The organism is Pseudomonas sp. FG1 (assembly GCF_034313875.1).
Taxonomy (GTDB): Bacteria; Pseudomonadota; Gammaproteobacteria; order Pseudomonadales; family Pseudomonadaceae; genus Aquipseudomonas; species Aquipseudomonas veronii.
In genome coordinates, this window is the sequence record NZ_JAVIWP010000001.1 from 169,799 (window position 1) to 285,141 (window position 115,343).

The following is a 115,343-nucleotide window of genomic DNA, read 5'->3' on the forward strand; positions in this document are numbered from 1 at the left end:
CCTCGGCGATACCCAGGATGTTCTCCCGGACGTCGCTGCCAAGCATGCCGGTGAGGGCTTTCTTGACGTCTTCGATGATGTCGTAGATGACGTTGTAGTAACGCATGTCCAGGCCTTCCTGCTCGACGATCTTGCGAGCGCCAGCATCGGCACGCACGTTGAAGCCGAACAGTACAGCGTTGGAAGCCAGTGCCAGGTTGGCGTCGGACTCGGTGATACCACCGACACCGCCACCGACGACACGCACTTGCACTTCGTCGTTACCCAGGCCATTCAAGGCGCCGTTCAACGCTTCGAGGGAACCACGGACGTCAGATTTGAGGACGATGTTAAGCGTCTTCTTCTCTTCCTGGCCCATGTTCTCGAAGATGTTTTCCAGCTTGCCGGCGTGAGCACGGGCCAACTTGACTTCGCGGAACTTGCCTTGACGGAACAGAGCCACTTCACGGGCTTTCTTCTCGTCGGCAACCACGCTCATCTCGTCGCCAGCGTCCGGGGTACCGTCCAGGCCGAGAATCTCGACAGGGATGGACGGACCGGCTTCCTTGATGGACTTGCCGTTCTCGTCGAGCATGGCACGTACACGGCCATAGTTCGAACCGACCAGCACCATGTCGCCTTGGCGCAGGGTACCGTCTTGAACGAGAACGGTCGCCACCGGGCCACGGCCCTTGTCGAGGCGGGACTCAACCACAACACCACGGCCAGGAGCCGATGGCGTAGCGGTCAGTTCCAGGACTTCGGCTTGCAACAGAACAGCTTCGAGCAGTTCGTCAACGCCAGTACCGACTTTCGCCGAGACCGGTACGAATGGAGTGTCGCCACCCCATTCTTCGGAAGTCACGCCGTGAACCGACAGTTCGCTACGGATGCGATCGAGATCGGCGCCCGGCTTGTCGATTTTGTTCACCGCAACCACCAACGGTACGCCAGCTGCCTTGGCATGCTGAACGGCTTCGATGGTTTGAGGCATCACGCCGTCGTCTGCTGCAACGACCAGGATCACGATGTCGGTCGCCTTGGCACCACGGGCACGCATCGCGGTAAACGCGGCGTGACCAGGGGTGTCGAGGAACGTCACCATGCCGCGATCGGTTTCAACGTGGTAGGCGCCGATGTGCTGGGTAATACCGCCAGCCTCGCCTGCCGCAACCTTGGCACGACGGATGTAGTCGAGCAGGGAAGTCTTACCGTGGTCAACGTGGCCCATTACGGTCACGACCGGCGCACGGGAAACGGCTTCACCTTCGAACTTCAGGGACTCGGCCAGGGAATCTTCCAGGGCGGTGTCGCTGACCAGGGTCACTTTGTGGCCCAGCTCTTCAGCAACCAGTTGGGCAGTTTCCTGATCCAGTACCTGGTTGATGGTGGCCGGAGTGCCCAGCTTGAACATGAACTTGATGATTTCAGCTGCCTTGACCGACATCTGCTGGGCGAGATCGCCCACAGTGATGGTCTCGCCGATCTTCACTTCACGCACGACAGGGCCGGTTGGGCTCTGGAAACCGTGGGCGTTGCGTTTTTTCAGCTTGGCCTTGCCGCGACCACCACGACGGAAGCTGTCGCTTTCTTCGTCGGTGGTACGTGGGGCAACGCGTGGCGCAGGCGCTTTCTCTTTGACCGAAGCACGATGCGGAGCGTTTTTGCGCTCACCATCACCGCCGCCACCGCGACGACTGTTATCGTCGGCACGTGGTTTGTCCGGACGACGAGGTTCGTCGCGTTTACGCGCATCAGCAGCAGGTGCTGGTGCAGCGGCCACCGGAGCGGCCTCACGCGCAGCTTCTACAGGCGCGGCAGCAGGAGCAGCGACCGCATCAGTGGCAGCAGGTTGCGCAGCAGCAGGCTGGCGACGCGCTTCTTCTTCGGCGCGACGCTTGGCTTCTTCTTCAGCCTTCTGACGAGCAGCATTTTCTACTGCGCGACGTTCTTCCAGTTCGCGTTTGCGCTCGGCTTCGATTTCTTCCGGGCTGCGCTGTACGAAGACTTTCTTCTTGCGTACTTCAACGCTGATGCTCTTGCTACCAGCAACACGCAGGGTGCTGGTGGTTTTGCGCTGCAATGTAATCTTGCGCGGTTCTTCCACTTTCGCCTTGTGGCTGCTCTTCAAGTGAGTCAGCAAAGACTGCTTCTCACTATCGCTCACACCTTCATCGGCGGCGGTGTGCGGCAGACCTGCCTCACGCATCTGCTGCAACAGGCGCTCTACCGGTGTTTTGACCTCATCGGCCAGTTGTTTCACCGTGACTTGCGTCATGCACTTCTCTCCTCAGGCCGCGCCTAATTACTCGAACCAATGGGCTCGGGCGGCCATGATCAACTTGCCGGCACGATCATCGTCAATGCCGTCGATGTCGAGCAGATCGTCAATAGACTGCTCGGCCAGGTCTTCGCGGGTAATTACGCCGCGCACCGCCAGTTCCATCGCCAAATCCTTGTCCATACCCTCAAGCGAGAGCAGGTCTTCGGCCGGATGGGCGTCTGCCAGCTTTTCCTCAGTAGCGATGGCTTTAGTCAACAAACGATCCTTGGCCCGAGCGCGAAGCTCGTTGACGGTGTCTTCGTCAAAGCCATCGATGTTGAGCATTTCTTCCAACGGTACGTAGGCAATCTCTTCCAGGCTGGTGAAGCCTTCATCTACCAGCACCTGCGCCAGGTCTTCGTCGACTTCCAGCTCGTCGATGAAGTTGCGCAGGATGTCACCGGTTTCAGCTTGCTGCTTAGCCTGGATGTCCGATTCGGTCATCACGTTCAGGGTCCAGCCGGTCAGTTGGCTGGCCAGACGCACGTTCTGACCACCACGACCAATGGCCTGAGCCAGATTGTCTGCGCCAACGGCGATGTCCATGGCATGGGCATCTTCGTCAACGATAATTGCCGCCACTTCAGCCGGCGACATGGCGTTGATCACGAACTGCGCCGGGTTATCGTCCCACAGGACGATATCCACACGCTCACCGCCCAACTCGCCCGACACTGCCTGGACGCGCGAACCGCGCATACCAATGCAAGCGCCCTGCGGGTCGATGCGTTTGTCCTTGGAACGGACCGCGATCTTGGCGCGCGAACCCGGGTCGCGGGACGCAGCCATGACTTCGATCAGGCCTTCGGCGATTTCCGGCACTTCGATGCGGAACAGTTCGATCAGCATTTCCGGCGCGGTACGCGACAGGATCAGCTGAGGACCGCGGTTCTCGGTGCGGATTTCCTTGAGCAGCGCACGCAGACGCACGCCGACACGGAAGGTTTCGCGAGAAATGATGTCTTCGCGGGCCAGCAACGCTTCGGCGTTGTTGCCCAGGTCGACGATCACGTTGTCGCGGGTAACTTTTTTCACGGTGCCGGAGATGATTTCACCCAGGCGCTCGCGATAGGCGTCAACGACTTGAGCGCGCTCGGCCTCGCGAACCTTCTGCACAATGACCTGCTTGGCAGTTTGTGCAGCAATACGGCCGAACTCGATCGATTCGATCTTTTCTTCGACAACATCACCGACCTTGGCGCCAGGGTGCGTTTCAGCGACCTTGCTCGGCCAGGTTTCGATGGCCGGATCATCAAGATCGGCTTCTTCAACGACCGTCCAGCGACGGAAAGTTTCATAGGCACCGGTGTGGCGGTTGATTTCCACACGCAGATCAACTTCGTCTTCAAAACGCTTTTTGGTCGCAGTGGCCAGGGCCAGCTCCAGCGCTTCAAAAATCACGTTTGCCGGTACGCCCTTTTCATTGGATACCGACTCAACAACCAGCAGTACTTCTTTGCTCATCGTACGCCTCGCCTTTCGCAAGCCATTGGATCCGCGGGATCCGCGTCTCAGTCAAAACTGGGAATAATGTTGGCCTTGTCGATCATATCGATCGGCAACAGGAACTCATGGTCTTCTACTTGCACCACGACATCCTGCTCTTCTACACCGCGCAGAAGGCCCTGAAAATTGCGTCGCCCTTCAAAGGGAGATCGCAGCTTGATTTTCACTTGTCCACCGGCAAATTTTGCAAACTGCTCGAGAGTGAACAGTGGGCGTTCCATGCCAGGCGAGGAAACTTCGAGGGTGTACTCAACGGCGATTGGATCTTCAACATCCAGGACACCACTGATCTGACGGCTGACAATGGCACAATCGTCCACCAGCACGCCGCCCTCTTTATCAATATAAACGCGCAACATTGAGTGGCGACCTTGAGCCGAAAACTCAATACCCCAGCATTCATAGCCCAGGGCCACGACCACCGGGGCCAGCAAGGCCTGCAACTCTTCTAGCTTGCTCGACACCTGAACCCCCTCGTGCATGTATGTGCATGCTGTGCAAAATAAAAAAATGGGCGAAACGCCCATCCTTGAAACGCCGTCGAATAGCGGCGTTGAAAGTGTCCAGCTAACAAAAAGCCCCTTAATAAGGGGCTCCGCTAAAACTGGTTGCGGGGGCCGGATTTGAACCGACGACCTTCGGGTTATGAGCCCGACGAGCTACCAGACTGCTCCACCCCGCGACAAAGCTGGGGCGGAAGTATACGACCGATCCCTTACAGGGTCAATGTAACCTTCCACCTACAAGAAAGCCCGCAACAGCGGGCTCTCCTGATAATTGGTACCGAGAAGGGGACTCGAACCCCTACACCCTATGGGCACAACCACCTCAAGGTTGCGTGTCTACCAATTCCACCACCTCGGCAATACAGCGTTTACAACCCTTCTTACTTCTGCTCTTGAGCTGGAGGCACGTCAGTCGCTGGAGTAGCCGACTTTTGCTCTTGAAGCACCGGGACATCATCAGAAGCCGGTTTTGCTTTTGGTACTTCCAATACTGCTGGGTTTGGCAAACCTACTTGAGTCAGCACATGAGCTTTCTCTTTAGCAAAGTAACCTAACCCTAAGCTGGTTATGAAGAAACCTGCGGCAAGTATAGCAGTAAACTTACTAAGAAAGGTAGAGGAACCTTGGCTTCCGAACACAGTATTTGAAGCACCTGCACCGAAAGACGCACCAGCATCCGCACCTTTACCCTGTTGCAACAAAACCAGGGCAACTACGCCCAGGGCAGCCAACAGATGAAAAACGACTACGACTGTTTCCAGCATTTTTTCAGTTTCCCGCGGCGCGACAAATCGCACCGAACTCATCTGCATTCAGGGAAGCTCCACCAATGAGCCCCCCATCGATATCCGGCATGCCGAACAGTTCGACCGCATTGGCCGCCTTCACGCTGCCGCCGTATAGAAGCCGCACACCTTGTGCGACCTCAGAATTCTCTGCCGCCAACTGCGCGCGGATAGCTGCATGCACATCCTGCGCCTGTTGCGGTGTTGCAGTCAGCCCGGTGCCAATGGCCCAGACCGGCTCGTAAGCGATGACTGCCTTCGCAAACGCACCAACACCCAGCTCCTCGATGATGCTGCCCAGCTGACGCGAGACAACTTCAAGAGTCTTGCCCGATTCGCGCTGTTCAAGGGTCTCCCCTATGCACAACACCGGAATCAAGCCACAAGCCTGTGCCGCTGCGAACTTGCGATTGAGCGTCCCATCCCGTTCGCCCATCAACTGACGGCGCTCGGAGTGCCCGACAAGCACGTAGGAACAACCCGCATCAACCAACTGACTTGGCGAAATCTCACCTGTCAGCGCACCTTGCATGGGTTCCATTGCGCAGTTCTGCGCGCCGACCTGAATCGACTTACCTTTCAAGCCATCAACCACTTGGTTGATATGCAAGCAAGATGGAAAAACCGCGATATCAACACCGCTCGGCAAGGCCAAGTGACGAAGGCCATTGATCAGCTCAGCGACACTGGCGCGGGTACCGTGCATCTTCCAGTTACCAGCTACCATAGTGCGACGCATGCTGTACCTCGTCGGTCAAAGTGGGCGCAGATGTTACCCAACCACACCATCACTGGCAAGCCGAATTCAGGAGCAAACTTCAGTTACTAGTTTTGCCAGGTCTTCGGCATGCCCGCGAACCAGGGTTTCGTCCTCACCTTCGACCATGACGCGCACCAGCGGCTCTGTGCCGGACTTGCGCAGCAACACGCGCCCACGCCCCGCCATTGCCAGGGTCACGCGCTCGCAGGCCGCTTTGACAGCCGGGTGTTCGATCGGGTTGTCGCCACCGGCAAAGCGCACATTGAGCAGCACTTGCGGGCACTTGCGCAGGGCTTGCCGCGCCTGGGCCAGGCTTTCCTGGCGACGGCGCAACGCCAACAGCACCTGCAGCGCGGCGATGATCGCGTCGCCCGTGGTGGTGTGCTGGAAGCACACGACATGCCCGGAGTTCTCGCCACCGATCTGCCAATTGCGCTCCAGCAGTTCGGCAATCACATAACGATCCCCGACATTGGCACGCACAAAAGGAATGCCCAGCTCGCCCAGTGCCAACTCCAGCCCGAGATTGCTCATCAGCGTACCGACGACACCACCCTGCAAGCGGTTACGCTCATGCAGGTCGCGGGCAATGATGAACATCAAGTCATCGCCATCAACCACGGCGCCGGTGTGATCCACCATCAGCACGCGGTCGCCGTCGCCATCAAAGGCAATACCCAGGTCGGCATGCTCGGCCAGGACGGCAGCCTGCAATTGCTCCATATGCGTGGAGCCGCAGTTTTCGTTGATGTTCAACCCGTTAGGCTGGGCCGACAGCACCGTCACTTCCGCACCCAGCTCCTTGAATACGCTCGGCGCCACTTTATAGGTCGCACCATGGGCACAGTCGACGACGATCTTCAGCCCGGCGAAATTGGTGCTGCTTGGCACACTGCTCTTACAGAATTCGATATAACGGCCAGAGGCGTCGTTGATCCGCGACACCTTGCCCAGCTTGCTGGACTCGACCACCGTCATCGGCGCATCCAGCAGCTCTTCGATCATCAGCTCGATCTCATCCGGCAGCTTGGTGCCCTGCCCCGAGAAGAACTTGATGCCGTTGTCATCATGAGGATTGTGCGAAGCACTGATCACAATGCCGGCTTCGGCATGGAAGGTACGCGTCAGGTAAGCGATCGCCGGGGTCGGCATCGGGCCCAGCAGCATTACATCGGCACCGGCGGCGGACAAACCGGCCTCCAGCGCAGACTCAAACATATAGCCTGAGATACGCGTGTCCTTGCCCACCAGGATGCGGCACGCGCCCATGCTGCGGAACGCCATGCCTGCCGCCCAACCCAGCTTGAGCATGAAATCGGGGGTAATCGGAAACTCGCCGACCCGACCACGGATACCGTCGGTGCCAAAGTATTTCTTTGTCATAAGTGCTCCATCATTCTTATTCGGCCGATTCTACTGCGGCAATCATGCGGACAACATCCACGGTCTCAGCGACATCATGCACACGCAAGATACGCGCACCCTTGGTCACAGCAAGTGCCGCCAGCGCCAACCCACCATAAAGCCGCTCGCCCACCGGGCGATTCAGCGCCAGACCTATCATGCTCTTGCGCGAAACGCCGACCAACAAAGGTCGACCCAGGGCATGCAAGGCTTCCATATGCTTGAACAGACTTAGATTGTGCTGCAGGGTCTTGGCGAAACCAAACCCCGGATCGAGGATGATCTTGTCGGCAGCAATCCCTACGGCGGCGCATTGAGCAATGCGATCAGCCAGGAACCCGCTCACTTCGCCAACCAGATCATCGTAGTGCGGATTGTCCTGCATGGTGCCGGGCTCGCCCAGCATATGCATCAGGCACACCGGCAGGCCGGTCGCTGCGGCGGCGTCCAGCGCGCCATCACGCTGCAACGAACGCACATCGTTGATCAGCCCCGCACCCAGGCGCGCCGTTTCGCGCATCACCGCCGGGGTCGACGTATCCACGGAAATGATCACATCCAGCTCGCGAGCGATGCGCTCGACGATCGGCGCCACCCGCTCCAGCTCCTCCACGGGAGAAACCACGCGAGCACCGGGCCGGGTCGACTCGCCGCCGACATCGATCAAGGTCGCACCCGCCGCCACCATCGCCTCGGCGTGACGCAACGCAGCATCGAGCTGATTGAAGCGACCACCATCGGAAAAGGAATCGGGGGTTACATTAAGAATGCCCATGACATGCGTATGGGCCAAATCAAGAACCCGGCTGCCGCAAGGCAACCGGGTGGAGGACGACGCAAAAGTCATTTCAAACCTTAGTGGTCAGCTGCAGGACCGCCGATCGGGTTTTCGGGGCGTTCGTTCTGAACCACTGGCGGCGTGCCAGAGGTGCCCGAACCACCTTCCCAATCGCGAGGTTCACGCGGTGTACGGCCCGCCATGATGTCGTCGATCTGATCGGCATCAATGGTTTCGTACTTCATCAGCGCATCCGCCATGGCATCCAGCTTGTCGCGGTTGTCGGTGAGGATCTGCTTGGCCGTGCCGTAGCACTGGTCAATGATGCTGCGCACTTCGGAGTCGATCAGCTTGGCTGTCTCACCGGAGAAGCTGGCACTTTGACCGCCACCGCCACGCCCCAGGAACACTTCACCTTCTTCCTCGGCGTACATCAAAGGACCGAGTTTTTCCGACAGGCCCCATTTGGTCACCATGTTCCGCGCAATCTGGCTGGCACGCATGATGTCGTTGGAAGCACCGGTGGTGACACCGTCAAAGCCCAGGGTCATCTCTTCAGCAATCCGGCCGCCGTACAGCGAGCAGATCTGACTGATCAACGCACGCTTGGAGAGGCTGTAGCGATCCTCTTCCGGCAGGAACATGGTCACACCCAGCGCCCGACCACGAGGAATGATCGACACTTTGTAGACCGGGTCATGCTCAGGCACGACGCGCCCCACGATAGCGTGACCGGCTTCGTGATAAGCGGTGTTCTGCTTCTCTTTCTCGGACATGACCATGGATTTGCGCTCGGCGCCCATCATGATCTTGTCTTTGGCCAGTTCGAACTCTTTCATTTCCACGATGCGCTTGCCGGTGCGGGCCGCAAACAGCGAAGCCTCGTTCACCAGGTTGGCCAGGTCGGCACCGGAGAAGCCAGGCGTACCGCGGGCAATCACGGCCGGAGCGACGTCGTCGCCCATGGGCACTTTACGCATGTGGACTTTCAGGATCTGTTCACGACCACGGATATCCGGCAAGCCCACCACAACCTGACGGTCGAAACGGCCTGGACGCAGCAATGCAGGGTCCAACACATCCGGACGGTTGGTTGCGGCAATGACGATGATGCCGTCATTCATTTCAAACCCGTCCATCTCCACCAGCAACTGGTTGAGGGTCTGCTCACGTTCATCGTGACCACCGCCCATGCCAGCACCACGATGGCGACCAACGGCGTCGATTTCATCGATGAAGATGATGCATGGCGCGTGTTTCTTGGCCTGCTCGAACATGTCGCGAACACGGCTGGCACCGACGCCGACGAACATTTCGACGAAGTCCGAACCGGAAATGGTGAAGAACGGCACCTTGGCTTCACCGGCAATCGCCTTGGCCAGCAAGGTTTTACCGGTACCCGGCGGGCCGACCATCAGCACACCGCGTGGAATGCGGCCACCCAGGCGCTGGAACTTGCCCGGATCACGCAGGAACTCGACCAGCTCACCCACTTCTTCCTTGGCTTCGTCGCAACCAGCGACGTCAGCCAGGGTGGTCTTCACCTGGTCTTCGGAGAGCAGGCGCGCCTTGCTCTTGCCGAAACTCATCGGCCCGCCCTTGCCTCCTGCACCACCTTGCATCTGGCGCATGAAGAACATGAACACGGCGATGATCACCAGGATCGGGAAGCTTGCCACCAGGAGTTGAGTCCAGATGCTCTGCTGCTCAGGCAGCTTGCCTTCGACGATCACGTGGTTATCCACCAGGTCGCCGATCAGACCGTTGTCCTGGATTGCCGGACGAATGGTCTTGAAGCCGTCGCCATCGTTGCGCTTGCCGGTAATCACGTAGCCATCAACCGCTACGCGCTCGACCTTGCCATCCTTAACTTGCTGGATGAAGTCGGAATAGTTGAGGGTCTGCGGCTCGTTAGGGCTGGAGAAGTTGTTCATCACCGTCACCAGGACAGCCGCGATGATCAACCACAGGATCAGATTCTTTGCCATATCGTTCAATTAACTACCCTCTGAAGCAAGCTCCGCTACTGGCGCGCGCTTCGCATGATATTCACCGGCCTAACTTACTACATTACCTACAACTCTGGCAGGCGCCGTCTGTAACCCTTTGTGAAACTTTGACTACACAATATTCGTAAAGCTTCGTGACGAAAGCGATATAAAAAAACCTATCGACTCCCCTCAAACCTTCAAAGGCGCTCATCACTCGCTGCACCTTCGATACCGCGGAACCCCCGCGCCAGCAGATATTGCTCGCGAGACCGATCCCGTGAGGAGTCCGGTTTGCGCATCTGCACCTTATCGAACAGCTTGCGGATGTTCTTGTGGTACTCGTCGAAACCCTCGCCCTGGAAGACCTTGACCAGGAAATCACCACCCGGACGCAATACCCGCCCCGCCAGATCCAGCGCCAACTCGCACAGGAACATGGCTCGCGGCATATCAACAGCCGGTAATCCACTCATATTGGGGGCCATGTCGGAAATCACAAGGTCCACCTGCGAATTTCCCACAGCCTGCAGGATCTCAGCTAACACCGCGTCCTGGGTAAAGTCACCATGGACGAAGGTCACATCCGGGATGCTGTCCATCTCCAGGATGTCGGAAGCGATCAACCGGCCTTGCCCGCCAATCAGACGACTGGCCACCTGGGACCAGCCACCCGGGGCGGCGCCCAGGTCGATCACGCTCATGCCGGGACGGAACAGTTTGTCCTTGTCCTGAAGCTCCAGCAGCTTGTAGCTGGCCCGGGAACGGTAGCCGTCCTTTTGCGCCTTTTTGACGTAAGGGTCGTTGAAATGCTCTTGCAGCCACTTAAGGCTAGTTTTGGAACGGGCCACGGGCCACCTCGAAAATAAAACGGGTCGTGATTAACTGGGCGGTCCCGGACTCGCTCGGGTAAACTGGCCGCCGCTTTTTACAAGATCAGACGCAGGGGTCAGATTATGCCGCTCACTCAAGAGCAGAAGAAACAGTACAAATCCATTGGCCACCATCTGAAACCAGTTTTGATCGTGGCCGACAACGGTTTGACTGAAGGTGTGTTAGCCGAACTTGAACGCGCATTGGGCGATCACGAACTGATCAAGATCAAGGTCAACATCCTTGACCGCGAAGCGCGCCTGGCCGCCATTGCAGAACTGTGCAAGGTTGGCAAGGCGGACCTGGTTCAGGTCATCGGCAAGATGGCACTGCTGTATCGCAAGAACTTCAGCGTCAACAAGCAACTGTCGAACGTTCATCGCTTCAAATGACAACAAGGGTCACGGGCGTGCTTCGCGCGCCCCGCCACTCCACCCAGGCGCCGGCTGCATCACCAGCACCAGGCCGGAAAACCCTAGCACAAGATAGCTGAATAGCTGCCAGCGCAACGCTTCCGGCAGCCACACATGCACGATGCAATACATTGCACATGCATACAGCGCCATCAACAGCAGTTGGCCGCGAATATCCCGCCACAAACTCCCCAAGCCTTCGGCCTTGATCAGCACCAGCGCCTGAAGCGTCACGCACGCCGCCGCAAAACCCACCAGCAGCGCACTCAGTAATCCATCGATCTCATCGATCAACAACGGCGCCAGGCCAATCAGCCCCAACGCCGGTAACACGCCAATATGCAACAACCACAGGCCGCCCACCCACAGCATCTGGGCAAACTGCCAAAGCATGGCGCCCGCACGAAGCGGGCGCCGCCTTTCAGACATGGCGAACTTCAACAATCTCGTACTCGATCACGCCACCGGGCGTTTTCACAACCACCACATCACCCTCTTCCTTGGCAATCAAGGCACGGGCCAGTGGCGAACCGACGGAGATCTTGCCGAGTTTGAAGTCAGCTTCGTCTTCACCGACGATGTGGTACACCACGCTTTCGTCGGTTTCGACATTGGCGATTTCCACCGTGGTGCCGAAAATCACTTTGCCGGTGTGCGGGATGGTCGTGACGTCGATGATGACCGCATTCTGCATACGGCCTTCGATGTCACGGATCCGCGCCTCGACCATACCCTGCTGCTCGCGGGCAGCGTGGTATTCGGCGTTTTCCTTCAAGTCACCCAGCTCGCGGGCCGTACCGATGTCCTGGCTCAGCTTTGGACGTACGACCTTGGTCAGATGGGCGTGCTCCTCTTCCAGGGCCTTGGCGCCCCGAACGGTCATTGGGTATTTGATCATGCCTTCAATCCTGCGTGTAGATCCTGCAAGCGACGCACGGTCTTTTCCGGACCGAACTTGAGCGCTTCGCAGATAGCTTCGCCAGCAGCAATGGTCGTGGTGCAGTAGATCTTGTGCTGCAAGGCATTACGACGAATGGAGTAAGAATCCGCAATCGACTGACGACCCTCAGTGGTGTTGATGATCAGAGTGACTTCGTCATTCTTGATCATATCGACCACATGCGGACGGCCTTCCGTCACCTTGTTCACGCGACGCACTTTCAGACCCGCCGCTTCAATCAGCCTGGCGGTCCCGGCGGTGGCCACGATCTCGAAGCCCAAGTTGATCAGATCACGGGCCACGCCTGCAACCAGTGGCTTGTCATCGTCGCGCACGCTGATGAACGCAGTACCGCCGGTCGGCAGCACTTCGCTGGCGCCCATCTGGGCCTTGGCGAACGCTTCACCGAAGGTATCGCCCACGCCCATCACTTCACCGGTGGACTTCATCTCTGGGCCCAGGATCGGGTCCACGCCAGGGAATTTGGCGAATGGGAACACCGCCTCTTTCACGCTGTAGAAGTTCGGAATGATTTCCTTGGTGAAGCCGATTTCCTTCAGGGTCTTACCGGCCATCACGCGGGCAGCGATCATGGCCAGGGACACACCGATGCACTTGGACACGAACGGCACGGTACGCGAGGCGCGCGGGTTGACTTCGATGACGTAGATGTCTTCGCCTTGCAGCGCCAACTGTACGTTCATCAGGCCGACCACACCCAGTTCCAGGGCCATTTTCTTGACCTGTTCGCGCATCTCGTCCTGGATGTGCAGCGGCAGCGAGTAAGGCGGCAGCGAGCACGCGGAGTCACCGGAGTGAACGCCCGCCTGTTCGATGTGCTGCATGATTGCGCCGATGACCACGTCAGTACCGTCGCAAACCGCATCCACGTCCATCTCGATGGCGCAGTTGAGGAAGTGGTCCAGCAGCACCGGGCTGTCGTTGGACACTTTCACCGCATCACGCAGGTAACGCTTGAGTTCTTCTTCTTCGTAGACGATTTCCATCGCCCGGCCGCCCAGTACGTAGGACGGACGCACCACCAGCGGGTAGCCGATCTTGCTGGCCGCACGCAGGGCTTCGTCTTCGCTGCGCACGGTAGCGTTTGGCGGCTGACGCAGGTTCAGGCGCTCGACCATTTGCTGGAAGCGCTCACGGTCTTCGGCACGGTCGATGGCGTCTGGGCTGGTGCCGATGATCGGCACGCCAGCGGCTTCGAGGGCGCGAGCCAGTTTCAGCGGGGTTTGGCCGCCGTACTGGACGATCACGCCTTTAGGCTTCTCGACGCGCACGATTTCCAGCACGTCTTCCAGGGTGACCGGCTCGAAGTACAGGCGGTCGGAAGTGTCGTAGTCGGTGGAAACGGTTTCCGGGTTGCAGTTGACCATGATGGTCTCGTACCCGTCTTCGCGCAGGGCGAGGGCGGCGTGTACGCAGCAGTAGTCGAACTCGATGCCCTGGCCGATACGGTTCGGACCGCCACCCAGGATCATGATCTTGTCGCGACCCGACGGCGCAGCTTCGCACTCTTCCTCGTAGGTGGAGTACAGGTAGGCGGTGTCGGTGGAAAACTCGGCGGCGCAGGTGTCAACGCGCTTATAGACCGGGAAGATGTCCAGCTTGTGGCGATGAGTGCGCAGGTTTTTCTCAGTCACACCCAGCAACTTGGCCAGGCGCTGGTCGGAGAAACCTTTGCGCTTGAGGCGGAACATGGTGTCGCGGTCGATGCTGGCCAGACCCAGGGTCTTGACCTTCTCTTCTTCCTTGATCAGATCTTCGATCTGCACCAGGAACCACGGATCGATCATGTTCATGCCGAAGATGTCTTCGACGGTCATGCCGGCGCGGAACGCGTCAGCGACGTACCAGATACGCTCGGCACCCGGCACGGTCAGCTCGCGCTTGAGCACGCTCATGCTTTCCGGATTGCTCAGGTCGAGCTTCTCGTCCAGGCCGCAAACACCGACTTCGAGGCCGCGCAGGGCTTTCTGCAGGGATTCCTGGAAGGTCCGGCCAATGGCCATGACTTCGCCGACCGACTTCATCTGGGTGGTCAGGCGCGCGTCAGCCTTGGGGAACTTCTCGAAGGCGAAACGTGGCAGCTTGGTCACGACGTAGTCGATGGACGGCTCGAAGGACGCCGGGGTCTTGCCGCCGGTGATGTCGTTCGACAGTTCGTCCAGGGTGTAACCCACAGCCAGCTTGGCCGCGACCTTGGCGATCGGGAAACCGGTGGCTTTCGAGGCCAGGGCCGACGAACGGGACACACGCGGGTTCATCTCGATCACGACCATGCGGCCGGTGTTCGGGCAGATACCGAACTGCACGTTGGAACCGCCAGTCTCCACGCCGATCTCGCGCAGTACCGCCAGGGAGGCGTCACGCAGGATCTGGTATTCCTTGTCGGTCAGGGTCTGTGCCGGAGCAACAGTGATCGAGTCACCGGTGTGCACGCCCATCGGGTCGAAGTTCTCGATGGAGCAGACGATGATGCAGTTGTCCTTCTTATCGCGGACAACCTCCATCTCATATTCTTTCCAGCCGATCAGGGATTCGTCGATCAGCAGCTCTTTGGTCGGCGACAGGTCCAGGCCGCGGGCGCAGATTTCTTCGAACTCTTCACGGTTGTACGCAATACCGCCACCAGTGCCGCCCATGGTGAAGGACGGACGGATGATGCACGGGAAGCCCAGGGTCTCGAGGACCGCATTGGCTTCTTCCATGCTGTGGGCGATACCGGAACGCGGGCACGCCAGGCCGATGGATTTCATCGCCTTGTCGAAGCGCGAACGGTCTTCGGCCTTGTCGATGGTGTCAGCGTTGGCACCGATCATCTCAACGCCGAATTTTTCCAGAATGCCTTCGCGTTCCAGGTCGAGGGCGCAGTTCAGGGCGGTCTGGCCGCCCATGGTCGGCAGCAGTGCGTCCGGACGCTCTTTCTCGATGATCTTGGCAACGGTCTGCCACTTGATCGGCTCGATGTAGGTGGCGTCGGCCATGGCCGGGTCGGTCATGATGGTGGCCGGGTTGGAGTTCACCAGGATGACGCGGTAACCCTCCTCGCGCAGGGCTTTACAGGCCTGCGCGCCGGAGTAGTCGAATTCGCAGGCCTGGCCGATCACGATCGGGCCAGCGCCGAGAATCAGGATGCTTTTTATGTCTGTACGTTTTGGCATGGGTTTGTCACTCAAATCCGCAGGTCAGTCGGCAAGCCGTCTTGAACAATCTTTGAAGAGCCTGCGGGGGCCACCGACAGTCGGGGCCGCCCGCAGGCCGCTCAGTCAGCGTCGCTTGGCCATCTCATTGATGAAACGGTCGAACAGCGGCGCTACGTCGTTCGGGCCCGGGCTGGCTTCAGGGTGGCCCTGGAAGCTGAACGCGCTCTTGTCGGTGCGCTCGATGCCTTGCAGGGAACCGTCGAACAGCGACTTGTGGGTCGCACGGACGTTGGCCGGCAAGGTCGTTTCATCCACCGCAAAACCGTGGTTCTGGCTGGTGATCATCACTACGCCAGTGTCCAGGTCCTGTACAGGGTGGTTCGCGCCGTGGTGGCCGTGCCCCATTTTCAGGGTCTTGGCGCCGGAGGCCAGAGCGAGCAGTTGGTGGCCCAGGCAGATACCGAACACCGGGATCTCGGTCTCCAGCACGTCCTTGATCGCCTTGATGGCGTAGTCGCATGGCTCAGGGTCACCCGGGCCGTTGGACAGGAACACGCCGTCCGGCTGCAACGCCAGGACGTCGCTGGCCGGGGTTTGCGCCGGCACCACGGTCACGCGGCAACCGCGCTCGACCAGCATGCGCAGGATGTTGTACTTGATGCCGTAGTCGTAGGCCACTACGTGGTAGGGCAGATCAGCAGCGTCGATGGTCGCGTGGCTGTCGGTCTTCAAGTCCCAGACAGTGGAGCGCCAATCGTACTGTTCCTGGGTGCTGACGACTTTCGCCAGGTCCATGCCCTTCAGGCCAGGGAAGCCTTGCGCCGCAGCAATTGCCGCAGCCTCGGAGATATTCTCACCGACCATGATGCAGCCGTTCTGCGAGCCTTTTTCACGCAGGATGCGTGTCAGGCGGCGCGTATCGATACCGGCGATCGCCACAACGTTGTTGGCTTTCAGGTAATCGGACAGCGACATCGTGCTACGCCAGTTGCTCGCAACCAGTGGCAGGTCACGAATCACCAGGCCCGCGGACCAGACACGATTGGACTCGACGTCTTGCGGTGTAGTACCGGTGTTGCCAATGTGCGGATAAGTCAGGGTAACGATCTGTTGGGCGTAGGAAGGATCGGTAAGGATTTCCTGATAGCCGGTCATGGCAGTGTTAAACACCACCTCTCCAACGGTTTGACCGTCGGCTCCAATGGCTTCGCCGCGAAAAATGCTGCCATCAGCAAGGGCGAGTATGGCTGGCTTAGTCAAGAAGACCTCCCGTAAATAAAGCCTGAAAGGGCGATCGCAGGTTGTAAAAAAGCGGAGTGACGTATGGACACGTCACCCCGCTTCTTCACTGAATTATTCTGCGCGCTTTTAGTGGACACACTAAAGCTGTAGCTTACAGAAAAAGGCTGTTTTGGTCCACCGCTAATGAGCCTTAAAGGCAGGAGAATGCGACAGGACGTCGCTTAGCGGGTAAAAACGGGGCCTTAGGATAATCCCGAGGCCCCATTTTAGCTACTGATTAGTGCAGATCCAGCACATCGCGCATGTCATACAGACCCGGCGCACGCCCATCCAGCCACAGCGCGGCACGCACCGCACCCTTGGCGAATGTCATGCGGCTGGAGGCTTTGTGCGTGATTTCCAGGCGCTCGCCTTCAGTGGCGAACAGCACGGTGTGATCACCGACGACATCGCCACCACGAACGGTGGCAAAACCAATGGTGTCACGCGCACGCGCGCCGGTATGACCTTCACGCCCGTACACCGCCACCTTCGACAAGTCGCGACCCAGGGCATCGGCGATAGCCTCACCCATGCGCAACGCGGTTCCCGACGGCGCATCGATCTTGTGGCGATGATGGGTCTCGATGATTTCGATATCCGCCTCATCGCCCAGCACGCGCGCCGCCAGATCCAGCAGCTTGAGCGACAGGTTCACGCCCACGCTGAAGTTGGCGGCAAACACGATGGGAATATCCTTGCCCGCCTCGACCAGCAACTGCTTCTGCTCAGCGCTCAAGCCGGTGGTGCCGATCACCATGGCCTTGCCCGCCTTGCGGCAGAACGCCAGGTTTTTCAGCATCACGTCCGGCAGCGTAAAGTCGATCAGCACGTCGAATTCGTCCGCCACCTGCTCCAGGTTGCCGGACAACGACACCCCGATACGCCCCAGCGAAGCCAGCTCACCGGCATCGGCGCCGATCAGCGTACTGCCTGGGCGAACGATCGCCGCGGTCAGGCCGGAGGCCGGCGAGCGCTGCTGTACCGCTTCGATCAGGGTTTTACCCATGCGCCCGGCAGCGCCCATTACGGCTATACGTCGCATACTCAATTCCTTACAAGTCGCCGAAGAAGCGCTTCACGCCATCGAAGAAACCCGTGGTTTTCGGCGAGTGGGAGTCGTCGCCTTCCAGCGAACTGCGGAACTCTTCGAGCAACTCGCGTTGGCGACGGCCCAGGTTGACCGGCGTTTCCACCGTGACACGGCACATCAGGTCGCCCGCACCGCCACCACGCACCGGCGCCACGCCTTTGCCACGGATACGGAACTGCTTGCCGGTCTGCGTCCCCTCAGGGATCTTGAGCTTGACCCGACCATCCAGAGTCGGAATCTCCAGCTCGCCGCCCAGGGCCGCATCGACGAAGCTGATCGGCACTTCGCAGAACAGGTGCTTGCCGTCGCGCTGGAAGATCGAGTGCTCGCGCACATTGATCACCACATACAGGTCACCCGTCGGGCCACCCTGGGTCCCCGCCTCGCCTTCGCCCGACAGGCGAATGCGGTCACCGGTATCCACGCCCGCAGGCACTTTGACCGACAGGGTTTTGTACTCTTCGACACGCCCTTCGCCGTGGCAGGAATCGCACGGGTCAGAAATGATCTTGCCTTGGCCTTGGCACCGCGGGCAGGTTTGCTGCACCGAGAAGAAGCCCTGCTGCATGCGGACCTGACCGATACCACCGCAGGTCGGGCAGGTGATCGGCGAGGAGCCTTTCTTGGCCCCCGAACCATCGCACGGCTTGCAGTTGACCAGCGTCGGCACGCGGATATTGACGCTGGTGCCGCGCACGGCTTCTTCCAGGTTCAGTTCCAGGGTGTAGCGCAGGTCGCTGCCGCGCTGGGCACCGCCACGCTGACCACCGCGGCCACCGCCGAAGAAGTCGCTGAACACATCGCCGAAAATATCGGAGAAGTTCTGGCCGCCGAAGCCAGCACCGCCGCCACCCATGCTCGGGTCGACGCCGGCGTGACCGTACTGGTCGTAGGCCGCACGCTTGTTGGGATCACACAGGCATTCGTAGGCCTCGTTGGCCTCCTTGAACATTTCTTCGGATTCTTTGTTATCCGGATTACGGTCCGGGTGGTGCTTCATCGCCAGGCGACGGTAAGCCTTCTTCAGGTCCGCCTCGCTGGAACCGCGCTCCACACCCAATACTTCGTAATAGTCACGCTTTGCCATAAGTCTTTGCACTCTTAAGGACGTTCAGCCAGACCCTCCTGAGCCTTGCCGAACTCGTTGAGCCCCAATACAGGCCCGGACCCAACTCACGTCAATTCAACGATCCTGGTCATAACAGCTTTCAGCCAGGGACCCGGCCAAAAACGCGGTGACTGTCGCCGGAAAGCAGGAGCATTCCCGATCACACCGCCAGCATCCGAGCCTTGTCGCATGCTGTAAAAATTCGCATACCCCAGACACGCCAACGCGGGAGCAAGCTCCCGCGCGGCGACATCCTACCAGTCACCGCTTGATAGCGGTCAACCGGCCAAGCAGATTACTTCTGCTCTTTGACTTCTTCGAACTCGGCATCGACAACGTCATCGTGCTTGGCTTCAGGCTCTGCCTGATGCGCGGCACCGTCAGCTGGCTGACCTTGCTCGGCGTACATTTTCTGAGCAACCGGCGCGGAGACCTTCGACAGTTCCTCAACCTTGGCTTCGATGGCAGCCTTGTCGTCGCCTTTAACTGCGGCTTCCAGGGCAACCAAGGCCGCTTCGATTGCGGTCTTCTCTTCGGCAGTCACTTTGTCGCCAGCTTCAGCGATCATTTTGCGCGTCGAGTGTACCAGTGCGTCGCCCTGGTTACGGGCAGCCGCCAACTCTTCGAACTTCTTGTCAGCCTCGGCATTGGTTTCCGCATCACGAATCATCTGCTGAATTTCTTCATCAGACAGACCAGAGTTGGCCTTGATGGTGATCTTCTGCTCTTTGCCAGTAGCCTTGTCTTTGGCGCCTACGTGCAAGATGCCGTTGGCGTCGATGTCGAAGGTCACTTCGATTTGTGGCACGCCACGTGGTGCTGGTGGAATCTCGGCCAGGTCGAACTTGCCCAGGGACTTGTTCTGCGCCGCTTGCTTACGCTCACCTTGCAGCACGTGAATGGTCACGGCGCCCTGGTTGTCATCGGCCGTCGAGAACACTTGCGATTTCTTGGTAGGAATCGTGGTGTTTTTCTCGATCAGCGCAGTCATCACGCCACCCATGGTTTCGATACCCAGGGTCAGCGGGCTGACGTCCAGCAGCAATACGTCTTTCACGTCGCCGGCCAGTACCGCACCCTGGATGGCAGCACCCATGGCAACAGCTTCGTCCGGGTTCACGTCTTTACGTGCTTCTTTGCCGAAGAACTCGGTCACCAACTTCTGAACCAGTGGCATACGGGTCTGACCGCCGACCAGGATCACGTCGTTGATCGCACTCACTTCGATGCCGGAGTCTTTCAGCGCGATGCGGCAAGGTTCGATGGTGCGCTGAACCAGGTCTTCAACCAGCGCTTCCAGCTTGGCGCGCGAGATCTTCACGTTCAAGTGCTTAGGACCGGTAGCGTCTGCAGTGATGTACGGCAGGTTAACGTCGGTCGACTGAGCCGAAGACAGCTCGATCTTGGCTTTCTCGGCAGCTTCTTTCAGACGCTGCATGGCCAGAGGGTCACCCTTGAGGTTCATGCCGCTTTCTTTCTTGAACTCGTCAACGAGGTAGTCGATCAGACGGATGTCGAAGTCTTCACCACCCAGGAAGGTGTCGCCGTTGGTGGCCAACACTTCGAACTGGTGCTCGCCGTCAACTTCCGCGATTTCGATCACGGACACGTCGAAGGTACCGCCACCCAGGTCATAAACGATGACAGTGTGGTCGCCCTTGGCTTTGTCCATGCCGTAGGCCAGAGCGGCTGCGGTTGGTTCGTTGATGATACGTTTTACGTCCAGGCCCGCGATGCGGCCGGCGTCTTTGGTCGCCTGGCGCTGGCTGTCGTTGAAGTAGGCCGGAACGGTGATCACCGCTTCAGTCACCGCTTCACCGAGGTAGTCTTCGGCGGTTTTCTTCATCTTTTTCAAGATTTCAGCCGAGATCTGTGGCGGCGACATTTTCTGGCCGTTCACTTCAACCCAGGCGTCACCGTTGTCAGCCTTGGCGATTTTGTAAGGGACCATCTTGATGTCTTTCTGTACGACTTCTTCCTCGAACTTACGCCCGATCAAACGCTTCACCGCGTACAGGGTGTTGTGCGGGTTGGTCACCGCCTGACGCTTGGCCGACTGACCGACGAGGATTTCGCCGTCGTTGGCGTAAGCAATGATCGACGGCGTAGTACGCGCGCCTTCGGCGTTTTCGATGACTTTTGCAACGCCGTTTTCCAGCACGGAGACGCAGGAGTTGGTGGTCCCCAGGTCGATACCGATAATTTTGCCCATGATTTACTCTCCCGAAACTTGAATTTGGATGCCGCAGCAGTGGTGGCTAACTGCGGTAGCACTTAAACGCTTGACTTATAAATGGGGGCCTTGCGGCGTATTTCAAGCCTGCTCATCAATCGAAGGTGAAACCGGTGCAGGCGCCTTGCTGACCACGACCATTGCTGGACGCAGCAGGCGACCGTTGAGCTGGTATCCCTTCTGGAATACTTTCAACACGCTGTTTGGCTCAAGGTCATGACTTTCCTGCATCGCCATGGCCTGGTGATGCTCGGCGTTGAACGGCTCGCCGCCTTGCGGATCGACAGCCTCCAACTGATAACGCTTCAGGGTGTCCTGGAACATTTTCAGGGTCAGCTCGATACCTTCACGCATCGGGCGGATGTTTTCGTCATCCGGGTTGGACAACTCAAGGCCGCGCTCCAGGCTGTCGATGATCGGCAACAGATCACCGGCGAATTTTTCCAGCGCGAACTTGTGGGCCTTTTCTACATCCTGCTCGGCACGGCGGCGGACGTTCTGCAGATCGGCGGCAACACGCAAAGATTGATCCTGCGCAGCGGCCAATTGCTCTTCGAGCACTTGCACACGAGTCGCCAGCTCATCACCGGCAGCCGAATTGGCGTCTGGAGTTTGCGTATCCTGCGTCTGTTCGTCAGCCATAGATTTCTCCTTTCAAAATCATGCGCGAACTCAACTCGCGCTTCTGTTCCGGTATATGGGGCCACAATTTCCAGGTTCAAGGGTGCGGGCGTCACCAAAAGTCTTTCATCTGATCCAGATCAATTCCGACCCATTCATTCCTCTTCGCACTAAAAAAAACATCGAAGCAAGCAAATCGAGCTAAGCGCCAGGATTGTCAGCCCGGAACAAAACACTGTATAAATAACCAGACCTAAAGCCTGGGAGCGGCCGTCATGCTCGTGCACCTGTCCGTACATAACTACGCCATCGTTGAACATCTGGATCTCGAACTGGATCGCGGGATGAGCGTAATCACAGGCGAAACCGGCGCCGGCAAGTCGATCATGCTCGACGCCCTCGGCCTGACCCTGGGCGACCGCGCCGACAGTGGCGTGGTACGCCCCGGCGCAGACAAGGCCGACATCCTGGCGACCTTCGACCTGGCGGACATCCCCGAAGCCGAAGCCTGGCTTGCCGAGCGCGACCTTAATAATGAAGGGCCGTGCATCCTGCGCCGGGTCATCACCGCCGAAGGCCGCTCCCGTGGCTACATCAACGGCACGCCCTGCCCGCTGGGTGACTTGAAGGCCCTGGGCGAGCTGCTGATCGATATCCACAGCCAGCACGAACACCAATCCCTGCTCAAAACCGACACCCATCGCCGCCTGCTCGATGAATACGCCGGCGCCACCGACCTCGCCCGCCAGGTCCAGCTCGCCGCCCAACGTTGGCGCCAGACCCGCCTGGAACTGGAGCGCCTCTCCAATTCCGGCGACGAGCAACGCGCACGCCACCAATTGCTCAGCTATCAACTCGAAGAGCTCGAAAGCCTTGGCCTCGGCGAAAGCGAGCTGGAACAGCTTGAGCAGGAACACAAGAACCTCACCAACGCCGAAACCCTGCTGGGTATTTGTCGCCAGGTGGTGGAGCAATGCAGCGAGAGCGACTCGGGCAATGTGCTCAATGCACTGACCGTCAGCCTCAATCGGCTGTCCAGCGTGAACAATGCGTCCGGCTCGCTGAATGAAGCCACGACCTTGCTGACCAGTGCGCAAATCCAGGTAGAAGAAGCCGTAGGCGAACTGAACCGCTTCCTCGATCACTTCGACGCCGACCCGGCACGCCTGCAGGAAATAGAAGAACGCCTGGACACCATCTACACCCTGGCGCGCAAACATCGGATCCAGCCGACTGAAGTGGCAACGATGCAGCAGAAGCTGCTGGATGAAATCGAAACCCTGAACGCGAATGACGAGTCCATTGAGCGCCTGGGCGACGAACTGGCTTCTTTCGCCCGCCATTACCAAGAGAAGGCCCGCGAACTGAGCGATCTGCGCCATCAAGCCGCCACGAGCCTGGCCAGCGCGGTCGAGCAGGAAATCCAGCGCCTCGGCATGCCCGGCGGCCGCTTCACCATCGAACTGCACAGCAATACCAGCGCCGAACTGCAGCCCCACGGCCTGGAACAGGTAGAACTGCTGGTCAGCGCCAACCCAGGGCAGCCGCTCAAAGCACTGGCAAAAGTCGCCTCCGGGGGCGAACTATCGCGGATCAGCCTGGCGATTCAAGTGATCACCGCCCAAACCTCACGGGTTCCGACGCTGGTCTTTGACGAGGTAGACGTTGGCATTGGTGGCCCGACCGCAGAAATTGTCGGCCAACTGCTGCGTCGCCTGGGGGATCGCGGCCAGGTGCTGACGGTTACCCACTTACCGCAAGTAGCCGCCCAAGGGCATCAGCATTTGTTTGTACACAAAGTACGCGGCAGCGATGCGACGCATACGGCGGTGTCCAAGCTGAACAAGTCGGAACGCGTGGAGGAAGTCGCGCGCATGCTCGGCGGTATCGACCTGACCAAGGAGTCCCTGGCCCACGCGAAGAAAATGGTGGTGGCAGCGAAGGCCTGACCGAACCGGCAATTTTCTCTCTGTAGAAAGCACGAAGGCGACCCGGGGGTCGCCTTCAATCGTTCCGCAGAGCGAATCTGCGTCGATTTTTACTTTTTCTTACGTACGTAAAGAACCAAATTGTGGTCCGACAACTCGTAGCCATGCTCCTCGGCAATTGCCTTCTGCAACCGCTCGATTTCCGGGTTGGTGAATTCGATAACCTCACCAGTGTCCACGTCGACCATGTGGTCGTGATGACCACCATCAGCCAATTCGAACACTGCGTGACCGCCATCGAAATTATGACGAACCACCAGCCCCGCGGCTTCAAACTGGGTCAGCACGCGGTAAACCGTGGCCAGGCCAACGTCCTCATTGGACTCCATCAGCGCCTTGTAAACATCCTCGGCACTCATGTGGCGCTGCTCAGCAGAATCGAGCATTTGTAGAATCTTGACGCGTGGCAGAGTCACTTTAAGACCGGCTTTGCGTAGTTCGCTATTTTCAACCATGGTTAGCTTTCTCGCGGATGCTGCTTCGCAGCTTCTCTTAATACGGGTATGATCGGCGTTTACGTTGTCCCAGCCAAGATAGTGGAAGTCGCCCACCGATGCAAAACACCAAGCTCTTGCTAACCAGTTTCACCTTTGTGGGACTGCTCGCACTCGCCGGTTGTTCATTCCCCGGGGTTTACAAAATCGACATCCAGCAGGGCAATGTCGTCACGCAGGACATGATAGACCAGTTACGCCCGGGAATGACCCGACGGCAAGTACGGTTTATTATGGGCAACCCCCTGCTGACTGACACTTTCCACGCCGATCGCTGGGATTATCTCTACAGCATCCAGCCTGGGGGCGGTGAACGCCAACAGGAGCGCGTCAGCGTCATCTTCAATGGCAATGATCAACTGGTCAGTCTGTCCGGCGATTTCATGCCCGGCGTAAGCCGCGATGAAGCCTTGCTGGGCAAGGATAACGGCACCAACGTGACTGCGCCTGCGCAGGAAGCCGAGAAGCCGAAATCCGAAGTACCGGCCAAGCCTGGCTCATTGCTCGACAAGATCCAGAAAGACGTCGACCGCGTACAAACAGTTCCAGTCCCGACGCCACAGCCTCTGGACACCAGCCCGCAGTAAGTTTGCGGCGCTCGATAAAAAGCCCGGCATGCCGGGCTTTTTGTTGCCTGCAGATTCGCCGGCCTATGAACGCTGTTGCTTGGCCAACGCCGCCTTGGCCGCACGCAGCCGCCGCACTTCTTTGGGGTCGGCCAGCAGCGGGCGGTAGATCTCGATACGATCACCTGACTGCACGGTGCAGGTATCGGGGTCGACCACTGCCTTACCGAATACCCCCAACGGGCAATCAGCAAGGTTCACCTCAGGAAAGTGCGTAGCAATCCCCGACGCCTGCACCGCAGCCCGCAGGCTCGTCCCCGCTGGCACCGCGACCGCCACCAACACCTGGCGATCCACGCCGGCATACACCACTTCAATCTCAACCATGCAGTTGCTTGGCTCGCTGACAGAATGCGTCGACCAGGGTATTGGCCGCCTGATTGAACAAAGGCCCCAACGTCGCCCGCACAATGGGCCCCGCATAATCGAAGGACAGATCCAGGCTGATCTTGCAGGCTTTCTCGGTCAACGCCTTGAACACCCAGACACCATGCAATTGGGTAAACGGCCCTTCCTGCAGATTCATTTCAATGGACTTGCCCGGCACCAGGACATTGCGTGTCACAAAGTGCTGGCTGAGCCCCCCTTGGCCACCCCGACACTGGCAACCATGTGCTCATCACTGCCTTCCAGCACCTCGGCGGTCGAGCACCAAGGCAGGAATTCCGGGTAACGCGCCACGTCGTTGACCAGGTCATAAAGCACCTGGGCCGGATAGGGCAGCAGGGCCGAACGTTGAATATGCGTCGTCATGTGAGCGTTATTTCCACAGCTGAGCGGCAAACATCGCGAAAGAACAACCCGATCCGCGAGAGAAAAAAACCAAAGAACTGCCGGTATTGTCCGGGATTCGTCCAACACGCTCAAGCACGCAGGTTGACCGTAGCCGACACGCTCGCAACGCCCTATAATGCCGCCCCTATGGCTAAACAAAAGAAACACCCCACAGGGACCATCGCGCAGAATAAAAAAGCGCGACACGATTACTTCATCGAACATCGGTTCGAGGCTGGTCTGGTCCTGGCCGGCTGGGAAGTAAAAAGTCTGCGTGCCAGCAAGCTGCAACTGGTCGACAGCTATGTGCTGCTCAAGGATGGCGAGGCATGGCTGCTCGGCAGTCATATCACCCCGCTGACCACCGCGAGCACGCACGTGATTGCCGACCCGGTACGCACACGCAAGCTGCTGCTCAATGCCCGCGAACTGGACAAGCTCGCCGCCGCCGTACAGCAGAAAGGCTATGCCTGCGTCTGCCTGTCCTGGTATTGGAGCAAGCATCTGGTCAAGTGCGAGATCGCACTGGGCAAAGGCAAGAAGGAATACGACAAGCGTGACACCGAGCGCGAGCGCGATTCCGACCGTGAACTGCATCGCGCCGTGCGCAACAAGGGCAAGGAAGAATAATCCTTGCGCCGCTGTAGCCTAGGGCGCTTCGCCCCTGGCTACATGCCCTTGCGCCGCGCCGCCCGGGCCACGCGCTGAACTTCCTGACGTACCTCCTCCAACACCTCCTGCACATACAACAGGTGACGTGTTGAGACTTCCCGCGCTTGCTCGGCCCGCCCCTCGATGATCGCCAGGTACAAGTCCCGGTGCTGACTGATCAGCATATCGCGGGTTTCCGTGCGCTGCTGGTACATGCCGCCAATGTTGGTCACCACGTTCCGCTTGAGCAGGTCGAACAACCCGCGGATGGTGTGCAACAGCACAGCATTGTGGCTGGCCTCGGCAATGGCCAAGTGAAACCGCGCATCCGCGGCCCCCTCCTCTGCGCGGCTGACCTTATCGTCGCGCGCGTAACAATCCTGTAGCGCTTCAAAGGCCGCCGTCAGCCGCTCACGGTCGACTTCGGTAGCGCGCAATGCCGCGTAATAGGCACAGGACGCTTCGAGGGTTTGGCGAAACTCCAGCAAATCACGCTGCGCCTCGGGATTGTTTTCCAGCAGGTGCAACAACGGATCGCTGAACGTCGAGCCCAACGAATCAGACACATAATTGCCACCGCCCTGGCGACTGACCAGCAACCCCTTGGCCGCCAGTTTCTGGATCGCCTCACGCAGCGAGGGGCGCGAAACGCCGAACTTTTCAGCCAACGCGCGCTCGGCCGGCAAGCGCTCGCCCGATTTCAGCGTGCCCTCAAGGATCATGCCCTCAAGCTGCTCGACAATATCGTCAGACAAACGGCGCTGACGCACCTGATCAAACCCCATAACTCTCTCTCCACGATCCCGACCACTCGCCGGGGCCTCTATTCTGGCCTATCGCAACGCTTGCAGCACCCATCAGAACATCTTCGATTGATGCGATCAGAGCGCCCGCCCTCCCGCTTAAGACCAAAGTTTCGCAGGCGGCAAATTGACACATCCCTGCCTAGGCTTTTACTCTAGCCAACAGCGGCTGTAAATTGGTATTACCAATTATCCAAGCCGACTAAAATGTGCCTGACCAACAACAATTAGGGGCCACCCCATATGCAAACCTGGCAACAGCTCTACAGCCCGCTCGGCAGCCTCGGCCTGTCCGCACTGGCCGCCGTTATTCCAATCGTATTTTTCTTCCTGGCTCTGGCCGTGTTTCGCCTTAAAGGCCACGTCGCCGGCAGCATCACGCTGGCGCTGTCGATCCTGGTGGCGATCTTTGCCTTCCAGATGCCGGTAGACATGGCACTGGCCGCTGCCGGCTATGGCTTTGCCTACGGCCTGTGGCCCATCGCCTGGATCATCGTCGCTGCGGTATTCCTCTACAAACTGACAGTCAAGAGCGGCCAGTTCGAGATCATCCGCAGCTCGGTACTGTCGATCACCGACGACCAACGCCTGCAGGTCCTGCTGATCGGCTTCTGCTTCGGCGCCTTCCTGGAAGGTGCCGCCGGCTTCGGTGCTCCTGTGGCGATTACCGCCGCGCTGCTGGTCGGCCTGGGCTTCAACCCGCTGTACGCCGCCGGCCTGTGCCTGATCGCCAACACCGCGCCCGTCGCCTTCGGTGCCCTCGGGATTCCGATCATCGTCGCCGGGCAAGTGACCGGCATCGACGCATTCAAGATCGGCGCCATGACTGGTCGCCAATTGCCACTGCTGTCGCTGTTCGTTCCGTTCTGGCTGGTGTTCATGATGGACGGCCTGCGCGGCGTGCGCGAAACCTGGCCGGCCGCCTTGGTGGCAGGCTTGAGCTTTGCCATCACCCAATACTTCACCTCCAACTTCATCGGCCCGGAACTGCCGGACATCACCTCGGCCCTGGCCAGCCTGGTTTCCTTGACTCTATTCCTGAAAATCTGGCAACCCAAGCGCACCGCCGGCGCGCAGATTGCCGGTGCGACCTCCAGCGCAACGATCACCGCCAGCGCCGGCGGCTTCGGCCTGCCACGCAGCACTGTCGCTTCGCCCTACAGCCTGGGGCGAATCTTCAAAGCCTGGTCGCCGTTCCTGATCCTGACCGTGCTGGTGACCATCTGGACCCTCAAGCCCTTCAAGGCGATGTTCGCCGCAGGCGGCTCGATGTACAGCTGGGTGTTCAACTTTGCGATCCCGCACCTGGACCAACTGGTGGTCAAGGTTGCGCCTATCGTGACCAACCCGACGGCCATCCCCGCGGTATTCAAACTGGACCCGATTTCAGCGACCGGCACTGCGATTTTCTTTTCCGCGCTGATCTCGATGCTGGTATTGAAAATCGACATCAAAACTGGTCTTACCACTTTAAAAGAGACCTTCTACGAACTGCGCTGGCCGATCCTGTCCATCGGCATGGTGCTGGCGTTCGCGTTCGTCACCAACTACTCGGGCATGTCCTCGACCATGGCATTGGTCCTGGCCGGCACTGGCGCAGCCTTCCCGTTCTTCTCGCCGTTCCTCGGCTGGCTGGGGGTTTTCCTGACAGGCTCCGACACCTCGTCCAACGCCCTGTTCAGCTCGTTGCAAGCCACCACCGCCCACCAGATCGGTGTCAACGACGTCCTGCTGGTCGCGGCAAACACCAGCGGCGGCGTGACCGGCAAGATGATTTCGCCGCAATCGATCGCTGTGGCCTGCGCCGCTACCGGGCTAGTCGGCAAGGAATCCGACCTGTTCCGCTTCACCCTCAAGCACAGCCTGTTTTTCGCCACCATCGTCGGCCTGATCACACTGGCCCAGGCCTACTGGTTCACCGGCATGCTGGTGCATTGAGACCACAGGTAATCACGCAATAACCGACGCCGAACCGCGATTTCGGCGTCAGCTCTCCACAACCCTTCTGCCGGGCCGCTGAACACGCTGCGGCCCTGATGGACGGACAACCGGGACCACCCGGAGAACGCGCCTGATGAGCGAGCTTTTTTACAACGCCGTGCCGAATGCCACCCGTGTCGCGCCGCCTCTGGCCGAGCCACGCGAATACCCCCACGAAAAACCGCAGAAGGTCTACCTGTTCGGCACCTGCGTGGTCGATCTGTTTTATCCCGAAGCCGGCATGGACGCGATCCACCTGCTGGAACGCGAAGGGATCTGCGTGGATTATCCCCAAGGGCAAAGCTGCTGCGGGCAACCGGCCTACACCTCGGGCTATACCGACCAGGCCCGGCAAGTGGCACGCGCGCAACTGGCGCTGTTCGCCGGTGACTACCCGGTGGTGGTGCCATCCGGCTCCTGTGCCGGCATGTTACGTGAGCACTACGCCGACCTCTTCAAGGACGAACCCGACACCCTCAAACAAGTACAGGCCCTCGCGGCCCGGACTTATGAGTTGGCGGAGTTCCTGTTGTTCGTGTGCAAGGTGCAACTCAACGACAGCGGGGCGCCGGTCAAGGTCGCCCTGCACACGTCGTGCTCCGCGCGTCGGGAAATGAACACCCACCTTCACGGCCGCGAACTGCTGGCCCAATTGCGCAATGTCGAACGCGTCGACCACAGCCACGAAAGCGAATGCTGTGGCTTTGGTGGGACGTTCAGCGTGCGTATGCCAGACATTTCCGGCGCAATGGTGGCCGACAAGACCCGAGCCTTGCAGGACTCCGGCGCCCATCAAGTACTGAGTGCTGATTGCGGTTGCCTGATGAACATCAATGGCGCTCTGGAGAAACAACAGGCGGCCTTACGCGGGCAACACCTGGCCAGCTTTCTCTGGCAACGCACCGGGGGTGAACGATGAACGCCGCGCTGATTCCCACCGTCGAGGTGTCGGAAGACTTCCGCACCCGCGCCCACCAGGCACTGGGCGACGCGCAACTGCGAAACAACTTTCGCAATGCCATGGATTCCCTGATGAGCAAACGGGCGGCGTCTTTCAGCGACGCCCACGAACGCGAACACCTGCGCGCCCTCGGTAACGCGGTGCGCGCCCGCGCCCTGTCGAAGCTGCCCGACCTGCTCGAACAACTGGAAGCCAACCTGACCCGAAACGGCGTGACCGTGCATTGGGCAGAAACGGTTGAAGAGGCCAATGCGATCGTGCTGTCGATCATCCGCCGGCGCGAAGCCACGCAGGTGATCAAAGGCAAATCCATGGTCAGCGAAGAGATGGAGATGAACCACGTACTCGCCGCCCAAGGCATCGAATGCCTTGAGTCGGATATGGGTGAGTTTATTGTTCAACTCGACCATGAGAAGCCGTCCCACATCATCATGCCGGCGATCCACAAGAACGCCAGCCAGGTCGCGTCGCTGTTCCACGAAAAACTCGGCGTGGAGTACACCAAGGATGTCGACCAGTTGATTCAGATTGGTCGCCGCGTGCTGCGGGAAAAGTTCTTCGAAGCGGATATCGGCGTCTCCGGCGTCAACTTCGCCGTGGCCGAAACCGGCACGCTGCTGCTGGTGGAAAACGAAGGCAACGGGCGTATGTCGACCACAGTGCCACCCGTGCATATCGCCGTGACCGGCATCGAGAAGGTCGTGGAAAACCTGCGCGACGTGGTGCCGTTACTGTCGCTGCTGACCCGCTCCGCGCTCGGCCAGCCAATCACCACCTACGTCAATATGATCTCCGGCCCGCGCAAGGCCGATGAGCTCGACGGCCCCGAAGAAGTCCACCTGGTGCTGCTGGACAATGGACGCAGCCAGGCGTTTGCCGACAGCGAATTGCGTCAGACACTCAACTGCATTCGCTGCGGCGCCTGTATGAATCATTGCCCGGTGTATACCCGAATCGGTGGCCATACCTACGGCGAGGTCTACCCCGGCCCAATCGGAAAAATCATCACACCGCATATGGTCGGCCTGGCAAAAGTACCGGACCATCCCAGTGCGTCTTCGTTGTGCGGTGCTTGTGGAGAAGTGTGTCCGGTAAAAATTCCGATCCCGGCCTTGCTGCGCCGTCTGCGGGAAGAGAACGTAAAAGCGCCGGATAGCCCACACCCCGTGATGCGCGGCCAAGGCAGCAAGTATTCGCGCCAGGAGCGGTTCATCTGGAACGCCTGGGCCAAGCTCCACAGCTCACCGACGCTGTACCGCCTGTTCACATTCGCCGCCACGCGCCTGCGCGCCCTCGTACCGAACAACGTCGGGCCATGGACGCAAAACCATAGCGCGCCTAAACCCGCCGCCCGTTCGCTGCATGACCTGGCACGCGAGCATTTGGCCAAACAGGGAGCGCGTTGATGAGCGCCAAGCAAAATATCCTCGGCAAATTGCGCCACAGCCTGACGGGCACAACACCAGTGCCCGACAACTTCGATGAGACCCTGGTCACACAGATCTACACCTACCCGCCAGAGCAGCGCATCGCACAATTGCGCAAGCTGATGGAGGCGGTGCATACCGAGATCCACCTGACCCGCGGCGCCGAATGGCCAGCTTTACTCGCGCAGCTGCTGCAAAAACGCGAGCTGCCCAGCCTGCTCATCGCGCCGACAACCGAGCATGGGCGGCGCATCACCGAGCACTGGTCGAACCATCCACAATTGCCGCAGCTCAAAGCCTACGACCGCCCTGTGGAAGAATGGAAAGCCGAGCTGTTTAATGACACACCGGCCAGCCTGACCACGACCCTCGGCGCCATCGCCGCCACCGGTAGCCTGATTCTGTGGCCCACGCGGGAAGAACCGCGACTGATGAGCCTGGTGCCGCCGGTACACTTTGCACTGCTCAAGGCCAGCGAGATTTACGACAACTTTTATCAGGTCCAGCAGCAATTCGCCTGGGCCCAAGGCATGCCCACCAATGCCCTGCTGGTGTCCGGCCCGTCGAAGACCGCTGACATCGAACAAGTTCTGGCTTATGGCGCCCACGGTCCGAAGGACCTGGTGGTGCTGATCCTGGAGGACCAATGAGTCTGCCTGCCGCTTTCCTTGCTGACGTCGCACAGCTGATCCCGAAAATTCGTCGCTTCGACGACCCACTTTCCACCTTGGCATTTGGCACAGACGCCAGCTTTTACCGACTGATCCCACAGCTGGTGATTCGCGTCGAGTCGGAAGACGAAGTCGTGGCGCTGCTGAAACTGGCCCAGCGCGATCATGTTCCGGTGACCTTCCGCGCAGCGGGCACCAGCTTGTCCGGGCAGGCCATCAGCGATTCGGTGCTGATCGTACTGGGGGACAACTGGAACGGCCGCGAAATTCGTGGGCAAGGCACGCAGATCCGCCTGCAACCCGGCGTGATCGGCGCCCAGGCCAACGCCTGGCTGGCGCCATTCGGGCGCAAGATCGGGCCGGATCCGGCGTCGATCAACGCCTGCAAAATCGGTGGCATCGTCGCCAACAATGCCAGCGGCATGTGCTGCGGCACGGCGCAAAACACCTACCACACCCTGGCCGGGATTCGCCTGGTGCTGGCCGACGGCAGCCGCCTGGACACCGAAGATGCCGCCAGCGTCGCGGCATTTCGTCAGCAGCACGGCGCGCTGCTTGAACGCCTGGCCACACTCGGGCGGGAGACGCGGGCAAACGCTGAACTGGCCGCCAAAATCCGCCACAAATACCGTCTGAAAAATACCACCGGCCTGTCACTCAACGCCCTGGTGGATTTCGATGAGCCGCTGGATATCCTCAGCCACCTGCTGGTGGGCTCCGAAGGCACCCTGGGCTTTATCAGCGCAGTGACTTACGACACCGTCATCGACCACCCGAACAAAGCCTCGGCGCTGATCGTATTCCCCGATGTCGAGACCTGCTGCAATGCGGTGACCGTCCTGAAAACCCAACCGGTCTCAGCGGTTGAGCTGCTCGACCGACGCAGCATGCGTTCGGTGCAGGACAAACCCGGCATGCCCGCCTTCGTACAACATCTATCGGAAAATGCCTGCGCACTGTTGATCGAATCCCGTGCGGCATCGCCCTCTTTGCTCCAGGAGCAACTGGCGCTGATCATGGCGTCCCTGGCGGCGTTCCCGGTGGAAAAACAGGTCGACTTCACCGAAGACCCGGTGGAAAACGCCCGCCTGTGGGCGATCCGCAAAGACACCTTCCCCGCCGTCGGCGCCGTGCGCAAAACCGGCACCACGGTGATCATCGAAGACGTGACGTTCCCGGTTGAGCAGTTGGCCATCGGCGTTAACCGTTTGATCGAGCTGTTCGACAAACACCACTACGACGAAGCCATCCTTTTCGGACACGCTCTGGAAGGCAATCTGCACTTTGTGTTCACCCAAGGCTTCAACAGCAGCGAAGAAGTCGCACGCTACCAAGCGTTCATGGACGACGTCGCCCAACTGGTGGCCGTAGAATTTGGCGGCTCACTGAAAGCCGAGCATGGCACCGGCCGCAACATGGCGCCGTTCGTCGAGCTGGAATGGGGCAGCGACGCCTATCAACTGATGTGGCAACTCAAACGCCTGCTCGACCCCAACGGTATTCTCAACCCGGACGTGGTGCTCAGCGAAGATCCGCAGATCCACCTTAAACACCTCAAGCCGCTGCCTGCCGCCGACGAGCTTGTGGATAAGTGTATCGAGTGCGGTTTCTGCGAGCCGGTATGCCCGTCGAAAGGCCTGACCTTGAGCCCGCGCCAGCGCATCGTGATCTGGCGCGATATCCAGGCGAAGAAACGCGCCGGCATCGACACCACTGAACTGGAAACGGCCTACCACTACCAGGGCATCGACACCTGCGCCGCCACCGGGTTATGCGCCCAGCGCTGCCCTGTGGGAATCAACACCGGCGACTTGGTGAAAAAACTCCGGGCCCGCGACGCCGACCATACGAAAACCGCCGAATGGTTGGCCACCCACTTCGCCACTGCGCTACAAGGCGCGCGCTTTACCCTGCACGTCGCCAACGGCGCACGCATGCTGTTGGGCGCGCCGCGCCTGGCCAAGTTGTCGGCCACAGTGAGCAAGTTGTCCAAAGGACAAATCCCACAATGGACCAACGCCATGCCGCAACCGGAAAAAGCCATTCGCTTCAGCCCGGCAGTGACCGATGAGCGGCCACGCGTGGTCTACCTCGCGGCATGCGTCTCACGCGCCATGGGCCCGGCGGCTGGCGATAAAGAGCAAACGTCGCTGTACGACAAAACCCGCGGCCTGCTGGAAAAAGCCGGCTACCAAGTCGTCTTCCCCGACAACCAGGACAACCTGTGCTGCGGCCAGCCTTTCGCCTCCAAGGGCTATGCCGAACAGGCCGAACACAAGCGCCAGGAACTGATCGGCGCGTTGCTCCACGCCAGCCGCGGCGGCCTCGACCCGATCTACTGCGACACCAGCCCCTGCACCCTGCGCCTGGTGCAAGACCTGGGCGAAACACGCCTGGACCTGTACGACCCGGTACGATTTATCCGCACGCACCTGATGGACCGCCTCGACTTCATACCGCAGGAAGCACCGATCGCCGTACACGTCACTTGCAGCACCCAGCACCTCGGGGAAAGCCAGACCCTGATCGACCTGGCCCGCCGCTGCGCGAAAACCGTGGTGATCCCGGAAGGCATCCACTGCTGTGGTTTTGCCGGCGACAAAGGCTTCACCACCCCGGAACTCAACGCCCACTCCCTGCGCTCGCTGAAAGACGCCGTGCAATATTGCAGCGAAGGCATCTCCACCAGCCGCACCTGCGAGATCGGCCTGAGCCAGCATGGCGGCATCGACTACCACGGGCTGGTCTACCTCGTGGACCGCGTAACCCGACCGAGGGCGCACTAATCCTGCACAAAAACAGAACCCCAACGCAGCGGCGTAGTCATCTGCATAGGCCTCGGCGATCGAGGCTCATCAGTGATGTCGCTGGCAGCCCTTGAACGCCAGCAGCGTCGAGCCCTTTTTCGCAAGGAGATACCCTTATGAAGCATTCCGCTCTTGCTGGCGTGTTCATTACCGCTGCGATGCTGGCCTCACCGGCGTTTGCCGCCGGAAAAACCGACCAGCTTTGTCAGATTAATCTCGACAAAATCAACAACGGCAAAGCCCTGCTCGCCACCGACACCACTGGCAAAAGCGGCGAAATCGACACCGCCGTGTCTCAAGCCAAAGCCGCCCAAGCAGCAGGTGATGACAAGAGGTGCATAGAGATCACGTCCAAAGCCCTGCAAGACCTACAGAACAGCGACAAAGGCGCCAATCAGTAACACCCCGACGCTCATGGCCAACCTTCGGGTTGGCCTTCTGTGACCGTTTGGCGTACACTGCACAGGCTTGTCACTCACTAAGAAACAACGAGTTACAAGCACGGGGCCGTTTAGGATTCGACGCCGGTCGCGAAACTTTAGGTGCATGCCGAGTTGGTAACAGAACTCGTAAATCCACTGTTGCAACTTTCTATAGTTGCCAATGACGAAACCTACGGGGAATACGCTCTCGCTGCGTAAGCAGCCTTAGCCCTTCCCTCCTGGTACCTTCGGGTCCAGCAATCATCAGGGGATGTCTGTAAACCCAAAATGATTGTCATATAGAACAGAATCGCCGTGCAGTACGTTGTGGACGAAGCGGCTAAAACTTACACAACTCGCCCAAAGCACCCTGCCCGTCGGGTCGCTGAGGGTTAACTTAATAGACACGGCTACGCATGTAGTACCGACAGCGGAGTACTGGCGGACGGGGGTTCAAATCCCCCCGGCTCCACCACCTCATCATCTAAAGACGTCCACGGACGTCTTTTTTTGTGCCTGAAACCCGCTAAATACGGGAGCTTCAGGACTATTGGGGGTTTTCCAGGTCTTTTGAGTTCCAGGCGATTTGGTATTCCCAATGGTATTCCCGGCTACTCGACGGTAATCTTGGGAATACCAAAAGGTGTCATGGAGTACTTCTCATGTGCGCTCAAACCACCCGCCTCTCCGACCGCCAGCTCAAGGCGGTCAAACCGAAAGACAAGGATTACGTCCTCACCGATGGCGACGGGCTCCAGCTGCGAGTCAGGGTCAATCGATCGATGCAGTGGAATTTCAACTACCGGCATCCCGTCACCAAGAATCGAATCAACATGGCACTGGGCTCTTATCCCGAGGTTTCTCTTGCGCAAGCAAGGAAGAAAACCGTTGAGGCCAGAGAGCTGCTTGCACAGGGCATCGACCCAAAAGCTCAGCGCAATGAGCTGCAGGAAGCCAAACGAGCGGAAACGGAACATACGTTCGAGAACGTAGCCACCGCATGGTTCGAATTGAAGAAGGACTCCGTCACCCCGGCGTATGCCGAAGACATCTGGCGCTCGCTCACACTGCATGTTTTTCCAAGCATGAAATCAACGCCGTTATCGGAAGTGAACGCGCCGATGGTCATCAAGCTGCTTCGTCCGATTGAAGCTAAAGGTAGCCTCGAGACAGTTAAGCGAGTGAGCCAGCGCCTTAACGAGATCATGACTTACGGGGTCAACTCCGGAATGATCTTTGCCAACCCTCTCAGCGGCATTCGAGCGGTGTTCAAGAAACCGCAAAAAGAAAACATGCCAGCACTTCCCCCCGAAGAACTGCCCGATCTCATGGTGGCGATTGCCAACGCCAGCATCAAACGCATCACCCGCTGCCTGATCGAATGGCAACTGCACACCATGACCCGTCCTGCAGAGGCTGCCGGAACGACCTGGGCAGAAATAGATTTCGAGAAGCGTATCTGGACTATTCCAAAGGAGCGCATGAAAAAACGCCGTGCGCACCCCATCCCCCTGAGCGATCCGGCGCTCGCGCTACTAGAGACACTCCAGCCCTACAGCGGCCACCGAGAACATGTGTTTCCGGCAGACAGAAATCCTCGTACCCACGCCAATAGCCAAACCGCGAACATGGCGTTAAAGCGTATGGGTTTCCAAGACCGGTTGGTCAGCCACGGTATGCGATCAATGGCCAGCACCATCCTCAACGAACATGGATGGGACCCTGAGTTGATCGAGGTCGCCCTCGCCCACGTCGACAAAGACGAAGTCCGAAGTGCCTACAACAGAGCGAACTACATCGAGCGTAGGCGTCCGATGATGGTTTGGTGGAGCGAGTACATTCAAAAGGCCGCAACCGGTAATTTGTCGGTGACGGCAATTCATGAAAACAAAAACGGCAAAATCATTCCGTTTCGTTAATCACCTCCTGCTGGCGACAGCGGCGACAACCTATGTATTTAGCGGTGCGGCGTATGGCGACAACGTGGCGACAGTCGCCACCAGCCGCATCGCCCATAACCTTTTCAGGCCCAGCCCCTGAGGGCGGGAAGGCTTGCCGTCCTGCCCTCAGGGGCTCACTTTAAAAACCGACGAACGACCTATCATCCATCTGATGGCCACCTTCTTCCATACACGTCCACTGCCTATAAACGCCATCCCACCCGCCGAGCACGCGCTACACCTGAGCCGAAAAGCGCTGTCATCGACAGCATTGCCAAAGTAGCAAGGGGTCTTTAAGCCCAGCCCACGCGCGCTCGCTTCCGATAAGGCACAGGCACGCTCAACGTAGCGAAGCCCACTTACCCACAGTGCAGTAGCGTCAGCCGGCCCTCCCGTCTCTTTTAGACGGGAGGGCCGGCTGACGCTACTGCAGTCCGACTCGTACATGGACTTTGGGTTACTTCAGCCCTGGCCTTCTAGAGTCAGATAAATAGTTCCTGTACATTTTTCATCGCACTATCGGCAAAGCTTTGCAGGAAAGCCTCGAACGCTGGCACGTCTTCCTTGCCGCCGGTGTAGGGCTGGCCAATGATAGTCCAGGTCGCCAGGCTCTGGCGCTCGCCTTGAGGAGCAACCTGCATTACTGCCCATAGGTTGCCGATATTCAACGACGTGTAGATCAGTGACCAGGTCATGGCCATCGCTTGGTCGTCATGCGTATTGAGTTGCTCAATCACCACATTACCGTCCTTGAACAGCTTCTTGCGTACCGAACGCACGCCCTCGCCGGTCATTTCAATATGGGAAAGCGCAGGGATAAACTTGGCGAAACCGGAGAAATCTCCGACGACTTTCCACACGCTGCGAGCATCGCCGTTCACGATCACGCTGGCGACGACGGGGTGGCCCACTGGGTTGCGGACCAGGGTATCGGGTTCAAAATGTTGCATGAGAAAGCTCCTTTTTTGTTTAGATGAAATCGATTTGCTTGAGGTAGTCACAGCCTTTTTGCAGCAGCGCACTGCTCTTGGCCGGGTAGTCTTCCCCCATGCTCTGGATGCCTGAGAGCGCATTGCGGTACTCGATCATCGAGATATCACCAATGTCTTCTTCAAACCCATTAAGGTAAAAGCCGACCACGCCGAACAGTGCGTTATTACTGTCGATGGCCGACAGGCGCTGTTGCCATTGCGTCACCGGGACCATCTGGAAGTCGTGACCGGCAGCGCGAAACGCCTCCACATAGTGAGTCCATGATAGGGGCTGCGGGTTGTGCAGGTTGAACACCGCTTTGGAACGGTTATGGCGGCTGGCATGAAAGGCAATGAACCGGGCGAGGAAATCCACCGGCATCAGGTCGAAATTAAGCGCCAGTTCGGGCACTTCCTTAAGCTGCAAGGAGCCTTTGAGCATCAACATCAAGCGGTTCTGGTGCGGCTGACACACCCCGGTTCGCGTATTGAATGCAATGTTTCCCGGCCGGTAGAGGTTGACCCAGACGCCCGACTCGCTGGCATTCCACAAAATGCGCTCAGCCACCCACTTGGAAAGGTTGTAACCATTGCGAATGTAGATCGGCGGCGTGAACGCCGGTGGCTCTTCCAACACCCGCCCCTGTTCATCCACTGTGCTTGAAGCTGACAGGGTGGAGATGAAGTTGAAAATCTTCTTGCTGCGCCCTTCACACAGTTGCAGGCATTCGAGCACAGGCGTGACGTTGTCCTTGACCAGCGACTCGTAGTCGAGCACGTGGTTGACGTTGGCCGCGTTATAGATCAACACGCCATATTCACGGTCCAGCCATTCATAGTCCTGCTCGGATAACCCCAGGCGTGGCTTGCTGATATCCGCCGCCAATACCTTTACGCGGCTCAGGTCCAGATGCTCGAGACGGTTCTGGATCAGCGCCTGCTCGAAGCGCTGCTGGGCGCTCATCCCCGCCGACTCGCGAACCAGGCAAGCCACTTCGGTACTGCCCAGTTCCAGCAGTGCCTCGACAATATGCACGCCGAGAAAACCATTGGAGCCGGTCACGATGACCTTGTGTATGTTGCCCAGCCGACTGATCGGCAACACGTCCAGTTCAGGCCGAATCATCGCGTCCTGCAGCGCTTGAGGGCTGACCGTAGCGGTGGCATCGACGTGCTGGTCGATCAGGTTGGCAAGGTTGATCAGGGTGGGCTGTTCGATAAAACGGTTGATCGAGACCCCCTTGCTAAACGTTTCGCGAATGCCCATGAGCATCTGCGACAAAAGGATCGAATGCCCCCCCAGATTAAAGAAACTGTCATCCACGGAGATGTCCTCCGCGGGTAGGTCCAACAGCCTGGACCACAGCTCCAGCAACTGCTGCTGGGTGATGTTCTGGGGTGCCAGGTGCGGCCCTTGGGTCTTGTAGTTGACTGGTAAGTCTCTCAAGGCTTTGCGGTCGATCTTGCCATTGGCCGTGGCCGGCAAACGCTCCAGCAGGCAGTAGGCGCTGGGGCGCATGTAGTCGGGTAAATGCTTGAGCGCATAAGCCTGCAACTTTTCGCTGGCCACTTGGCCTTCGGCATTTTGGGGCTGAGAGAAAAAGGCCAGGATGCGCCGCTGGTTATCGATGACCACCGCCAGTTGACGGAACAGTTGGCTCGATTGCAGCAGGTGCTCGATTTCTTCCGGCTCGACCCGGAACCCGCGAATCTTCACCTGGTTATCCAGGCGCCCGATGATCTGGATGCCTTCGCGGGTCCAACGCGCCAGATCGCCGGTACGGTACAGGCGCACCCGTTGACCGTCGGGCAACTCATGCAGGCGGTAACGTTCGGCAGTCATTTCCAACGCACCGAGGTAGCCAGCACCTACGCCGGGCCCGGCGATGTGAATCTCACCGCTGTCCGCTTCGCCTACCGGTTGACCGTGTTCATCCAGCAGGTAAACCGAGGTATTGGCAATCGGCACGCCCAGGTTGCGATTGTTGTCTGCGGGCTGGAAGGTGCGGCAGGTGGCGAGCACCGTGGTCTCGGTGGGACCGTAAATATTGTGCAGCGCACAATGGCCCACCAGTTGCTCGATCACCTGGGGCTCGCACACATCACCGCCCGTCACCAGGTGCTGGATGCCGTACAGCGATTCGAGCTGAATAATGCTGAGCAAGGCCGGCGGCAAGAACGCATGGGTAACCTGTTCTTGCTGGATCAACTCGGCAAGCGCCACCGGGTCGCGGCGCTGGTCTTCGGTGGGCACGATCAACTCGCCGCCCTGGATAAGCGTGGGGAAGATATCCAGCAACGACGCATCGAAGTTGATGGTGGAAAACTGTAAGGCTCGACTGTGATGGCTCAGTTCCACATAGAGGGCATACCACGCACAGAAGTGGCTCAGGTTATCGACCGTCAGCAACACGCCCTTGGGTTGCCCGGTGGTACCCGAGGTGTAAATCGCCACGCAAGGCGCCGAGCCGCTAAGCGCTACTCGCAGCAGGCGCTGATCCGGGGCCAGGGCGACCCGGCTGTAACCCTGGGCGCCGTGGTGGAAGAAATCCAGGTGGCTGATGTCCAGGGTGGCCAGGCCCGGCAGTGGGTCGTCTGCCTGGGTGTCCTGAATCAGCAAGCAGGCGCCGGAATGCTTGAGGATCGCCGTGCGGCGCTCGACAGGATGGTTCGGGTCCAGGGGCAAGTACACCGCGCCACATCCGAGCACCGCCAGGATCGCCGCGTAGAGCGCCGTGCCTTTAGGCAACGAGATAGCGACCACCGTCACCCCGCCGGTGGAGATTTCAAGCAAAGGCTGCAAGCGCTCTTGAATCGCCACGCTATAGGCATGCAATTGCGCGTAGGACATGCCACGCCCCTGCACTTTCAGGGCGTTGCGCTCGGCATTGATCAGCAGGCTATCGGCCAGGCGTTGTATAAAGGGGCGCTTGGCGTCCTCCAGGATCCCGGTGTTGACAGTTGCATTGTGGTGATGGCACCACACCAGGCTGTCGATCAGCGTCAGGCTCGACAACCGGTCGAGCGCCCGTACCGGCTCACGGGGCACCTCAAGATAGTCGGCGCTACGTGAGAAACGCCCAATGTGCATACTGGCCATCTCCACCACCTGCGCAACCGCTTCGTGCGCCAGGTCGGCGCCGTTGCCAGCGGCATCGGCGCACACCTCGAGGCGCCCCAGCAACATCCAGTCGCCGTCACCAGGACGCCATAGGCAGTCCACCCGCACGGGCGCAAAGACATCGCTGGCATTATCGGAGTGCGCCCGCAAAGACAGGCGCTGACACGACGGATAATGGGGCAGTTGCGCCATGCTGGCGTCATCTATCAGCAAGTCCGGCACCGGTAACCGGCAAAGATCAATGGCGTTATCACTGGTCAACAAGTGGGCGGTGTGGCCCATCTGCTCCAGCTCTTGCGTAAGGCAGGCAAGCGCATGGCTGCGCCCGCACAGAACGATATCAAGATGTCTCACTGAAGTTGTCCTCTAGCGCAGATAATCGGCGAGCGCTTCCTGCATGCAAGGAGCGTCGAGCAGGGCGCTGTGTTTGAAGAATCGGACGATGTTGCCTACCAGCGGGTGAGACGGCGTGATCGGAAAACTCATGCCTTCGACCTCCTGACGCAAGGCTGCCTTGACCCCGGGGCTTACCTGGAGTTGCTCGATCAGCGCGAAATCAAAGCCCTGCTGGATCTCGTTGGTCAGGTATTCACCCAGGAACACCGGCATGATCGAGGCCAGCACACGTTTGTCCTCCTCGCTCGCAGTGCTCCAGTAGATACGTGTCAACTTGGCCCAGAAGCCCGAATGTCGCCCCTCATCAGCCAGGTGGTCTGCCATCAGCCCCTTGACTGACGTCTTGACCGAGTCGTCGCGGGCAAAGGCCGCGACATCGTTGGTCAGGGTGTTTTCCGCGATGGCGACACAGATCAACTCGACAGCCGCCTTGAGGTGCTCGGGCGCCATGGCCAATGCCTTGGGAATCGAACGGCTGAGTTCGATTTCCGTTGGCAAGGCAATCGGTTCGATGCCGGTCAGCTCGATGGTCTGTTGCATGTAGTCCATCGCCACGAGCGCGTGATAGTCCTCATCGACCACCACGGTCATCGCGTCATATCGACAGGCGAATGGAAAACGTATAGCGAAGTTATCTTTCGCAATGCTCCTGGCAGTCTTGTCGACAATTTCGGTTTCAAAAATCACTACATCATTAATGAACTTGTACAAACTTTGAGCAAGCACAAAGTGCTGCAAGTGAGCGCATTCCCGTATAAATGTCGCGCCCATGACCAAGGGTTGGCGGCTGATCGGAAATATCAACTTTCCATCATCTTCCAGGCGCCGTCTCGGCCGCGTACGAATGGTCGCCCGCTCCTCCCACGACTCGGAAAATGACTGGTATTCTTCAGCTCTCATGAATCGTTCCCTTTGTTCATGACGATCAGTAGTAATGCACTTCAAACAACAGGCATCCGTCCTTTGAATTAAACGGTCCGTGCTCGGTGTGCGCCGCCCTGAAAAAGTAACTACCGTCGCGATAGGTCTTCTCGGGACGATCCTTACTTGCCAACTCGGTCTGGTCGCCCTCAATCAAATACACTTCTTCGTGATAATCATGGGTGTAGATTTCACGCGTGCCGCCCCCAGGATGGAAACGTACCAACCGCGTACGAACACCGGTTTTCGTCACAGGGTCCAGTGTGTCCTTGAATACCGTCAGGGTAATGTCACGCTCCGACGTCACCTCAAACCACTGGGCCTGTTCAGCCTCGATGACTTCGAAGCTCATGCTACGCACTCACTGACAGTTTCGCGCATGGACAAACGCAAGTTGTCCCACAAGGCCAAACGGCTTCGCACTGCAGCAATCGCGGACACGTAGACTTCGTCCTGACGCTGGGCATCGCCATTGACCAGTCGCGCCAACAGGCTTTCCGCCGCTGGGCCGTGGTCTTCCGAGTCGACTTCGATGTGACGTTGCAGGTAGTAGCGAAAGGTGGGGGCGTCGTCGGCGGTGATGTCCCAATCATCAAGGATTCGCTGGAACATCTCGGGGATGACGCTTTCACGGCCATGCAGGAAGGCGGCGGCAACACTGTGGGTGGAGGCGTTGATAGCGGTTTCGATGGTGTCGGTGACGAAGGCAGAGGCTGCCAGGCCAGCGCCGCAACGCGTGAGAGCCGTTTGCAGGTCGACGCCGTCGCGCATCAGTTTGACAAAATGTTCGATCTTGTCAGTGCTGGCGCCCACTTCCCGCATAGCGTGCAGGTAAAGTTCGAAGTGGCTGTAATGCCCGCCTTGCAGATTCTGGTCAGACTCCTCGCCTAGGATGATCTCATTGATAAGGTGCGCTGCCGCCGGGTCCAACGGCGGCAGCCAAGGCAGGCGAGTACAGGTCAGGTCCTGTTGCAGGCGCTTGGCCAGAGACATGAAATCCCACACCGCGAATACATGGGTTTCCATAAAGGCACGCAGCACCGGCAAGGAATTGATTTCAGCAAAGATCTGATGGTTGCCCAGTTCTAATTTCTTTGCGCTCAATAGCGACTTTTTATCTTCCATGTTGCGCTCCTTATCAGGCGTTAGTCAGGTCTGGCCACGCGAGACTTACCTGGCTATCTTTTTCCAGGCATAAGCAGGCCTATCTCGCCATTGCCGGCCAGCACTTAAGCCTTATTCAAGTTAGTTATAGTCTCATGCTTCGTTAGCGCGAACTCTAAACCGCCAAAGCAAGACAAAACTTAGAGGAAGTTCATGACTCTCGGCAAGTGTTTTTTTGAAAATTAATACAATTTATTTCGGAGCTATAAATACGCAAACAACAGAAGCCCGACCGAAGTTAATAACATCAACTTCGTCAGGCAATAGTTGGCCGACACCCCTTTTCCGGAGTGCAAACCACCTATATGTCATTGCTAAGTTAGCAATCAATCAATCTATGAAGAGGCCATGCGCCTTTTTACCATTCAAGTTCCCTCTTGCTCATTGACAAAGACCCGCTCATTGCTGGCGGACAGAATTTGGTCAACTCTTTACGTGTTGCCGTAATGCGAGCGCCGCCACACCGCACAAGATCAAGGCAATACAGGACACATAGAACGCATCGCTGTAGGCCATCAGATACGCCTCGCGACGCACGGTGTGGATCAGACCCTCGATGAGCTGCTGCTGGGCAGGCAGCAATTGGTTGAATATGAAATCTTCGCTGTCTGCCATGCTGTCGCGCAGCCGCTCCTGCAGCGACGGGGAAAACAGCGTGATCGACTCTCCCACCCGCTCTGAGTGAAAGCGCTCGCGCATCGCGACGATTTGCGTCAGCCCTGCGGTACCCACGGCCCCGCCAAGGTTGCGCAGCATGGAAAACAAAGCGGATGCGGAACCGGCTTCATCTTTGGCCAGCCCGGAAACCGCCAGAACAGAAAGCGCCACCATGATCAACGGCTGTCCGATCCCCCGTACCACGGTGGAAGGAATGATTACGTTGGCGGCGCTATCGACGTCCAGGTGCGCGCCGAGGTAGCAACCCAGGGCCATGATGAAAAAGCCGCTGGCGACCATCAGTTTCGGGTTGAGCCACTTCATTAGGCGCGGCATGAACGGTGCCAGTACCAATTGCACCATACCGTAGGCAATCAGACTGATGCCGATTTCCCGGGCGTTGTACCCCTGCAGTTGGGAAAGGTAATTGGGCACCAGGAACACCAGGCCGAAGGTAGCCCCGCCGAAAATGAACATCGCCGCACTGGCCACTCCGAAGTTGTAGCTCTTGAGCAGGCGCAGGTTGATGAAGGAGCGGCTGCCGTACAACTGCGACAGCACGAAGTACACCAGAGCGAGCCCGGCGATCAGCGACATCCACACAATGAAATCGGAGCCGAACCAGTCCTTGCGCCCACCTTCCTCCAGCACGATCTGCAAGCCTCCCAGGCCGACGATCATGGCGAGGATGCCGCCCCAGTCACCGCGTTTGAGCAGGCTCAACTGCATGGGCTTGGCATCGATGGACCATGCCACCGCCAGCAACAAGAGAATGCCCGGCGCCAGTTGCAGGTAAAAAATCCAGCGCCACGAATAAGCATCGGTCAACCAGCCACCAATGGATGGCCCGGCGGCCTGGGCAACGCTGTTGGACAAGGCGAACAAGGCCATGCCCATCGCGATCTTGCTGGGCGGGAGCTCGGTGATGATCAACTGGAATGACAAGGGGATCAGCACCGCGCCGGCGGCCCCCTGGATCACTCGAATGATGATCATCACTTCCAGGTTGGGCGCCCAGGAGCAGGCAATGGACGCCACCAGGAATACAAACGATCCCACCAGCATCACTCGCCGCAGCGAGAACACCTGGACCAACCAGGCCGTCAGCGGAATCATCACGATTTCCGCAACCAGATAAGCCGTGGAAATCCACGAGCCCTCCTCGAAGGTCGCACCCAGGGAACCCTCGATTTCAGGCAGCGCGGCGCTGGTCACATGCACGTTCATACCGGCCATGAAACAACCGAACAGCCCGCCGATCACCGCCACCCAGGCGCGAAAGGAGACGGTTTTTTCAACGGTCTCAGTCATGCGTCATGCCCTGGGTGCCGGACCGGGTGTCAACGGTGGTGACCACCGACATGCCAGGCAAAATAGGCCCGCCCTCGTCATGCTCATCGATGACGATCTTCACTGGGAAGCGCTGCACGATCTTGGTGAAGTTGCCGGTGGCGTTATCCGACGGCAACAGCGCGAACACGGCCCCGGAACCTGGCGAAAAGCTCACCACATGCCCCTTGAGCTTGCGTCCCGAATAGCTGTCCACGCTGATATCCACCGGTTGACCGGCGCGCATGTCGCGCAACTGGGTTTCCTTGTAGTTGGCCACCACATAGGCCTGCTGCAGGGGCACCACCGCCAGCAACGGCAAGCCCGGCGCGACGTATTGGCGAGTACGCACTTTGCGCTGCCCCACGACCCCGTCGATGGGCGAGCGGATCAAGGTGTCTTCCAGCGCATGAGACGCAAGGCTCAACTGCGCCTCGGCCTGGCTGCGCCGGGCAATCTGTTGTTGGAGCGAGGCTTCGGCCAGCTGGCGCCGGGTAATGGCGACGGTCAACCTGGTTTCCTGTTGACGCTGCATGGCCTTGGCGATTTCCACTGCGGCGTTGGCCTGGGTATAGCTGGCAGCCGCCGTTTCCAGACGCTGGGCACTGGCGGCGTGTTCGCGCACCAGGCCCTGGTAGCGGCGCTGGTCAAGGCTCGCGCGGCGCAACTCGGCCGCCACGCTGCGGGTGTGGGCCTCAGCCTGGTTTACCCCGGCCTTTTGCTGAGCGATCAGGCTGTCGGTCACTTGCAGGTTGGCCTGTTGGGCCGCGACCGAGGCCTGGGTTTCCGCCAATTGCGCACGCGCCTGCGCCAGCCGCGCCTGGTAATCGCGGTCCTCGATGCGCACCAGCACATCCCCGGCCTTGACGGGCTGGTCATCCTCCACCAGCACCTGGGCCACATACCCGGAGACTTTTGGGCTGATGGGAATCCAGTCGGCACGCACATAGGCATCATCGGTCTGTTCCAGGTAACGTCCAACCGTCATCCAATACACCCCGAACGCCACCGCCGCGATCGACAGCACAACGCCTCCCAGCAGGATAAGGTTGCGTTTGCGGCGTTGCTTGCGCGCATGCATGAGCTGCTCGACCACCTTCTCCTGCTCGTCCTGGACAGCGATTTTTTCATCGACAGCGATATTCATGGCTGGGTACCGGAAAAATTGACGGAAGTGCGGCTGAGGGCAGCGGTTGCGGGGGCAGAAGACTGCCAACCGCCGCCAAGCGCGCGAAACAGGCTGATCTGGCGCTGCAATAGCTGGCCATCGGCATCGGCGAGCGTGGCCTGCAGGCGGATGAGCTCACGCTCGCTGTCCAGCACGTCGAGAAAGTCGATAGACCCGGCGTCGTAATTGAACTGGGCCAACTTGTAGGCTTGACGACTGCTGTCCAGGGCCTGGCTCAACGCGGCGTGGCGCCGGCGTTCGCCGTCGTATAGCGCGAGAGCCTGGCGTACCTCCTTGAGGGCCTTGAGTACACTGGCCTCGAATTGCGCCACTTCCACCCGCTCCAACGCCCTGGCCTGGTTGACCCGCGCGCGATTGGCACGCCAGTTGGGGAATTGCCAGGTAATCAGCGGGCCGACGCCAAACATCACCGCGCTACTGTCTCCCAGCTCATGGGGTTTGTTGGCGGATGAGGACACTGAAGCGCCAAAGGTCACCTTCGGATACAGGTCGGCCTGGACGATATCCACTTGCAGCGTGGCCGCTTGTAGCGCTCGCTCGGCCTGACGGATATCGGGGCGGCGCGCCAGTAATTGCCAGCCATCGCCCACCGGCAGCTCGGCATTAAGTTGCGGCACGACCTCACAGGTCGCCGCGCTAGTGCCTTGTTCCAGGTCGGCCACGCCGGTCAGCATCGCCAGCTCGTACAGGGCAGCTTGCCGGCGTGCTTCCAACATCGGCAGCAGTGCCAGGGTTTCACCCTGCAACGCCTGCATACGGGTGTATTCGAGATCCGTCACCACGCCGGCCTGGCGCTGCCGATCGGTCAATGCCAGGCTGTGCCCGACCACTTCCAGCGAATGGCGCTGCACCTTGGCGCGTGCCCCCAGGGCGCAGGCATTGACATAGGCGCGGGTGGTTTGCGCCACCACCGTGATGCGCAATAAGTCTTCGGCGTCCTGCGCCGCGGCCGCCTGGACCTGAGCTCGCTCGATACTGCGCTGGACCTGGCCCCAGACATCCACTTGATAAGCCAGCTCGAAGCCTGGGTTGAACGCCCACTGGGACGGCGCATGGCTATCGGTGGCTTTGGCCAGGGTCTGATCATCGGCTGTCTTGCCGTACTCGGCGCCCAGTGACGCCTGGGTCGACGGCCAGCGCTCGGCATCGGCCTGCATGATCCCGGCCAACATCGCCTGCACATGGGACTGGGCTGCGGCCAAGTCGCGGTTATGCATCAATGCCTGCTGCACCAGCGCGTCAAGTTTCGGATCGTTATACAACTGCCACCAATGGTCGGGTAACGCTTGGGCCGAAACCCCCTGCGGCAGGTGACTTAGGGCATTAATGCGTTCCGGGTGTGGCTGCGCGGGTGTGCGGGCAACCCAGGAGGAACAACCCGCCAGCAAGACGACCGCCACAGTCAGGAGCGAAAGACGACCATGCCGTGCATATAAAAAAGGCGAACCCATCGAAAAAACCCAGAATGCCAAGTAGAAGCGCAGGTTAAGAGAGCACCGGGCCGCACATCTCCCGAGTTCCAGACAACCATCGTTTCGATTTGGACAATGTGCCTGTAGACCGCCTTATCGCAGGCGTCCACGGGTCGGGCACGCGCAAAGACATGGCCCTGCCTGGAGGCGGGGCCATGTACGCTTGGGGGTCGCGCGCTCGCCGGGGCGTATCAGACCAGGCGGCAGTTGCTCGGGGTGTAGCCCATTGTGCGCTTGAACATTGCAGTAAACGCACTTGGGCTCTGGTAGCCGTGCTCCAATGCCACTTCCAGGATCGATACGCCGCAGGCCAGCCGTTGCATGCTGAGTAGCAGCCGAGTGCGCTTGCGCCACTCCCCGTAACTCATGCCCAACTCTTTCTGGAACAGCCGCGCCAGGGTGCGCGAACTCATATTGAGTTGCACCGCCCAACTCTCCAGTTTCGACTCCTGTGACGGGTTGTCGATAAAGTCGGCACACAGCGACTTAAGCCTTGGCTCATCAGGGATCGGCACATGCGCCGGCACCCTCTGCGCAATGTCGAGTTCAGAGAAAATCAGATCGACAATCTGCACATGGCGCAACAGGGCGGGTTCAGTGTCATGTTCATCGGCCGCGGCGATGATCAACTCCCGCAGCAACGGCGAAACCTTGAGAACGTGGCACTCCTCCGTCAACGCCCGGTGTGCGCCCGGCGAGATCAACAGGGTGCGCATGCGCACCTCGCCGGTCATGCGGATTTGGTGCTCCGCCCCCGAAGGGACCCAGAGCGCATGCCCGGAAGGCACCACCCAAGTGGTCCCAACGACCGATACCAGCATCACACCGTTAATGGCATAAACCAGTTGACCTTCTTCATGCCGATGCGAAGCCACTATGTCGCCATGGCCATAGTTACCGGCGAGCGCCGCCAATGCGGTGTGCGCCATCATATCAGGAAGGCACCGCGATGCTCGCCACGCTGAGCAGGCCCAGGCGCGATGCGCGGTTGACGGCACTGGTCACCGCGTTGAGGGAAGCCAGCAAGCTGCTACCGTCGCGGGCGGCACCGAACAGCAACTGGTTGCCCACGCGAATTTCCACATAGGCCAGTGCTTCAGCCTGGGCCCCGTCGCAGGTGGCATGCTCGTGGTAATCAGCGATATCGAAGTGAATGCCGCGCTGGGCAAAGGCATCGACAAGCGCCGCCAGTGGGCCGTTGCCCTCGCCATTCAGGTCGATGTGCTGCGCACCGTGTTCAAGCGCGGCTTCCAGATAGGTCACATCCCCCTCGCTGACCAGTTTTGGCATCCGCAACGCGTAAGGCTTGCCCTGTTCCAGGTAATGCCGGGTAAAGCAGGCGAGGATCATTTCCCCACTGATTTCTTGGCCGGAGCCATCCGCTTCCTGTTGGACCAGGCTGCTGAATTCCATCTGCAAGCGACGCGGCATCACGATGCCATGCTGCTCCAGCAAATACGCCACGCCACCTTTGCCCGACTGACTGTTGACGCGGATCACCGCTTCATAGCTGCGGCCCATATCGGCGGGATCGATTGGCAGGTACGGTACTTCCCATATTCCGTTCGGGTTGGCTTGGCGTGCCGCAAAGCCTTTCTTGATCGCGTCCTGGTGCGAACCGGAGAAAGCCGTGAACACCAACTCACCGGCGTATGGGTGGCGAGGATGGGTCGGCAACTGATTGCAGAACTCCACCTCACGCTGGACATGAATGATGTCCGAGAAATCCAGCCGAGGATCAATGCCACTGGTGTAGAGGTTCATCGCCAGCGTCAGGATATCCACATTACCGGTTCGCTCACCGTTGCCGAACAACGTGCCCTCGACACGCTCAGCGCCTGCCAGGCATGCCTGCTCCGCCGTAGCAACGCCGGTGCCACGATCGTTATGGGGATGGACGCTGATGACCACGCTGTCACGGCGGCTGAAATGCCGACAGAACCATTCAATCTGGTCGGCAAACACATTTGCGGTGGAGACTTCCACCGTTGTCGGCAGGTTCAGGATCATTTTGTTGGACGGGGTCGGCCCGAACGCGTCCGTCACTGCCTCACAGACCTCCAGCGCAAACTCCAGCTCGGTGAAGCAAAAGGTTTCCGGGGAATACTGGAATGTCCATTGCGTACCGGGATTGTTGTCCATGTGGCGCTTGATCTCGCGCGTCGCTTGGGTGGCAATCTCGATACAGCCGGCACGATCCACACCAAAGACAACATCGCGAAACACCGGAGCGGTGGCGTTGTATACATGCACAATCGCCCGTGGAGCCCCCTTCAGCGCCTCGAAGGTGCGCTCGATCAGATGACTGCGCGCCTGCGTCATCACTTGAATCGTGACATCGTCAGGAATCGAGCCGCTGTCGATCAGCTCACGCACATAGTCAAAATCGGTCTGGGAAGCGGCGGGAAAACCCACCTCAATTTCCTTAAAGCCCACCTTGACCAGCAAATCAAAAAAACGGCGTTTGCGCTCGGCATTCATCGGTTCAATCAAGGCTTGGTTACCGTCGCGCATATCAACGCTGCACCAAGTGGGAGCTAGCGCCTGCACGTTGCCGGGCCATTGGCGGTCGGGCAGGTCCACGGTATTAAAATGGCGATATTTGCTGGACGGATCCTTGAGCATCATGACGGTTTCTCCTTTTTTCGACAGTTACGACAGTGGGCAGCCGACGCGGCCGTTCACCCTCGCTCGCTAGAACAAACACTAAACGAAACAGACGAAAACCAATTGCTAATCCTCCCAAAAAAACCATAAAAACAAGCATAAAAGGTCATTAATTATAATTTTGTTGGCGATTTACATCGCCAAGTAAAAATTAACTGCAACCCAAGCACACCAACAAACACCCGCCAAAAAGGGTCGACCACCCCTCTCTCACCTCTGGTAAGAACGCTCGCTCGGGCGCCGAAGGCGTTCCAACGCCGTGCTAACGACCCGCTTCAGCGCTACTTGACAGAGCTGAATTGTAAAATTATATATTGGATCCAGGATCCACAAACAAGCCTGTCAGCGAGACAAAATTGAAAGCCACCGTAGACCTTAAAGCAGCTTTTCCTGAGATAGATGCTCAATCTCCGTTATCACGAAACTTGGTGGAAAAGACATTGAGGGATGGGATTTTGAACGGAACCCTTGCAGGCGGAACGGCCTTGCGACAGGAAGAGCTAGCGAGCTTGTTCGGTGTCAGCAGAATGCCAGTCCGAGAAGCGTTGTTGAAACTTGAAGCCCAGGGATTAGTACGCAACACCCCCAACAAGGGAGCCGTCGTGTTGCAGATGAACGTCAGCGATGCGGTGGAGACATACTGCCTGCGCCTGCTACTCGAGCCAGAGGCGCTGCGTCAGTCAATTCCAAACCTGCGTGACGAAGATTTCGCGAAAGCCCGCGAATACGTCGCCGCTATGGAAAACGAAACCGATCTGGCCAACCTTGGGCGCCTCAACGGGTTGTTTCATATGTCGCTCTATGGACGTTCGACGAACCGGAAGCTGCTCAACCTGATCAACGTTGAGTTGCAAGAAGAAGAGCGCTTTTTGCGCTTCCATCTGGCGGCCATGGGACTGGAAGAAATGGCCCAGGATGACCACAAAAAATTGATATCGCTTGCCGAGGTCAGAGCCCCCGAAGAGGCGGCTGCTGTTTTACGCCAGCACCTGCAAAAGGCTTGCGACACATTCAAAAATTATCTGGAAAAACAGATGACCCGTTAGAACACGATCCACAAACCCGCGAGGTGTCAAATGGAAGAACAGGTACGTTCCACTGAACTGGATTTTAGTCTCAGCCAAAGTGAATTGGAGAAGTTCCACCGCGACGGTTACATAGGGCCTTTCGACCTTTATCAAAAGGACGAAATGGAGCGTAGCTTACAAGCCCTGCGCCCCAAACTGCTCAACACCAAGAAAGCGATCTACAGCCAGGACAAGGCGGTATCCGGGATAACCAATCTGTCCAACTATGACCGTCACCTGGATGTCGACTTCCTCGCAGCGCACATTACTCGTCCGGAAATCGTCGATCGGGTGTCGAGCATCCTTGGCCGTGACACGCTTTGCTGGCGCTCCGAGTTCTTCCCCAAATACCCCGGCGACGAAGGCACCGACTGGCACCAAGCCGACAATTTCTCTAACGTTGCCGGCTCCAAGCATCCTCAAATAGTCTGGCCAGAAGACGCGCAGTTCGGCGGCACCATCACGGTCTGGGCCGCATTCACCGAGGCCACCATTGAAAATGGTTGCCTGCAGTTCATTCCCGGTACTCACCGGACCATGAACTACGACGAATCGAAGACCATGGATTACCAATCCGACGCCATCAATAAAATGGAAAAAGACGGCGTCCGTCGGGGCTTCTTCGGTTATGACTATCGACAACTGCAGAAAGACCCGAACTGGAAGCCCGACGAGTCCCAGGCCAAATCCATGGTCATGCGCCAAGGCCAGTTCATCATTTTCTGGTCGACCCTTATGCATGCCTCGCACCCGCACAACGGCCTGACCGACCAGATGCGCCTGGGCTTCGCCGCCCGTTATCTGCCGACCTCAGTGCAAGTCTATCCGTACTCGAACACTCTCGAGGAATTCGGCGGCCAGGCCAGCCTGGACAAGTTCGGTTGCGTATTGGTGTCCGGGGATAATCGTTTCCCTCACAACCGTTTTGTCGATCGCACCTGCAACGGCTTCCAATTCCCTCGGCGCTGAGCCAGATAAAGAAGGAGAACAGAGCATGAGCAACGTAGGAGAAATCGGCAAAATCGAGTTCTGGCTGATTAATACCTGCCGCGAATTGGGGCTAGGTGTGGAAAATGCCAGCAGCGACTTCTTCGCCGCAGGAGGCACGTCACTCAGCGCCATCCGTCTGATTGCGAAGGCTGAGGAGCATTTTGGCGAGGACAGTTTGCCCCCCGAGGATCTCTTCGCACAGAGCCTTGTAAGTGACATTGCTACCTGCATTCAACGTAACGCAAAACACTTTAACGCCCTGACGGAGATCTGAGGATATGTCCGGGCAAGCATACGATGAGCGCTGGCTTCTGGTGCCCCGCCCCCGGATTCGTCCGCGCTTGCGTCTGATCTGCTTCCCTTATGCGGGAGGTAACCCCGATCTATTTCGCAGTTGGGTGAATGATTTGGACGCAGACGTGGAACTGCTCGCCGTACGCCTGCCCGGCCGAGGTTCCAGAATCAAGGAAACGCCGTATGAGGAATGGTCGCCACTGATCGAGGACTGCCTCGAGGTGCTGGCACCCTATCTTAATGCACCCCATGCGCTCTATGGGCACAGCTTCGGCGGACGCCTGGCCTACGAACTGGCTCAGAAAATCCGCTATCGCCATCCCGGCCAGACCCACCGTTTGTTCGTCAGCGGCTGCCGCAGCCCGGCCAGCCGACAAGCGCAGCCTTATCTGCATCAACTCTGCGCCGAGGATTTCCATCAAGCCCTACACACCATGGGCGGGACGCCGCTGGCGGTACTACAGAGCGAGATTCTGATGCGCCTTATGCTCCCAGCACTGCGCAGCGACATGCGGCTCTCGGAAATTTGGGAGGACTGGCATGAGCAACCGTTGGAGATTCCCATACACGCCTATTTCGGCCGCCACGACCCGATCGACCGACAAGCCAGCATGGCAGGTTGGTCCATGCATACCTCGAAAGAATTTGAGCTGATCGAGATCGATGGCGATCACTTTTTCCTCGACAGCCATCGCCATCAACTGCTGCACAGCTTGACCACTCGAATGAGGAATCAGCATGCAAACGCTTGAGCTAACCCCTTCAGCCTTGGCGCTGCACAAACAAGTCAACCAAACCCACGTACCTTATCCGGACCACCTTTCGGTCGGCGAGTTGTTCTCCCGCACCGTAGCGCGCCACCCGAACGCCATTGCCATATGGCATCAGGATCATGAGTGTAGCTATCAACAGTTGAACATCCACGCCAACCACTTGGCGTGGTACCTGCTCGCCAAGGGCGTGCAACCTGGCGATGTAATAGCCGTCAGCCTACCGCGCAGCACCGAACTGATCGTGGCGCTCCTGGCGATCCTGAAGGCTGGAGCGAGCTACCTGCCCATCGATGCGGGTTGGCCGGAGCAACGTATTCATGAAGTGCTAGGCCAAGCATGCTGCGACTACCTGATGGGAAGCGAAAACACCAGACACGACACCCGCTTTTCCCGCTACCACGTGTTGGCACCCAGTGCTGTTGCAGAAGCGATTGAGGATCGAGGCGACCCGCCGCTCACAATCGAAGCCGACGCCATCGCCTACATCAACTTTACCTCCGGCTCCACAGGCAAGCCCAAAGGCGTGCCTGTCCCACACCGGGGCATTACCCGCCTGGTATACAACGCCCGCTACGCCTGCCTGGACGAGCACAGCAGGTTGCTGCAAATGGCGCCTGCGACCTTCGACGCGGCCACCTTCGAAATCTGGGGTGCCCTGCTGCTCGGCGGCACCTGTGTGCTTTACCCGGACGTGTACATTCGCGCTTCGCGGCTACAGCACATCCTGCAGACGCAAAAGATCAGCGTGCTGTTTCTGACCACAGCCCTATTCAATACCCTGATCGACGAAATGCCACAGGCGTTGGACAGTGTCGGTACCGTCCTCACCGGCGGAGAAGCACACTCTCTGCGGCATATGGCCAAAGCTCTGGAGCGATACGGGCCGGGACGGATCGTCAGCGTCTATGGCCCGACAGAGAGTACAACGTTCGCGACGTACTATCCGCTCTGCGAACTGCGCGACGAGGATACCGCCCTCCCCATCGGCTTCCCGATCCAGAACACCCGCGTCTACCTGATTAACCAGGATCGCCTCTGCGAACAGGGTCAAAGCGGCGAGGTTTGTCTCGCCGGACCCGGCCTTTCCCCAGGCTACCTCGGACTGCCAGACGTCAACCGCGAGCGCTTCTTTGAATGCCTGATCGGCGAACGCCAGGAACGGCTCTATCGTACCGGGGACCGAGGCTACTTCCGCGGAGACGGTGCGATAGTGTTTCAAGGACGTATCGATGACCAGGTGAAGATCAACGGCTTTCGAATCGAACTGGGGGAAATTGCCTACCATCTCAACCGCCATCCGCAGGTGCGACAAAGCGTCATTACCGTTACTGAATCACCGCAGGGCGAGAAGTCGCTGGTCGCCTTCGTGATCGCCGTCGACCCCTCATGTTGCCCGGAGCAACTGCGTCTTAGCCTGGCTACGCAGCTGCCGGCCTACATGGTTCCACGCCACATCCAACTCTGCGAAATCCTACCGCTGTCCGCCACCGGCAAGATCGATCATCGGCGACTGCTATCTACGCTTCATCCATTGGGAGAACCCGCTTATGACAATCAGTAAACGCGCTCAGCAATTCCAGGACACCCTTCACGAGCGCGGCCTCGACCTGACCGTTCAGGAGTTGCCGGACTCGACCCGCACTGCCGACGATGCCGCCCAAGCGCTGGGATGCGAAAAGGCCCAAATCGTCAAGTCGCTGATTTTTCGCACCCGCGACAATATCCCGGTGCTGGTACTGGCAAGCGGGCCGAACCGAGTGAACGAAAAGACCATTTCGCGGCTGGTCGGCGACAAGATTTTCAAGGCAGATGCTGACTTCGTCAAAGAGGTGACCGGCTTCACCATCGGTGGCGTTCCGCCTCTCGGACATAAGCAAGAGCTGAAGCTGTTCGTTGATGAAGACCTGCTGACGTTCGACGAAATTTGGGCAGCAGCCGGTACCCCTAACGCCGTATTCAGAATTTCTGGCTGTCTGACAGACATCATCTCGGCACACCAAGTGATCTCGGTGAAATAAAAGCGAACCGACTATGCCCAGCCCCTATCTGAGCGACAGCCATCGCAACTTCGCCCTACAGGTGCGCCAGATCCTGCAGAGTCAGCTTCTGCCGATAGCAGACGCTGCCGAAGAACGTGGACATCTGTGCGAAAACGCCTGGCAGATCCTGGCCGAGCACGGCCTGCTAGGTTTGCCACAGCGTGGCGAAGGCTTTCTGGAAAGCGCTGTGTTCCTTGAAGAGCTGGGCGCGCTGGGGTACGCCGGTATCCGTGCGTCGGTTGGGGTGCATGCCTACATGGCCAGCGCCTACCTGGAGTTGTTCGGTAGCGAAGAACAAATCCAGCGCTACCTTCCTGGCATTCGCCAAGGACGGATCATCACCGCCTTGGCTATCAGCGAAGAACACGCCGGAAGCGATCTCAGCCAGATGCAATGCAGGGCGCTACCCTCGGCTAACGGTTTTATCGTTGAGGGCAGCAATGTTGGCGCTGATTGAAAACTGACCCACCCTGCCGATTGAAAATTGACCCAGGACGGATTGCTGATTTCTGTCCCAGCAATTGTGGATAAGCTTAGCAGCAGTGGGCCGATTCAAGACGCATCAACCCCCACCGCATGTAGGCATGCAGCAGGGTATTTATGGTGCGGATCAAAATGGCTCATCGTCCTCGACATCATCTCCGTCCTTGCGCTTTCGTTCCCGTGACTTGATCTTTGTCTGGGCGGCCAAGGTGCTGTGTTGTAGGCGGTAGGACTCGTTGCCCGTTTCGACGATGTGGCAGTGATGTGTCAGCCGATCCAACAACGCGGTGGTCATCTTGGCGTCGCCAAACACACTCGACCATTCCGAGAAGCTGAGGTTGGTGGTGATGACCACGCTGGTGTGTTCGTACAGTTTGGACAGCAGGTGAAATAACAGGGCACCGCCGCTTTGGCTAAAGGGCAAATATCCCAGCTCATCCAGTATCACCAGGTCTGTGCGAAGCAGTCCCTGGGCGATTCGCCCTGCCTTGCCATCGTACTTCTCACGCTCCAGCAGATTCACCAGATCCACCGTGGAAAAGAAGCGCACGCGTTTGTTGTGGGCCGTGATTCCGGATACAGCCAAGGCACTGGCCAGGTGTGTTTTCCCGGTTCCAGGGCCGCCAATGAACACGACATTCTGCGCCGTTTCAGTGAACGCTAAGCTGGATAGATCGCTGACCAGCCGGGCATCAGCGCTGGAAGCGCTGAAGTCAAAGCCAGCTAAGTCACGGTGCATGGGGAGTTTTGCCATGTTCATCTGATGATTCACCGAGCGCACCGCGCGATCCGCATGTTCCTGCTGAAGCAGATGTTCCAGCAGCCATTTCGATGAAGCCGTCGACGCTGTTCCTTGAGAGACCAGTTCTTCCCAAGCACTGGCCATGCCGTGCAGGCGAAGTTCTTTGAGTTCAGTCATTAGGTCACGCATTGCGATTCTCCTCATCGGTCGCACGGAGCCGGTCGTAGCGTGCTGTATTGGCAACAGGCGCGACCTTGAGTTGCAGGCTGGTTTCTACACTGGGAGGTAGTGCGGTGGAGGTCAGGCGGGCAAGGACATTGAGGATGTGATCGGCGCTCAGACTTCCCGATTCAAGTACCAGCTCCACCGCCACCAGCACAGGTTCGAGCCCCGCAATTGGCACAGCAGCCAGTACCTGCATCATGATTCGATCACCGTTGGTGTGACGCCTCAGTCCTCGTTTGAGAAGCCGTAACGGTTTTGGCAGATCAGCAAATGGCGCACCGTTGCGCAATGCACCAGGCTTGCGTTCGATGAGTGGGATGTAGTGCTGCCAGTCAAAACTGACCTGATCTCGATCAAAGAGGCGCTCGTGACTGGCGATCACCGTTTCGTCAGCAATGACCACGATCCGCGAAGGGTACAAACGGCTACTGACCCACTGGCCGACGCGCTCACATGGCACTGAATAGCGATTTCGCGCCACGCTGATCAGGCAGGTGCTGGAGACCCGCACGGTACGCTCGACGTAGCCATCAAATGCCGTCGGCATTGGCATCATTTCGACCTGCTCCAGCTCTAAGACCTCGGCCACCGTCAGCCCGTTGTACTGCGGATGCACCAGTTCGCTCCAGAGCGACCGACAACGTTGGCCGAGCCAGACATTCAGTTCCTCGAAGGTGTGAAACATACAGTTTTGAGCATCGAGCCAGATTCGCCTCCGGCTGTCCTGAACGTTCTTTTCGACGATGCCTTTTTCCCAGCCAGAGGCCACGTTGCAGAAGTCCGGATCGAACAGATAGTGCGCGCACATCACGGAAAACCGGGCGTTGACCGTGCGCCCTTTGCCTTTGTTGACCTTGTCGACAGCCGTTTTCATGTTGTCGTAGATGCCGCGACGCGGCACACCACCCAACGCTCCAAACGAACGGGTGTGGGCATCAAACAGCATCTCGTGGCCTTGGCTGGGGTACGCAACTAACCAGAATGCGCGGCTGGCACACAGCTTCATGTGGGAGACCTGGATACGTCGAAAAAGACCACCGATCAGCAGACCTTCTTCGCTCCAGTCAAATTGAAAGGCCTCACCGAGCGCAAACGTCAGCGGTACAAAAGCGCGTAAAGACTTGCCTTGCTCGCCTCGCCAAGAGCGCACAAACGCCGTGAGCTGGCTGTAACCGCCGTCATAACCCTCGGCTTTGATCTGCTCAAAAAGTGCTTTGGCGCTCCTGCGGTTGTGTTTTGGCCGGAACGAATCGGCCTTGAGCGCCTGCTCCAGGGTCTCGTGAAAAGGGCTGAGCTTATTGAAGGTTGCGCACCGTTGGTACGCTGGCTGAATGGCTTCGGGCGCTCTGACCCATTTTCGGATGGTGTTTCTCGACAGCCCGGTACGCTTGGCTATCTGATGCAGCGAGAGCTTGTCGCGGAAGTACATCCGCCGGATTTTTCCCAACATTTCCATGCTGATCACCCTGTGTTCTCCTGCTCGAAAAGTGAGCAGAAGCAGTTGAACACCTGGGTCAGTTTTCAGTCGGCAGAAGAGCCTCTACTGGGTCAGTTTTCGGTCAGCGGCAACAGAACATGCGCTGGCGGCTGCCCATGACCAGTGGCAGAGCATTCGCAGCTCCAATGTAGATTTCAAATCCCTCGACAGTCTGGGCCGCCTGCAGGCAACTGATGCTCTGTCATTAGCCGACAAGTTGCTGGACTATGTCGGCGTCGGCGGCGACTACATGCCGTTGACCAAAAGCGTCGATATCTTCCTGCCGCTGGACTCATTGCGTAACGTGCGCATCATTGATACCCCGGGCTTGAACGACCCTGTGCAGTCTCGCGAGGAACGCACGACAGCCCTGCTCAAGAATTGCGATGTGGTCTTTATCGTCAGCCCTGCCGGTCAGTTTCTCAGTGAGCAGGACATCGAGATGATGAGCCGGATCACCCAGAAAGAGGGTGTCCAGGAACTGGTGTTGATCGCCAGCCAGGTCGACAACCAGCTGTATGGCAGCGACACCCGCCAACCCACGCTTCAGGGGGCGCTGGACAAGATCACCCAGACGCTCAGCGTGCACATGGTCGATACCCTGCAACGCTTGAAGGTCCAGCATCCGGAGATCGGTGCGACTTTCGACAACTTAATTGATAAAGGTGCCGGCAAGGTCCTGCATACCTCAGGCATGTGCCACAGCCTTTCGGTACGTTTTGACCAACAGAACGAATGGGACAGTGGCGAGCAGAAGGCGTGGGAAAATCTTCAAGCGAATTACCCTGACTTCTTTACGCCAGAGCATGCCGAACGCTGCCGAGGCAATCTCGACCTGCTGGCTAACACCGAAGCGCTGCGGGCGGTGCTGGACAGTGTCCGCGCGCAGAAGGACCGCATTATCGAAGATCGGCGCGAAGAGCTGATCCGCGCCAAGTCCTCGGCACTGGAAGCGTTCCGGGCCGACTTGCTGAACTTTACCCAGGCCAAGTATCAAGAAGTCCGCAATGCCGATATTGAGGACCTGAAGGCTCAGCGGCGCAAGCTGGACAGCCTGATGGTAGTGGGCACCTACGAGCTCGATAGCGTATTGACCAATTGCGCAAAAGAGTTTTGCGAGGATCTGAAAAAGGATCTCACAAAGGAACTTGAATCTGCCTATCGCTCCACGCTTAAGGAGGTCGGTGCATCAGCTAGTGAAGAGTCGAAATCCAGAGAGGTGGTGCGCGACAGCATCGTTGCAAAATTTGCCAACTGGGGTTGGGGTGGCGGCAAGGAAACCCACCACTACACCGTATTCAAGTTGTTCTGGCGCCAGGTCTGCAATGAGCTGGAGGAGTTTGCCGAAGGTTTGACAGGCACCCTGAAGAGCACAAGCGATGCCCTGACTAAAAAGTTTCGCGACAACCTGGTCAAGGAATCGACCGCGGTCGCCAGGCGCCACCTTGGCGATGACCTGGACACGGCGTTGATCATTCGAACCAACCAAGGTCTGGCTGCCGGTCTCAAAGTCCCCGTCTTTGAACTCAGCAGCCAGGAACTGAGCAAACTCAAAGGCACCGGCAGTTACCTGCTGGACGATGAAGCACGAGAATTCCTACACACTGCCCGGCATCTTCTGGATGACCTCAAGGGACAGGCCAAAAAGCAAATCCGTCATTTGACGGATGACGTGACTGAAAAGCTTTCACCCTCCTACGGCAACGCATTCTTCCAGGATATGCAGGCACGTATGGAACAGCTGGAAGAACAGGTCGGCAATGCACTTCTGACCCTCGACCGCCTGCAACGCATGGCCAAGGAACTGGAGGCGGCATGAAGACTGAACTGTTTCCTCCTGTGCTGATGACCCAACTTGATAAACTCGGCCAATTGTTCATCCGGCGTCGCAAGCTGCTGCGCGACGGTGTGGTCGAAACACTCAAGGTTGCGGATGATCAACACGATGCGTTGACCCGCGAATATCAGGGCACAGTGGCGCGTCTTGAGGCACTGACTACCGACCATGGGCAACTGACCGAGCGCCAGGCCAGCACCGCCGCCGAGCTGACCGACACCCGGCAAGCCTTGCACGGGGTGCAGCAGTCGCTGGAGCAGGCCAATACTCAGCATATGCACGCGCTGCAGACGGCGCGGCTGCGCTTCGACACCTTGTCGACGCGGCATGCGCAACTGGTGCAGGAACGTAACAGCATTGAGGACGCTCGCCAGGTCCTCGAACAAAACCTCGAGCAAGCGCGCCTTGAACTGCAAGCCGGTGCCGAAGCGCTCAAGGCGGCGGATCAGCGTCACGAGGCACTGACCCATGAGCAGCAGAACACCCTGGAGCGCCTTAAAACACTGACAGCGGAACATGGACAACTGACCGAGCGCCAGACCAGCACCGCTGCCGAGCTGACCAACACCCGACAGACACTCGAAGGTGTGCAGCAGTCGCTGGAAAAGGCCATCGACCAGCATCAACGCGACCAGGAACAGGCGCGCGAGCGCTTCGACAGCCTGTCGATGCAACATGCCCGACTGGAACAGGAACGCAACAGTGTAGAGTCGCAACGCCAGGCTCTTGAGCAGACGCTGGAACAGACGAGCCTGGAACTGCACGCCAGCGTCAAGGCGCACGAAACACTGCAACAGATCCATGAAGAGGAACAACAACAGCACGTTCAGTTGGCAAACGAATTTCAGGCGTTGAATCAGCGCCACGGGGACACCTGGACGCGCTTCCAGCTCATCTCCCGGCTGCTCGCGGCTCGCCCTCGGGAAAGCGCTGGCCTGGCCCGTTTCAGAGAGTTGTTGGCGAACGATTACATGGTGTTCGCAGACAATGAATCGTCCCTGGCCGCCGAAGCCAAGGCCCTCACAATGTTGCAGTCGATCCAGCAGGAACTGGCCTTGCTCGTAGGCTTTCCAGACGTTCATGAGCGCACCATCGTCGGCATTGTCGGTGGCTTCAGCAGCGGCAAGTCCGAGTTCATCAACAGTTTCATCCGTGACCCCGAGGTGCGCCTGGCGGTCGGTATGCAGCCAGTCACCGCTATCCCCAGCTACGTGCTGGCGACTGATGAACGGATGATTCGCGGGTACTCCGCGAACGGTGGCCATATCAAACTGGATGTGGACTTCTACAAAAGCATCTCCCATGCCTTCATCAACTCGTTCAGTTTCGACTTGAAGAGCCTGATGCCGTTCATGTGCGTGGGTGTTCAGATGAACCCTGACTACTTCAGCAACATTTGCTTCATCGACACGCCCGGCTACAACCCACCGGCGACGGCGGCCGAACACAGTCAGGGTGACAAACGCACTGCCATCCAGTTTGCGCAGCAGTCCGACGCGATCATCTGGCTGATCGGCCTCGACTCCAACGGCACGGTGCCTGACTCAGACCTGGACTTTATCCAACAGATTGGCGTCGAGCAGCGGTCGGTCTATGTCGTTCTGACCAAGGCCGACCTCAAGTCCGAAGACGACATCGAGTACGTCATGGATGAGGTCCAGGACATCCTGCAATCCGAGGGAATTGCGGTTGTCGGGATCAGTGCGTACAGCTCCACCCTGCGCAACGAAGTGGCTTATCGAGACGTGCCACTTCTGGAGTATTTCTCCCGGATCAACCTACAAGGTGATGCGCGGCAACACCTCGATGGGCGACTGCGCGAAGTTTTCTCGATGTATGACGATGCCATACAGGCAGATATCAGCGCGATGCGTGCACAAAAAACCGCCATCAACGGACTACGACTCGACAGCCTGGAAATCGGTGGCAAGGATGTTTATGAGCGAATGCTCGGCCCCATCGACAAACTCGACAGCAAACTGGATACAGCACCATTGGAGCGTTGGCTCAAGGAGTCACGACGTCTGTTCGAGGACTTCAGCAATGCCGTCCGGCTGACTGCGGAAGTGCCCGAAACAGAGGTATAGAGGCGGGTTTGGCGAAAGCCACTTCACCGTCCATCTTGATCACACAACCCTCGTCAAAACCAATGACCGTAGAGAGAAACCCATGTCAGACAACGCATTTGAAAAGGATTACTCAGACGACTCGTTCTGGGACAAAGTTAAAAACTATGCGAAGTCCGCTGGCGAGGCGGCACTAGAACCCGCACTGAAGATGTACTACGCCGCAACCGACTCAGACACGCCCACCTGGGCAAAAACCACCATTTATGGTGCGCTCGGCTATTTCATCTCTCCGATCGACGTCATCCCCGACATCACGCCAATCGTGGGCTACACCGACGACATCGGCGTGTTGTGCGCAGCGTTGGCAGCGACCGCTACTCATATCAAGGCAGAACACGTGACCAAGGCGAAGGAAACACTGAAGCAGTGGTTTTCCTGATCTGACCGGGAAGCCTTACTACAGGTCCCGCTTGGGGTAAGGCTTCAGCATAAACAGGTGCAACCGTCAGCGTCATGGCATGGCCACAAACCATGACACACCCCATTCCATCTCTCCTGAAGAGTCAATCTCATGGATTACCAAACCCTCAAGGCGCGTCACCGACTTGAACGCGACAACCATCACGTCAACCTGACATTGCGTGTGCATCGGTCCTTGAGCTGGTTGCAACGCGCCGAACAAGCTGATGATCCCGACGGTCGTTTCGTTTTCCTGTGGATTGCCTTCAACGCCGCCTACGCAACTGACATCGACGAGAACTATCGGTTATCCGAACAGGAAACCTTCCGTGCCTTTCTGCGCAAGCTTTGCGATCTAGATCGCGAGCGGCAGATAGAGACGCTGGTATGGTCCGAGTTTTCCGGAAGCATCCGTGTGCTGCTGGATAACCCATACGTTTTTCAGAGCTTCTGGGATCACCAGAATGGCAAGATCACCGAGCAACAATGGAGCGAACGTTTCGCCGACGGCCGACGCAGAGCACAGTCCGCTCTGGCACAACGCGATACTGCCGATTTACTCGCGGTGCTGTTCAATCGCATCTACACCTTGCGCAATCAGATCATGCACGGCGGTGCGACCTGGGATAGCAGTATCAACCGACCACAATTGCGCGATTGCGGGAAGCTGCTTGGCAAGTTGGTGCCGTTAATCATCCATCTGATGCTGGAAAATCCCGACACGCTCTGGGGGGACGCATGCTATCCGGTCGTGCAGGCTTGAGTGGAAAGGGAATCAATCCCCGCCAGTGGCTGCCTTACGCTAAATATCGTTCTCTCGTTCCATTTGCTTGTACTTCTGGTACAGATCAAAGCTCTTTTTGAGCACCACGACCAGACCCACTGTTGCCAGCACATTCTTCAGCATTGCTCATCCCTCTCTGGTCCATTTTGTGGATTCCAGACTAAGAGTCAGGCACGACAGATTGTGTCGAGCCTGAACACTCACTGACCACTGTTACCACGACACATTCTGACCAGCCCTCATCCCATCCTGCCTCCTCCACAGCATCAGGAGATTCAGCATGGGTACCCGACTCACCCCCTTCGCCCACGACAGCCGCCGCGCTGCCGACACTTGTGCACTCTCGCTGAAGTGGAGTTTCCAACTGCTGCTGGACCTGGGGGGGCATCGGAATTTAATCAGTCGACACGGGTTCAACGATGATGATCTGGCCCGTGAGGTTGGCCTGGCCAAATGGGTAGACCGAGACGAGTACAGCCCACCGCAGGCCTTGTCGGCCCTGCGTCGAGCCGCTCGCGCTTTCGAGGCAAGCAATCCGGATACACCCTACCCGGATCGCCTGGGGAGCAATCTGGAGGCATTGGGGACATTGTTGGGACTGGAAGAGGCAGAGTTGCGGGTACTGGGTTTCTGCGTACTGATGCATATCGACCCGGTGCTCTGTGATGCTACCGATCAGTTGGGCATGGTGGGATTCAACCGTGCCATGAAAGTCCTCGCGGTATTGTTGGGCCTGCAACTCCCCGAGGTCGAGGCCTGCCTGGCGAGTAATAGCCCCCTGATCCGGGCGGGCTTGCTGGAGGTGGGGAGCAATTCCCGCGCCTCAACAGCACTGAGTTCGATGTTATCGGTGAGTAATCAGGAGCTTCCCGGCCTGCTGCGATTCAGCAAAGGCACATCACTGGATTTGTTTGCTTATGCCTTCCGCCTGAGTCCGCCAGGCAGCCTGAGCCTGGAGCACTACCGACACATCAAACAGCCACTGAACATCGCCGAACGCTACTTGGCCAAAGCCTTGGCACAGGGCCGTCAAGGCGTGAACATTCTGCTTTATGGTCCGCCAGGCACCGGCAAGACTCAGCTCAGTCGACTGCTCGCAAAGAGCCTGAGCAGCGCGCTTTATGAAGTGGCCTGCACGGACAGCGATGGCAACCCCGTGCATGCAAAACAGCGTCTGTGCTCCCTGCGCGCGGCCAATAGCGTGCTGCGCTCGCAACGGGCCCTGCTCGTACTGGATGAGATCGAAGACATCTTTCAAACCGCCAGCACCGACGCTCATAGTCGCTCGCAGAAGGGTTGGATCAATCGCATGCTGGAGGAGAATGCGCTGCCGTGTTTCTGGTTGAGCAATAGCATTGAGGCTATCGACGCTGCACATATACGTCGCTTCGATCTGGTGATCGAGATCCCCAACCCGCCCTTGGCGCAGCGCAAGCAGATGCTCCGTGAGTGTGGCGGGGGCAAGTTGAGTGATCAGTTGATAGAGCATCTCAGTGCCCATGAACAGGTGACACCGGCGGTGCTGGAGCGAGCCGTGCGAGTAGGCCGCAGCGTAGGAAACCGCGCGAGCAAGACGCTGGACACGACGATCCGTTGCATCGTCGACGGAACGTTGAAAGCACAGGGTCTCGAGAAGCTGCAACATGACGGCGGTAGCAGCTTGCCCACCTTCTACTCTCCGCAATGGATCAACGCAGACCATGCTCTTGACGGCCTGGTAGACGGACTACGTGTCCATCCCCAGGCACGCCTGTGCTTCTACGGTCCGCCAGGCACCGGTAAAACTGCCTTTGGCCAATGGCTGGCGCAAGAGCTGGGCAAGCCGTTGATGGTCAAGCGCGTCTCCGACCTGGTTTCACCCTATGTCGGAATGACGGAGCAGAATCTGGCGGGCGCCTTCGAGCGCGCACAACAGGAAGACGCAGTGCTGCTGCTCGATGAGGTTGACAGTTTTTTGCAGGACCGGCGCAAGGCGCGGCAGAGCTGGGAGGTGACCGCGGTCAATGAAATGCTCACGCAAATGGAGAGCTATCAAGGGCTGTTCATTGCCTCGACAAACCTGATCCGAGACCTGGACGAGGCTTCCTTGCGGCGCTTCGATCTGAAGGTACATTTCGGCTACCTGGCCACCGCCCAGGCCCAGGCGTTATTTGCCGCACACTTGAAAGCGCTGGCCTTGAAAGACCCGCAGCACAGCGCAGCCAATCGCTTGCGAGGTGAGGTGCATCTGACCCCGGGTGACTTTGCGGCAGTGGCGCGCCGAGGGCGTTTCAAGCCATTCGCCAGTGCCGACGAGCTGGCGGAGGCGTTGCTGGCCGAGTGCCGACTCAAATCCGCCGGGCAGCAGCGCCCAATCGGTTTCATACATTAACCAGACTAAAGGTTGCCGGGTTGTCGCCGATAGGCAGACAACCTGGCAAATTCGCTAGCCACAGGCCAGCTTCAACACTACAAGGATGATTTCTCTTGCCATCAGCCAAGACCCATACCGCGTTGAGTCGTCAATGGGAGTTGCTGCAACAGCTTCCCAAACGCGCCCCTGGTATCACAGTGAGTGAGTTGCTGACCCGCCTGACGACCGCAGGCTACTCCATCAGCCGCCGCAGCATCGAGCGCGACCTGCGTGACCTGTCCCTGGTGTTTCCGTTGCAGTGCAACGATGGAGGAACGCCCTTCGGTTGGTATTGGAAGCCGGGTGTGAGCGTCGAGTTGCAGGGCATCACCTTGACTGAAGCCGTAAGTCTGGCGCTGGTCGAAGATGCCGTGCGCCCGCTACTTCCGGGCAGCATGTTGAGCGTGCTGGAACCGCGCTTTGAGCATGCCCGGCAAAAACTCAAAGGCCTCGAAGGCGGCAACCCCGCCGCCCGCTGGCCCGACAAAGTTGCGAGCGTTCGGCCGGATTTCAATCTTCGAGCTCCGGAAATCCAGGCAGAAACGCTGGAGGCACTGCAGCACGCCCTGATTAGCGAGCAGCAAGTTCATTGTCAGTATTACTCGGCACACACAGACAAACTCAGTGAACTGACCCTCAACCCCCTGGCGATTGTCCAACGTGGGCTGATTACCTATCTGATCGCCACTGCCGCGCCGTATACCGATGTCCGTCAATTCGCGGTGCATCGCTTTCGTGCGATAACGGTGCTCGACACGCCATGCCAAGGGCTGGAGACGTTTGAACTGCAAACCTACCTTGCCACCGACGCTTTGCAGTTTGGCAAACCGGAGAAGATCCAACTCAAGGCCTGGGTGAGCGAACACCAGGCAAGGTTGATTCGAGAGACGCCGTTGAGCACGGACATGGTGCTGGAAGAAATGTCGGATGGTTTTCAGGTGCAGGCGACCGTCAACAATACCTGGCAACTGCACTGGTGGATTTTGTCATTGGGTGATTCGTTGGTAGTGCAGGAACCGCCGGAGTTGCGCCAGCAGATGGGAGACACATTGCGGCGGGCGGCTGCAGCGTATGGAGATAAAGAAGGCAAGGTGAGCTCGGTGTAATCCGCCAGGATGGTGCTCCAGCCTGGAGGATAAAATCACTTCGCCTACTTAGCGGAACGGTCGCGTCAGCCTGACCTTAAAGATTTCCAGACGCGTAGCAGGTCGGACATTCAAAGCGGCGTGCTGGCATGAGGGGCAGTTGGAAAACCAGTCTATCCCCTCACGCAGCGCATCGCTGAGTGGCACCGTTGTTGTACGCCAGTGGCATTGGGGGCAGGTGAAAGTGAAGGGATGGGGTGGCCAAGGCATAGAGTTACACCTGTCAGCAGTTGAAAAAATGGAGTAGCCGACACCGTACTGTGTCAGGCCGAATCACCGGCGCGTTTGTCCAGCTCCTGTTTCATCTCGTTGTATTCACGGAAGAACTCATAGCCTTTTTTACAACGACGATGAGGCCAATAACTGCGAACATATTTTTCATGCTACGGCCCCTTATGGTTTGATGATTCAAGCGGTTCGGATCGGTGTAAACCATTCGGTCTACCGATGAGGCGAGCATGAGGGGCATGCGCGACAAGACGTGTCGTGATCGGGTAAGCAGTCGGCATTCTGGTGACTACTGCCTCCTGTGCGCACTACTCCTGCAAGAGCCCATTCACCAATCGATAAGCCTCAGGCAACGCCATCTTCCCGCCTTCCACCGCCTCAATCAGCCGCAGCGCCTTATCTGCACTGATGACATCTTTCTCGATCACCTCGCGAAGTGACGAAATAAACCCGGACTTATCCAATACCGTGATAGCCCCCATGCGCTCCTTGGTTTCCATCTCAGCCAACCGCTCCTGATAGACCAACAACAATTCCTGCTTGCGCCCCTCTGACATCGCACCGCCGCGAATCCAGCGCGAGACGCCGTAGGCCAGAACACCACCGGCTGCCGCAGCGCCTAGTGCCCAGCCAAGTGGCGTCGCCGCCACGGCAGTGACACCGACCCAACCGGCGGCGGTGGTGAGGACCGGAATACTGGTCGCACCCGCGATACTCGCCACCGCGCCAGCTGCGGCGGCACCGAGGCCGATACCGAGCGTGCTGATGCCAACCTCCCCCAGGATGCGTACACGGTCGTGGGGTGCACGCTCAAGCTCATCGATGACCTTGAGCAGCTGCTTTTTGCTGATCTTCGATGGCCGACTCATGATGTTTTCGCCGAAGAAAATTCAGCCATGATGATCTGGAGCGTCTCAATGAACAGATCAAAGTACGTCCGGGCCATTTCGATCAGGTTCTGCGGAAGCTCCTCCAGGCTCACCCCTCTGCCGTTCCCGTCCGGATGCTTATCGCGTTGATGACCGGTGGCCGCGATCGTCACGCCAAGCAGTGCCCCCAATGGCGCCAATATCGAACCGAGCAACGGCATCGCAGCGATCAGCGAAGCGATAGCAGCACCCAACACGGTGCCAATGGCCAGATTCTTATGCGCCGTAATGAAGTCGCGCAACTTCATTACGATCAGCTTGCCGATGGAAACAACCTTGTTACCGATGCGCTGAGTCACGTTGAGCAGCTCTTTGACTCGTACGGCGATTTCGGGCGACAGTCCGCATTCGCGCAACCAGATATAAAGATCGCTGCTGGCCATGGAATCACTTTCGGCTTGCATGAGTGCAAGCTCCAACTCGGCTTGGGCCTTTGTAATTATTGTTGTCATTGCGCTTCCTTTTTGAGCGTTACGTAAGTTTCAGTTCAGAGGCAAAGGAGTTGCGGCCCTAAGAAACTCTACTGGTTCTGAATCTGTGCAGCCCCTTGCAAAGGGTTTTAACACCGCTTGCAATCCGTTGTGTTCAACGCTCAGCACCGCGACGCCAACCCCATTGGCTTCCTGGTACGTCATCGTCTCCAACAAGGGAGCACCTCCTGCACGAGGCACCAGCAATATCGATAAATCCGGCTTGCGGCCCTTCCAACGCAAGCAGTCCCGGTACAAATGCGCAGACACCATGCCCTCCAGCACCCACTTGCGCTCAACCCGGTACTTGGCGTCCATCACAAGGAACGAGCTCCCCGCCGGGCTTTCCACGGTGACAACAATGTCGGGGTAACGCGCCCCGGAAATGCTGGAAAATCCGTGACTAGCTGGCTGGTCGAACGCTGGACAGCGTACCTGCAGCCAGACATCGACCTGTGTATCGATACCTCGCCCGGTACAACGTATGTAGTCCAGACTCGTGCCGGGCCAACGATCACGCCACTGCAGGTCGGGATAGATCGACTTCATCATGGCCACCACCTGGAGGTAGCACCAACGCTCGTATATCTCCCATGTCGGGCTGATCCATAAGCGCTCCCCCTCGCTACTGCCGTCAATACCAGGACGCAGCACGTACCATCCATGACGATAGGCCCGAGCGTAAGCAGGATGAGCGGAAACCGCGTTGAGCCCGGCAGCGGAAATTCGAGGCTGGCGCAGAGAGCAGAACGGCTCCCTGCGTTGAATTCTACGAAGGTCACTGTGCAAGCCTTCGAGGAACTCAATCCGCCGTCCAAGCCGAGGAGTCAACGCGGAGCGAGCCCCCGTATCGCCCTCCCCATCAATGATCTTTTGCAAGGCGGCAATGACGTAACGGCTGCGTCGCAGGGTTTCGCCAAGGACAACAGCCAACGCCTGATTGGCCGGATTATCAAGGTCCTCGAACACAGTGGGCACATCAAAGTGCAACACCTCACCGCTGGTATTGGCCTGTTCGAGGTTATAGAGCAACGCCGTCGCCGCAGGGTCTTGCAAGGCGCGTCGCAGGGTCTGGCGATCAATACGACGCAATTGATGCGCTGGCCGTAATGTTCGCTCTCGGTGCAGCCGTGTCAGCGGCTTGCGCAAGACTTCGGTAAAAGCTGACAACAACGCCGGGCCATAACGTTTCAGTCGGGCATATTGCAGGTGCGGATTGCTGGTCAGACCTTCACGACCCACCTCCAAACGGGCGTATTCGTTGCCCATCAGCAAACGTATATCGAAGGCAAGGAGCTCGTCGAACATCGCGGCAAACGAAGTCTCGCCGAGCTTGTTTTGATCCGGAGCCACATCAAAGTGGTAGCTCGCTAAAACCTTGCCGTCAGTATCAATCAACTCAGCGACGACTTTGCCCGCATAAAAACCCGGCTCCCATCGCCATGCATCAAATGCCTCATGGCGCGAGCTCTCCAACGGTTCATCATCAACAAACAAGCGGGACTCGGGGACAATCTCGAAATAGTAAGTGCCGCGCTCCATGAACCCCGAAGCCAAAGCTTCGGGGCTGACGGTAAACATGCTGCCTTGTTTGTCAACGCATCGGATAATCGCCATGTTTCAGCGCCAGAACCGGGCGGAACCCAAAGAACGCAAATCATCCAGCAACTCGCCGACTTTGGTTGCCGAATCCTCCAGCTTCATATCCCGCAACAAGGTACGGCTGTCTGCGAAGGCAGCCTGAACCCGAGGTGTGTCTTCACCGCGCAGTTTGGGCAGGACTTTGGCGTAGATGGCTTGATCCAGTGCCGCATCAAAATCAATCACACCGCCGCGTCCGGCCTGCTCGATGTAGCCAATGACATCGTGGATGGTGCGCCAGCCGAAATGCAGGCGTGCTGGGCGCAAGGCCTTGACCAGTCCCTTGAGCGTGTCACGGACCTTGGTAATTTGTGCCTCAGACAAAGCACTGGTTTTCCAGCCGGGGAACGCTTCAACATCGATGTCCCAGAACTCAATCACTGCCGCCCGGTCGAGCACCTTGTCGCTCAGGCCATGTGTCGTTTCATCCATATTCACGGTACCAATGATCACCAGGTTACTTGGGTACGTGATGGTCGCCGGCACCCCGCTGATGTCATTGTCCTGAGCATGGAGCTCTATGTGGCCACCTGTCTCCATGGCCGAAAGCAGCGGTGCCAGATATTGTTCCGGGTGCGACAGGTTCATTTCGTCCAGCACAACAGTATATGGACGTTCGGAGTCGGCACTGGCCCTAAGCAGGAAATCGACGAATGCCGTGCGTACGTAGCTCTCGCTATTCAATGGATTGACGTAACCCAGCAGGCAAGAGGGATCATGCCAGCCAGGCTGGACAGGGACTGTAAGCAGTCCCTCTGATGGCTGGCTTTGCCCCTCGTGCAACGCCAGCGCATAACCCCGAGCCAGTACCGTTTTACCGGCGCCACTGAGCCCGGTAAGGACAGCAAAATGGCGGCGCGGATGACTCCAGAGTCCTGCATCAAGACGAGCCACCAGGCTGATCGGAAAGGCGATATCTTCGGGAAAACTACGCAGGATGGTTTCCAGCGAGGGGCGCTCGAACGGCACAGCCTCGCCACTGGATGGCACCAGGCTGGTTGAAACAGCCCCAGGGTCTGGAGTAAGTGATTGGGGTTCCCAGTGGATTTGCGCTGCCCAGGCCTCACCGAGCTCGGTCAGGTGCTGCAGTTTGTCTGCACGGGTTTCGACCAATTGCAGGGCACGCAGCCAAAAGGTCAAACTGGTCAATGCCCGATCGCTGGTCCACCCGGTGTTTACCTTTCTCAACGCTTCATTCAACGCACTGACGGACATTGGACCGCTGTGCAATGCATAGAGCATGTGATCAAACCCAAGAACGCGGGTCAGCAGCCAGTCCGATACTTCATCAGGCTCGCCAGTCTCCAGCAGTCCCTCACCTCGCGGCGTCAGATGGATCTCGTCGCCTAGAGCACGCAGAACACCCCATTCGGCAATGAGTGAGTTGAGTTGAGTTCGGATACTCGACGTCGCGTGACTTGGGTTGATCGAGCGCATGTGCTCCACCAGGTCTTCTCGTTTGCACCCTTCTTTGGCGAACTCAATGATCGCCCTGATGGTCGCGATACCACCACCAATGGCGAGCATGCCTCGGCGGCGACGCTCAGCAGGTAATGGATTCAAGCGCTCCTGGCCTGTTGTGGGGTCAGCGATCTCCGTGGCTTCGGCTTCCTGCTCCTGTACGAATTTCCTGTAGAGCAGCCAAGGCAGAGTCATGCGCTCCAGCGACGGCGTTGACAGTCCTTTTTCCCGCTTACCCAAAACATCGTCCAGACGCTCAAGCACACTCTGATGCAGAGAAAGCTCACGCTCTGCGCTTCCCACACCTATCAACGACGCCAAAGTACGCAATTTCGGATAGTGCGCAAGCGTGGTCAGTTCAGTTGGGCACAGCGCGGCGAACAGACGATATTTTTTAAGCCGAGGGTTGCGCCGTACAAGGGGTGGGGCCACTAGTTGATTCAACTCGCGCCAGCCTTCCTTGAGCACTTGATCATGAAGGTGAGCATCACCCGTTTTAAGCGATGCCCGAATACTCCAAAGACATTTGGCGACGAGAGGGTCGGCGATTACCTCGGACACCTTGACCGTTCCCATGCCCGTTTTAGTGATGACCTCACTTTCCCATAGCTGCTCCTGAAACGCGGGGCTGCAAAACTCGTCTTGATCGGCGTCCTGAACCTTGCGCAGGAACTCTGACAGCTTTTTCAACCAGTTTTGATACCACGACAACTCACGATGCTGAGCCAACACTGCTTCACAGGCTGCCTTGAGATTTGCGTCATCCTTCAGATCTACCGCCACAAGCCATGCCCCTTATTGTCCTGTTGGGCGACCGCGCCCAATACCGTCTTTGCTATATATTTGCATGCGGAGTTACACCAACCCCAGGAGAATCCAGCCTGTGACATGTGCTCCTGACCCATCATCTTTCGGGCAAACGATTAACATGAGCGACTAGCCACTGAATACGTGCTCACGATGCCAAGCCAAGTAGTTCAAATGACGGTCATGAAGGCTACGCAATCGGCATTGCGGGTTAATCCCAAGTGCCAGTTGCAGTTCAGTGGTCAAGGTTTGCGCAATAACAATATCGCCCTCGTCGGTGAAGGTGATCAGCCCCTGGTCAAAGGCTTGATCCAGGTTGGGCGTCAGAAGCAGTCCGTTAAAGGGATCGAGGCGCTCCAGATGCGTCGCGTCACGCCAGGGTTTGATGTGGGAAGCGCGCAGCATGGAAGCGAGCGCTATACCGCTGACGGCGCAACCTTGCCAATGCTTGAACAGCGCGTGGCGATAAACGCCTTGCCCTACTCGCGCTCGGATGAGGGTTTCGCGCTCGGTACTCTCAATTTGCTGCCCAAATGATGATTGCTCGAATATCTCAATCAGGCTGAATTCATCTTCCAATCGTTGCTCGATGGCCGTCGATTCGCCGGTAAGCACTGCGAACAGGCTGCGCAAGTCTTCATCATCCGCACAATTGACCGCAATACCGGTATTGCTAGTTGAATCCAGCGCGAGCGGAAATACTTCCAGGCTGGTGCTTTTATAGGTCTCATTGGGAGCGCCCTGCGTCAATGCCTTGATTTGCTCCCAATGCACTGATTTGCGATATGCCGGGTGCAAAACCAATGGTTGGAGTCCGACGGCGCCGATAGCTTTATGCTTGACGAATAGCGGGTACTCAAGCGCAGGGTGCTCATAGCCTCTAGCGTAGGCCTTTTCTTTGTACTTCAAGCTGCAACCATGGCCTTCCAGAAGCCTGCAAATTTCCAGCGAATCGAGCATGCGCCCTCCTGATGTTAATACCGTATCGGCGCCAATCACGAGAACCTCGAATCAAGGCCCTCGTGCCTCACACTTAAGGCAACAAAGCCTGCAGAATCTCCACCTTGCGCTGCAACTGCTCCACATGAGCCTTCTCTGCCCGCAGCGCCGATTTCAACTCGCGATTTTCTTCGGCATGCCAGCTCAGCCGCGCCTGACGTTCCTTCGTCGTCGCATGCCAATGCTCAAGCAATCTCCAGGCTTTGTTAGTCTGCAGATACTGCACCAGAAGCATCAGCAGGATCATCAACAGCATCAGCATCGCTACCAACGCTATCCAATCCAAACCATCCATAAACATGTCCCTCATGTCGTCAACTCCAAACTTGCCAGAGTCACGATATGTAGTGTTAAACGACACGTCCAGAATGTAGACTTATACAGGTAAAGTATTCACGCACATGGAGGCGACATGAAACGCAAGCAAACCATCGCTCAGGTCCGTTGGGACCTCGCCCTTCGCTACCGACTGATAGAAACCGTCGCCTGGTGGGAAGGCCGGCTGACCACGGTGCACTTGATGCAGAGCTTCGGCATCAGCCGCCAGCAGGCGTCAAAGGACATCAATACCTACATCACCGAGCATGCGCCCAAAAACCTTACATATGATCGACAGATCAAGGGGTACGTGCCGGGCAAACAGTTCAAGCCCCTGTTCATCGACGACAGTGCCAGCGCCTACCTGCACCTGCTTTACCAGAACAATGCCCGAGCGCCACACGTTGAGGGGCTGGCGTTGGCCTACGCCCATACCAAAGTGCTGGAGGTGCCGGATCGCTCGATCAAGGTCGAGATACTGCGCCCACTGCTCAAGGCTTGCCGGGAGCATCTACGCCTGGACATCGACTACGTTTCGCTCAACAGCCCCGAGCCTGAAGGGCGAACCATTGCACCGCATACGCTGGTTTACACAGGCATGCGCTGGCATGTGCGCGCCTACTGCGAAAAAAACCGCGAGTACCGGGACTTTGTACTGAGCCGACTGCGTGGGGTTCCTGAACTGATGGACGGCGAGACCGAGAATGGCCTCTCGGACGACGACCAGTGGAATAGCGAAGTCAACGTCATCATCAAACCCGATGAGCGTCTGACGGTGATGCAAAAAGCGATAATCCAGGAGGATTTCGGGATGGTCGATGGGCGACTGCAGATTCCCTGTCGCCAGGCGTTGGTCAAGTATGTGTTGCAGCGCTATCAGATTGATCCAAAGAACATGGACCCGAAACCAGAGGCGCAACAGATCGTGGTGGAGAACCTGAAGGAGTTGAAACCCTGGCTGTATGACTGATACCGGTCCCTTTCGACTGCCCTGTTCGCGACAACCTTGCCGCTGGCACTCGACTCCAAAAAATACCGAGCCCTGACGCAGTGTGACATGATCTGTCGCACGAGTGAATCAAGCTCTGTATCAGACCCCTCGAGAGAACGTGATATTGAATAATCTGGAAGCCCTGAAGCTGGTGGAAACCACGTTCACCGAGATACTGAACGCCGACAAAGTGTCCGACCTGCAAAAGATACTGACGTCCGATTCCCTGCTGGAAAAATGGCAGATGGACCGCAACAAGTACCCAGAATTGCAGCTGAAGTTGACGGACCACGACATCAGTTCCCTCATGACTAAGGTTGGCAACGATCTTCGCTTGCATGCGGACCTCAGCGCCAAACTGGAAACGCCTCTGGAAAAGCTGCTCTACGCCCTGGTCTGGAAAAATGGCGACCTGCAAAAGGTGGCGCACATCATCAAAGGTGCGGCCGATGTCAGACCAACATCGCTGACTAACGGCCCAGGCCAGGTATTCAGACAGTTCGGCCGGCATCTAGCTGATCGCTCGGAATCCATTGTCGATCAGCACGTGCTTCGTGCCTTCGAACTCTATGAGCAGATCAACGACCCAGACTTTTCCAAGATCAAGACCATTCGCAAGAAGATCAACTGGGACAAGGATGTCGCCTGCATCGAACGCTACAAACGCTGGCTCTGCGAGCACTTCAAAGAGCGTCAGGATGCCGAACCTGGATTCGTGGTGAACATCGACATGGCGCTCTTCGCGCTCGGTCGAGCGGTAAAGATCACCAGCAAGCGCGGCAACGGTGAAGCAGCGTAATCCCATCGCCATCGAGGACAGCGCCATGAAAACCTACAAAGCCTTTATGCAACGTGTGGTTGCCACCGCCGGCCCCCAAGCCAACTTCACCATCACGGTTCAAGCGGTGACCTCTGCCATGGCAAAGGTCACCGCTGAAGCCCAGTACCCAGGCTACAAATGCCTGAACGCACCCACTCAGGTGCGTTGAAGTTTTGCCAGCTCATCTTGCAGTTGCAGCGCCAGCCCACTGGTTCGCTGCACATTGCGACTCACCGCCCCTTCAAATACGCCCGGACTGGCTTCGACCAGGCTGAACCATTGCTTGGCACGGGTGATGGCGGTGTACACCAGCTCCTTGGTCAGCACAGGGTTCAGCGCATCGGGCAATACCAGAGCTGTATGGTTGAACTCCGACCCCTGGGACTTGTGCACCGTCATGGCGAAAACGGTCTCAACCTCCACCAGCCGACTCGGCATCACGAAACGTACGCCGCCGCTGCCATCGTTTCGCGGGAAGGCCACACGTAGAACCCGTTCTGCAGAGGGACCCGGTACCCAGAGAGCAATGCCGATGTCACCATTCATCAAGCTCAGGCTGTAATCATTGCGGGTGACCAGTACCGGTCGCCCTTCGTACCAACCTTGGTCCCCCGACAACAACTCACAGCGGCGCAGTTCGGCGGCCACTCGTTGATTCAGTCCCTCGACACCCCAAGGCCCGCGACGCAGCGCACAGAGCAGACGGAACTCATCAAACGCGCCCAATACTTTGCCAGCCCAACCGGCCCAGAGGGCACTGTCCAAGGGAGTGTCTTTCGCAGGACGCTGGTCTCGTAGCTGCTCAAGGTAATGGCGATAACCAGGAGCATCGCCTTTGCCGTTGATAATCAACTCGGTGAGTGCGGCATCATGCTCGCCTCGCAACTTGAGGTTGAACAGCTGAGGCAATTGCTGATCAAGCAGGCTTCGTGCTTCGGCGGCATTTTTCTCATTGACCAGTTTGGCCAGACGCCCAATGCCCTGCTGGGCGTCGAAGCGTCGGGAGTAGCGCAGCATGACGGTTTGCTGGGCCAGCGGATCGCCAGCACCGACTGCCGTTTGCAACCCCGGAGCGCTGATCGACTCGCCACTGTGGGCTTCCAGCCAGGCCACTGTTTGCTCGCTATAGCCGCCGGCTTCAGCGTTGCGACAAAGGTCGCCCAACACGGAGCCTGCATCCACCGATGCCAGCTGATCCTTGTCACCCAACAGGATCAAGCGCGCCTGCCGAGGCAAGGCATCGAGCAGGCAAGCCATCATTTCCAGGTCAATCATCGACGCTTCATCGACCACCAATACATCCAGCTCCAGTGGCTTATCCCGGTGGTGAATGAAGTTGCGCGAATCCGGTCGACTGCCCAACAGACGGTGCAATGTGGAAACATCCGTCGGGATCGCCTCCTGCACGGGGGCGCTGACCGGCAGCTCACGGACGGCCTTGCCAATGGACTCGGACAAGCGTGCTGCTGCCTTGCCGGTGGGGGCGGCGAGACGAATTCGCAGCGGCTTCCCTTCCTCCACGGCCGGTGTTTGCAACAGCCCCAGCAAGCGCACGACCGAGGTGGTCTTGCCGGTGCCGGGGCCGCCGGTGATGACGCTGAAGTTACCTCGTGCCGCCAGCGTACAGGCAATTTTTTGCCAGTCGCTACGGCGTTCACCGTTAACTTCGAAGGTGTCAGGGAATAAGGCATCGAGCCGACTGGAAAGTTTTTCCGGTGTTACCGCGTCCACACTCAAACGGGCGCTCAGCGCCTGGGCAATGCTGCGCTCATAGTTCCAGTAACGACGCAGGTACAGACGCTGTCCGGTCAACACCAGCGGCCGCTCCGGAAATCGCTGCGGCTCGTCCCGATCCTCCACCATCGTGCTCAAGCATAACGCCCGGCGCCATTGCGCGACATCCAGGCCCAGCAACCATTGCGACGGTAATGGGCCGCCCTCCTCCCCTTCAGGAGGTAACGACAACACAAAGTCAGGCGCTTGCAGGGTAGCGACCAGATCCAGGCAGGAATGCCCGCGACCCAGTTGATGACTGGTCATCGCGGCGGCCAGCAACACACTGGCCTGGGCCTGGGGATCCTGTTCAAGTATGAAGGTGGCGAATGAGCGATCCAGTGCGCGCAACCAGCCTCGGCTCACCCAATTGTCGAGTTGATGCAGCAGCTCGCTGCTGTCGGCATCGCCAACGAACAACGGCGGGTGATCAACGTTGCGCTGGCTGTTGCTCAGCTGCTTAAGGGTCTGGCTCATGCGCTGACCTCCGCGTGTTGGCCCATGAAGAGTTGGTCCAGTTGTTCAATCAACTGCCGTGGCGGTCGTTCGAAATGCACACCTTGGGTGGGCGCCTGGTGTCCACGGACGAACAGGTACACCGCCCCCCCATGTGCTGTTCGTAGTCATACCCGGCAAGGCGCAGCTTAAGCTGGCGATGCAAGGCCAGCAGGTACAGACACAGCTGCAGGTCATAACGCTTGTCCAGCATGGTCTCGGCCATCGCCTCGGCGTCGTAGGCCTGATCGTTGCTGCCCAGCCAGTTGGATTTGTAGTCCGCCACGTAGTAGCGACCCTGATGTTCAAACGTCAGGTCGATGAAGCCTTTGAACATGCCGTTCAACTCGTTGGAGGCCAGCACGGGACGCGGTGCACCACCCAACGTGTATTGACGCACCAGTGCATCGAGGCGCTGAACGTTCACCGACCGGCTGGAAAACCAGAACTCCATCTCGACCTGATAGGTGCTCAGAGTCGAGAGCTTGCATTGGGTACCGTTGAACCGCAGCGGTGCATTCAGATAGCTGCCTAGCCAGGCGGAAAGTGGCTCGATCCAGGTTTCCCAATCGCGCAGGTTGCAGCGTCGGGCAACGGTGTTATGCAGGGTGATCGGATCTCCAGCGGCCTTGGCGAAACCTTCGCGGCCGGCCCATTCGAACAGTCCGTGGAGAAAGGTGCCCGGTCCTGCGCCACGAGGGAACCCGTGAATCCCGGCCCCTGCAGGCAAGGCTTCAGCTTCGTCCTCTTCTTGCAAGTTGGCTTCCAGCGCGGTCGCCGGCTCAAGGTTGACACCCGGCTGCGCCCCCATCAGGACATTCCCGTCGGCAATGGCCAAGGCCGAGTAACTGGCGATCCACCAGTTCGCCGCGAGCGTGTGCAGGGGGCGCAATGCCGGTCCCACCGGCGGTGGCGTTGGCGCCGTATGCACAGCATCGGACGGCACCGGGGCTGCGCACACTGCAATGTCTGTGCAGCCGCTGGCCAACGCTGCAACCACGTCAGGCAATTGAGCCGCTGCGATCGGCTTCTCACCCGCTAGCATGTAGCCCAGACCTGCCTTGTGCAGGTCCGTCGATGCACCGCCAGCCTTGAAGCCCTGGGGCGCCACACAGATCCAGGTGGCATAACGGGCTCGGGTCAGGGCGACGTAGAGCAAGCGCATCTCTTCGCCCATACGCTCATCGTTGGCAAGAGCCTGAGCCGGTTTGGCCAGATCGCCCTTGATCAGCTCGATCACCAGCCCCTTGTCGTCGTGGAACATGGGCGGTGTAGTGCTTCGGCCATCGATCGCCCTGGCGCTACAGGCAAACGGCAGCAGCACCAAGGGGTATTCCAGGCCCTTGGATTTGTGCACGGTGATGACCTTGATCAGGTCCGAATCGCTTTCCAGGCGCAGAATTTCCTCTTCGCTCTGGCCGTCGACCTGCCCGGCCAGGTGGCGGATCAACGCATGCTCGCCATCGAGTTCGGCGGCGCTGCGTTGCAACCATTCAGCCAGATGCAACAGGTTGGTCAAGCGCCGCTCACCCTGATCTTCCACAAGCAAACGGGCCGGCACCTTGAACGTGGCCAGCAGCTTTCGCAGCATCGGCAGCACGCCTTGTTGTTGCCACAACACCCGAAAATCGCGGAACAGCAAAACCTGTTGCTCCCAGAACAACTCATCCTGGTTCAATTGCTCCAGGATCTGCCATGTCAGCCCGACGCTGCGGGTCGCCATTGCCGCACGCACCAGCCGATCGCTGGTCGGTTGAGCGCACGCTCGCAGGATATACAGCAGGTCTTTGGCCTCCTCGCTTTCGAAGACCGAGTCCCTGTCAGAGAGATAGACGCTGGCCAGTTGGCGCTGCGCTAGGGCTTTGCGGATGGCTTCGGCTTCCTTGCGATTGCGCACCAGAATGGCGATATCGGCGGGCCGCAAGGCGATGAATTCACCCTTGTCGTTCAGCAAACCGGACCGGTTGATTGCAGCGGGATCGAGCCAGGCCTGAATCGCCGATGCCGAGGCGTCAGCGGCTTTGCGCAAGTACGTGGCGTTATTGATTACGCCCTGGGTTTCCAGATACCAGAACGTCAGGGCCGGTTGATCCGTGCCGTTGATCTGCAACACATCGTCTCGCCCGTTGGCTTGTACGGTGTTGAACGGCACCGGATTGCCCTGGTCTTCTGTGGCAAACCGAAACGCGCCGCGAGGCTGGGCTTCAGCGAACCGGAAGCAGTGGTTGGCTGCATCGACCATCGCCTGGGTGGAGCGATAATTGGTGCCCAGCGTGTAATGACGGCCAGCCGTGGCCTCTCGCGCCTGCAGATAAGTGTAGATATCCGCGCCGCGGAAGGAATAAATCGCCTGTTTCGGATCGCCGATCAGGAACAGCCCGCAGTCTTCCAGGTTCTCGCAGATGCGGTAGATGGTTTCAAAGATCCGGTATTGAACCGGGTCGGTGTCCTGGAACTCATCGATCAGAGCAACCGGGTACTGCTTGCGAATGGTCTCGGCCAGACGAGGGCCGGACGAGCTCTGCAAGGCGTGGTCAAGGCGATTGAGCAGGTCGTCGAATCCGATTTCAGCTCGGCGGTGCTTTTCTTCATCGAAGCGCTCATGCACTTCATGCAAGGCATGCAGCAGCACCTGCGCCCTGATATCAACCTTGGCGTTACGTTTTTCCAGCCAGGCATCAATGGCCTGTAGCGCCTCATGTTGGGGAACCTTGTCTTTACCAGTGAGCCTCAAGCCGGATTGACTGAACGCCTTTATTTTTTCAGGTGCCGGTTGCCCCCGACTCCACCGCTCCAAGTCGCGCAAGTAGCCATTGAATACATCATCCTGGTCTGCCCCCCTATAGGTACCTCCATGCATCCGGACCCGAACACTTTGCAGTAAGGCCTCTAGATCGACCTGATGCTGTACCCACAACTGGCGAGCATTACGCTCCAGTTCGCCGACTGTTCCGTACCACTCACCCGGTTCCTGGAGTAATGCCTGCAAAGACCCAGGCGCTTCAAGAGGCTGGGTTTTGTATTGATAAGTCGCGTCCCGGCGTGCCAGCAACGAACCGAGCGCATCCCCCAGCTCCTGAGGGCTTTTGAAACAATCACCGATCGATCGCGCCTGCGCCACCGGCAACTCATAGAAATGCCGGCGCCAATAATCCCTGACCACCTCGGCCAGTAACTCGCTCTGGTCGGTTTCCAGTGTCTGGGTGAACAGGCTGCCACTGTCGAAGGCATGCTCACGCAGCATCCGATAACACCAGCCGTGAATGGTCGAGACGGCGGCCTCATCCATCCACTCCCCGGCCAATTGCAAGCGTCGAGCGCAGTCAGGCCACTGCTCCGTTGGGTATTCGTCACGCAGTTGCTGCAGCAACTTGTCATGTTTGCGATCCGGTTCCAGAAAGCACTGCGCCGCTTCGGTCAAGCGCGCACGAATACGGTCGCGCAGTTCCTGAGTGGCGGCGTCCGTAAACGTCACCACCAGGATTTGCGGCGGAGTAAGCGGTGTCTTGAATGCGTTTTCGCCGCCATGCCCCAGCACCAGACGCACATAAAGCAAAGCGATCGTGAAGGTTTTGCCCGTGCCGGCACTGGCCTCGATTAATCGGCTGCCATGCAATGGAAAGTCCAGGGGGTTGAGATTAACTGGGCTCATTGGTCGCTCCCTGCGTTGCTGGAAGAAAGGTGTTTGAACAGTCCGCCATACAACCGCTTGGACCATGTGCCAAAATCACCGCAAGCACATAGCTGGTCAAAGTCCGCGTAGGCGCGGCGCAAGGCGAAGGAGCTCTCTGCTTCTCCGGTGCGCTTGTAGCCACCCTCGAATGTCTCACGGGCCTTGTCCGAGGCCGCGTCTTTGTCTTCGCCATCCGCCCCCGCTTCCTCAAGCCATGCGAATGCGCTTTTGCAGGCGACCGGCAGCGGTTCACGCATGCCCGCCACCCAGGCGTCGAGCAGCGATTGCAACTGCGCCTGCGCCTCTTGCGCGAGCATTGGCCGAAACACCACATCACCGTTCAAACTGACCAGAATCGTGGTGCAGCCCGAACCGCTCAACTGCAACGCCAAATGTCGCACCCAGGGTCGAACCAGGTTGTGCCAGCGCCAACTGTCGTCGTTGCACAGTTTCTTGCTGTCGAGTTGCAAGTACACCCGCTCACCTTGGGCATTACAGCGAATGCCGCCCAACCAGTCATTCAATCCCGGTTTCGGTTCGCACGCGGCAATCGTTGCGGCAGTCTGGCCGTCCTCGATTTCAGGCCATGCCTGCAGCTGCGCGTGGTAACGCTCCAGCATGTCCGGTAGAGGCTCGGCCAATGCCAATGCGCTCAAGGTTCCGAAGCCACCCAGCGGCAACTTGCCTTCGCGCTGCAATCGCTGAACGTGCCGATCGAGCTCGGCCACCACGTTCTCCGGCCGGTAATCTTCTTCAACCCAGCGCTTGAGCGCCTGGCTGAGCCGGTCCTGGTGCTGCCAGTTTTCGAGGCCGTCGAGCTGAAAAGTTTCGTCGTCGCGGCCGGTCAATTCGTCATTGTCGAAATTGACCTTGAGCCGTTGCTGGAAGAATGCCCCGACCGGATCACGCACAAACCCGGCCAGTTGGCGCAGGGTCAACGGCGTGTCTTGCGCGAGCCGGGGCAGCAGGTCGACCGATAGCTTCTCGGCCTGGGAATCATGCACCTCACGCCACTCGTGAGAATACGTGAACAGCCCGTCGGGCCCGGGCTTATCGGCAAAGTAGGCAGGGCTGAAAGGCTGGAGCGGATGTTCCTGAGTCAAGGCGTGCAGCAGCGCCTCGGGCGTTGCCGACCGCCAGCCGCTGGCCAGATGATCACGCAGTTGCCCGATCAGCACCGAGGGCACGCGCTCGCTATTGTCGCGGATATTTCGGCCGACCCAGCTCACGTACAACTGCTCTCGGGCAGACAACAACGCCTCCAGCAACAGGTAGCGATCATCCTCACGGCGCGAGCGATCTCCAGGGCGGTAATCGTTGCGCATCAGGTCAAAATCGACTGGCGATTGTTGGCGTGGGTAGTCACCATCGTTCATACCCAGAAGGCACACCACTTTGAAGGGGATCGCACGCATCGGCATCAGCGTGCAGAAGTTCACCGCACCGGCAAGAAACCGCTGCGACAAGCCGCCCTCCTCAATGCCGGAAAGCCAGGTTTCATGCATCACACTCAGCGGCAACGGTTTGTCGAACTGCGCAGACTCGCAGGTACGCAACCAGTCATCGAGCAGCTTGAGCAACTGGTTGACCAGCAATTCTTCGGCATCCCCCATCGGGCGGAAAAACACCTTCAACAGCGATTGCAGGCGCTCGACCCAGAGCACCGGTGTGGCCGGTTGCTGCAGGTCTTCGCGGGCAATTTCCAGGTGATCGAGCAAGGTCAACAGCGGCCCGGCCAAGGCGGCTTCCAGTCCCGACACTTCATCGTACGGCTCGATGCCATTCAGCTCAGGTCCCTGGCCGGTCGCGTAGCCCAGCAACATGCGACGCATGCCGAAGCGCCAGGTGTTTTGTTCCAAGCCCGCCGGCATGTCCAGGCTCTCGCGCTGTTGCGCATCGAGTCCCCAGCGCACACCGGCACCGTCGATCCAACGCTGCAGGATCGGCACATCCGCTTCCTTGATACCGAAGCGCGCGCGCAGCGCCGGTACGTCCAGCAGGTCGAGAATATCGCTAACGGCAAAACGGCTTTGCGGCAGTTCAAGCAGGTGTTCGAGGGCGATCAGCAACGGCTGGCGCCCACGCTGTCCCTGGTCGGCCAGGGTAAAGGGCAGATAACGAGGATCATGACGCGGCACCTGACCGAACACGGCTTCGATATGCGGTGCATACACATTGATGTCCGGCACCATCACAATCACATCGCGCGGGCTTAGCCCAGGATTGGCACTGAAGCGAGCAAGCAACTGATCGTGCAGCACCTCCACTTCGCGCTGGGCACTGTGGACCACGTGAAAGCGCACAGAGCGATCCTGTGCCACGTCGACCGGGGCCCACACTTCGCGAGTTTCAGCCAAAGGACGCAATTCAAGAATGTCGCTTTGCAATTGACCTAGGAGGCTTGAAGGTGGCTCGTCATTGAACAGGTCGATACGCCCGCCGTTTAGGCCCTCGAAAAGGTGTCGATAACTCGCCGGTTCGTCATAGTGGTCGAGCAAATTGATGTAGTCGCGACCTTGCTTACCCCAAGCGGCGAGCAACGGCTGGCCATGTTGCCTTTCCGCCATAGAAGCACTTCTGATTGGCTGACGGCGATAGGCATGGCCCAGCAAGTCTTTGTCAGCGACGATATCGCCCCAGTGATGGCGACAAGGGTTGTGCACACACAGCAACACCTGGCTGTAGCGCGAGAGCATGGCCAGGGCTTCGAGCACCTGTGCCGGCATCGACGAAATCCCGAACACTACTACCCGCCGAGGCAGCCCGCGTGGGGCCTGCCCGGCATCACGCAAATGCGCGACGAAGCGCTTGTGCACGCCAGCGCGGCTCTGCTCCAGCGCCCCCTCGCCGACATCCGCCAGCAATTCACGCCACAGCTGCGCTTGCCACAGGTTGTCGGCATCCAGTGGCTTCACACCGCTCTTGATGTGCTTGAGCTGATCAAGCCCTGCCGCCCAGTCCTCCAGCCAGTCGGCGCGATAGACCTGATACTGGTCGAACAAGTCCGCCAGTCGCTCGGCCAGTTGATAGCGCTTGCGCTGATCGTCATCCTCCTTGAGGAAACGCTGCAAGCTGCTGAAATGGGGGTTGTCCAGTAGCTGAGGCAGCAAGCGCATGAGCCTCCAGCTCAGGGCCGTTTTGTCCAGCGGCGAAGATTCCGGGGTTGTCTGCGCCCCGAGCACCGAACGGTAGGCCTGCCACAGGAAACGCGCCGGCAATTGCACATCCAGCGCCGCCGCGATGCCGCAACCGCCGTTGGCCGGATCATCGGCCAGCGCCAGCTTCAACCATTGCGCAATGCCGTTGCTGTGCACCAGCACCACTTCATTTTCCAGCGGCGCCAACGGGTAGCGCTGCATCCAGCTCACCGCCAGCTCACGCAAATCATCCAGACGATTGCCATGAATGATCATGAAGCCAGACTTCAACGAATCCGCATCCTGCATAACGCTTTCCTCAGGTCTGAATGCTCAGCTCTGCGATACAGAGCAGCAAAATGCTATCACTTTAATCCGATATAACCATGCATCACCATCTCTACGAAGATGCACCGCCCATGGGAGCCGAGGATAGGCGGCACACCTAAAAACAAATCACGATTGAATCCAGGTAACACGGTTCAACTCAAAAATATTTCAATCCTACATAACAGCTATGACATCACCACCAAGGAGCTTCGCCCCATGTCATTGCAGTGCACTCGCTGTCACTCTCCCAAAAGTACCCGCTACTGAAACCCGGTGCGCGACGCTTCCTAGTCGGCTGAACAAACCTCTTCCATCCCTTCCCTCCTCTTGGCCAGTCCATGCAGTTAGCGCTGTGCGGCTGGCCTTTTTTTCATTTACAGGAGAACCACCATGCTCAAAGGGCTCGCAATCACACCCCCGGTACCCAAGAGAAGTGGTGAAGATTGCGCTGCAGTGCAACGCCGCCGCAATGATCTTGGTTCACAACCACCCTTCCGGTGACCCCGAGCCCAGTGAGGCAGATCGTGTACTTACCCAAAAGTTAAAGGAGGCCTTGAGTCTTGTGGGGGTACGTACGCTCGACCACATCGTGGTTGGGCGTGACGGTTGCAATTCAATGGCAGAACTTGGGGTTCTGTGAGGGAGATCAAATGAAGCAACTACTACGAACCATTGCGGGAGTATTCGTATTTGCCGGCATCCTTGCGGGCTGCTGTGCAGTGTTGCTGCTGGTGATTCTGATAGTGCGATTTCCGCCACTCATTCTGGTCGTGATTGTGGCCTGTTGGATTTACCGCAAAGTATGCAATCTGGCTCATTCATGAGCAAAAAAGGGTAGCCGAAGCTACCCTTTTTTGCGTGGTTCCCCCTATGCTTGCAGAGCAACATCCAGCTCGCCAGATAGCTCATAGCGGGTCAAAAGCTCAGCGTCCGCTTGGCGCGTGTATTTTGCGGCAAGACCTGCCAACGTAGAGTTTCCGACCACGTCCGTATGTGGCACTAATAAATAAGACCACGGCTTACCGCCAGTTTTCTTCGCATGGAACTCAGTGGCGATATGCGCCCAAAGCGCTGCAGTTTCTGCTTTCCGCAATACGACCGCATTGTTAATTTCATCCGCGCGCTTGGTTTCAATAATCAAAATGCGATCTTGCATTTCAACCACAAAATCCGGCTGGTAAGGAAAGCCATCTGAGTCATAGAGTTTGAATTGGTTAGGGCCGGGTTTCATCCACAGCTTAACGCCATTTTCTTTTTCTAAAATCTCGCTCAGTTTACGTTCCGTATCTGAATCAAATTTAGCCAGTGGATAGCAGGATTTACTGAAACCGCTAAAAATATAACGCTTGATCTCGTTAAGCTTTGGCGGTGCTTGGCGAAAGTCCAATGAATATTGGCTGCCCGCATTCTCGAAGGTTTGTGGACGCAAGTCTTGGAAGGCCGCACTCACAGTAACGCGGTAACTTGTTTTCCCGCGCCACATATTTTTCTTCATGTCCGCAAAGATGGCATCGGCCATTTGCCGAGAGTGGCCTTGCAGCACACTACGCAACTCTTCGGGCTTATCGTATTTGGCTTGATAGTGAGCAACTACCTGGCCAGCCAGCTGGTAAAGCACTTCGGAGTGAGTGTCGTAATCAATCTCTGGGAAGTCCATGAGTTTGGCAACGATATAGTTTTCTAGACACTCTTGCTGCTCATCATGGGCATCGCCGCTAATGGACTGCGTTTTCTCTGTGCGTAAGACCTGAATCAATAACTCATTCGAGAGCGGTTGATGGTTCCAGTGTTTAAGATCCAGCGTGAACGATTTAAAGCCAAAAGACACATTTTGGGTCGGTGTGATGGTCAATGCCGGAATGGCAATAATTCGCTCAACGAACTGACTGCAAATCGACTTCACGATTGCTTCAATTTTCAGCGTTTCAACCGGGAAGATCTCAGCTTGCGGTGTTTGCTCTGCTTGAATGGCCTGAACAATAGCGGCTTGCACTTCCGGCTTATTGATATCCGCAAGGCTTCCTACTTGTTTAGCGGTCTGCTGAACCACAATCTGAAGGGTCCTCTCAGCCACTTCCACTTCTTGCGCTGTTTGCAGAATAAAAGGCGCTGGCGCCTCAGCCACACGGGCAGGGCTCGAGGGAGCAGGAATTTGGTAAGCAGTACTTTTTTCACTACCTTCTGCTTTCGGCAGCATGGATTGCACCAAGTGCTGCACCACATTTGGCGTAGTGACGGCCTCAGGTTTCGTTGAGGTCACGTCACCGTCCTCACCAATAAAAACTTGCTTAAGTTTCTTGGTAACGCCGTTTTCCGTTTTGGCCAACTCAATCAGTTCATTGAAGCGGTCGTGGGCAATCACGGTGAGCTGATCGACTTCAGCCACCCCCGTGCGCTTGCCATAAGGTAAGCGCAGGCCACGCCCCAAGGTTTGCTCGGTCAGAATATCGGAAGCTGATGCACGCAATGGAACAATGGTGAACAGGTTGCTAACGTCCCAACCTTCTTTGAGTTTGTTAACGTGAATAACGATGTCGGTATCGCCACTTTTTTCGATGTTCAGCAAGCGCTGCGCATTCTCGTCACTCTCTTCCCCGGACGTTTTTGAGTGGATTTCGATAACACGGCCTTTGTAACGGCCACCGAAAAAACCGTCCGACTCCACAAACTGTCTTACCTCGGAGGCGTGCGTGGTGTCCTTGGTCACCACCAGCATAAACGGTCGCACTATCGGCTTATCGTAGTTTTTGGCGTAGGTTTCCAGCGCCACCTTGACATGCTCGTGGTAGTTAATTCCGTCCTCAAGCATGATGCGCTCCAGCGCATCGGCATCAACCGACTTCGGATTAAAGTTCGCCCGAGTACCAATGGCTGGTTCCTTCACATAACCGTCTTCCATCGCATCCGGCAGGTTGTAGCGGTAAACCACGTTTTTAAATGGCTGAGGCTTGCTACCTGTAGTTTTCGGCGTCGCCGTCACCTCAAGGCCCATAATGGGCTGCAACTCGGCAATGGCCTTGAATCCGGCAGTACCGCGATAACGGTGCGCTTCATCCATCACCAAAACCAAGTCATCAAGCTCAGACAGGTACGAGAAATAGCTTTCGCCTATGTACTCTTGCAGGCGCTTGATACGAGGAGCAGCCCCGCCTCGTACCTCGGAGTTGATCTTCGAAATGTTAAAGATATTGATGATCACACTTTCGCGGCCGAATAGATCCGCGCCACGCACACCACGGCCTTCCTCATAGTTTTCAGCGTTAACGATCAAAGGCGGGTTATGGGCAAAGGCTTCTATGCCTTTGAACACATATTTAGGGCTGCGCGGATCGAAATCGAACAGCAACTTCTCATAAATCGTCAGGTTTGGCGCAAGAATGAAATAGTTTCGGCTCTTGCCGATCATGTGCAAATAGCTGATGAATGCGCCCATTAAGCGGGTCTTGCCGACGCCGGTGGCAACGGAGAAACAAACCGATGGGAAGTCGCGTTCGAAATCTGCAAAGTCCGCATCAGTAACCTCACTGAATGCCTGACGCACCTGCTCCCTAGCGGCCTCTACATCAGTGCCCTTTTTCGGGTCAACCAGTCCAACGATGGTGTCCAGGCGCCGCAGCGCCTCTGCCTGAGGCTTACGTAACGAGAGGCGCTGACTAATTTGGGCAACAACACGATCCTTGTTTAGTTCAGTCATCTCAGTTTTCCTCAGTACCGTCGAACAGGTTTGCCTGTGCTACCGGTGATTTATTTTTTTTAGGTTTAGCCGCTGTGATTTCGACTGCGTCAAGCTCTGCGTCTTGCAAGGGCAAGGCTGCGATTTTTAAGGAGTAATCGTCTTTACCCCACTCGCAACGATCCAGCACCACACGGGGGATCTTCCTGATGGTTAAGTTCATCAGGCTATCGCCGGCGGTCTCATAGGCCATGCAGCAAACCAAAAGACTGCGCTCTTCCCCTGCCTCATCAGACAGGGTCTTGAGCTGATCAAAGGTCAAACTGTTGGTCGTGACATAGATAAACGCGTTTTCTGTGGCCTTGCCGTGCATCCAGTAGTGTTCGGTCGATGGCGCGTAGGTGTAGTTGAAATGCTTGCAGATGGCCTCCGCCAGCATCTCCGGCTGATAATCTTTGTTAATGACCAGATTGCCCCATTTGTCTTTTTGCAAAAGGGAAGGTGCAAGTTGGAAAAAGCGGTAGCCACCGCCGCCTTGCCAATTTACAGCCGCCGTCACGCCGCCTTTATCCGTGCCATCGATAACCTTCTGCATGCGCGGCACGATATGAGTTTTAGCGTGCTCTCCCAGCTCAACCATAATCCAGCGACGCCCCATTTTGTGGGCGACTGCCCCGGCTGTGCCTGAGCCTGCGAAGGAATCAAGGACGAGATCGCCGGGGTTGGAAGCGATCTCAATGATCCTCATCATCAAGCGTTCTGGCTTTGGTGTATCGAAAGCGGACTCTTTACCAAATAGGGTTTGAACTTCTTTCTTAGCTTCATCCGTATGCCCCACCTCTTCATGCGGCCACCAAGTATTTGGCACGATTCCCGATGCCTCACTCAGGTATTGCTTAAAAGAAGGCGCTCCGTCACCTGACTTGCCAAAATAAGCACGGCCAGAAGCGACCATCTCAAGCCATTGCCCTTCCGTTCGTGACCAGCAGCGCCCCTGGGGGGGACGCCGCTCACGGCCGGACGGCGTGATAATTGGATAACTTAGATTTTCTCGGATGTTCGGCGCGTCCCATGGGATCGCACGCCACGGTCCCAGTGGATCGTTGTCCAGATTTTTGTATTGAGCGGCTTGCTCGGCGGTTCGACTGAGCCGGTTACGGACCGTCTTCCACAAAACTGGGTTCACTGCATAGCAATAAACAAAGTTGTGGGACATGGAGATCAGCGCGTCGTTGGAACGGGAATATCGACTTTGCCATACGGAAGTCGCAACGAAATTCTTACGACCAAAAATCTCATCGCAGATAACCTTTAAATAATGTCCTTCATTATCGTCGACTGTAATCCAAATTGAGCCGTCTTCAGATAACAACTCCCATAGGATAGTCAACCGATCTCGCATCATGGTGAGCCAAAGCGAATGCTCAATTCCGTCGTCATAATGCTCAAACGCTGAGCCCGTGTTATACGGCGGATCGATAAAAATACATTTCACCTTGCCGCGCACATTTGGGTCAGTCTCTAACGCCTTTAGCGCCAGCAGATTGTCTCCATGTATCAGCATATTGTCGAAATGATCACCCTCACGCCGTGTTTCGGCGTGATAGGAACACTCAGGCTCTTCAATCAGAATTCGCGGTTCAAGGCGCGGACGCTCATCTTTGCCAATCCAGGTCAGTTCAAGTTTTGTTTTACCGGCCATTAGATTAGGCTCCATCGAATCGTAAACAGGTGATCCACCTGTGGCGTCAAGTTAAGTTGTTCGGCAATGGCGTCGAGCATGACTTCACGCTCATTATCGATCTCACGCAAGCGGGTATAGAGTTGGTGCTGCAGATCATCCACCTGGCGTTTTAATGTCTTGGCTTCGTGTTGCAGCTCCAGCTTGGCGGCCAGATTAACTGTTGCACGGGCGAGCTTGTTCTTTTCATTGGCCTGCTTAGTCAGCTCTTTAATTTGCTGGTCATAGGCCACACGGGCGTCATTACGCCAGGCATCAAGGCGATCTTCTTCTTCATTGAGAAACTCGCCCAAACGCTCTTGGGCATGGCCGACTAGGGCCGTTTGCCGCGCCTCAGTAACACCAGCCAAATCTTCCTCAGGAGCCGGTCCAATAGGCGCGCCAAGCTCTCGGGTAGGAATATGTAGCAAGCGTTCAGCCGTACTCGGGTCCAGCATGCTGTCGTCATCGGTGAAGGCTGCGCAGATCAGCTCATCCCAGGTTCGAGCGGGAGTTTGTAGCGTTAGGCGCGAAAGGCGCAGCCAACCTGATTGCCCACGCAAGCTGGCCACATCCCCCAAGTTGCCAGCATAGGCGTTGTAGTCAAACGTGAGCGACGCCATGGGCGTTGATCGCACTTTGGCCTGCGTCACCAGTTGGTCAGCTAAACCTCCGCCGCCCAAGCGGAAGAAGCGCCAGCCGTTATCCTCTGCCTCAGGCCATTCGGTAGACCAGGTGTTGCCTTGATAATCAAAACGTTCGGCATGGTCTCGATGGAAATGAGCCTCGGGCAGTTCAGCGCGAGCAAGGGTCACCAGAGCCCTACGAAAGTCGCCAAGGGCGGCATGAACGCCCTCCTTACGGCTCATCAGGCGCTCAATCACCTTTTCGTCCATCTCGGCCAAGATTTTGTTGCGTGCATCCTGTTTGGCCGCATCAATCTCGACACTGAACTCTTCTTGCAGGCGATCGAAGGCCTCATTGATTTCATCATTCGAGCGGCAGGTCTGGACGATCTCCAAAATGCGCCGTTCGATATCTACACCAGACTCAATGGCACCCAACACTTCATCAGATGAGCCAAATACGCCCTCGAAGAGCTTGAACTTCTGCTCTAAGAGCTGGTGAATGCGTTCCTCAGCCTGGTTCTTGCGATTGAGAAAGTTGATGACAGTGACGTCGATCTTTTGCCCGTAGCGGTGGCAACGGCCAATACGCTGTTCAATCCGCTGGGGATTCCAGGGCAGGTCATAGTTGATTAGCAGCGAGCAGAACTGCAGGTTGATACCCTCGGCACCGGATTCCGTGGAAATGAGGATGGAGCGGTCATGTTTGAAAGCATCGACAATGGCCGCTTTCATATCGGCAGTTTTGGAGCCTGAGGCAACCTCAGTGCCTTTATTTTTCGCAAGCCATGATTTGTATAGGGCTGAGCTGTCTTTGTCGGAGTTTGAGCCGTTCAGGATCACAGTCTGGCCGGCACAACCGTTTTGCTCCAAAAGATCACGCAGATAGGCTTGGGTGCGTACGGACTCTGTAAATACCACGGCCTTGCGCTGACCACCTTTGGCTTCCATCTCAGCCATAACGATGGGCAAGCACTCCAAGAGCGCTCGCCCTTTGGCGTTGTCGTTAATTGAGATGGCGATATCCCGATAATGAGTCAGCTCGGCGATCTCGGCCTGAAGTTTTTTCGGGTCAATCTCATCAAGATCATCATCCGAATGGTCTTCGACTGCATCCGCTTCAGTTGCGGCTATAGAACCAGCATCACGCCAATCCTCTGCATCTTCGGCAAAACCATCGAGATCATCCAGGGTATCGTCATCAACCACTAACTTGGCTTGCAGACGGTTGACCATCTTGTCTAAGGTTTTGGCAATGGCAAATGAGGATGAACCAAGGATCTTGCGCAGGGACAAGGTAACCAGGTGACGGCCATTTTTACCTAGGGCAATGGTGTCTGGGTTTTGCAGGTACGCCGACACTGACTCGTACAGATCCAGCTCAAGTTTGCTGGGGGTAAAATCAAAGGTTTTCGGCAAGCGGTTGGTGTAGTTGATCAATCCAGCCTTTTGGACTTGACGACGCAAGGTGCGTTTGCAGATGGGCTCCAAACGATGCTGCAGTAAGGTCATAGCAGCAAGATTACCCTTGCCGCCGAACTCGGCCTTAAAGGCCTGTTCCGAACCAAAGTAAGCCTCATCAATGATCGTAACGAGGCCATAAAGCTCCATCAGGTTGTTCTGCAACGGCGTTGCCGTAAGCAAAAGTTTCTGACAACCCTGTAAGGCATCACGCAGGACCGCTGCTCGGGAATTGTTAGCAGCCTTAAAGACGTTACGCAGCTTGTGCGCCTCATCAAACACGACCAGATCCCAAGCAACCTTTTGCAGCTGATGGGAGATACGAGCAGCATATTCGTAAGAAACGATGATGATGCCTTCCTTACGCCCAATGGGATTGGGTTGCCCGCTGGCCGCCAAGTCTTTAAGGCGCTTGGCATCAAGAATGACCGAGGGCAATGAGAACTTTTCACGGAGCTCAGTGGCCCATTGCTTGCGAAGAGAGGCCGGCACAACCAACAGAAGGTTTCGGCGCTGCTCCCACCAACGCTGGCTGAGCACTAACGCCGCCTCGATGGTTTTGCCAAGCCCTACCTCATCGGCCAGCAGCACGCCCTTGGATAAGGGCGAACGCAAGGCAAACATAGCCGCATCAACCTGATGTGGGTTCAGATCCACACGTGCCGAAGACAAGGACTGGGTCAACGACTCGTCGGCACCGATACCTTCACGCGTTAAGAAGTGAGCAAAATACTTGGCTTGGTACGGGCTGTAGATCATTGGAAAAATAACCCTTTTAACTTGAGGCCTTCCTGCAATGGCAGGCTAAGAGAACCTAACAACCTTACCCCTGCCATAAGAGGCAACGGAGCCAAGGGTGATTTATCACTGTTTGTGTGTAATTACTTGCTCACCCTGCACGGTAACCTGGAGCCAGCAACGCCGTTTCAACTCCATAGAGCAATAGAGGGTCTTTCAGCCAAAGGCGGTATTCCGGATCACGCAGCCGATGATCCGGCGAGCAGTCGACGCTCCATTTGCGCAGTACATAACCGGCGGTGGCGCCGCGCAGACGTAGACGCAATACCCCGCCGCTCATGCCGTAGTCCATCTCGGTGATGTCCGGATGCGGTTGATCCGGGTGAGGCACCAGATCGACCTCCAGGATCCGACTCCACTGGACATCCTGCTCCGGGCGCTCGTGTTCAGCGACAGGAAACTCCATCAGAAGTTTTGGTCGCCTGATGCGGGTGATCACAAAGTCCCGAAATGCACCGCGCTTGCGGTCGTAGCCACGCACATGCCAACGCAGCCCCGTATCAATAAGGGCAAATGGAACAATTTCTCTCTGGGTCTTGCCGCTAGCCAGGGAGTAGTACTCTACTCGCAGAGGGCAGCGATGGTAGATGGCGCGCGTCACCATACCCAGCGTGTCCATATCAAGCTGGGTAAGCCGCCCAGACGTCACGCAGGAGATCCCCGGCGCACTGTTTGCCGGCTCGCCATCCCCAAACCCCTCTGCCAACCAGGCCAGTACCCGGTCAGCAGAGAAGGTGAAGATCGGCCGAAACTCGTTGGTCGGCGTGTAGATTTTGCTGCTGCGGTCATACGCCAGGTTGTTGCCTGCCAGCTCACGATAAGTAGCAAGATCGCGAGTGGCGGCAGCCGTTTGAATACCGAAACGCTCAATCAAGTCGTGCCGACCAATTTTCCCAACGAATCGCAGACGTAACTCCAAATAGGCCAAGCGGTCGCGTTGGGCTTGTGTTAGCTGCGATAGAGCTTCAGTGGTCATGATTGGGCTAGTCGTGGTGAAAGCGAGAACAGCATAAATTGCGATCACAACACCCGCAATTAAAAATCATTAAAGCATCATTTACAGATCTTTTTGATTCGTAATAGCCTAGAGCAATCTTCGAGCAACACGCTCCTCGACTCACCACCAGGGAGGGATAGCAACATGTGGCTAGCCCAAAGGAGCGCCACGGCCCCCTGAGCTCAAATCCAGCCATTCGGTATTCCAAAAGGTATTCCAATAAAATATCAAACCGGCCTTTTCTCATATATTTCAAAAAGATAGCTAATCGTTTCAGATTACCCCGGCCCACCAATTCATCATCTAAAGACGTCCACAGACGTCTTTTTTCACCTTAAACCCAACAAAATCAAATCCCTATAGGCCATCAGCATCCCTAAACATCCGACCCACCCCACATTACCGGGTACTCCAAATAGTACCAGTGGTCATTTTTGGAACACCAATTAACGCCATGGAACACCTCATGTGCGCCCAAGCCCCCGCCTCTCTGACCGCCAGCTCAAAGCGGTGAAACCGAAAGACACGGACTGTCTCTGCGCCAAGACGCAGCGCGCGGGTGATTTGGCGACCATTAGCCCAAGGCCAGAATCTTCCATTTTTAAACTCATGCACCGGTTTTCGGGGCAGTTGGGTCAAGATTATTCAGAGACTTCAAAAACGGCCTTCTGTTTCAACATGGCCAACAACCTTTCAGCGGCAACTGACAGTTGCCGACCCGCTCGGACCATCAGGTGTGCCTCGGCACTTTCAAATACTTCGCTGCGGGTCCTGAGCGCTACAAGCGTACCTTCTGCGATTTCATTGGCTACTGCGTGCGAGGACAGGAAGGTCACCCCGAGATGGGCTTTTACATAGCTCTTGAGGGTGGCGATTGAGTTGGTGACCAGATTGGATTCGAATTGAATGCGATCGTGGAATTGCGCCAGCTTAACCAGATTGCTTAAGCCAAAGCCGTTGGACATCAAGCCCACCGGATAGGGGCAAACATCACTCAATGCCAGTGGCTGCTGCTTCTCGGTAAGGGGATGGCCGGGCCAGGTGATGACGCACATTGGCTGTTTGCGCAACATCACCGTACGCACGGCGGGATCGATAGGCGGACGGTATGCCAAGCCGATGTGAGCCTGATCACTTGCCAGCATCCGCACGGTGTCGACGGCATTGGCGAACTCCAGCGTAACCACCAGCTTGGGGTGCTGCTGGCTGAAGTCCTGAAGCACCCAGCGGACTAATTCCTCGCGGAAACCCTCGCCCGCAACAATGTGAATCTCACCTCTCTCCAGACCCTTGAGTTCGGAAATCTGAGTCAGCAGCAATGCTTCGCTTGATCGCCGCTCACGACAATGGTTGATCACCAGTTTGGCAGCTTCCGTAGGGACGATACCCCTGCCGTGGCGCTGTAGGAGTTGCACCCCCAACTCGCTTTCCAACTGGTGGATTTGCCGGCTGACAACTGAGGGCTCGATATTCAGACGATCCGCTGCGCCTCGGATCGAGCCGGCTTCTGCGACCTCTGAAAAATAGTGAAGTCGCCGTTCATTAAGGCCGATTTTTTGCAATTAGGGCTCTCCTGTCTGTTGACTTAAAGTCAACACTCGCAAGCGAAGATCGCTATTGTTTGAAGTTTCTGCGCTCCCCATACTTTCTGTCAATTGGGCGATGCCAAGCTCATTTAATCGACACAATAAAAAAATGCGGAACTTGTGAGGACTTCACTATGGCTCAGGCCGCAATACTGATTACACCGACCTCCCCCGATGACCTCGCCCTACGCAAGATGTATCGCAAAATCAGTTGGCGCCTATTGCCCTTTCTGTTGTTGTGCTATGTCCTCGCCTATTTAGATCGGGTCAATATCAGTTACGCCAAGATTGCGATGCAGCAGGAATTCGGTCTGACCGATGCAGCTTATGGATTGGCGGCAGGGATTTTCTTTATCGGTTATGTAATGTTCGAAGTGCCGAGCAATCTCTGGCTGGCGCGGGTAGGAATACGTAAGACGCTCAGTCGCATCATGTTGTTGTGGGGGGTGGCTTCAACCTCGATGCTGTTTGTGCATGACAGCACTACCTTTTATGTCCTGCGGTTTTTTCTAGGGGTGTTTGAGGCTGGATTTGCTCCGGGCATGATCCTCTATCTGACCTTCTGGTTTTCAGGTAAGCGTCGCGCTCAAGTAATGGCGTGCGTCCTGTTGGCAGGGCCAGTCTCGAACGTCATCGGTGGACCATTGTCGACCTGGATTATGGGAACTTTCGCCGACATTCATGGTTTGGCGGGATGGCAGTGGATGTTCATCCTCGAAGGGGCGCCTTGCATTCTTTTGGGTATCGCGGCGTTCTTCTTTTTGAGTGACTCGCCGGAACAGGCCCAATGGCTGAGCAAAGAAGAGAAACGGCTGCTGGCGAATGATCTGGAGCAGGTGCAGGCGTCAAAACAACATACTTTCGCTGCCGCCTTGAAAGACTGGCGAATTTACCTGATGGCCCTCATTTACTTCTGTCTGATCTGCGGTCTGTATACCGTCAGTTTCTGGCTGCCGAGCATACTGCGGGACGCTGGCGTAAAGAATATTTTCGAGATCGGGCTCTATTCAATGATCCCTTACAGCGCCGCCATTTTCGCGATGCTGATCAATGCTCGGAGTTCCGATCGCCTGGGCGAGCGCCGCTGGCACGGCGCAGTACCCGCCTTTCTGGGCGCAATCGGCTTAGTGCTGACCGGTTTCAGTTCCGGCAACCTGACGTTGGCGCTGTGCAGTATTACCCTCGCAACGCTATCCACATACTCGGCCTATGCCGTGTTCTGGGCTGTGCCCTCCAGCTACCTCAAAGGTACTGCCGCCGCTGGAGGCATAGCCCTGATCAACAGCATCGGTGCCTTCGGTGGCTTTGTCAGTCCTTCCATCATCGGTGCTCTGAAGACCTTCACCGGCTCGTTCGCTGCGGGGATGGCCGTAATGGCCGTCCTTTTAGTGATCGGCGGTCTTTGCACGTTGGCACTGCGTTTACCGGCCCAGGCTCAACCGTAGGAGCCGGGGATGCATCCCAACTGACGGCACTCCTGCACTCCATTATTCACCGCTAGGAACTCACTGTGATGAAGACTGAACCTCACTACTGCAAAGTCGATGATTTACGCCCTCAAACTGAGGAGCTGACACGTATTCGCCGCCATATTCACCAGCATCCGGAAATGGCCTACGAGGAGTTTCAAACCGCCAAACTCGTTGCAGAGCGCTTACGGGCCTGGGGGTTCAGCGTAACCGAAGGCGTTGGTGAGACCGGTGTGGTAGGCAGCCTGACGGTAGGCGCCGGCAAGAACATTGGCATACGAGCAGACATGGATGCTCTGCCGTTGACCGAGCAGACCGGCTTGCCTTACGCCAGTGTCCATCAGGGAAAAATGCATGCCTGCGGCCACGACGGCCATACCACCATGCTGCTTGGGGCCGCTGAATATCTGGCGCGCACACGAAACTTCCGCGGAACGGTGCACCTCTATTTTCAACCCGCAGAGGAGAAGGGCTTCGATAGCGGCGCGCAACGCATGGTAAATGATGGCTTGTTCGAACGCTTTCCCTGTGATGCCGTGTTCGGAATGCACAACCACCCCGGCGAGGCTCCGGGCACCTTCCTGTTTAGAAGCGGACCGTTCATGTCGGCGAGCGACAAGGTCGCGATTACCATTCATGGTCTCGGAGGCCATGCGGCTCGCCCACACCTTACGGTAGATCCGGTTGTGGTGGCTTCCAGCATCGTCATGTCGCTGCAGACCATTGTCGCGCGCAATATCAACCCTGTTGAACCCGCTGTAGTCACGGTCGGCTTGCTTCAGGCGGGGGTTGCTAACAATGTGATTTCCAGCAGCGCCTACCTTGAGCTGAGTATCCGCTCGTTCAGCAAGCGGGTCCGTAGCCAGTTGAAAGAGCGCATCGAAGCACTGGTCCACGCCCAAGCAAACAGCTATGGAGCAACGGCCACGATCGACTATATGGAAGGTTACCCGGTGATCGACAACGACCGAGCGCAAACCGAATTTGCTCTGCAAGTAGCACGGGAACTGGTGGGTGATGAGCATGTGATTGCCCATGCCGATCAGCTCATGTCCAGCGAGGACTTCGCTTACATGCTTGAGCAGCGGCCAGGTTGTTTTTTACGCCTGGGCAATGGCGTTGGCGAAGATGGTTGTATGGTTCATAACCCGGCCTACGATTTCAATGACAAAAACTTGCCAATCGGTGCTGCCTACTGGGCGCGCCTAGTGGAACGGTATCTAAACTAAAGCAAAAAACCAGCCCCTCGTCTTGGGCGATCCAGACTCGCCCAAGCCCGGTAAATCTATAGCAAGTCGCCGCTGCGGCTTAAATCACGTATTCATGCTGTTCACTCGTTGTAATGCGTTGGAAGCTTGAGCATGCAGCGCAATGCTGCCCACACATCAATGACCAGCGACCACTTGGCTGGACTGCCTGTCACCTTGCGCAAAGCCGTGGACCCGCGCTCTAGATGCAATGACCAGACTGAGGAGTAGCAGTATCAATAACACCCAGGGAAAGGAACCCACTCCCCACTGGCCGAGTAACACGCCACCCAAGAGTCCCCCGCCAGCGACAGCGCTGTTCCAGACGACGACGTTCATGGAGAGAGCAACATCGGCGCCCTTGCCTGCGGCGTCGGCAAGCGCGGTTTGTAGAAGCGTCGCGGCGCCACCAAAGGTCAGGCCCCAAATAAAAACACCTAGATAAATCGCCACGGCAGAGCCTGAAAACAAGCCGAAGAAAACCGAAACGGCTGCGAAGGTTGCGAGACTGGCCAACACTGTCTTGCGCAGATGCCGATCAACCAGCCGCCCCGTTATCCAGATGCCCGCCAAAGCGGCAACACCAAATACCAGCAGAACCAAACCAACCTCATCGGCCAACCCAGCCCTGGAAACAAACGGCGCGACGTAAGTATAAAGAATGTTGTGAGCCAGCATCCAGGTGAAGACGACCCCCAGCACCGAACGTACACCAGGTGTGAAAAAGACCTGACGCAACGCCATGCGCTGTGAGGAGGATTGGCCAGGGTAGTCCGGCACCTTGATCAGCACCCAGACAATCAACAGCAAGGTCATCCCGGACATCAATCCGAACGCCATGCGCCAGCCCATGAGTCCCCCCAGCCAGGTTCCCAAAGGCACGCCCAGCGACAATGCGATGGGCGTTCCCACCATCGCGACTGCCAATGCGCGTCCCTGCAATTGTGGAGCAACCATCCGTCGCGCATAGCCCGCAATGAGGCTCCAGGCCAGTCCCGCAGAAACGCCGGCAAAAAACCGCGCAATCAAAGTAAGCCAATAGTGGGAAGACAGCGCCGTGAGGGTATTGAATACCAGGAAGCCGACAACTGTTAGCAGCAACACCGTCCTGCGGCGCCAGCTTTGCGTGGCAATAGTCAGCGGAATTGCTGCCAGCAGTGACCCCAAGGCATAAACGGTCACCATCTGCCCGGCCAAAGATGCCGAAATACCAAGCCCGCTGCTGATCTCGGGCAACAAACCCGCGGGCAATGTCTCAGTCACAATGCAAATGAAACCTGTCATCGCCAGTGCCAGTAATGCTCCAAGCGGAAGTTTCCCGCTCTGCGGCTCATCTGTAGTCATTCGATCACTCCCACTAATATACTGATCGGTATAAATATAGGGAGAGGCCGCAGGGTAGTCAATAACTTATGTATCGATTAGTATTTAAGTAACTCTGGAGGAGATCCGACATGGCACAGATGGGACGCCCGCGCACGTTTGACCGTGACCTGGCAATCACTCAGGCACTGCATTTATTTTGGGAGCATGGATACGATGCGACATCCCTGAGTCAGCTTAAGGCTAATATTGGTGGAGGCATCACCGCGCCGAGCTTTTACGCGGCGTTTGGCTCCAAGCAAGCCCTGTTCAACGAGGTAATGGAGCGCTACCTCACTACGCACGGTCGGGTCACCGACAGCCTGTTTGATACGACCCTGCCACCCAAGGAGGCGATTGAACTCACCCTTCGCCGGTCAGCGAAAATGCAATGTGAGCCCGATCATCCCAAGGGCTGTCTGGTGTCGTTGGGCCTGATGAGCGCTTGCTCGGACGAAAGCAAGGCCATTTCAGAACCTCTCGCACAGGCCAGGCGCTTAACCCGCGCAGGCATGGTTGCCTGTATCGAACGTGCTATCGCGGAGGGCGTGTTACCTGCGACCATTACCCCAGACACCCTCGCCGCGGTGTTCGACAGTTTCCTTCTGGGCTTGTCTACATTGGCGCGCGATGGTCTTCCACATGCCACGCTGGATGCCGCAGTGACTCAAGTGATGGGGATATGGGATAGCCTGTGTATTGTTCCCGACGGTCAATGAGCCAGACTCTCAAACGTCAGGAACCTTCCACGTGGTGATGGGCAACTTCGCCTGCAACTGAACACTTAGGTTCTGCTGACCAGCTTCAATTCATAACCGCCTGCGCAACAGGTGTGGACGTGTCCAATTCCCATTACGTGCGGTCCCGTCACCAGCATGTCCTCATTCGCGAGCCGCTCCAGCAATCGAACTCTCGTGTCGAGGGCCTGGACTGGGTCCATGTCAAAACCGATGCTCCAATGCGGATAGCGCAATTGCAAGAGTGTCGAATGTATGACATCTCCCCAGATCAGCACACGCTGGCCACCGCTCTCAATCTGGATGCCACTGTGACCTGGCGTATGCCCGTGAAGTGGGATCAAGCTGACGCCAGGAATGACGTGTGCATCGGCAGGTAGTGCCTTGATACGTGGCGCATAGGCCGTCAATGCCGAGTTTGCCAATTTGAACAGGCCAGCCTGCGACATCTGAGGATGTTTTTCAGGAGCCGTCGGGTCGGTCCAGAACGCCAACTCCTCGTGCGAAAGAAAGAGCGTCGCGTTGGGATACAACGCACTACCGTCCTCTTTGATAAGACCGCCAACATGGTCCTCATGCATATGAGAAATAATAACGCCTTGAATCTGGTCAAGCGCATAGCCAGCAGACAGCAACGCCGCCGATGCTTTTCCGAAGCGAGGTCCCAACTCGCGACCACAACCGGCATCGATCAACCAAAGCTCGTCGTTTTTCTTCAAAAGGAATGCGTTGATCGGCTCAGGAACCGGCCCCGATGCGGGGAGACCTGCACTTTTGAATAATGCAGCCCCCTCTTCCGAGGCCGCGGCTTTAATCATGTCCGTACTGCATAGAAAAATTCCGTCCAGTAACGTGACTAGTGTGAATTCGCCGATAGTGTGCTCTTCAATCATTTCTTTATTCTCCAGATTGACCAGGGTAGGTACGCCGCAAGCGTCTTTACGCTCGCGCTCCAACCTTTGAGTGGTGGGTAAATTGCACGAGCAACGCAGCTGCGGAAGCGATCAAGGCCATGGCCATCACCGCGGTCCAGCCGCCGGACTGCCAGCCGATGCTGCCTGCGGCGGAACCGATGGCGCCGAAGGCGAATTGGGACGCCATGAAAATGGTGTTGAAGCGGCCTCGGGCGGTGCCGGCGAGTGCGAGGATTCGCGACTGGTTGTAGATAAGAGACATCTGCAAACCGGTCGTCATCAGAATGGCTCCGACGCTAAGCCCCACCAGATTCACGAACGCGATCATTACGACAAAGCTCGCCACGACAAGGCCGATACCGACGTGACCGGCGTACTGGCCAGCAAGGCGCAACCCCAGTGGGGCAAGCATCACCCCGCCGAGTGCCACCACGCCGAAGAGCCCCGCAGTCCCACTGTTCAACCCAAACCCAGGGCCTTGCAGCAGGAGCGTGAGAATTGTCCAGAACGCACTGAAGCCGAAGAAAACGAGGCTTTGCACCAGTGCGGCCTGGCGAAGTTCAGCGCCATCGCGCACGACCCCAAACAATGAAACAAGCAACTCAATGTATGAAGCGCGGGATTGCGGTTGGCTGGTTGGAAGTTTCGCCGCGAGCCCTGCAAGCATCATCAGAGAAAGCACAGCGCCCAAGAGGAACATCGCGCGCCAGCTGAAATAGGCGCCCACGAAGCCGCTGATCACCCGAGCCAGCAACACCCCAACAAGCAGCGCGCTGGTGATTGATGCGAGAACTCGTTCCCGACTGCTTGGCGGGGATAATTCAGATGCGAGCGGGATGATGTGCTGGGCAATCGTCGCGAACACCCCAATCATGATGGACGCCATTGCAAGGCTATACAGCTCGGGGGCCGCGCTCGCGCAAAGCGTCGCTACCGTGAGCCCTATGCATTGAATGAGGATCAGCCGTCGACGGTCGATCTTGTCGCCTAGTGGCACCAACAGAACCAAGCCCAACGCGTAACCAATCTGTGTCGCAATCGCGACGAGACTGACCTTGGTACCTATCCCGAAGCCGTCCGCAATCAGTCCGAGCAAAGGCTGGTTGTAATACTGGGTGCCTACTGACAAGCCGGTCGCTGCTGCAAGTAACAGTACAAGCCCCCGGCTCATGCCTGCGCCCTCAGTTTCCTGCTTGAGCTCTATAGATGGGGCGTTCATAACATGATCCTCCAGGCAGCGGGGTGCCATTACCTGAGGTAAAACTCAGGCAAGCAAAAATTCGGGGTATGTGGTTTGTTGCGCTTACAGCCTTAGCGGCGGCTGAGAGGCATGCCGAACAAAACTCGTTTGTCCGCAGGATTTATCGATACATCATCAAGGCCCAGGTCAGTTCCGGTGTGCCACTCGCGCGGCCGCCCGTCGCACTGATCAGGACGCCCTGCCGCAACGCGGCCTGCCAATGGGTCCTGGAAGACTGTGATCTGCCTTCGCTGCGACTTCCGACCAATTCATAGCGGACAGCGCGACGCCTTGGTAATCGTCAAGAATTGCTACTTTCATCACGTCACGTTCCTATATCCGATTTGGTCCGCAAGCACGTCTAAACCAAGGCTCCATACCAATGCCTGGGTGCGATGCGTGAGATATTGACCGATCGATACATATCTGACAAATTGCTGTTCGTGATGGCATCTATCTCTGCGAGAGATGTAAATGACAACCCTTCGGACCCTCGATCTAAATCTCCTGCATGTGTTTTCCGTGCTCATGGAGGAGAAAAGTGTCAGTAAGGCCGCTGCACGACTATTTATTGGCCAACCGGGTCTTTCGGGCGCGCTGCGACGCCTGCGAGAGACGTTGGACGATGAGTTGTTTGTACGTGTTGGACGAGGTCTGCAGCCAACGCCCAGGGCACTCGCGATTGCACCGGAGATCGCCAAGGCGTTATCTACCATCGAACACGCAGTGCGGGCGCCAGGGGTGTTCGATCCCGCCACATGTGAAGGTGAATTCCGCATTGGCATGTGTGACAACTTCGAGGTAGCACTACTTGGGGCCCTCGCGGCTCGAATCCGCGAACTCGCACCGCGCTCGCGCGTATTGGCAGTCGCCTCGACGAAGCGCGATTCGGTTCAACTTTTAGAGCTGGGCGCTTACGACGTCAGCGTTTCCGTTCACGAAAACCCACCTTCGTGGCACATGTGTGAGTTGCTATTCCAACAACGTCTTGTCTGCCTTTATGACCCCAGGCAGCTAAAACTGACATTGCCGCTGAGCATCAAAAGCTATGCGAAGGCCCAACATGTCATCGTGTCGTCGGAAGGCGACGGCGCGACAAACTTGGACAGCGTGCTCAGCGCTGCCGGGGTCAGGCGCAACATCGTCGCAGGCGTGTCGAGGCACGCGTCAATTGCGCCGTTATTGCTGTCGGTACCGGCGATTGCAACTGTTCCCGAGATCACGGCTTATTGCATGGCGCCGCTTTACGGCCTTGAGGTCACCGCCGCGCCCTTCGAACTGCCTATGGAGCAAATCTCGATGTTGTATAGGCGCACTGATCAAATGGATGGCCGCTCTATTTGGTTCCGGAATATTCTTAAAGAGGTCATATCAGAGACATTAACAAGTCGCACGACGCTGGATGCAGTCGTGCGACTGTCTTGACTTGATCGCCCCCTCTGGACGTGCAAGGACGCGTATCACGATGTCTGAGCATTTTCTCCCTAAGCTCTTGCTCAAAGGTTTGTGATAGCTGCCAGCCATCCGGCGATGGTTGGAGAGTATCTAGAAAACCCGGGGCGATTCAGACCTCACCAAAACCAATACGGCAAAAACTTGGGTGTCGGCTCGTTGGCCAACTCCAAATGGTAAGTAACAGAGTTAAAGAAAAACATGTCCAGTATGAGAAAGGCGATAGCACCAAAAGAGAAAATCACAAATTCACGATGTGGATGCACGCTGAAACGTGTCACCATCCAAGGCCTAACGGCAACAAGGGCAATCAACCCCATGGACGCACCGAGATAGTTCGGCTGAAGTGGAGTCGTCGCATACAGACCATGAATAAACGCAAGCAGTAACACTCCCAGGCCAACCACTGGCAGGTTTAAGCAAAACCGCAGCAGTTTGTCTCGGATACTTGCAAAGAGAGCGCTGCGATCCACGAAGATGTAGGCAGCCAACAAGGAAATAGCGGGTGTAATTGAAAGTATGTAACGCGCCTTCTTGGAGCTTGGAATCGTGAACAGTACGATCACCACAAGGAGCCAGCCCGAGAGATACAAGAGCATGTTCGTGGCTGGATCAGGTGAGCGTTCAAAAAAGCACTTCCCCTTCTTGGCGATAACGCTCAAAGCGATAAGAGCTGTTACGCCATAGGTCAGCAAGCCGGCAGAGAAATAGAAGTAATAACGAGGCGCGTGGTCACTGCCAAACCGCCCCAGCCCTTGCATGATCAATACCTCTTGTAGAAACGCGTCTCCACCTTGTACGTAGGCAGCCCATGTCAGCACCGCAATGCCTGTGGCCAGGACCAAGCCTGCCAGCAAGCAAAACACAACCAGCATGCGCCATTGCTTGCTCAAAAAATAATAAGCGGCGACCACACTGGCGGGGCCGATCAGACCAATGGGGCCACGAAATGCAAAGCCCAGCGCAAGGCCTGCGAGCACAAGCAGCACGCGGAAACGTTGTTTGTATACCTCTCCCGTGTAGGCCAGATAAAAACACACCACTGTAAAAAGCGCGGGGTATATATCCAGTGCCAAGGAGTTCACGCCGTCCAGAAATGACCAGGTGAACAGGGCAAACACAACACCATATGCGCCCCATTTTTTCTCATGCAATGCACCGAGCTTGTAAACAAACACCAGCATCAAGGCCGCGGCAACACAGAAGGGAAGGCCCATTGAAAGAATCGATACACGACCAAACGGCAAAGAAACCAGATAAACAAGTAGCGTATTGATCACCGTGTAATCGGGATATGGCCGCAGATCATCCGCAATTGGAAACAGCGTCACCCCATGCGCGAGCATATATTGAGCAAAATCGACAAAGCGCGTTGTGTAATTGAGCACAGCAGGCTTGTATTGCAGCACTGCAAACACGAGAAATGTCAATATAAAAATAAATGAGCATGGCTTTTTTACAGCCATTTCCTTTAGCACTTTCATGTGGACCTGCTATCCCAAAAAACTCGCAGGCTAGCATTTTGCTTTTTGCGCCATCCAGACAAAAACAGTGAAAACTTGTTAAACACATGCGACCTATTGACTCAACTAATCAACTAGCATGCGAGTTCTGAACATCAGCTGAACACACTCTAAAAACATGCAAACAGCCCAGCAGCGGTATTGACTCTCTCACCAATAAACTCTATGGATTCGCCAATTTCGAACTATCGAGCACGGACTAGCACGTACATCGGCGTCATGTTGCATCCAGGGAAATCCCCCGCCGTCGGGTGATATTCGTCATTGCCCGTGTTGTAACCCACCGCACGGTCTATGGCAGCGCCGACCACCGTGGGCTCCAGATCATCAAGATAGAACGGGCCCTCCAGGCCAATGCATCGTAAGCGATCCATCACCTACACATTCAAAGCCGCCCATTGAAGCCTGATGCTGTGCTCCCGATCTCTTTACGGAGCCAGCACCTCATGATGCGTCCCGACGCCAAAGTCGAAAAAGTCTACCTCTACCCCAAGCCCGTGGATTTTCGAAAATCCATCGACGGCCTCGCCGCCCTGGTCGAGCTGGATATCAAGGTGGCGGTATTCGACCCGGTACTTTTTGTTTTTCTAAATCGCCCCCGTAACCGGGTGAAAATCCTTTACTGGGAGCGCAATGGCTTTTGCCTTTGGCTCAAGCGCCTGGAGTCCGAGCGTTTCAAAACCTCGCCCGACGCGACTGACGAAGCCATCGTATTGAGCGTCCAGGAACTGAACTGGCTGCTTGACGGTTTTGACCTGTGGCGCAACCGTCCGCATCAGGTTTTGACGCCGCGATTTGTTGCTTGATTGGGTATAATCCGGGCCATGACTTCGATGCCCGACAACCATCCCGATGACCCGGCTGCGCTCAAGCAATTACTTGCTCAGATGCAGTCGAAAGTCGCTCTTCTTGAAGAGGAAAATGCACTGCTTCGTCAGCGCCTGTTCGGACGAAAATCTGAGCAAACCGTTGATCCGATGACACCACAGCTGCCGTTGTTCAATGAAGCTGAAAGTATCGCCACGCCAGTGCCCGTTGATGCTGAGGAAGAAGTTGTCGCCCCGACCAAACGTCGTGGCAAACGCAAGCCTCTACCCGCTAACTTGCCACGAATCGAAGTCATCCACGAACTCCCCGAACACGAACTGACCTGCATTTGCGGCTGCCGCAAACATACCATCGGCGAAGAAACCAGCGAACAGCTGGAGATCGTGCCGATGCAGATCCGGGTGATCAAACACATCCGCAAGGTCTACGGCTGCCGTGGTTGTGAAACTGCACCGGTCACCGCCGACAAACCCGCGCAACTGATCGAAAAAAGCATGGCCAGCCCCAGCGTGTTGGCCATGTTGCTGACCGCCAAGTATGTCGATGGCCTGCCGCTGCACCGTTTCGAAAAAGTCCTCGCTCGCCACGGTGTCGATATCCCGCGTCAAACCCTGGCGCGCTGGGTGATCCAGTGCTGCGAACACTTCCAACCGCTGTTGAATCTGATGCGTGATCGGTTACTGGAAAGTCCGATTGTTCACTGCGATGAAACGCGAGTGCAGGTGCTCAAAGAGCCAGGTCGAGACCCGACCAGCCAATCCTGGATGTGGGTACAAGCCAGCGGCCCACCGGCGCGACCAATCCTTCTTTTTGACTACACCACCAGTCGAGCGCAGGAGGTGCCGTTGCGGCTGCTCGGCGACTATCGTGGCTATTTGATGACTGACGATTACGCCGGCTATAACGCCTTGGCCGCGCAGCCGAGTGTCGAGCGTTTGGCTTGTATGGCCCATGTACGGCGCAAGTTTGTCGATGCGCAGAAAGTGCAGCCCAAGGGTAAAACCGGTCGGGCCGATGTTGCGCTGACGATGATCAACAAGTTGTACGGTATCGAACGTGATTTGAAAGAAATGACGGATGAGCAGCGCTTTGCCGGTCGCCAGGAAAAGAGCTTGCCGGTGCTCGCGCAGTTGAAAAGCTGGCTGGAGAAAACTCAGCCGCAAGTCGCATCGCAAAGTGCTCTCGGCAAGGCGCTCAGTTATCTGGGTAGCAACTGGAGCCGGCTGGAACGTTACGTGGAGGCCGGTTTTTTACCGATCGACAACAATGCCGCCGAAAGAGCGATAAAGCCGTTTGTCATAGGGCGCAAGGCATGGTTATTCAGCGATACGCCCAAGGGCGCCACCGCCAGTGCGCAGATCTACAGTCTGGTCGAAACGGCTAAAGCCAACGGCCAGGAGCCCTATACGTGGCTGCGCCACGTACTGGAGCGATTACCGCAGGCTGAATCAGTTGAAGATGTTGAGGCGTTACTACCCTGGAATTGGAGGGCATCATGAATATCAACATTGATCATCTGAGCGTCGATGAGTTAGTGACATTGAATCATCACATTATCGAACGGCTGAAGATGTTGGAGTCATTGGAGGCTCATAAATCGATGATGCAGTTCCATCCGGGAGCACGGGTAAGCTTCGATTCACCCAATGGTGAGCGCCTGTCCGGTACCGTCATGAAGTTCAACCGCAAAACCGTCACAGTGGTAACCGACACCGGCCAGCGCTGGAATATTTCGCCGCACTTACTGTCACCGATCAAAAACGTACAGGCGGGGATGGTGGTGGATATCAGGCCGAAAAAATGAAGTAACTGTGCCGAGAATCGTCTCCGCGCCAGCATGATTTGATTCCTCCCCACCTCAGGCGCCGTCTGTTTGGATAGGTGGGGTTTATGGATCAGTTACAATGCATCACCAGTTCACAATCACCGGCAACCCGGGACGGAAATCGTGTGCCTGGCCGCTGGCGCCATGATCGATTTCCAGTAAGAGCAGGTGTTCATCACCCTGAACGATTTCAAATCCTTTCAGCTGGTTTGCGCAGGTGGCAGCGGTCGAAAACGCGTGGTGGTCGGGCGTGATAACGCGCAACGATGTCATCTCGCGAAAGCCGTTGGGATGTTCAAACGGCTGCGCTCGCTCAGCAGGCGCCTCATCTGGCCTCTTGGCAAACGAAAGAAAAAACCACATCGGTTCGGATATCGGCGCATGCCCTACGTCGACTTTCAGCGCGGCGGGTAAGTAAACAGGTAGATATTCCCAGACCGGAAACAGTGGCTTCTCGTCGACGCTGGAGGGCCTGAAGCAAATGCCAAAGGGTGAAGCGAGCCCATCCGTACACGTGAGGCGGTCAAAGAGTTGGGTTGGCGCGGTTAACGGACTTTGAGCTTCCAACTCATCGGTGAGATGTAAAAGCTCGATGAATGAATTTCGCCAGAAGAACCTTCTATTGGCCGTGCCTTGGCCGGGGTGGACGTTTGGCGTTCCTTCAGCAAGCCCGAGGGTTTTCAAAGCATCAGCGCCTTGGCCGTCATCATTCACACAAATAAAGATGTGATCCACTTCCATCGTTAATTCCCTTTAATCCCAGGCGTTGATTGCCCAACCATGCGGCCACAGGTTAACAACCTCACTCGCCCGCTGCATCGGTGCGTAATTGCATGGACTTAACCAGTCGTTTGCATCGAATTTGACCAGCGCACTGGGTGGCCTTGACCGGCAAAAAACGGCCGATTCTGTTGAAAAAGTCGGTTATCCAAAACTGCCTGGCCATTGCCTAGTGAGAACGCCATTTTTGCACGCTGCTGCGTGAAATCTGCTTCTGGAAACCTCAGCCAAAAGTAAAGATTTCATTCTCGGACGCATGCTTTTCTGCTGCGGAAACCGTGGTCGACTTTTTCAACAGAATCGGCCAATTGCGGACATTGACTAACGTTTGGTTAAGGGGCTGGCTTTAGCTCATCCCAGTGAGCCAAGCAAGCGGCCTTGAACCATTTCTTATGTGTGTTTCTCAGTCGCCCAGATTCTAATATCATTTTTCTTGATGTCCTTGTTTTTATATAGATACTCGGCAGGCATTGAGTACTCATCGCCCTCGTATTTAAATAGAAAATCAGTGTTGCCTATTAACTTTCCATCCTCATTTACGAATCTGTTGTACAGATGTTTTTTGAGATCCTCGAAACAAACAATTGCTTTAGAGCGCATGTCGATTTTATATCGCATTATTGACACATTGATGTCGACTACCCTTTCAAAGCTTGCAGCCTCTAAAATGGAACTAGCTGCCTCGGGGAATATAATTTTGTATGACGACCATATTACTGATTTATCATTTAAGCATAATTTATTTTCATTCTTGACTATTCGCCCCAGCATAGAGGCCAAGCTATTCAAAGTGCCAAAATGGTTTAGCTCAACAGATAATACACCCTTGGTTATTATTATTTTTCCACACTCAGACAGCGAGCCCTTTTGATGTAACAACTTATTTCTTATGCTTGATAAATTGTCGTATATTGCAATTATTAACTGTGAAGTTAAGTCTTCGCCTGCTTTTTCCCTAAGAATCTTCAGCTTCGTTTTGAATGGCTCGTCACTTAACCCAAATCTCAATGAAATCGTCACATCTAGATAGTCAAAGACCAAAGGAGCTATCGCTAGGTGCTCTAGTGCAGACAGCCTAATAAGCTCAGGCTTTCCAGTAATAAGCGAATGTCTTGATTCAGCCCCGTTATCAGTCCATGTTTGAATCTGATGAGAAACTAGAGAGTCCCAAAAGCTGTATCGGCCAAGCAGGGTTTCAATGAATTTTTGCTTAACGATTAAAAAATCTTTATTCACATTGCAACCCGAATTAATCCACGTAACGTTTGGTTAAGGTAGGGGCTTTAGCCCGTCCCAGCGAGCGAAGCGAATGATTTGAGCGCATTGTTATATGCGGACCTTTACGGTACGTCGAACAATATTTGCCAATCTTCATCTGGATCAAAGGAGCCTGGCTTACCGTCGTCGTCGCACCACGAACCAAAGAAATCTTCTACGTGACCTTCAGACATGATATGGAGAATACTTGTTGGTGCCGGATGTTTTCGCGCTAAATACCCGAGCCGATAACGGTCCTCCTTATCGTGGAAATGTATGCCTTCCATCTCTATATCGGTGACTTGCGAAACTATTTTGTCTTGCAATGCGAAAGATTCGGTTACGTTTTTCTCGATCGATGCTTCAAGCAACTCTGACTGCAATTGGGCAATTTCGAGAAAGAAACGGGAGTATTCGTAGATGTCGAAGTCTGGTTTCGGAAATCGATCACCGCTGGACGGCGCTCTGTACGAGATCAGCTCTCTAAATGCCTTGAGATGAAAAACCGCCTTCTTTACACGTACCGATAACTCTCGATTGAAATTTGCGATTTCGTCGCACGCGACATTAATTGTTTTTGAGTGAGTCATAAACAAGATCTCACCGTCATTCCATACCGCGTTTGGACTGCTGAATGCGATTGCACGAAGAGAATGCATGACGGTGTAGTAGCTAAGGTAAGACGTTACTGCTCGTAGATTTTTTTCTTCAGCATATCTTAAGCTTTGAGCCATCACTGAAGCAGCCAACACCATTTTGGCTGAATAGTAAATCCGCACCGTCCACTCAGAGTTCAGGTCTGCATTCCAGTTTTTAGTAAGCAAAGCAAATTGCTGCATTAATTTTTGTGCGCGACTGGAAACATTTTTTTCTTCGCAAAGCATTGGGAGCTTTTGAAACTGGTACCACCAATCTCGGTCTGCATATCGCGTGCGAGCGCCTAGCAGTTTTCTAACCTGAATGTGAGTCATCCGCTGAATCTCAAAATCATATAAGGAATGGTTACGCTACTAATTAGCTGACGCTATGTCCAGTGGCTGCTTTTGGCCGACTCCTGCCCGCTGTGACCGGCAAAGAGCTGCAGGGAGCGGTCGGCCGACAGCATCAATACGTGGTCTGTCCCCGATAGTTTCAGCGGCACGAGGGGGCAATCCGTCCGAGCGGATCATAGACGCTGGGCTCTGAATCAAAGAATTTCGGTGATGCCCGGCTTACGCCGGGCTTATGAAGCAATCACGCTTCGGCGGGTTTAGCACGATATTTATTGACGTTATCTACTAGTAGTTGAATAGATGCAACATCCGTCTTAATTTCTTCCAATCCCGCTACTGGCATGTCTTTATTCATAGCCTGAAGATGCGCCTCTGTCATCCTATGGCCCTTTTTCCACAAAATTACAATATCATCAGCGTCTTGCTTTCGAAGTCCCGTAATCTTATGCAAATTCCCGACACCAACCATGTCACTAAACCTAGTAATAACTCCATTTAATACGACATCCTCTACGACCTTCTCTACCGTCGCACGTATGTCGCTATAAAGAATTCGCACATCTCGCACTAATTCTTCGCCTGGATAAACGGGCCATGGCTCCATTTTTTTTACTCGAGCTTCAAGCTGGCGAATCCGTTCTTTATATCCAGTTTTATCCCACGGCAACCCCTGCTTGACTACTCCAGCAGCATCTCCCACCCATTCTAGATGGTGAACAAGGTGAGGAATCTCTTTCGCCTCCCCTAACGAGTCGATTAATTCACTCAGAAAGGATATATCATGCGTCAAAACAATCACCTGCCTAAAAGCAGCTTCCTCAACTAATCGTCGAGCAACTTGACGTCGCCTCACGTGATCAAGAGACGATACGGGATCATCAAATATAATCCCACCTCGGTGATCCGAAAGTTTAAGTTCCGCTAAAAATGCTCCAAGCGAAACCGCTCGCTGCTCACCTTCACTCAGAACTTGCTCTATTTTTTTTGCAGCAGGCAGATCGAGCAACAGCGTGAATTTTACGGTGCCGCGATCAACTCTTTCCTTGAGTTTGGTTTTTATATGGCCAATACCCAGCTTGATAAACTCCTCATCGAGAGCTTTTCTCAAGGAGTCGGTTATTATTTTCCCCGCTATATCTTTAGATTTCGCTGAAATAGCTCTAGGATTCAATTGTCCCTTACACCCATCAAGCTTGGTACGATAGACAATACGACCATGAAGGGCCAGTACAGCCTCAACTATCAGAGCAAGAGCTGCACGAGACTTCAGCTCGGCTAACTCATTTGATAGCTTTTTGAGCTTTTCGGGATTCGACGCCTTTTTATAGAATCTGGCTTTCCAAAGTTTAATGGCTGCAACTTTACGAAGTTCGCTAACAGGACTAGCATCTAGGTCTGGGACGTCGTCAAAATTTACAGAGCGGGCTGCTTTCAACATCCATGCTTTGTAGCCATTAATTTGATCTTGATAGTTCTTAAGTCGATCGACCAACCCTTCTGCCTCTCCCCCTAGCTCTACTGCCAGGGCTTGGCTAAAGCCGAAATCCAAATTTGAGCGATCTATCTGATCCAGAACATCATCAAGCGCTGTTTTTTTCTCCGAAGCAAGCTTAGTTGCATTTTCTTTTATAAAATCATTGAACCGGCGCATTCTTCCTGCGGCTGGTTCTACCGATTGTTGACAGAGCACACAGACAGCATCTTCCTCACAATTAGGGAAGTCATGACCTAGATACGCAACACTTGTAGAGTACTTCTGCGCAGCAAGAAACAATTCTTTCCAAATAGCTTCACCAGAGCCTGGCAAGAGATCATCTTCGACCCTAAGCGCTCGTGCAGCAGCATCCACGCCCTCTGTAGCATCGCACGATTCTTTAACCAAACGCTTAAGCTTATCTAAGGCCTTCCCCGTCGTGTACTTCTCTTTCTTCAGAATTGTTTCTGCAAGATTTTTGATGTGAGCGGCAGAAGTCTTCAAATTTTGGTATTTCAATATAGGATCGGGCTCTGCTATCGCTAACTCCAGATTACTGAGCCTGTCTCGCTCTTCCTGCGAAAGCGTACCCAGACGGACAATATTCTCCCTACTTGTCTTTTCTCCAAAGTTTTCGAGCAACCTGCCGACGGTAGTTTCTTTGTTAAACCCAGCAAGAATGTCGAGCGAGACGTCAATTCCCTTCAACTCGTCATTCATTAAGGCTAAGACCTCTGGCACAACCTTACCTGCCAAAGCCTCAACCACGTCTAATCCCCTTGGAAGGTACGCTGCATCGCCCTCTATTAGGTAAGCGCTCGCGCAAGAGGTATCGAATACACTCACATAAGAAAGCTGTGGAGGGGGCACCGACCCACTTGTCCAATGAAACGTCTGAGCTACCCCGTTCACCGACGCGGTGAACGTCGCCTTGGGTTTACCGGCGCCCACCGCCGCTTTGGTGACATCACCGAGTATCTCACCGCCCCTGTCTCGAGCACGGCAGGCATGTTTCAATACTCGCGCATAACCAGACTTCCCGGCGCCATTACCGCCATAAATCACGGTCACGCCCTTCTCCTCAAAGGAAAGGACTTGGCCTGGCATAATTCTATTGACGTTTTCCAAATCACTCATCGACTTGAGCGTGACGCTTAATGCCGCCTCACCGCCAGCGGGTATGTGATCGGCACTGAGCGGTTTTGCCTGAAGGCCGTCCACGACTTCAATGTCGTTTTCATGCTTCAGAAGCGCGTAAAAATCACGGAAATCCTGAGGACCCAATTGCTCATTGAGCAGCAGCCTTCTGGCTGCATCTCGAAGCCAAAGAGGTAGGTCTTTTTCCGACCAGAGC

The 115,343-nt window shown here is 56.9% G+C and carries 89 protein-coding genes, 2 tRNA genes, 1 other RNA gene and 2 pseudogenes (2 of these 94 running past the window's edge); 36 read left to right on the forward strand and 58 right to left on the reverse strand.

Features of this window, described 5'->3' with window-relative positions; all coding sequences use genetic code 11:
• From infB to rlmE, 11 genes are all read right to left on the reverse strand, one after another.
• On the reverse strand, positions 1 to 2,257 hold the 5' portion of the coding sequence (infB, locus tag RGV59_RS00795) for a translation initiation factor IF-2 (RefSeq protein WP_017847423.1). It extends 272 nt beyond the left edge of the window; the window shows 2,257 of its 2,529 coding nt (coding positions 1-2,257); the start codon lies at positions 2,255 to 2,257; its stop codon lies beyond the left edge, outside the window.
• Positions 2,258 to 2,284: 27 nt separating this feature from the next.
• Positions 2,285 to 3,766 carry a transcription termination factor NusA gene (nusA, locus tag RGV59_RS00800; RefSeq protein WP_008057419.1) on the reverse strand — a complete coding sequence of 494 codons (1,482 nt, stop codon included), beginning with the start codon at positions 3,764 to 3,766 and terminating at the stop codon, positions 2,285 to 2,287.
• Positions 3,767 to 3,813: 47 nt separating this feature from the next.
• Entirely contained in the window at positions 3,814 to 4,272 is a 459-nt protein-coding gene (rimP, locus tag RGV59_RS00805; RefSeq protein WP_026140087.1) for a ribosome maturation factor RimP, read from the reverse strand.
• Between the two features lie 141 nt (positions 4,273 to 4,413).
• A tRNA-Met gene (locus RGV59_RS00810) sits at positions 4,414 to 4,490 on the reverse strand.
• Positions 4,491 to 4,586: 96 nt separating this feature from the next.
• Positions 4,587 to 4,672 (reverse strand) — tRNA-Leu (locus RGV59_RS00815).
• Positions 4,673 to 4,694: 22 nt separating this feature from the next.
• Positions 4,695 to 5,078 (reverse strand): preprotein translocase subunit SecG, encoded by a 384-nt coding sequence (secG, locus tag RGV59_RS00820; RefSeq protein WP_010206600.1) that lies wholly within the window; start codon positions 5,076 to 5,078, stop codon positions 4,695 to 4,697.
• Between the two features lie 4 nt (positions 5,079 to 5,082).
• Entirely contained in the window at positions 5,083 to 5,838 is a 756-nt protein-coding gene (gene tpiA, locus RGV59_RS00825) for a triose-phosphate isomerase (protein WP_026140086.1), read from the reverse strand.
• 66 nt (positions 5,839 to 5,904) lie between these two features.
• Entirely contained in the window at positions 5,905 to 7,242 is a 1,338-nt protein-coding gene (glmM, locus tag RGV59_RS00830; protein WP_017847420.1) for a phosphoglucosamine mutase, read from the reverse strand.
• 16 nt (positions 7,243 to 7,258) lie between these two features.
• Complete coding sequence (gene folP / locus RGV59_RS00835; protein WP_026140085.1) at positions 7,259 to 8,110, reverse strand: dihydropteroate synthase; 852 nt, start codon at positions 8,108 to 8,110, stop codon at positions 7,259 to 7,261.
• 8 nt (positions 8,111 to 8,118) lie between these two features.
• Positions 8,119 to 10,029: an ATP-dependent zinc metalloprotease FtsH gene (gene ftsH / locus RGV59_RS00840; RefSeq protein WP_017847418.1), complete on the reverse strand. Its 1,911-nt coding sequence runs from the start codon at positions 10,027 to 10,029 to the stop codon at positions 8,119 to 8,121.
• A gap of 200 nt (positions 10,030 to 10,229) precedes the next feature.
• Positions 10,230 to 10,880, reverse strand: a complete 651-nt coding sequence (gene rlmE, locus RGV59_RS00845) for a 23S rRNA (uridine(2552)-2'-O)-methyltransferase RlmE (protein WP_017847417.1) — start codon at positions 10,878 to 10,880, stop codon at positions 10,230 to 10,232.
• A gap of 105 nt (positions 10,881 to 10,985) precedes the next feature.
• Between rlmE and RGV59_RS00850 the strand changes: the two genes are divergently transcribed.
• Entirely contained in the window at positions 10,986 to 11,294 is a 309-nt protein-coding gene (locus tag RGV59_RS00850; RefSeq protein ID WP_017139256.1) for a YhbY family RNA-binding protein, read from the forward strand.
• Between the two features lie 9 nt (positions 11,295 to 11,303).
• Here RGV59_RS00850 and RGV59_RS00855 read toward each other — a convergent pair whose 3' ends face one another.
• The 8 genes from RGV59_RS00855 to grpE all read right to left on the reverse strand — a co-directional run bounded on the left by RGV59_RS00855 (position 11,304) and on the right by grpE (position 21,770).
• A complete protein-coding gene (locus RGV59_RS00855; protein ID WP_017847416.1) occupies positions 11,304 to 11,708 on the reverse strand; it encodes a hypothetical protein in 405 nt (134 codons plus the stop codon).
• 28 nt (positions 11,709 to 11,736) lie between these two features.
• Positions 11,737 to 12,213, reverse strand: coding sequence for a transcription elongation factor GreA (gene greA, locus RGV59_RS00860; protein ID WP_017847415.1), 477 nt, complete (start codon positions 12,211 to 12,213; stop codon positions 11,737 to 11,739).
• Positions 12,210 to 15,431, reverse strand: coding sequence for a carbamoyl-phosphate synthase large subunit (gene carB / locus RGV59_RS00865; RefSeq protein WP_017847414.1), 3,222 nt, complete (start codon positions 15,429 to 15,431; stop codon positions 12,210 to 12,212). The genes greA and carB overlap by 4 nt, the downstream gene beginning before the upstream one ends.
• A 105-nt stretch (positions 15,432 to 15,536) precedes the next feature.
• Positions 15,537 to 16,673, reverse strand: a complete 1,137-nt coding sequence (gene carA, locus RGV59_RS00870; RefSeq protein ID WP_026140083.1) for a glutamine-hydrolyzing carbamoyl-phosphate synthase small subunit — start codon at positions 16,671 to 16,673, stop codon at positions 15,537 to 15,539.
• 259 nt (positions 16,674 to 16,932) lie between these two features.
• The gene (dapB, locus tag RGV59_RS00875; RefSeq protein ID WP_026140082.1) at positions 16,933 to 17,739 is read right to left on the reverse strand and encodes a 4-hydroxy-tetrahydrodipicolinate reductase; all 807 of its coding nucleotides are present in this window, start codon (positions 17,737 to 17,739) and stop codon (positions 16,933 to 16,935) included.
• 10 nt (positions 17,740 to 17,749) lie between these two features.
• Positions 17,750 to 18,874, reverse strand: coding sequence for a molecular chaperone DnaJ (gene dnaJ, locus RGV59_RS00880; RefSeq protein ID WP_057005459.1), 1,125 nt, complete (start codon positions 18,872 to 18,874; stop codon positions 17,750 to 17,752).
• Between the two features lie 316 nt (positions 18,875 to 19,190).
• Positions 19,191 to 21,107, reverse strand: coding sequence for a molecular chaperone DnaK (gene dnaK, locus RGV59_RS00885; protein ID WP_017847410.1), 1,917 nt, complete (start codon positions 21,105 to 21,107; stop codon positions 19,191 to 19,193).
• Positions 21,108 to 21,209: 102 nt separating this feature from the next.
• Positions 21,210 to 21,770, reverse strand: coding sequence for a nucleotide exchange factor GrpE (gene grpE, locus RGV59_RS00890; RefSeq protein WP_017847409.1), 561 nt, complete (start codon positions 21,768 to 21,770; stop codon positions 21,210 to 21,212).
• 254 nt (positions 21,771 to 22,024) lie between these two features.
• On the opposite strand from grpE, the gene recN reads away from it, so the two are divergent.
• The gene (gene recN / locus RGV59_RS00895; RefSeq protein ID WP_046382039.1) at positions 22,025 to 23,698 is read left to right on the forward strand and encodes a DNA repair protein RecN; all 1,674 of its coding nucleotides are present in this window, start codon (positions 22,025 to 22,027) and stop codon (positions 23,696 to 23,698) included.
• A gap of 89 nt (positions 23,699 to 23,787) precedes the next feature.
• Here the strand turns inward: recN and fur are convergent, their stop codons facing one another.
• On the reverse strand, positions 23,788 to 24,192 hold the full coding sequence (gene fur / locus RGV59_RS00900; RefSeq protein WP_046385174.1) for a ferric iron uptake transcriptional regulator: 405 nt from the start codon (positions 24,190 to 24,192) through the stop codon (positions 23,788 to 23,790).
• A 98-nt stretch (positions 24,193 to 24,290) separates the two neighbouring features.
• Between fur and RGV59_RS00905 the strand changes: the two genes are divergently transcribed.
• Positions 24,291 to 24,818, forward strand: coding sequence for an outer membrane protein assembly factor BamE (locus RGV59_RS00905; RefSeq protein ID WP_046382038.1), 528 nt, complete (start codon positions 24,291 to 24,293; stop codon positions 24,816 to 24,818).
• 63 nt (positions 24,819 to 24,881) lie between these two features.
• Here RGV59_RS00905 and RGV59_RS00910 read toward each other — a convergent pair whose 3' ends face one another.
• Both RGV59_RS00910 and RGV59_RS00915 read right to left on the reverse strand, forming a co-directional pair.
• Positions 24,882 to 25,184, reverse strand: a complete 303-nt coding sequence (locus RGV59_RS00910; protein ID WP_046382037.1) for an RnfH family protein — start codon at positions 25,182 to 25,184, stop codon at positions 24,882 to 24,884.
• Positions 25,177 to 25,610: pseudogene (locus RGV59_RS00915) on the reverse strand (type II toxin-antitoxin system RatA family toxin). Before RGV59_RS00915 ends, RGV59_RS00910 begins: the two are co-directional and overlap by 8 nt.
• Before the next feature lie 168 nt (positions 25,611 to 25,778).
• On the opposite strand from RGV59_RS00915, the gene smpB reads away from it, so the two are divergent.
• Positions 25,779 to 26,261, forward strand: coding sequence for an SsrA-binding protein SmpB (smpB, locus tag RGV59_RS00920; protein WP_017847403.1), 483 nt, complete (start codon positions 25,779 to 25,781; stop codon positions 26,259 to 26,261).
• 38 nt (positions 26,262 to 26,299) lie between these two features.
• Here smpB and RGV59_RS00925 read toward each other — a convergent pair whose 3' ends face one another.
• On the reverse strand, positions 26,300 to 27,067 hold the full coding sequence (locus RGV59_RS00925) for an FCD domain-containing protein (RefSeq protein ID WP_017847402.1): 768 nt from the start codon (positions 27,065 to 27,067) through the stop codon (positions 26,300 to 26,302).
• 261 nt (positions 27,068 to 27,328) lie between these two features.
• On the opposite strand from RGV59_RS00925, the gene RGV59_RS00930 reads away from it, so the two are divergent.
• The 8 genes from RGV59_RS00930 to RGV59_RS00965 all read left to right on the forward strand — a co-directional run bounded on the left by RGV59_RS00930 (position 27,329) and on the right by RGV59_RS00965 (position 37,272).
• Positions 27,329 to 29,023 (forward strand): lactate permease LctP family transporter, encoded by a 1,695-nt coding sequence (locus tag RGV59_RS00930; RefSeq protein WP_017847401.1) that lies wholly within the window; start codon positions 27,329 to 27,331, stop codon positions 29,021 to 29,023.
• Positions 29,024 to 29,159: 136 nt separating this feature from the next.
• Positions 29,160 to 29,984, forward strand: a complete 825-nt coding sequence (locus RGV59_RS00935; protein WP_046382035.1) for a (Fe-S)-binding protein — start codon at positions 29,160 to 29,162, stop codon at positions 29,982 to 29,984.
• Positions 29,981 to 31,432 carry a LutB/LldF family L-lactate oxidation iron-sulfur protein gene (locus RGV59_RS00940; RefSeq protein WP_017847399.1) on the forward strand — a complete coding sequence of 484 codons (1,452 nt, stop codon included), beginning with the start codon at positions 29,981 to 29,983 and terminating at the stop codon, positions 31,430 to 31,432. The genes RGV59_RS00935 and RGV59_RS00940 overlap by 4 nt, the downstream gene beginning before the upstream one ends.
• Positions 31,432 to 32,103 (forward strand): LutC/YkgG family protein, encoded by a 672-nt coding sequence (locus tag RGV59_RS00945; RefSeq protein WP_046487594.1) that lies wholly within the window; start codon positions 31,432 to 31,434, stop codon positions 32,101 to 32,103. The genes RGV59_RS00940 and RGV59_RS00945 overlap by 1 nt, the downstream gene beginning before the upstream one ends.
• A complete protein-coding gene (locus tag RGV59_RS00950; RefSeq protein ID WP_126586605.1) occupies positions 32,100 to 34,910 on the forward strand; it encodes an FAD-binding and (Fe-S)-binding domain-containing protein in 2,811 nt (936 codons plus the stop codon). The genes RGV59_RS00945 and RGV59_RS00950 overlap by 4 nt, the downstream gene beginning before the upstream one ends.
• A gap of 137 nt (positions 34,911 to 35,047) precedes the next feature.
• On the forward strand, positions 35,048 to 35,332 hold the full coding sequence (locus tag RGV59_RS00955; RefSeq protein ID WP_046382031.1) for a hypothetical protein: 285 nt from the start codon (positions 35,048 to 35,050) through the stop codon (positions 35,330 to 35,332).
• A 102-nt stretch (positions 35,333 to 35,434) separates the two neighbouring features.
• Positions 35,435 to 35,828: a transfer-messenger RNA gene (gene ssrA / locus RGV59_RS00960) on the forward strand.
• A 187-nt stretch (positions 35,829 to 36,015) separates the two neighbouring features.
• Positions 36,016 to 37,272, forward strand: coding sequence for an integrase domain-containing protein (locus RGV59_RS00965; RefSeq protein ID WP_322246820.1), 1,257 nt, complete (start codon positions 36,016 to 36,018; stop codon positions 37,270 to 37,272).
• Between the two features lie 503 nt (positions 37,273 to 37,775).
• Here the strand turns inward: RGV59_RS00965 and RGV59_RS00970 are convergent.
• The 10 genes from RGV59_RS00970 to leuA form a co-directional block, all read right to left on the reverse strand.
• Positions 37,776 to 38,243, reverse strand: a complete 468-nt coding sequence (locus RGV59_RS00970) for an SRPBCC family protein (protein ID WP_184746361.1) — start codon at positions 38,241 to 38,243, stop codon at positions 37,776 to 37,778.
• A gap of 19 nt (positions 38,244 to 38,262) precedes the next feature.
• Positions 38,263 to 41,739, reverse strand: a complete 3,477-nt coding sequence (locus tag RGV59_RS00975) for an amino acid adenylation domain-containing protein (protein WP_322246821.1) — start codon at positions 41,737 to 41,739, stop codon at positions 38,263 to 38,265.
• A gap of 12 nt (positions 41,740 to 41,751) precedes the next feature.
• Positions 41,752 to 42,681 (reverse strand): diiron oxygenase, encoded by a 930-nt coding sequence (locus RGV59_RS00980; protein WP_154974272.1) that lies wholly within the window; start codon positions 42,679 to 42,681, stop codon positions 41,752 to 41,754.
• Positions 42,682 to 42,706: 25 nt separating this feature from the next.
• Positions 42,707 to 43,054 carry a DUF4437 domain-containing protein gene (locus tag RGV59_RS00985; RefSeq protein WP_322246822.1) on the reverse strand — a complete coding sequence of 116 codons (348 nt, stop codon included), beginning with the start codon at positions 43,052 to 43,054 and terminating at the stop codon, positions 42,707 to 42,709.
• Positions 43,051 to 43,827: a DUF3050 domain-containing protein gene (locus tag RGV59_RS00990; RefSeq protein ID WP_154974216.1), complete on the reverse strand. Its 777-nt coding sequence runs from the start codon at positions 43,825 to 43,827 to the stop codon at positions 43,051 to 43,053. The genes RGV59_RS00985 and RGV59_RS00990 overlap by 4 nt, the downstream gene beginning before the upstream one ends.
• A 462-nt stretch (positions 43,828 to 44,289) precedes the next feature.
• Positions 44,290 to 45,834, reverse strand: coding sequence for an MDR family MFS transporter (locus RGV59_RS00995; protein WP_154974218.1), 1,545 nt, complete (start codon positions 45,832 to 45,834; stop codon positions 44,290 to 44,292).
• The gene (locus RGV59_RS01000; protein WP_322246823.1) at positions 45,827 to 46,999 is read right to left on the reverse strand and encodes an HlyD family secretion protein; all 1,173 of its coding nucleotides are present in this window, start codon (positions 46,997 to 46,999) and stop codon (positions 45,827 to 45,829) included. Before RGV59_RS01000 ends, RGV59_RS00995 begins: the two co-directional genes overlap by 8 nt.
• Complete coding sequence (locus RGV59_RS01005; protein ID WP_184746353.1) at positions 46,996 to 48,492, reverse strand: TolC family protein; 1,497 nt, start codon at positions 48,490 to 48,492, stop codon at positions 46,996 to 46,998. Before RGV59_RS01005 ends, RGV59_RS01000 begins: the two co-directional genes overlap by 4 nt.
• A 212-nt stretch (positions 48,493 to 48,704) precedes the next feature.
• Positions 48,705 to 49,445 (reverse strand): AraC family transcriptional regulator, encoded by a 741-nt coding sequence (locus tag RGV59_RS01010; protein WP_145336603.1) that lies wholly within the window; start codon positions 49,443 to 49,445, stop codon positions 48,705 to 48,707.
• Position 49,446: 1 nt separating this feature from the next.
• Positions 49,447 to 51,141 (reverse strand): 2-isopropylmalate synthase, encoded by a 1,695-nt coding sequence (leuA, locus tag RGV59_RS01015; RefSeq protein WP_154974225.1) that lies wholly within the window; start codon positions 51,139 to 51,141, stop codon positions 49,447 to 49,449.
• A gap of 395 nt (positions 51,142 to 51,536) precedes the next feature.
• On the opposite strand from leuA, the gene RGV59_RS01020 reads away from it, so the two are divergent.
• Genes RGV59_RS01020 through RGV59_RS01050 form a run of 7 tightly spaced genes read left to right on the forward strand, consistent with a single transcriptional unit; the run spans position 51,537 to position 56,800 of the window.
• A complete protein-coding gene (locus RGV59_RS01020) occupies positions 51,537 to 52,226 on the forward strand; it encodes a GntR family transcriptional regulator (RefSeq protein ID WP_322246824.1) in 690 nt (229 codons plus the stop codon).
• 30 nt (positions 52,227 to 52,256) lie between these two features.
• Positions 52,257 to 53,216, forward strand: a complete 960-nt coding sequence (locus tag RGV59_RS01025) for a chlorinating enzyme (protein ID WP_057711101.1) — start codon at positions 52,257 to 52,259, stop codon at positions 53,214 to 53,216.
• 25 nt (positions 53,217 to 53,241) lie between these two features.
• Positions 53,242 to 53,511 carry a phosphopantetheine-binding protein gene (locus RGV59_RS01030; RefSeq protein WP_057711100.1) on the forward strand — a complete coding sequence of 90 codons (270 nt, stop codon included), beginning with the start codon at positions 53,242 to 53,244 and terminating at the stop codon, positions 53,509 to 53,511.
• Positions 53,512 to 53,515: 4 nt separating this feature from the next.
• A complete protein-coding gene (locus tag RGV59_RS01035) occupies positions 53,516 to 54,283 on the forward strand; it encodes a thioesterase II family protein (RefSeq protein ID WP_154974231.1) in 768 nt (255 codons plus the stop codon).
• Entirely contained in the window at positions 54,270 to 55,865 is a 1,596-nt protein-coding gene (locus RGV59_RS01040; RefSeq protein WP_322246825.1) for an amino acid adenylation domain-containing protein, read from the forward strand. Before RGV59_RS01035 ends, RGV59_RS01040 begins: the two co-directional genes overlap by 14 nt.
• Positions 55,852 to 56,322: a YbaK/EbsC family protein gene (locus RGV59_RS01045; RefSeq protein ID WP_322246826.1), complete on the forward strand. Its 471-nt coding sequence runs from the start codon at positions 55,852 to 55,854 to the stop codon at positions 56,320 to 56,322. Before RGV59_RS01040 ends, RGV59_RS01045 begins: the two co-directional genes overlap by 14 nt.
• A 13-nt stretch (positions 56,323 to 56,335) precedes the next feature.
• A complete protein-coding gene (locus tag RGV59_RS01050) occupies positions 56,336 to 56,800 on the forward strand; it encodes an acyl-CoA dehydrogenase family protein (RefSeq protein WP_322246827.1) in 465 nt (154 codons plus the stop codon).
• A 153-nt stretch (positions 56,801 to 56,953) separates the two neighbouring features.
• Here RGV59_RS01050 and istB read toward each other — a convergent pair whose 3' ends face one another.
• Complete coding sequence (istB, locus tag RGV59_RS01055; protein ID WP_029241171.1) at positions 56,954 to 57,757, reverse strand: IS21-like element ISPsy20 family helper ATPase IstB; 804 nt, start codon at positions 57,755 to 57,757, stop codon at positions 56,954 to 56,956.
• Positions 57,750 to 59,249: an IS21 family transposase gene (gene istA / locus RGV59_RS01060; RefSeq protein ID WP_102619021.1), complete on the reverse strand. Its 1,500-nt coding sequence runs from the start codon at positions 59,247 to 59,249 to the stop codon at positions 57,750 to 57,752. Before istA ends, istB begins: the two co-directional genes overlap by 8 nt.
• Positions 59,250 to 59,487: 238 nt before the next feature.
• Here istA and RGV59_RS01065 point away from each other — a divergent pair, with 238 nt between their 5' ends.
• The 6 genes from RGV59_RS01065 to RGV59_RS01090 all read left to right on the forward strand — a co-directional run bounded on the left by RGV59_RS01065 (position 59,488) and on the right by RGV59_RS01090 (position 67,917).
• Entirely contained in the window at positions 59,488 to 61,089 is a 1,602-nt protein-coding gene (locus RGV59_RS01065; protein WP_322246828.1) for a dynamin family protein, read from the forward strand.
• Positions 61,086 to 63,194: a dynamin family protein gene (locus RGV59_RS01070; protein WP_322246829.1), complete on the forward strand. Its 2,109-nt coding sequence runs from the start codon at positions 61,086 to 61,088 to the stop codon at positions 63,192 to 63,194. Before RGV59_RS01065 ends, RGV59_RS01070 begins: the two co-directional genes overlap by 4 nt.
• Positions 63,195 to 63,276: 82 nt before the next feature.
• Positions 63,277 to 63,615: a YkvA family protein gene (locus RGV59_RS01075; RefSeq protein ID WP_130910758.1), complete on the forward strand. Its 339-nt coding sequence runs from the start codon at positions 63,277 to 63,279 to the stop codon at positions 63,613 to 63,615.
• 132 nt (positions 63,616 to 63,747) lie between these two features.
• Entirely contained in the window at positions 63,748 to 64,398 is a 651-nt protein-coding gene (locus RGV59_RS01080) for a HEPN domain-containing protein (RefSeq protein ID WP_322246830.1), read from the forward strand.
• Positions 64,399 to 64,699: 301 nt separating this feature from the next.
• Positions 64,700 to 66,790: an AAA family ATPase gene (locus RGV59_RS01085; protein WP_322246831.1), complete on the forward strand. Its 2,091-nt coding sequence runs from the start codon at positions 64,700 to 64,702 to the stop codon at positions 66,788 to 66,790.
• Between the two features lie 95 nt (positions 66,791 to 66,885).
• Positions 66,886 to 67,917: a WYL domain-containing protein gene (locus RGV59_RS01090; protein ID WP_322246832.1), complete on the forward strand. Its 1,032-nt coding sequence runs from the start codon at positions 66,886 to 66,888 to the stop codon at positions 67,915 to 67,917.
• Between the two features lie 575 nt (positions 67,918 to 68,492).
• On the opposite strand, the gene RGV59_RS01095 is transcribed toward RGV59_RS01090, so the two are convergent.
• The 6 genes from RGV59_RS01095 to RGV59_RS01120 form a co-directional block, all read right to left on the reverse strand.
• The gene (locus RGV59_RS01095) at positions 68,493 to 69,053 is read right to left on the reverse strand and encodes a hypothetical protein (protein WP_322246833.1); all 561 of its coding nucleotides are present in this window, start codon (positions 69,051 to 69,053) and stop codon (positions 68,493 to 68,495) included.
• Positions 69,050 to 69,565, reverse strand: a complete 516-nt coding sequence (locus tag RGV59_RS01100; RefSeq protein WP_322246834.1) for a hypothetical protein — start codon at positions 69,563 to 69,565, stop codon at positions 69,050 to 69,052. Before RGV59_RS01100 ends, RGV59_RS01095 begins: the two co-directional genes overlap by 4 nt.
• A 30-nt stretch (positions 69,566 to 69,595) precedes the next feature.
• Positions 69,596 to 71,200: a nuclease domain-containing protein gene (locus RGV59_RS01105; RefSeq protein WP_322246835.1), complete on the reverse strand. Its 1,605-nt coding sequence runs from the start codon at positions 71,198 to 71,200 to the stop codon at positions 69,596 to 69,598.
• 3 nt (positions 71,201 to 71,203) lie between these two features.
• The gene (locus tag RGV59_RS01110) at positions 71,204 to 73,468 is read right to left on the reverse strand and encodes a hypothetical protein (RefSeq protein ID WP_322246836.1); all 2,265 of its coding nucleotides are present in this window, start codon (positions 73,466 to 73,468) and stop codon (positions 71,204 to 71,206) included.
• A gap of 153 nt (positions 73,469 to 73,621) precedes the next feature.
• The gene (locus RGV59_RS01115; protein ID WP_322246837.1) at positions 73,622 to 74,452 is read right to left on the reverse strand and encodes an HNH endonuclease; all 831 of its coding nucleotides are present in this window, start codon (positions 74,450 to 74,452) and stop codon (positions 73,622 to 73,624) included.
• Positions 74,453 to 74,525: 73 nt separating this feature from the next.
• Positions 74,526 to 74,801, reverse strand: coding sequence for a hypothetical protein (locus RGV59_RS01120; protein ID WP_322246838.1), 276 nt, complete (start codon positions 74,799 to 74,801; stop codon positions 74,526 to 74,528).
• Between the two features lie 102 nt (positions 74,802 to 74,903).
• Between RGV59_RS01120 and RGV59_RS01125 the strand changes: the two genes are divergently transcribed.
• From RGV59_RS01125 to RGV59_RS01135, 3 genes are all read left to right on the forward strand, one after another.
• Positions 74,904 to 75,779, forward strand: a complete 876-nt coding sequence (locus RGV59_RS01125) for a helix-turn-helix transcriptional regulator (protein ID WP_322246839.1) — start codon at positions 74,904 to 74,906, stop codon at positions 75,777 to 75,779.
• Between the two features lie 145 nt (positions 75,780 to 75,924).
• A complete protein-coding gene (locus RGV59_RS01130) occupies positions 75,925 to 76,599 on the forward strand; it encodes a hypothetical protein (RefSeq protein WP_076013784.1) in 675 nt (224 codons plus the stop codon).
• A gap of 25 nt (positions 76,600 to 76,624) precedes the next feature.
• Positions 76,625 to 76,789, forward strand: a complete 165-nt coding sequence (locus tag RGV59_RS01135; protein ID WP_017528830.1) for a hypothetical protein — start codon at positions 76,625 to 76,627, stop codon at positions 76,787 to 76,789.
• Here RGV59_RS01135 and recD read toward each other — a convergent pair.
• The 3 genes and pseudogenes from recD to recC form a co-directional block, all read right to left on the reverse strand.
• Positions 76,777 to 78,870: an exodeoxyribonuclease V subunit alpha gene (gene recD, locus RGV59_RS01140; protein WP_322246840.1), complete on the reverse strand. Its 2,094-nt coding sequence runs from the start codon at positions 78,868 to 78,870 to the stop codon at positions 76,777 to 76,779. The genes RGV59_RS01135 and recD overlap by 13 nt on opposite strands.
• Positions 78,867 to 82,540: pseudogene (gene recB, locus RGV59_RS01145) on the reverse strand (exodeoxyribonuclease V subunit beta). The gene recD and the pseudogene recB overlap by 4 nt, the downstream one beginning before the upstream one ends.
• Positions 82,537 to 86,007 carry an exodeoxyribonuclease V subunit gamma gene (gene recC / locus RGV59_RS01150; protein WP_322246841.1) on the reverse strand — a complete coding sequence of 1,157 codons (3,471 nt, stop codon included), beginning with the start codon at positions 86,005 to 86,007 and terminating at the stop codon, positions 82,537 to 82,539. The pseudogene recB and the gene recC overlap by 4 nt, the downstream one beginning before the upstream one ends.
• 208 nt (positions 86,008 to 86,215) lie before the next feature.
• Here recC and RGV59_RS01155 point away from each other — a divergent pair, with 208 nt between their 5' ends.
• Entirely contained in the window at positions 86,216 to 86,668 is a 453-nt protein-coding gene (locus RGV59_RS01155) for a JAB domain-containing protein (protein WP_322246842.1), read from the forward strand.
• Between the two features lie 228 nt (positions 86,669 to 86,896).
• Here the strand turns inward: RGV59_RS01155 and RGV59_RS01160 are convergent, their stop codons facing one another.
• The 5 genes from RGV59_RS01160 to RGV59_RS01180 all read right to left on the reverse strand — a co-directional run bounded on the left by RGV59_RS01160 (position 86,897) and on the right by RGV59_RS01180 (position 96,865).
• Positions 86,897 to 89,722 (reverse strand): DEAD/DEAH box helicase family protein, encoded by a 2,826-nt coding sequence (locus tag RGV59_RS01160; RefSeq protein WP_322246843.1) that lies wholly within the window; start codon positions 89,720 to 89,722, stop codon positions 86,897 to 86,899.
• Between the two features lies 1 nt (position 89,723).
• Positions 89,724 to 91,403 (reverse strand): site-specific DNA-methyltransferase, encoded by a 1,680-nt coding sequence (locus RGV59_RS01165; protein WP_322246844.1) that lies wholly within the window; start codon positions 91,401 to 91,403, stop codon positions 89,724 to 89,726.
• Positions 91,403 to 94,267: an SNF2-related protein gene (locus tag RGV59_RS01170; RefSeq protein WP_322246845.1), complete on the reverse strand. Its 2,865-nt coding sequence runs from the start codon at positions 94,265 to 94,267 to the stop codon at positions 91,403 to 91,405. The genes RGV59_RS01165 and RGV59_RS01170 overlap by 1 nt, the downstream gene beginning before the upstream one ends.
• Before the next feature lie 130 nt (positions 94,268 to 94,397).
• Complete coding sequence (locus RGV59_RS01175) at positions 94,398 to 95,282, reverse strand: helix-turn-helix transcriptional regulator (protein ID WP_322246846.1); 885 nt, start codon at positions 95,280 to 95,282, stop codon at positions 94,398 to 94,400.
• 662 nt (positions 95,283 to 95,944) lie between these two features.
• On the reverse strand, positions 95,945 to 96,865 hold the full coding sequence (locus tag RGV59_RS01180; RefSeq protein WP_046382026.1) for a LysR family transcriptional regulator: 921 nt from the start codon (positions 96,863 to 96,865) through the stop codon (positions 95,945 to 95,947).
• A 158-nt stretch (positions 96,866 to 97,023) separates the two neighbouring features.
• Here RGV59_RS01180 and RGV59_RS01185 point away from each other — a divergent pair, with 158 nt between their 5' ends.
• Entirely contained in the window at positions 97,024 to 98,334 is a 1,311-nt protein-coding gene (locus RGV59_RS01185; RefSeq protein WP_108525467.1) for an MFS transporter, read from the forward strand.
• 68 nt (positions 98,335 to 98,402) lie between these two features.
• Positions 98,403 to 99,587 carry a M20 aminoacylase family protein gene (locus RGV59_RS01190; RefSeq protein WP_057005087.1) on the forward strand — a complete coding sequence of 395 codons (1,185 nt, stop codon included), beginning with the start codon at positions 98,403 to 98,405 and terminating at the stop codon, positions 99,585 to 99,587.
• Between the two features lie 156 nt (positions 99,588 to 99,743).
• On the opposite strand, the gene RGV59_RS01195 is transcribed toward RGV59_RS01190, so the two are convergent.
• Positions 99,744 to 100,949, reverse strand: a complete 1,206-nt coding sequence (locus tag RGV59_RS01195) for an MFS transporter (protein WP_126586633.1) — start codon at positions 100,947 to 100,949, stop codon at positions 99,744 to 99,746.
• A gap of 110 nt (positions 100,950 to 101,059) precedes the next feature.
• Here RGV59_RS01195 and RGV59_RS01200 point away from each other — a divergent pair, with 110 nt between their 5' ends.
• Positions 101,060 to 101,686, forward strand: a complete 627-nt coding sequence (locus RGV59_RS01200; protein WP_057005089.1) for a TetR/AcrR family transcriptional regulator — start codon at positions 101,060 to 101,062, stop codon at positions 101,684 to 101,686.
• 65 nt (positions 101,687 to 101,751) lie between these two features.
• Here the strand turns inward: RGV59_RS01200 and RGV59_RS01205 are convergent, their stop codons facing one another.
• Both RGV59_RS01205 and RGV59_RS01210 read right to left on the reverse strand, forming a co-directional pair.
• Positions 101,752 to 102,597, reverse strand: a complete 846-nt coding sequence (locus RGV59_RS01205) for an MBL fold metallo-hydrolase (RefSeq protein WP_322246847.1) — start codon at positions 102,595 to 102,597, stop codon at positions 101,752 to 101,754.
• A 46-nt stretch (positions 102,598 to 102,643) separates the two neighbouring features.
• Positions 102,644 to 103,837 carry an MFS transporter gene (locus RGV59_RS01210; RefSeq protein ID WP_177029903.1) on the reverse strand — a complete coding sequence of 398 codons (1,194 nt, stop codon included), beginning with the start codon at positions 103,835 to 103,837 and terminating at the stop codon, positions 102,644 to 102,646.
• A 495-nt stretch (positions 103,838 to 104,332) separates the two neighbouring features.
• Between RGV59_RS01210 and RGV59_RS01215 the strand changes: the two genes are divergently transcribed.
• Complete coding sequence (locus RGV59_RS01215) at positions 104,333 to 105,283, forward strand: LysR family transcriptional regulator (RefSeq protein ID WP_126587385.1); 951 nt, start codon at positions 104,333 to 104,335, stop codon at positions 105,281 to 105,283.
• A gap of 146 nt (positions 105,284 to 105,429) precedes the next feature.
• Here RGV59_RS01215 and RGV59_RS01220 read toward each other — a convergent pair whose 3' ends face one another.
• Positions 105,430 to 106,794: a hypothetical protein gene (locus RGV59_RS01220; protein WP_079444736.1), complete on the reverse strand. Its 1,365-nt coding sequence runs from the start codon at positions 106,792 to 106,794 to the stop codon at positions 105,430 to 105,432.
• Between the two features lie 224 nt (positions 106,795 to 107,018).
• Entirely contained in the window at positions 107,019 to 107,207 is a 189-nt protein-coding gene (locus tag RGV59_RS01225) for a hypothetical protein (protein WP_322246848.1), read from the reverse strand.
• Between the two features lie 72 nt (positions 107,208 to 107,279).
• Between RGV59_RS01225 and tnpB the strand changes: the two genes are divergently transcribed.
• The 3 genes from tnpB to RGV59_RS01240 are packed head-to-tail and all read left to right on the forward strand — an operon-like array spanning position 107,280 to position 109,465.
• Positions 107,280 to 107,639, forward strand: a complete 360-nt coding sequence (gene tnpB / locus RGV59_RS01230; RefSeq protein WP_046489445.1) for an IS66 family insertion sequence element accessory protein TnpB — start codon at positions 107,280 to 107,282, stop codon at positions 107,637 to 107,639.
• An 18-nt stretch (positions 107,640 to 107,657) separates the two neighbouring features.
• The gene (gene tnpC / locus RGV59_RS01235) at positions 107,658 to 109,160 is read left to right on the forward strand and encodes an IS66 family transposase (protein ID WP_102619022.1); all 1,503 of its coding nucleotides are present in this window, start codon (positions 107,658 to 107,660) and stop codon (positions 109,158 to 109,160) included.
• Positions 109,157 to 109,465, forward strand: coding sequence for a hypothetical protein (locus RGV59_RS01240; RefSeq protein WP_219730914.1), 309 nt, complete (start codon positions 109,157 to 109,159; stop codon positions 109,463 to 109,465). The genes tnpC and RGV59_RS01240 overlap by 4 nt, the downstream gene beginning before the upstream one ends.
• A 105-nt stretch (positions 109,466 to 109,570) precedes the next feature.
• On the opposite strand, the gene RGV59_RS01245 is transcribed toward RGV59_RS01240, so the two are convergent.
• The 4 genes from RGV59_RS01245 to RGV59_RS01260 all read right to left on the reverse strand — a co-directional run.
• Positions 109,571 to 110,227, reverse strand: a complete 657-nt coding sequence (locus RGV59_RS01245) for a VOC family protein (RefSeq protein ID WP_126587384.1) — start codon at positions 110,225 to 110,227, stop codon at positions 109,571 to 109,573.
• A gap of 429 nt (positions 110,228 to 110,656) precedes the next feature.
• Complete coding sequence (locus RGV59_RS01250) at positions 110,657 to 111,502, reverse strand: hypothetical protein (RefSeq protein WP_126587383.1); 846 nt, start codon at positions 111,500 to 111,502, stop codon at positions 110,657 to 110,659.
• 104 nt (positions 111,503 to 111,606) lie between these two features.
• Entirely contained in the window at positions 111,607 to 112,494 is an 888-nt protein-coding gene (locus tag RGV59_RS01255; protein WP_126587382.1) for a hypothetical protein, read from the reverse strand.
• 262 nt (positions 112,495 to 112,756) lie between these two features.
• Positions 112,757 to 115,343, reverse strand: partial view of an AAA family ATPase gene (locus tag RGV59_RS01260; RefSeq protein ID WP_126587239.1) — the 3' portion only. Its footprint extends 23 nt past the window's final position; the window shows 2,587 of its 2,610 coding nt (coding positions 24-2,610); its start codon lies beyond the right edge, outside the window; the stop codon is at positions 112,757 to 112,759.

What these genes read in the sequence shown, in the direction of transcription:
- RGV59_RS00995 (WP_154974218.1), bottom strand. Translation starts at nt 45,834, where the DNA reads ATGACTGAGACCGTTGAAAAAACCGTCTCCTTTCGCGCCTGGGTGGCG.
- RGV59_RS00910 (WP_046382037.1), bottom strand. Translation starts at nt 25,184, where the DNA reads ATGGTTGAGATTGAAGTGGTGTATGCCGGCGTGGATCGCCAGGTGTTG.
- recN (WP_046382039.1), top strand. Translation starts at nt 22,025, where the DNA reads ATGCTCGTGCACCTGTCCGTACATAACTACGCCATCGTTGAACATCTG.
- RGV59_RS01135 (WP_017528830.1), top strand. Translation starts at nt 76,625, where the DNA reads ATGAAAACCTACAAAGCCTTTATGCAACGTGTGGTTGCCACCGCCGGC.
- RGV59_RS01080 (WP_322246830.1), top strand. Translation starts at nt 63,748, where the DNA reads ATGGATTACCAAACCCTCAAGGCGCGTCACCGACTTGAACGCGACAAC.
- RGV59_RS01165 (WP_322246844.1), bottom strand. Translation starts at nt 91,403, where the DNA reads ATGGCCGGTAAAACAAAACTTGAACTGACCTGGATTGGCAAAGATGAG.
- RGV59_RS01225 (WP_322246848.1), bottom strand. Translation starts at nt 107,207, where the DNA reads ATGGATCGCTTACGATGCATTGGCCTGGAGGGCCCGTTCTATCTTGAT.
- RGV59_RS01190 (WP_057005087.1), top strand. Translation starts at nt 98,403, where the DNA reads ATGAAGACTGAACCTCACTACTGCAAAGTCGATGATTTACGCCCTCAA.
- tnpB (WP_046489445.1), top strand. Translation starts at nt 107,280, where the DNA reads ATGATGCGTCCCGACGCCAAAGTCGAAAAAGTCTACCTCTACCCCAAG.
- RGV59_RS01105 (WP_322246835.1), bottom strand. Translation starts at nt 71,200, where the DNA reads ATGGCGATTATCCGATGCGTTGACAAACAAGGCAGCATGTTTACCGTC.
- RGV59_RS00985 (WP_322246822.1), bottom strand. Translation starts at nt 43,054, where the DNA reads ATGAGCTTCGAAGTCATCGAGGCTGAACAGGCCCAGTGGTTTGAGGTG.
- RGV59_RS00940 (WP_017847399.1), top strand. Translation starts at nt 29,981, where the DNA reads ATGAACGCCGCGCTGATTCCCACCGTCGAGGTGTCGGAAGACTTCCGC.
- recD (WP_322246840.1), bottom strand. Translation starts at nt 78,870, where the DNA reads ATGAGCCAGACCCTTAAGCAGCTGAGCAACAGCCAGCGCAACGTTGAT.
- tnpC (WP_102619022.1), top strand. Translation starts at nt 107,658, where the DNA reads ATGACTTCGATGCCCGACAACCATCCCGATGACCCGGCTGCGCTCAAG.
- RGV59_RS01255 (WP_126587382.1), bottom strand. Translation starts at nt 112,494, where the DNA reads ATGACTCACATTCAGGTTAGAAAACTGCTAGGCGCTCGCACGCGATAT.
- recC (WP_322246841.1), bottom strand. Translation starts at nt 86,007, where the DNA reads ATGCAGGATGCGGATTCGTTGAAGTCTGGCTTCATGATCATTCATGGC.
- glmM (WP_017847420.1), bottom strand. Translation starts at nt 7,242, where the DNA reads ATGACAAAGAAATACTTTGGCACCGACGGTATCCGTGGTCGGGTCGGC.
- RGV59_RS01025 (WP_057711101.1), top strand. Translation starts at nt 52,257, where the DNA reads ATGGAAGAACAGGTACGTTCCACTGAACTGGATTTTAGTCTCAGCCAA.
- RGV59_RS01200 (WP_057005089.1), top strand. Translation starts at nt 101,060, where the DNA reads ATGGCACAGATGGGACGCCCGCGCACGTTTGACCGTGACCTGGCAATC.
- RGV59_RS01115 (WP_322246837.1), bottom strand. Translation starts at nt 74,452, where the DNA reads ATGCTCGATTCGCTGGAAATTTGCAGGCTTCTGGAAGGCCATGGTTGC.
- RGV59_RS00905 (WP_046382038.1), top strand. Translation starts at nt 24,291, where the DNA reads ATGCAAAACACCAAGCTCTTGCTAACCAGTTTCACCTTTGTGGGACTG.
- RGV59_RS01240 (WP_219730914.1), top strand. Translation starts at nt 109,157, where the DNA reads ATGAATATCAACATTGATCATCTGAGCGTCGATGAGTTAGTGACATTG.
- RGV59_RS00970 (WP_184746361.1), bottom strand. Translation starts at nt 38,243, where the DNA reads ATGCAACATTTTGAACCCGATACCCTGGTCCGCAACCCAGTGGGCCAC.
- ftsH (WP_017847418.1), bottom strand. Translation starts at nt 10,029, where the DNA reads ATGGCAAAGAATCTGATCCTGTGGTTGATCATCGCGGCTGTCCTGGTG.
- carB (WP_017847414.1), bottom strand. Translation starts at nt 15,431, where the DNA reads ATGCCAAAACGTACAGACATAAAAAGCATCCTGATTCTCGGCGCTGGC.
- RGV59_RS00930 (WP_017847401.1), top strand. Translation starts at nt 27,329, where the DNA reads ATGCAAACCTGGCAACAGCTCTACAGCCCGCTCGGCAGCCTCGGCCTG.
- fur (WP_046385174.1), bottom strand. Translation starts at nt 24,192, where the DNA reads ATGGTTGAAAATAGCGAACTACGCAAAGCCGGTCTTAAAGTGACTCTG.
- RGV59_RS01050 (WP_322246827.1), top strand. Translation starts at nt 56,336, where the DNA reads ATGCCCAGCCCCTATCTGAGCGACAGCCATCGCAACTTCGCCCTACAG.
- RGV59_RS00925 (WP_017847402.1), bottom strand. Translation starts at nt 27,067, where the DNA reads ATGGGGTTTGATCAGGTGCGTCAGCGCCGTTTGTCTGACGATATTGTC.
- RGV59_RS00850 (WP_017139256.1), top strand. Translation starts at nt 10,986, where the DNA reads ATGCCGCTCACTCAAGAGCAGAAGAAACAGTACAAATCCATTGGCCAC.
- RGV59_RS01035 (WP_154974231.1), top strand. Translation starts at nt 53,516, where the DNA reads ATGTCCGGGCAAGCATACGATGAGCGCTGGCTTCTGGTGCCCCGCCCC.
- istB (WP_029241171.1), bottom strand. Translation starts at nt 57,757, where the DNA reads ATGCGTGACCTAATGACTGAACTCAAAGAACTTCGCCTGCACGGCATG.
- grpE (WP_017847409.1), bottom strand. Translation starts at nt 21,770, where the DNA reads ATGGCTGACGAACAGACGCAGGATACGCAAACTCCAGACGCCAATTCG.
- dnaK (WP_017847410.1), bottom strand. Translation starts at nt 21,107, where the DNA reads ATGGGCAAAATTATCGGTATCGACCTGGGGACCACCAACTCCTGCGTC.
- RGV59_RS01095 (WP_322246833.1), bottom strand. Translation starts at nt 69,053, where the DNA reads ATGAGTCGGCCATCGAAGATCAGCAAAAAGCAGCTGCTCAAGGTCATC.
- RGV59_RS00855 (WP_017847416.1), bottom strand. Translation starts at nt 11,708, where the DNA reads ATGCTTTGGCAGTTTGCCCAGATGCTGTGGGTGGGCGGCCTGTGGTTG.
- RGV59_RS00965 (WP_322246820.1), top strand. Translation starts at nt 36,016, where the DNA reads ATGTGCGCTCAAACCACCCGCCTCTCCGACCGCCAGCTCAAGGCGGTC.
- smpB (WP_017847403.1), top strand. Translation starts at nt 25,779, where the DNA reads ATGGCTAAACAAAAGAAACACCCCACAGGGACCATCGCGCAGAATAAA.
- RGV59_RS01170 (WP_322246845.1), bottom strand. Translation starts at nt 94,267, where the DNA reads ATGATCTACAGCCCGTACCAAGCCAAGTATTTTGCTCACTTCTTAACG.
- RGV59_RS01075 (WP_130910758.1), top strand. Translation starts at nt 63,277, where the DNA reads ATGTCAGACAACGCATTTGAAAAGGATTACTCAGACGACTCGTTCTGG.
- RGV59_RS00935 (WP_046382035.1), top strand. Translation starts at nt 29,160, where the DNA reads ATGAGCGAGCTTTTTTACAACGCCGTGCCGAATGCCACCCGTGTCGCG.
- RGV59_RS01215 (WP_126587385.1), top strand. Translation starts at nt 104,333, where the DNA reads ATGACAACCCTTCGGACCCTCGATCTAAATCTCCTGCATGTGTTTTCC.
- RGV59_RS01205 (WP_322246847.1), bottom strand. Translation starts at nt 102,597, where the DNA reads ATGATTGAAGAGCACACTATCGGCGAATTCACACTAGTCACGTTACTG.
- RGV59_RS01085 (WP_322246831.1), top strand. Translation starts at nt 64,700, where the DNA reads ATGGGTACCCGACTCACCCCCTTCGCCCACGACAGCCGCCGCGCTGCC.
- RGV59_RS01160 (WP_322246843.1), bottom strand. Translation starts at nt 89,722, where the DNA reads ATGACTGAACTAAACAAGGATCGTGTTGTTGCCCAAATTAGTCAGCGC.
- greA (WP_017847415.1), bottom strand. Translation starts at nt 12,213, where the DNA reads ATGATCAAATACCCAATGACCGTTCGGGGCGCCAAGGCCCTGGAAGAG.
- dnaJ (WP_057005459.1), bottom strand. Translation starts at nt 18,874, where the DNA reads ATGGCAAAGCGTGACTATTACGAAGTATTGGGTGTGGAGCGCGGTTCC.
- dapB (WP_026140082.1), bottom strand. Translation starts at nt 17,739, where the DNA reads ATGCGACGTATAGCCGTAATGGGCGCTGCCGGGCGCATGGGTAAAACC.
- RGV59_RS01155 (WP_322246842.1), top strand. Translation starts at nt 86,216, where the DNA reads ATGACATCACCACCAAGGAGCTTCGCCCCATGTCATTGCAGTGCACTC.
- leuA (WP_154974225.1), bottom strand. Translation starts at nt 51,141, where the DNA reads ATGATGCTCAAGGATCCGTCCAGCAAATATCGCCATTTTAATACCGTG.
- RGV59_RS00955 (WP_046382031.1), top strand. Translation starts at nt 35,048, where the DNA reads ATGAAGCATTCCGCTCTTGCTGGCGTGTTCATTACCGCTGCGATGCTG.
- RGV59_RS00980 (WP_154974272.1), bottom strand. Translation starts at nt 42,681, where the DNA reads ATGAGAGCTGAAGAATACCAGTCATTTTCCGAGTCGTGGGAGGAGCGG.
- nusA (WP_008057419.1), bottom strand. Translation starts at nt 3,766, where the DNA reads ATGAGCAAAGAAGTACTGCTGGTTGTTGAGTCGGTATCCAATGAAAAG.
- RGV59_RS01120 (WP_322246838.1), bottom strand. Translation starts at nt 74,801, where the DNA reads ATGAGGGACATGTTTATGGATGGTTTGGATTGGATAGCGTTGGTAGCG.
- RGV59_RS01220 (WP_079444736.1), bottom strand. Translation starts at nt 106,794, where the DNA reads ATGAAAGTGCTAAAGGAAATGGCTGTAAAAAAGCCATGCTCATTTATT.
- RGV59_RS01210 (WP_177029903.1), bottom strand. Translation starts at nt 103,837, where the DNA reads ATGAACGCCCCATCTATAGAGCTCAAGCAGGAAACTGAGGGCGCAGGC.
- RGV59_RS00950 (WP_126586605.1), top strand. Translation starts at nt 32,100, where the DNA reads ATGAGTCTGCCTGCCGCTTTCCTTGCTGACGTCGCACAGCTGATCCCG.
- RGV59_RS01010 (WP_145336603.1), bottom strand. Translation starts at nt 49,445, where the DNA reads ATGATGGCGCACACCGCATTGGCGGCGCTCGCCGGTAACTATGGCCAT.
- folP (WP_026140085.1), bottom strand. Translation starts at nt 8,110, where the DNA reads ATGACTTTTGCGTCGTCCTCCACCCGGTTGCCTTGCGGCAGCCGGGTT.
- RGV59_RS01175 (WP_322246846.1), bottom strand. Translation starts at nt 95,282, where the DNA reads ATGACCACTGAAGCTCTATCGCAGCTAACACAAGCCCAACGCGACCGC.
- RGV59_RS01070 (WP_322246829.1), top strand. Translation starts at nt 61,086, where the DNA reads ATGAAGACTGAACTGTTTCCTCCTGTGCTGATGACCCAACTTGATAAA.
- RGV59_RS01100 (WP_322246834.1), bottom strand. Translation starts at nt 69,565, where the DNA reads ATGACAACAATAATTACAAAGGCCCAAGCCGAGTTGGAGCTTGCACTC.
- istA (WP_102619021.1), bottom strand. Translation starts at nt 59,249, where the DNA reads ATGGAAATGTTGGGAAAAATCCGGCGGATGTACTTCCGCGACAAGCTC.
- RGV59_RS01245 (WP_126587384.1), bottom strand. Translation starts at nt 110,227, where the DNA reads ATGGAAGTGGATCACATCTTTATTTGTGTGAATGATGACGGCCAAGGC.
- RGV59_RS01000 (WP_322246823.1), bottom strand. Translation starts at nt 46,999, where the DNA reads ATGAATATCGCTGTCGATGAAAAAATCGCTGTCCAGGACGAGCAGGAG.
- secG (WP_010206600.1), bottom strand. Translation starts at nt 5,078, where the DNA reads ATGCTGGAAACAGTCGTAGTCGTTTTTCATCTGTTGGCTGCCCTGGGC.
- RGV59_RS00945 (WP_046487594.1), top strand. Translation starts at nt 31,432, where the DNA reads ATGAGCGCCAAGCAAAATATCCTCGGCAAATTGCGCCACAGCCTGACG.
- RGV59_RS01040 (WP_322246825.1), top strand. Translation starts at nt 54,270, where the DNA reads ATGCAAACGCTTGAGCTAACCCCTTCAGCCTTGGCGCTGCACAAACAA.
- RGV59_RS01185 (WP_108525467.1), top strand. Translation starts at nt 97,024, where the DNA reads ATGGCTCAGGCCGCAATACTGATTACACCGACCTCCCCCGATGACCTC.
- RGV59_RS01005 (WP_184746353.1), bottom strand. Translation starts at nt 48,492, where the DNA reads ATGGGTTCGCCTTTTTTATATGCACGGCATGGTCGTCTTTCGCTCCTG.
- RGV59_RS01030 (WP_057711100.1), top strand. Translation starts at nt 53,242, where the DNA reads ATGAGCAACGTAGGAGAAATCGGCAAAATCGAGTTCTGGCTGATTAAT.
- RGV59_RS01195 (WP_126586633.1), bottom strand. Translation starts at nt 100,949, where the DNA reads ATGACTACAGATGAGCCGCAGAGCGGGAAACTTCCGCTTGGAGCATTA.
- RGV59_RS01125 (WP_322246839.1), top strand. Translation starts at nt 74,904, where the DNA reads ATGAAACGCAAGCAAACCATCGCTCAGGTCCGTTGGGACCTCGCCCTT.
- RGV59_RS00990 (WP_154974216.1), bottom strand. Translation starts at nt 43,827, where the DNA reads ATGGAAGATAAAAAGTCGCTATTGAGCGCAAAGAAATTAGAACTGGGC.
- tpiA (WP_026140086.1), bottom strand. Translation starts at nt 5,838, where the DNA reads ATGCGTCGCACTATGGTAGCTGGTAACTGGAAGATGCACGGTACCCGC.
- RGV59_RS01045 (WP_322246826.1), top strand. Translation starts at nt 55,852, where the DNA reads ATGACAATCAGTAAACGCGCTCAGCAATTCCAGGACACCCTTCACGAG.